The organism is Pantoea sp. ANP04 (assembly GCF_041982285.1).
Classification (GTDB): Bacteria; Pseudomonadota; Gammaproteobacteria; order Enterobacterales; family Enterobacteriaceae; genus Pantoea; species Pantoea eucalypti.
The window spans coordinates 1-113,851 of the sequence record NZ_JAUTYS010000018.1; the positions used below are offsets into that span (position 1 = coordinate 1).

The following is a 113,851-nucleotide window of genomic DNA, read 5'->3' on the forward strand; positions in this document are numbered from 1 at the left end:
ATTTTTTTACGTCCGGAGACGCTGATATCAATCCTGCGAGTGCCCACACAGATTGTCTGATAAATTGTTAAAGAGCATGCCGCGATTTACTGCGGCGCGGGCTGCGTATATTACGCTTTCCGCATTGTCAGTCAAGCATTTATTTTCGCTTAACTCACTGGTTCGTATGATTTCGAACCTACTCAACCCGGCGCTTCGTAAGCCGTTGTGCCGTGTCAGTGGAGGCGCATTATAGGGAGTTCTCGGAGGCTGACAAGTGCTAATTTCAAATAAAATTTCGAGTGCTTCTTTTTTCAGCGAAAAGCCGCTAAAGCGCCAGTTTTTCAAGCAACGGGAAGCCATAACGCTGTAAAACCGGTGATAATTGTACCGCTTCACCATCCAGCTCCGTGCAGAATGCGACGTTCTGTTGCGAAGAATTTACTTCAGGCGCTTCATGTTCCAGTAGCCAGGCTGTTCGTCGGGCAATTGCCGCACCGGAATCAATCAGACGCGTCCCTTCAGGTAACACCTGCTGCAGCTCTTCGCGCAGTAAAGGGAAGTGCGTACAGCCTAAAACCACCGTGTCCGGTGGTTCAGCCATCCGCAGCCACGGCTGAACAATACGGCGCACCTCATCCAGTGCAACCTCAGCACCGTGTAGCTTAGCTTCTGCCAGTTCCACCAGCTCCGCCGATCCCAGCATTTCGATGTTGCAGGACCCGGCGAATTGCGCCACCAGCTCGTGAGTATAAGGACGGCGTACTGTAGCCCGCGTCGCCAGCAACCCGACCACACCATTTCGCGTCAGGCGCGCGGCAGGTTTGATCGCCGGAACCACACCCACGACAGGAAACGCAAAGCGTTCACGTAAAGCAGGCAATGAAACCGTGCTGGCTGTATTGCAGGCGATGATGACTAATGAGAGAGGATAACGCTGTGTAATGGCCTCAACGATAGCGACCACCCGTTCCACGATGAAGGTTTCGCTTTTCTCGCCGTAAGGGAATCCAGCGTTATCGAAGGCGTAGAGATAATGAAGATCCGGCAACAGCTGACGGACCTCATCATAGACAGAAAGCCCACCGACGCCGGAATCAAACACCAGCACGGTGGGACGCAAATCAGAAGTTGTAGCTGCCGCTGAGGTAATACTCTCGTCCTGGAGTCTGATAGCCATACACTGTCTCGTAATCTTTATCGAACAGGTTGGCAATTCTACCACGAACCGTGAGTTGTGAAGTGACAGGATATGAGACGGCGAGATCCCACAGGCTGACACCGCCTAATTTCACACGACGGCTGGGCGTGCTGTTGAAGTCGGTATCATAACGGTCGCCCAGATAGTGATAAGTCACGGACCAGTCAAACTCATGCAGTGTCCAGTCAAGCTGATACTTGACCTGCTGCTTAGCCCGGCGAACGAGCGGTTGATCGGTGTTGCCATCCCGCGCATCGACATAATCATATGAGAGCTGATGCGTCAGCGGCCCGGTATCGAATCCAGCGGTGGCTTCAACGCCTTTAATACGTGCCTTCTCAATGTTGTAGTAGCGGAAGGTCTGCGGATCGCCTTCAATCAGGTCATCAATGTCGTTGCGATAGCCCGACACGCGCCAGTTCACCGGCCCGGTCAGCCCCTCAAAGCCGCCTTCCCACTGCTTACTTTTTTCAGGATCGAGGTCGCGGTTGCCATAAAATGGGCTGTATACCTGCGACAGATTAGGCGCTTTGAAAGCAGTACCATACGAAGCGAACGCGCGGTACCCGGAAATAAACTCCCATGACGCCGCCGTCTGCCAGGTGTTATGCCAGCCGAACTGATTGTTATCGTCACCACGTACCGCACCCTCAAGAGTGACGCTGCCAAACTGTTGCTGCCCGGTCACGTAGAGGCCGGTATTACGCTGTTCATAGCCATCTGATAAATAGTTCGTGCCCGGTTCCGTTGTCTCTTTCTGCCAGTCCACACCCGCACTGACGGCGCCCTGCCCCACCTGCACAGTATTGCCCCACTGCAGATTGTACTGAGTGACATCATCAAAGGTGGATGCAGCGCCGTAGCGGCCATTGCGCGGATCGTAGTTAATGTCTTTGGTATGGCCATAACTGGCAATAAGCTGGGTGGAGTAGACGTCGCGGTTGAAGCGTAACCCGGTGTCCCAGGTCTGGCTGTAGAGCTGACGGGTATCCGCCAGGCCGATGATATTCGTGAAGCTGTCATCATACGTGTAAGACCCGTCATAGGCAGTGCGGTTATCAAAGCCATAGCCGCGCACAAAACCACTGAGTTCATCGCTGAACTGATGCTCAAGGTTGCCATACAGGGTTTTGCTCATGAAGCCGTCGCGATCGTGCTGCGCCGGGCCATAGTCATTGGGATAGCCCGCCACAACGTCATACCCTTTGGTGTAGGTATAGTTGCCTGCCAGGGTAAGCTTTGTCGCGTCGCCCAGCATCTGCTGAGTTGAGCCGTCATACGATTGATAGCCGTTGGATCCCATGCCCGCCGTCAGCGTCGTGCCCGGTTGCGATCGGCCCGTAATAATATTCACCACGCCGCCAATGGCATCAGAACCGTAAACCGCGGAACGTGCGCCGCGAATATATTCGATGCGTTGCACCAGCGACAGGGGGATCTGGCTGAGGTCGGACGAACCGGTAATACCCGCCTGATTAAGCCGGATACCATCAATCAGGATCAGCACATGTCTGGACTCAGTACCCCGAATAAACAGCGAACTCTGCTGCCCTAGCCCGCCGCTTTGCGCGACATCGACACCCGGCAGACGGCGCATCACATCTGTCAGACTTTTGGCCTGCCAGCGATCAATCTCATCACGCGTGACGACGGTTGTCGGCGCCAGCACCCCGGAAACAGGTTCGGCAAAACGGTTGGCAGTAACGATTTGCGTATCATCATTCCCCTGCGCAAAACCGTTTTGCGCCCAGAGAGAAATCGCCGTTGCGCTCAGAGCGAACAGCGATACAGTTTTTTTTGTCATTTTAATCGCATCCATAAGACGAAGCAGGATGCCGCAGGCCGACAATCAATAGAACGCGATGATTGTACGAGTAGCGACGTTACACCGGCAGGTCTTCGGGCTGGGAACCATAAATGATGATGACTTCCCATCCCGGAGGACAGTGTCTGCAATTGCACTCATCACGACATTCCTTACCGCTGCGCGTCAGCTCCAGATTCACACTGGATTCCCTATTAACTCGGGCTTGAGGCCGGCGTCTGCAGTCTACGGAGTGGAGATACGGAAGTCCAGACTGCTAAATATCTTATCGCTGTGGGACTGGACATCAGCAAGTGAATGCCTACAATCGCCCGCTGGTAAGCTATTAATCAGGATTACTCATGACACCCGAACATCTCCCCATGGAAGACTATGACGCACAGCTGGCGGAAAAAGTCAGTCGTTTAGAGACGATGATGACGCCGTTTGCTGCGCCCGACGTGGAGGTGTTCCGTTCGCCGGTCAGCCACTATCGGATGCGCGCCGAATTCCGCCTGTGGCACGACGGTGATGATATCTATCACATCATCTTTGATCAGCAGACGCGCGAGCGGATCCGGGTCGATCAGTTCCCGGCAGCCAGCCAGCTGATCAATCAGCTGATGCCAAAGATGATCGCCGCGATCCGTGATAACCGCACCCTGCGTCACAAGCTGTTCCAGATCGACTATCTGTCAACCATGAGCAATCAGATTGTGATTTCACTGCTCTATCATCGCAAGCTGGATGATGAGTGGCAGCAGGCCGCCGCCGCGCTGCGTGATCAACTGCGTGCGGAAGGTCTGGATGTGCAGTTAATTGGCCGTGCGACCAAAACCAAAATCTGTCTGGATCGCGACTATGTGGATGAGTGTCTGCCGGTTGCAGGTCGCGAGATTATCTATCGTCAGGTCGAGAACAGTTTTACCCAGCCTAACGCGGCAATGAATATTCAGATGCTGGAGTGGGCGCTGGATGTGACGCAGGATTCACAGGGTGACCTGCTGGAACTGTACTGCGGTAACGGCAACTTCTCGCTGGCGCTGGCGCGCAATTTCCGCCGCGTTCTGGCAACGGAAATCGCCAAGCCTTCTGTTGCGTCGGCGCAATACAACATTGCCGTGAACCAGATTGATAACGTGCAGATCATTCGCATGGCGGCGGAGGAGTTTACTCAGGCGATGAATGGCGTGCGCAGCTTTAATCGTCTGGAAGGGATTGATCTGACCAGCTACGAATGCGAGACGATTTTTGTCGATCCGCCACGTAGCGGCCTGGATGAAGAGACGGTGAAAATGGTGCAGGCGTATCCGCGCATCCTTTATATCTCCTGCAACCCACAAACCCTGAGCGACAATCTGCAAACGTTGTCAGAAACGCACGACGTGACGCGGCTGGCGCTGTTTGATCAGTTTCCCTACACCCACCACATGGAATGCGGTGTGCTGCTGACGCGTAAAGCGTAAACAAAAACGGGAACCCTGAGGTTCCCGTTTTTTTTCCCTGCCGATATCCCTACTGATTACGCTTGCGCTTAAACCGCGTCGCAATCCAGAACACCAGCGCGACCATCAGAACGGTGGGAACGAAATTAGAGCCAATGTCCGGGTATTCTGCCCGCACCAGCGCGCTATAAACCAGAATCCCCAGCAGGAAAAACGCCGCCGCCAGACCTGGCATGCCGTCCGGCATGTTGGTGTTGAGATACCGCTGATGCAGACACCAGGCCGCCAGACCCAGCGCAATCAGCGGAAAAATCGAAAAGGGAACAAAGGCGCTGAACAGCACAGAAAACGAACCGTTAATCGCTAAGCCGGTAATAAAAGCCAGTGCCAGAGTGCTTTTATCGCGGGTACCTGGGTGGGTCATGAACTGATCCTTACTCATTGCTCTTCGGGTTTTTCCAGGGTGACCGCCAGTCGTTCCTGCTCACGGCGGTACCAGTAATAAGCGCCTTTGGCGATCATCCGCAGCTGTAACACCAGCCGATCCTCAAGCTTACGTCGCTGCTCAGCATCAACGTCCAGTGCTTCTGCACCGGCGCTGAAGACAATGGTCACCATCGCTTCAGCCTGCGCTTCGGTAAAACTGCGCGGCATGCGATTTTCGACCTCAAGATAGTCAGCCAGTTCAGCGATAAAGTGCTGAATTTCACGCGCCACGGCGGCACGGAAAGCAGCAGAGGTGCCGGAACGTTCACGCAGTAACAGGCGGAAAGCGTTGGGGTTGTTACCGATGAACTCCATAAAGGTCGACACCGACGTTTTAATGATGCTGCCGCCTTTGGCGATACGCTGCCGTGCCTGACGCATCAGCTGTCGCAGCATCAGCCCACTTTCGTCCACCATCGTCAGGCCAAGCTCATCAACATCCTTGAAATGACGATAAAAGGAGGTGGGTGCAATCCCCGCTTCACGGGCAACTTCCCGCAAACTCAAACTGGCAAAACTGCGTTCGGCGCTGAGCTGACTGAACGCTGCTTCAATCAGTGTACGTCGTGTACGTTCTTTTTGTTGCGCTCTGACGCCCATTCTCTCTGCCTTTAGCGGTGTTGAGCGGGCACTATAGCAAAATTTTCAGCGTACAGATTGGCATTCTTTGTCACTGCCTGTGAACCTCACACTTTGTCAAAATGTGATGAAAATCGCTGATAGAATTCAGAAGTGCGCGACGAGATGTTAGAATCTCGTTGTAAAAATGTATAAATAATAGGACGTATCGGTATGCAAAAGTCTTACGATTACGATGCCATTGTGATTGGCTCAGGGCCCGGCGGTGAAGGGGCGGCGATGGGGCTGGTAAAACAGGGAGCGCGCATCGCCGTGGTCGAACGCTACCACAACATCGGCGGCGGCTGTACGCACTGGGGAACCATCCCTTCTAAAGCCCTTCGCCACGCCGTCAGTCGCATTATCGAATTCAACCAAAACCCGCTCTACAGCGATCATACCCGACTGCTTCGCTCCTCTTTCGCCGACATTCTTAATCACACTGAAAGCGTGATCAGCCAGCAGACAGCCATGCGCCAGGGCTTCTACGAGCGTAACCGCTGTGAGCTTTATCAGGGCGATGCCCATTTTGTTGATGCCAATACGATTGAGATTGAACAACCTGATGGCACGCGTGAGACGCTGACGGCAGAGAAGTTTGTTATCGCCTGTGGTTCACGGCCTTACCATCCTGATAATGTCGACTTTACGCATCCCCGCGTCTACGACTCCGACTCTATCCTTAATCTGCACCACGAACCGGGTCACGTCATTATTTACGGCGCTGGCGTCATCGGCTGTGAATATGCATCGATTTTCCGTGGTCTCAACGTCAAAGTTGACCTGATTAATACCCGCGATCGCCTGCTGGCGTTTCTCGATCAGGAGATGTCGGATTCTCTCTCATACCACTTCTGGAATAGCGGCGTAGTGATTCGTCACAATGAAGAGTTTGAGAAGATCGAAGGCGTGGAAGATGGCGTCATCATGCATCTGAAGTCGGGCAAGAAAGTGAAAGCGGATTGCCTGCTGTACGCCAACGGCCGTACCGGTAACACCGATTCCCTTTCGCTGGAAAACGTCGGTCTGGAAGCCGATGGGCGTGGCCTGCTGAAAGTGAACAGCATGTATCAGACAGCGCAGCCGCACATTTATGCCGTCGGTGACGTGATTGGCTATCCAAGCCTGGCCTCAGCCGCCTACGATCAGGGCCGTATTGCCGCACAGGCGATTATCAAAGGGGAAGCGTCAGCACACCTGATTGAAGATATCCCAACCGGTATCTACACCATTCCGGAAATCAGCTCCGTGGGTAAAACCGAGCAGCAGCTGACGGCAATGAAGGTGCCTTACGAAGTGGGCCGCGCGCAGTTTAAACATCTGGCACGCGCGCAGATTGTGGGCATGAACGTTGGCAGTCTGAAGATTCTGTTCCATCGGGAAACCAAAGAGATTCTGGGGATCCACTGCTTTGGCGAGCGTGCCGCTGAGATCATTCACATCGGTCAGGCGATCATGGAGCAAAAAAATGGTGGCAACACGATTGAGTACTTCGTGAATACCACCTTTAACTATCCGACGATGGCCGAAGCCTACCGCGTTGCGGCGTTAAACGGCTTAAACCGCCTGTTTTAACGCAGCGTCGAAATAGTGTGCCATGTGGGTTTTAATTGCCTCTGCCAGCTGTTCATAACGGCTGCGCAGAGGTGAACCCGGACGATAGACCAGCGCGATCGTGCGCTGTGGCACCGGTTTGTAGCAGGTGAGATAGCAGACACCGTCGCGAATACGCTCTGGTGGAACTGCCAGCGCCGGTAACAGCGTAATGCCACTGCCTGCCGCCACCATATTGCGCAGTGTCTCAAGACTGGTCGCCCGGAAATGGGTATCTTCATCGGCACCCGCCTCAAAGCAGAATCCCATCGCCTGGTCACGCAGACAGTGTCCATCTTCCAGCATCAGCAATTTCTCGCCGGCCAGATCGGACATTGGCACACGATCGCGATCGCACCACGGATGATCGGCATAGACAGCCAGCTTCATTGGCTCATCAAACAGCGGCACTTCGATAAAGGCCTGACTCTCTTTGACCAGCGCAACAATCGCACAGTCGAGCTTGCCACTGTCGAGCTGTGACAGCAGCTGTTGCGTCTGCGCTTCGTGCAGATACATCTCCAGTTTCGGGAAGGTCTGGTGCAGCGTCGGGATAATCTGTGGCAGTAAATACGGCGCGGTGGTCGGGATGAGGCCGATATGCAGCGGACCTGACATCGCTTCCCCTTGCTGACTGGCCATCTCTTTCAGCACTTTCACTTCACGCAGCACCGTACGCGCCTGATCCACCAGCAGTAAACCTGCCTGCGTGAACAGCACTTTACGGCTGGTGCGCTCCAGCAGCATCACACCCAGCTCATCTTCCAGCTTACGGATCTGCCCGCTTAACGTGGGCTGACTGACATGACATGCATCCGCCGCACGGCGGAAATGACGGTGTTCAGCAAGCGAAACCAGATATTCAAGATCACGAATATTCATTATTACCCTCCAAACCACGATAGCCCGTGGCGATAGATAGAATAGCAATGAACGATTGGCCCTATCAAGGGTGGTTGGGAATAATGCGCGCAACAAAAAACTCAGGAGTCTGTCTTCATCTCTATAAAGCCAGCTGCGGCTTCTGTGCGCAGGCCATACAGAGGCTGAGTGAGCATGTCATTGAGTACGAAAATTGTGATGGGACAGGATTCGACAACCGTCAGTTCAGGAGCCGTTTCAGGCCGGGCGACGGTACTGCAGGTATTCATGGGCGGTCGTCATGCTGGCGGCAGTGAAGATCTGCGTCAATACTTGCTGTCAGCGTAAGAGAGTCTGAGCGTCGGCCGGGAGAGCGGGCGCTTTGATGATGTGCCTATAAAAAATAGTAGTTCTGAAGCTAGAGGTTGGCGGGCATTTTAATGTGCCCGCTTTTTTTTACCTGCTGATCACGCCAGACGCTGTTTAGCGTCACCGATAGCGCGGGCAACCTGCTGCGGAGAAACACCGCCCTGCGCATTACGCTTATCCAGACACGATTGCAGCGCCAGAATCGGATAGACATCCTCGCCAATCACCGCGCTGAACTGCTGAAGTTGTGCCAGCGACAGCGCTTCAAGTGCTACGCCCTGCCCGATAGCCGCCACGACAACTTCGCCAACGATATGGTGTGCTTCACGGAACGGCACGCCTTTGGCGACCAGATAGTCGGCCAGCTCAGTAGAGTTTGCGTAGCCCTGTTCAGCGGCTTCCTGGCAACGCGGACGTTTAACCTGCAGGCCATCCAGCACCAGCACTGACATATGCAGACAGTCGAGCCAGGTATCCAGCGCGTCAAACAGCCCTTCTTTGTCTTCCTGCATATCTTTGTTGTAGGCCAGCGGCAGACCTTTTAGCGTCATCATCATGCCGGTCAGTGCACCCTGCACACGACCACATTTGCCGCGAATCAGCTCCAGCGCATCCGGATTTTTCTTCTGCGGCATCAGTGATGAGCCTGAGGTCACTTTATCTGACAGCTCAATAAAGCCTGCTTCGCCGGTGTTGAAGAAAATCATATCTTCCGCAAAGCGCGACAGATGCACCATGCCAATGGCCGCGTCAGAGAGCAGTTCCAGCACGTGATCGCGGTCTGATACGGTATCCAGACTGTTACGTGTGGCGGAAGCGAAGCCCAGCCAGCCTGCCAGCTGCTGACGATCAATCTCGTAAGCGGTACCGGCCAGTGCGCCACAGCCCAGCGGGCTGACATCAAGACGCTTCAGGGTATCCTGCAGACGGCTCTCGTCACGCGCCAGCATTTCAACGTAGGCCAGACACCAGTGCGCAAACGTCACCGGCTGCGCACGCTGCAAGTGGGTGTAGCCTGGCATCACTGCATCCTGATTGGCTTCAGCGGTAACCACTAACGCCTGCTGCAGCTCACGTGTGGCGCCCAGCAGGGCTTCGATCTGTACCTTGCACCACAGTTTCAGATCGGTCGCGACCTGATCGTTGCGGCTACGGCCGGTGTGCAGCTTTTTGCCCAGCGAGCCGACTTTGTCGATCAGCTTACCTTCAACCCAGCTGTGAATATCTTCGGCATCGCTCTGCAGAATCTGTTCAGGATTTTCACGCACTTCATTCAATAGCGAATTCAGGGCCGCTTCAAGTTGCTGCTGCTCATCCTGAGTCAGCACATTGACCGTCACCAGCGCTTTGGACCAGGCAACAGAGCCAATGATGTCCTGCTCTGCCAGGCGGTAATCGAAGCGCAGCGAGTCATTGAACTGTTTAAAACGTTGATCCGCTGCCTGAGTAAACCGTCCACCCCAAAGTGCCATGTGAAAACTCCTCTGAATCGTTAAACAAGAGGCGGCATAAATGCCGCCCCTGAATCAAAACTGTGAGGCGAGGCGCACCCCGCCTGAAAAATTACTTCTTCTGCTCGTTCAGGGCGCGGATACGCGAAGAGAGCGAGAACAGACGGATAAAGCCGCCCGCGTGACGGTGATCGTAAACTTCATCTTCACCGAAGGTAGCGAACTCTTCCGAGTAGAGGCTGTTCGCAGAACGCTTCTGAGTGGCTGTCGCCTGGCCTTTGTAGAGCTGCAGCACCACTTCACCGTTAACTTCTTCCGCCAGCGATTCGGCAGCAGCCTGAATCGACTTACGCAGCGGAGCGAACCAGCGACCATCATAAACGACGTAAGACATCTCGTGGCCCAGCTGCTCACGCCATTTGAAGCTATCGCGATCCAGGACCAGCTGCTCAACCGCACGCAGCGCATTCACCATGATGGTGCCGCCAGGGGTTTCGTAGCAGCCGCGGGATTTAATGCCTACCAGACGGTTTTCAACGATATCGATACGGCCGACGCCATGTTTTGCGCCCAGCACGTTCAGTTTTTCCAGACACTGGAACGGACTCAGTTTTTCGCCGTTAACCGCCACAACACGACCTTTCTCAACGGTTACAGTCACGTCTTCAGGCTGGTCAGGCGCTTCCAGCGGATCGACAGTCCAGACCCAGCAATCTTTATTTGGTGCATTGGCCGGGCTTTCCAGCACGCCGCCTTCGGTGGAGATATGCCAGGCGTTTTCGTCACGGCTGTAGATTTTTTCCAGCGAAGCGGTGGTCGGAATGTTGCGCTCTTTCAGATAGTCCAGCAGTGCTTCACGTGAACGCAGGTTCCATTCACGCCACGGTGCCACGACTTTCAGCTGTGGTGCCAGCGCGGTGTAGGTGGTTTCGAAACGCACCTGGTCATTGCCTTTACCGGTTGCACCATGACACAGCGCATCCGCGCCTACTTTCAGTGCCAGCTCAACCTGCGCTTTTGCGATGATAGGACGCGCCATAGAGGTGCCCAGCAGATAGGTTCCTTCATACAGAGCACCGGTCTGCAGTACCGGATAAACGTAGTCGCTGATGAACTCTTCACGCAGGTCAACCACGTGACATTCAGAGGCGCCAGACTGCAGGGCTTTCTTCTCAACACCTTCCAGATCGCCGCGCTCCTGACCAATATCCGCTACAAATGCGACCACTTCACAGCCGCCGTAGTTCTCTTTCAGCCATGGAATGATGGCCGAAGTATCAAGACCACCGGAGTAAGCCAGAACGATTTTTTTGATGTTTTGCGTTTGCATTTCGTAATCCTTGAATCAGAGTCGTTAAGCGAGAATCCGGGTGCCAATCGACACGCCGTTAAAAAGATCAGTCAGCCGCTCAGCGTGACGCCAGCTGGCAATATCGACCGGGCGACCCAGTGTACGCGCCGCATCAAGTGCCGCGTGGACTTTAACAATCATGCCATCGGTAATAATGCCCTGGGAAATCAGCTGCTCAGCTTTGTCGGCGGTCATCTCTTCGATGCGCTGACCTTTGCCGTCGAGAATACCACTGACGTCGGACAACAGAACCAGATCGGCACCCAGCGTCGAGGCCAGCGCGGTTGCCGCCTGGTCAGCGTTGACGTTCATCAGGTCGCCGCTGTCAGTAATACCAATTGAGCTCACCACCGGCATGTAACCCGCCGCCAGCAGCGTGTTCAGCAAGGCCGGATTACCCGGCGTTGCGTGGCCAACATGGCCAAGTTCGTCATCAAACGGAGCGACATTCACAATGCCCGCATCGCCCAGGCAGAGGCCGACCGCGTTGATGCCCGATTTTTTTGCCCAGGCCAGCAGCGTTTTGTTTGCGGTTCCCGCCAGTGCACCAGTAATGATGTCGATCTGATCGGGTGGGGTGACGCGCAGGCCATTTTTCTTCATGACTGGCAGCGCCAGCTTTTTCATCAGTTCATCGACCAGGCAACCGCCGCCGTGGACAATGAGCAGCGGACGCTGATGGGCGCTGCGATATTTCAGCAGCGCTTCAAACAAACGGGCCAGCGCTTCTTCGCTGTCTAACAGCACACCGCCCAGCTTAATAATCAATGGATTGGTCATGGTAAAGTTGTCCGTTAAATCAGTGACTGCGTTTCAGGGAAGCCGAACCGGATGTTCAGGCACTGTACCGCCTGCGATGCCGCGCCTTTCAGCAGATTATCTTCGGCGGCGACGACAATCAGATGTTCGCCCTGTACTTCAAAACCGATATCACAGTAAGGCAGGCCCACAACGGCTTTCAGCGCTGGCACGCCCTTATCATAGAGCCGCACCAGTGGCTTATTGTCATAGGCGCGATGGAAAACAGCGGCGATATCTTCGCGGCTGACACCCGCTTTCAGACGGCAGGTAATCGTTGCCAGAATACCGCGCGGGAAACTGCCCAGATGCGGCGTAAAGATCACGGGTGTACCGAGGTGCGCAACAATTTCCGGGTGGTGACGATGGTTAAACAGGCCATAAGGATGAAGACTTACTTCGCAGAAACTGGTGCCGACATTGGCTTTACGTCCGGCACCGCTCACGCCACTGGTGGCGTTAATGACTGGCCACTGCGCATCGTTCAACAGTCCGGCATCCACCAGGGGTTTCAGTGCCAGTTGCGCAGCGGTCGGGTAGCAACCCGGTACCGCTACCAGCTGCGCCTGCTGAATTTTCTCATGCTGATATTCCGCCAGGCCGTACACGGCTTTGTCCAGCCAGTCACCATGCTGATGGGTAAAGCCATAGAAACGGGTATAAAAATCAGCGTCATTAACGCGGAACGCGCCTGACAGGTCGAACACGACACAACCGGCCTTAAGGAATTCCGGCGCCAGATCGTGGCTGACTTCATGCGCCGTCGCCAGGAACACCACATCCACTTTGTCTGCCCACTCAGCTGCGCTGCTCAGCGGCTGTAGCGGTAAATCCACTACGCCTTTCAGCTGTGGATGGAGGTCAGAGAGGCGCTTGCCAGCATCAGGGCTTTGCGCAGAAACCGCCAAAGCGGTTATGTTGATATGTGGATGGCGATTCAGGAAGGTGGCAAGCTCTACACCGGCATAACCACTGGCACCAACGATCAGCGTATTCAACATCAGGCTGTAACCCTTTTTACAGTCGCACGTTCCGGGTCGCGGCCTTGCCCCGTTACCCACCCTGTCATCTGCAGTGATTTATGGTTCCCTTGCAGAGGACGTTAATGTATTTTTATTCACTATTACTGCATGAATATGGATACATCCTAACCCAAGGACCGCCAACAGTGAAGACAAAATTACCGCCTTTTATTGAACTGTACCGCCAGTTGATCGCCACGCCGTCGATCAGCGCAACCGATGCCGCACTGGATCAGAGTAATGAAACTTTAATCAATTTGCTGGCCGGCTGGTTCCGCGACCTTGGCTTCAGCGTTGAAGTGCAGCCGGTGCCCGGCACCCGCAATAAATTTAATATGCTGGCGCGAACCGGCACCGGTGCGGGCGGCCTGCTGTTAGCCGGTCATACGGATACCGTTCCCTTTGATGATGGCCGCTGGACGCGCGATCCCTTTACTCTGACTGAGCATGACAACAAGCTCTACGGCCTGGGCACAGCAGACATGAAAGGCTTCTTCGCCTTTATTCTCGACACGCTGCGCGATGTGGATGTCAGCACGCTGAGCAAACCGCTCTATATCCTCGCCACGGCCGATGAAGAGACCACCATGGCTGGCGCCAAATATTTCTCTGAATCGACGCAGCTGCGTCCCGACTGTGCCATCATCGGTGAACCGACTTCGCTTAAACCGGTGCGCGCGCACAAAGGCCATCTGTCGAATGTGATTCGCATCGAGGGGAAATCGGGCCATTCCAGCGATCCGGCACGCGGTGTCAACGCCATTGAACTGATGCATGAGTCGATCACTCATCTGATGCAACTGCGCACGACGCTGCAGGAGCGTTATCACCATGACGGCTTCGCTATCCCTTATCCGACCATGAATTTCGGCCATATTCATGGCGGAGACGCCGCGAACCGTATCTGCGCCTGCTGTGAACTGCATATGGATATTCGTCCGTTGCCGGGCCTGTCGCTGAGCGATCTGGATGGGTTGCTGAACGAGGCGCTGGCACCGGTGAGTGCACGCTGGCCGGGCCGGGTCACCGTGGCCGAACTGCATCCGCCGATTCCGGGCTATGAGTGTCCGGTAAATCATGAACTGGTGAGTGTGGTTGAGAAATTACTGGGTACGCCAACCGAGGTGGTGAATTACTGTACCGAGGCGCCGTTTATTCAAACACTCTGCCCAACACTGGTCCTGGGCCCGGGCTCAATCAATCAGGCGCATCAGCCCGACGAATTTATTGATACGGCATTTATTAAGCCGACACGGGCGCTAATCAGTCAGGTTGTGCAGCATTTTTGTCACTGATTGACAGCAAATGGGGCATTTCACTGTATTAACAGCAAAATGCCCCCGCAATCTGCGGGATTTAACAATAAGAATAACTTATCCCGCTTCTTTCTCTATAAATTCTACGAATTTCCGTTAGTTAGCCACATCTTCAGTGCACTTTAACGCATTTGACGAACGCAGCATTACGTGGCTAGATAAAAGACGATGTTATGCCCACCGGGTGATTATCCAGAACGTTTCAGAATGTGGACAGGCGGCAACGGAGCCGGTTCCCTGTAGATTATCGGGGACACAATGTTGCTGATTTTTCTGCTGCCTGAAAGGTCGGGTGTATGAGTTTTTCAAGACGATAAGGGTGTCAGGGTCCAATGAACGAACAATATTCCGCAATGCGAAGTAATGTCAGTATGCTCGGCAAACTGCTCGGGGATACGATTAAGGATGCACTGGGAGAGAACATCCTCGACCAGGTTGAAACCATCCGTAAGCTCTCCAAGTCATCCCGTGCAGGAAATGACACTCATCGTAAAGAACTGCTCAATACGCTGCAGAACCTCTCCAACGAGGAGCTTCTGCCGGTTGCACGCGCTTTCAGCCAGTTTCTGAACCTCACTAACGTGGCTGAGCAGTATCAGACCATCTCGCAAAGTGGTGAGGGTGAGAACCATCCTGAACTGCTGAAAAAGACCTTTGATACCCTGAAACAGCAGAAAGATATCAGCGAAAGCGACATCCTTGCGGCCATTGAATCACTGTCTCTGGAGCTGGTGCTGACTGCGCACCCGACCGAAATCACCCGTCGTACACTGATTCACAAGCTGGTTGAAGTTAACAGCTGCCTGAAGCAGCTTGATCACAGCGATGTCTCCGACTACGAACGCAACCAGATTATGCGCCGTTTGCGCCAGCTGGTGGCGCAGGCGTGGCACACCGATGAGATCCGTAAATATCGTCCGACCCCAGTAGACGAAGCCAAATGGGGCTTTGCCGTCGTAGAAAACAGCCTGTGGGAAGGCGTTCCTGCTTTCCTGCGTGAGCTGAACGAGCAGGTCGAAGAGGCGTTTGGCATCAGGCTGCCGGTCGATTTCGTGCCGGTTCAGTTCACCTCGTGGATGGGTGGCGACCGCGACGGTAACCCGAACGTCACGGCGTCGATTACCCGCCATGTGATGCAGCTGAGCCGCTGGAAAGCCACTGACCTGTTCCTGCGCGATATCGGCGTGTTGATCTCCGAGCTGTCGATGTCCGAGTGCAGTGAAGAGATCCGCGAACTCAGCGGCGAGCCGGAAGCGCTGGAACCTTACCGTGTGATCCTGAAACGTCTGCGCAGTCAGCTGATGACGACCCAGTCGTTCCTGGAACGCCGCCTGAAAGGCGAACGCCTGCCGCGTCCGGCCGATCTGCTGGTCTCCAACGATCAACTGTGGGACCCGCTGTTTGCCATCTATCAGTCACTGCAACAGTGCGGCATGGGCATTATCGCTAACGGTCAGTTGCTTGATACGCTGCGCCGCGTGAAATGCTTCGGCGTGCCGCTGGTGCGTATCGATCTGCGCCAGGAGAGCACCCGTCACACAGAGGCGATTGCCGAAGTGACCCGTTATCTGGGCCTCGGCGATTATGAAAGCTGGTCTGAAGCGGACAAGCAGGCGTTCCTGATCCGTGAACTGAATTCCAAGCGCCCGCTGCTGCCTCGTACCTGGGAACCCAGCGATGAGACGCGTGAAGTGCTGGAGACGTGTCGTGTCGCGGCGGAAGCCCCGCAGGGTTCTATCGCCGCCTATGTTATTTCGATGGCGAAAACCCCTTCCGACGTGCTGGCCGTGCATCTGCTGCTGAAAGAAGCGGGTATCGGTTATGCCATGCCGGTTGCACCGCTGTTTGAAACGCTTGATGACCTGAATAACGCGAACGACGTGATGAGCCAGCTGCTGAGCATCGACTGGTATCGCGGCTTTATTCAGGGCAAACAGATGGTGATGATTGGCTATTCTGACTCGGCGAAAGATGCCGGTGTCATGGCCGCCAGCTGGGCGCAATATCAGGCACAGGATGCCCTGATTAAAACCTGCGAGAAGGCCGGTATTTCACTGACGCTGTTCCACGGACGCGGCGGCAGCATTGGTCGTGGCGGCGCGCCCGCCCATGCCGCACTGCTGTCACAACCGCCAGGCAGCCTGCGCGGCGGTCTGCGTGTGACTGAACAGGGTGAGATGATCCGCTTTAAATATGGCTTACCGGCCGTGACCATCGCCAGCCTGTCGCTCTACACCGGCGCAATTCTGGAAGCAAACCTGATGCCACCGCCAGAGCCAAAACGCGAATGGCGCGACATTATGGATCAGCTCTCAGCTGACTCCTGTGCGATGTATCGTGGTTATGTGCGTGAAAACGCTGACTTCGTCCCTTATTTCCGTTCGGCGACGCCGGAGCAGGAGTTGGGTAAATTACCGCTGGGATCACGTCCGGCCAAACGCCGGCCTACCGGTGGCGTAGAGTCGCTGCGTGCGATTCCATGGATTTTTGCCTGGACGCAGAACCGTCTGATGCTGCCTGCCTGGCTGGGTGCCGGTGCTGCATTGCAGCAGGCGATGGCAGCCGGTCATCAGGATCAGCTGGAAGCGATGTGTCGCGACTGGCCATTCTTCTCCACCCGTCTGGGGATGCTGGAGATGGTCTTCTCGAAAGCCGACCTGTGGCTGGCGGAATATTACGATCAGCGTCTGGTCGATAAATCACTCTGGCCGCTGGGTAAACAACTGCGCGAACAGCTTGCTGCGGATATCAAAGCGGTACTGACCATCGCCAATGACTCACACCTGATGGCTGACCAGCCGTGGATTGCCGAGTCGATTGCGCTGCGTAACGTCTATACCGATCCGCTCAACGTACTCCAGGCAGAACTGCTACATCGTTCACGTGCGCAGGAAGCCCGTGGTGAGGAGCCGGATGCCCGCGTAGAGCAGGCGCTGATGGTGACGATTGCAGGTGTGGCGGCAGGTATGCGCAATACCGGTTAATCGTGGTCAGGCGCTGACAACGGTCAGCGCTGCCCGCCAGAAAAACAAAAAAGTCGGGACGTTCCCGACTTTTTTATTGGCTGTAACAAGAGGCTTAAGCCGCAGCGGCAGGACGCACGCCTAACGTGTGACAGATGGCGTAACTCATTTCGGCACGGTTCAGCGTGTAAAAATGGAAATCTTTCACCCCTTCGCGTGACAGAATTTTTACCATGTCCATCGCGATATTGGCGCCCACCATTTTGCGCGTTTCCGGATCATCATCCAGACCGGCAAACATCGCGTTCATCCAGCCTGGCACACGCACATTGGTCAGCGTGGCAAAGCGCTGGAGCTGTTTAAAGTTAGAGACCGGCAGAATGCCCGGCACAATTTCCACATCAATACCGGTCGAAACACAGCGATCGCGAAAACGTAAATAGCTTTCAACGTCAAAGAAGAACTGGGTAATTGCCCGGTTTGCGCCGGCATCAATTTTTCGCTTCAGGTTAATCAGATCGGCCTGGGCGCTTTTCGCTTCGGGATGGACTTCAGGATAGGCGGCGACGGAAATATCAAAATCGCCGACCTCTTTCAGCAGCGACACCAGATCGCTGCCGTACATCTCAGGCTTGCCGCTGCCGGGAGGCAGGTCACCGCGCAGCGCCACAATATGGCGAATGCCATTGTTCCAGTAATCCTGAGCAATGGTGCGCAGTTCATCCCGCGTGGCATCAACACAGGTCAGATGGGGTGCAGCCTCCAGCCCGGTTCTATCTTTAATGCCTTTGATAATGCTGTGGGTGCGGTCGCGTTCCCCTGAGTTCGCGCCGTAGGTAACGGAAACGAATTTTGGTTTCAGGCTGCTCAGACGATCGATGGAGCTCCAGAGGGTCTCTTCCATTTGGCTGGTACGCGGCGGGAAGAACTCAAATGAAACATTAATTTGCCCGTTCAGCTCAGCCAGGCTCTGGTTTAGCGCTTCGCGCTGATTGGCATGAAAGAAACTCATCCTGCACCCTCATCGATTAACAATCGGCCTGCGAACATCTACACGTTTAGACGTCCAGATGTTCAAAATGACGTAATCTGCGGATGCCGTCAACTTAAAAATGATCAACAGCCGTGATCAATTTTCAATCAACTTGAAGAAGTTTCAACAGAGGAGAGATAACGCATTGAAAACAGGCGCCGAAGCGCCTGTTAAAGAGAAATTACAGCAACTGTGCGAGGCGATTAATATCTGACTGTATTGCACCTGCGGTAACATCACGGCCTGCACCGGGTCCGCGGATGACCAGCGGATTGTCGCGATACCAGCGACTTTCAATCGCAAAGACGTTGTCGCACGGCAGCAGCGAAGCCAGCGGATGTTCCGGACGCACCGCTTCGACACCGACACGTGCTTTACCGTTGGCATCAAACCGGGCAACGTAACGCAGCACCAGGTCCATCTCCTGCGCGGCTTCCAGACGCTGCAGCATCTGCTCATTCAGCTCTTCACCGTTTTCAAAGAAGTGGTCTACTGAGCCCTGCTGACAGTTGTCTGGCACCAGCGATTCCACCCGTACCTGATCCGGCTCGATGTTGTAGCCTGCTTCACGCGCCAGGATCACCAGCTTACGCATCACATCCTGACCCGAGAGATCGGCGCGCGGATCCGGCTCGGTTAAGCCCTGCTGCCAGGCCTGATCCACCAGCTCGGTAAACGGCACCGTGCCATCAAACTGCAGGAACAGCCAGGACAACGTACCGGAGAAGATCCCGCTGATTGCCAGGATGGTATCGCCGCTGTCGCGCAGGTCGCGTACCGTGTAGTTGATCGGCAGGCCTGCGCCTACGGTGGCGTTATAGAGCCAGTGACGCCCGGTTTTGGTAAAGGCATCACGAATCTGCCGCCAGGTCTGACTGTCTGACGCACCCGCGACCTTATTGGCGCTGATCACGTGAAAGCCGTGGCTGGCAAAGTCGAGATACTGCTGTGCCAGCGGTGTGCTGGCTGTGACATCCAGCACTACCAGGTCATCAAACGGATGCGCGCACATCCACAGGAACAGCGACTCTTCATCGCGTTCCACCGCTTCATCATCAAAGAAGGCGAGTGCCCGACTGGCATCCAGCCCTTCATAGCTCAGCAGACTGCGACGGCTATCCGCGACACCCGCCAGCACAAATTCAAAGCCGGTCCGCGCTGACAGCGTTTCCTGATCGCGGGCAAACAGCTCCAGCCAGCGTGAACCGATATTCCCTTTGCCAAACAGCATCAGGCCGATGCGCTTTTCTGCACGGAACAGCGACTGATGGAGTCCCTGGATCAGATGCTGCGTCGGGCCGACGCGCAGCACCGCGACCACGCTGATGTGCTCTTCTGACTGCCAGATGAACTCAACCGGCTGATCTTTTAACTGCTGCCAGAAGCGATGGGTATGCAGCGGATTGCGGGTAACGCCTGCGCCAACCAGCGCCACCAGCGCAAGGCCATCGCGCAGCTGCAGATGGCCCGGTAAACCGGCATCCTGTAGCAGCGTAAAGGCACTGTTAACCACTTCGGAGGTATAACAGAGCTGCAGCAGTTGACGGTCAGGATGAACGCCAAACGCCAGCGGTCGCAGCTGCGCGCGCTTCAGCAACAGGTCGATCTCTTTGTGAAGGATGGCAAAGTCATGCTGCTCTGGCAGCTGAATCTCAATCAGGCAAACATCGTCATGGCTGGTGACAATGCGCGCGCCTGTTCCGGAGGCCAGCACGCGTTCAATTCGGGTTGAGCCCTGCTCCGGCTGATAACTGCAGCGCAATTGCAAATCGATATCACTGCCGGAAACCGGCTGCAGCGTACGGGTATGCAGCACCGGTGCCGCCAGACGCGCCAGCTCACTGGCCTCATCCAGCCTTAACAGCGGCAGCAGACAGGCATCAGAGACTTTGCGGGGATCGGCGCTATAAACGCCCGCCACATCGCTCCAGATAGTCACACGTCCGACACCTGCCAGCGCACCGATCTGCGTAGCGGAATAGTCGGAGCCGTTACGGCCAAGCAGGACGGTTTCACCGGCATCGTTACGGCTGATAAAGCCGGTGACCACGATGCGCTTATGGGGATGCTGCGCCAGCAAAGTCTGCAGCAGTGGCCAGGATTTACCCTCATCCACCTGTGGCTGAGCGGCACGTTCAGCACGCAAAAACTCACGCGCATCCAGCCAGCAGGCCTGCAGATCACGCTGGCTCAGGACCGCTGACATCAGGCGTGCTGACCAGACTTCACCGTGCCCGACCACTTCGGCATAGACCGCATCGGTAATCGGCGCATCCAGCAGGGCCGCCAGCTTTTCCAGATCGCGAATAAACGCAGTAATTAAAGGTTCGGCGATCTCAGCAGGCAGCAGCGCACCGATCAGTTCGCTCTGGTAGCGACGCAAGGCCTGTTGCACCTGGTGCGCAGAGAGGCGATCGCTCTGGCTCAGCTTCAGCCAGCTAATCAGCTGGTTGGTGGTTGAACCTGCCGCAGAGACCACCATCAGGTCGCCCGGCTGGCTGTAATCCGCCATAATGCTGGCAACGCGCTGATAGCAACGCGCATCGGCCAGACTGCTGCCACCAAACTTATGCAACTGCCTGATAGTCGGCGTTCCCGCGCCTGCTGAAATCGTCATACTTAACCCTCGGCTGCGATCCGGAATGCATTATCCAGATCGGCAATTAAATCTTCGTGATCTTCAATACCAACAGAAACCCGTAGCAGCGTATCGGAAATGCCCGCTGCCGCGCGTGCTTCTGCTGACATACCCGCGTGCGTCATGGTGGCGGTATGGGAGATCAGACTTTCCACGCCACCCAGCGATTCCGCCAGCGTAAAGAGCCGCAACGCTTTCAGGAAGCGGCGCAGCAGTGCCTCATCACCGTCGATTTCAAAACTCAGCATGGCACCAAAGCCGCGCTGCTGACGTACGGCATGTTCGTGTCCGGCGTTTTCCGGCAGCGAAGGATGATACAACTTTTTCACCCGCTTCTGCTGCTTCAGATACTCAACAATCGCGAGTGCGTTGCGTTGTGCGGCCGCAATGCGCGGCGACAGGGTACGAATTCCGCGCAGCAGCAGATAGCTGTCAAATGCCGCGCCGGTTACACCAATATTATTCGCCCACCAGGCCAGGTCGGTTGCCAGTTGCGGATCTTTGGCAATCACTGCGCCCGCTACCACATCGGAGTGGCCATTGAGGTATTTGGTACAGGAATGGATCACCAGATCGGCACCCAACGCCAGAGGGTTCTGCAGCGCCGGACTCATAAAGGTGTTGTCCACCACGCTGATAGCACCTGCTGCGCGGGCAGCGGCGCAAATCGCGCTGATATCCACTACGCGCAGCAGCGGATTGCTGGGGCTTTCAATCAGCACCAGTTTAGGGTTTTCATCCAGTGCCGCCTGCAGCGCCACCGGGTCGCCCTGATCGACAAATTTAACCCGATACGCGCCGCGCTTGCTCAGGCTGTCAAACAGCCGATAGCTGCCGCCATAACAGTCGTGTGGCGCAACCAGCAGATCGCCAGGCTTCAGGAACACCGTCGTCACCAGGTGAATCGCCGACATCCCGGTATTGGTTAATACCGCGCCCGCTCCTCCCTCCAGTTCGGCCAGGGTACGCTGTACGACATCACGCGTGGGGTTGCCACGACGGGAGTAGTCATGCGCACGAGGCTCATTAAAATCCAGGAAGTTGTAGGTCGTAGAGAGGTGGATTGGCGGGACAACGCAGCCATATTGCTCGTCATCATTCAAACCGCTGCGCACTGCGATGGTTGCCGGTTTACGCGTCATGAGCGAATTGTTCCTGAAGAGTGAATAAAATGTAGGCCACAGGATATCACCCTCTAATTAGACGTCAATACATCTGGACATCTAAATGTCTTTGCGTATAGATTGAGCAAAAACGCAATAACCGCTAAAATTATGCGTCATCGCCTGGCGTTCCCCTCTGTGATGCAGAGGCAGTGAGCGAAGAAAACCCGCCATATCAGGGGTCAGGCAGGAAAAAATCAGGCATAATTCGCTGATTTCCTCACATTTAACGTTTATTAATTAAGGTAACCCATGGCTGAATGGAACGGCGAATATATCAGCCCGTACGCTGAGCACGGTAAGAAGAGCGAGCAGGTCAAGAAGATTACAGTATCTATCCCATTGAGCGTGCTGAAGATTTTAACGGATGAGCGTACCCGTCGTCAGGTGAACAACCTGCGTCACGCCACCAACAGTGAGCTGCTTTGCGAAGCCTTTTTGCATGCCTTTACCGGGCAACCGTTGCCAGACGACGTGGACCTGCGTAAAGAACGCAGCGATGAAATTCCTGAAGAAGCGAAAAAGATCATGCGCGATATGGGCATCGATCCCGACACCTGGGAATATTAATTCGTCAGCGCATAAAAAAACCCAGCCGAAGCTGGGTTTTTTCTTGCCGCCGAACCCGCAGGTTCAGGTGCCTTTTAATCTTATTTTTTAGCGCCTGGCACGCTGAAACGCTTGTTAAAGCGGTCAACACGGCCACCAGTTGCCACTTCACGCTGCTTACCGGTATAGAACGGGTGGCATTTGCCACAAACGTCCAGGTTCAGTTCGTGAGTCAGTGTTGAACGGGTGTGGATCTCGTTGCCGCAGGTACATTTGATAGTAACTGCTTCGTATTTCGGGTGAATACCTTGTTTCATGGGAAACCTCATAGAAGGCCGTGTCGCTCTCCGTGCCAGGCTTTGACCTGCACAGCACCACACGCGGTTGAACATTATAGGGTGTACTCCGGCCAGATATTTCTCACCGAAGGCGGCATATTATACAGGTAAGTTTCGATTGCTGCAAATATCTGCTGAGATACCCGCCATCAGGGTCAGCGTGTACACTAGCTTCCCCGATGATGATGCCGGAAAGAGAGAGTTATGCCCGTAGTCCAGGTCGCCCTGCCCGTCCCCTTGCCCCGCCTGTTTGACTATCTGCCGCCACAGGGTGCGCAGCCGGTCATCGGCGGTCGCGTAAGTGTGCCCTTTGGCAATCGCAGGATGATCGGGATTGTGGTCGCCTTTCGTGACAGCAGCGATCTGCCGGAAGCACAACTCAGGCAAGTGATCGAGGTGCTGGATAGTGAGTCACTCTATCCGTCGTCGCTGTGGCGCATCCTTAACTGGGCCGCCAGCTACTATCATTCGCCGCAGGGAGAAGTGCTGAGCCATGCCATTCCAGTGCTGCTGCGCCAGGGCAAAGCGGCGCAGGATAATCCCTTATGGCGCTGGGAAATTACCGAGCAGGGCCGGGCAACGGCACCCGAAAGTTTAAAGCGGGCCCCGAAACAGCAGCAGGCACTGGCAGCACTGCGTCAGCAACCCCTCTATCGTCATCAGGTCAGTGAACATGACCTTACGGAAGCCACGCTGCAGGCTCTGCGGGCCAAAGGGTTGTGCGAACTGCATGAGCATCAGCCGCAGATGCACGACTGGCGTACTACCTATGCTGTGAAAGGCGAGCGTCTGCGACTGAATACGGATCAGGCGATGGCAGTAGGTGCGATTCGGGCAGATGATGAGCATTATGCTGCGTGGCTGCTGGCGGGCATTACCGGTTCCGGCAAAACCGAGGTTTACCTCAGCGTGCTGGAAAATGTGCTGGCACGCGGTAAACAGGCGCTGGTGCTGGTGCCGGAGATTGGCTTAACTCCGCAGACTATCGCCCGCTTTCGCGAACGTTTCGATGCGCCCATCGATGTGCTGCACTCCGCCTTAAATGACAGTGAGCGGCTGGCGGTGTGGTTACGTGCACGGCGCGGTGAAACGGCGATTGTGATTGGCACGCGATCGGCGCTGTTTACGCCGCTGGCCCGTCCTGGCGTCATCATCATTGATGAAGAGCATGACAGCTCTTACAAACAGCAGGAAGGCTGGCGTTATCAGGCGCGCGATCTGGCCGTTTTCCGCGCGCATGAAGAGGATATCCCGATTGTTATGGGATCGGCGACCCCCGCTCTGGAGACGCTGCACAATGTCCGCAGCGGCAAGTATCGCCAGCTCGACCTGACAAAGCGCGCCGGCAATGCCAGACCGGCGCTGCAACAGCTTATCGACTTAAAAGGTGTGCAGCTGATCGGCGGCCTGGCACCGGGCCTGATTGGTAAAATGCGCCAGCATCTGCAGGCCGATAATCAGGTGCTGCTGTTTCTTAACCGCCGCGGCTTTTCGCCCGCCCTGCTCTGTCACGACTGCGGCTGGATTGCCGAATGTACCCGCTGCGATCGCTATTACACGCTGCACCAGCATCATCGCCAGTTACGCTGCCACCATTGCGACAGCCAGCGTCCGCTGCCTAATCAATGCCCGCAGTGTGGTTCAACGCATCTGCTGCCGGTAGGTGTCGGAACCGAACAGCTGGAGCAGCAGCTCGGTACACTCTTCCCTGGCGTGCCGGTGTCACGAATTGACCGTGATACCACCAGCCGCAAAGGGGCGCTGGAGCAGCATCTGGCTGACGTTCATCGCGGCGGCGCACGCATTCTGGTCGGCACCCAGATGCTGGCCAAGGGGCATCATTTCCCGGATGTCACCCTGGTGTCGCTGCTGGATGTTGATGGCGCACTGTTCTCAGCCGATTTTCGCGCGGCAGAACGCTTTGCGCAGCTCTATACTCAGGTCGCCGGTCGTGCTGGCCGCGCTGGCAAGCAGGGCGAGGTGTTATTACAGACGCATCATCCGGAACATCCTCTGCTTCAGACACTGCTGCACCAGGGATATTCGGCATTTGCGCAGCAGGCGCTGCTGGAGCGACAGGCAGTTCACCTGCCGCCCTGGAGCCGCCATGCGCTGTTCCGCGCGGAAGATATGGACAATCAGCAGGCGGCGGAATTTCTGCAACAACTCCGTAACTTGCTGGAGGCGAGCCCGCTCAATGACAAGGCGATGTGGTTTATGGGTCCATTGCCGGCTCTGCAGCCAAAACGCAGCGGACGCTGGCGCTGGCAACTGCTGCTGCAGCATCCTTCCCGACAGCGTTTGCAACAGCTGCTGAGCAGTTCATTGCCGCTGGTTTCCACGCTACCCGCCGCGCGCAAAGTGAAATGGACGCTGGATATTGACCCGACAGAGAGCTGATTTTTTCTGACACTGCGAGCCAGATCGAAAAATGTCGCATAAGTCACAATTTTTATGCAAATTAAGTAACAACCAGCCGGGCAATCGTTAACAATGTTGCCCGGTTTGCTTTCAGGTCAGGCAAAAACAAAATCGAACGCGCCATAACGCGTCAGGAGCATGTGTTGGAGCAGAATCAACAACCGCCCGCCGCCACGATGAAGGATGTCGCGGAACACGCGGGCGTCTCAACCGCCACCGTATCGCGTGCGCTGATGAATCCAGAGAAGGTTTCTGCGGCTACCCGCCATAAAGTCGAGAAGGCGGTTGCCGCCGTCGGCTATGCGGCCCATGGCCCCACACGCAACGCGCGTCGTAATGAGACGCGTACCATCCTGGTCATTGTCCCTGACATCTGCGATCCCTTCTTTAGTGAAATCATTCGTGGCGTCGAAGTCACAGCCGCCGAAGAGGGCTATCTGGTGCTGATCGGCGATTGCGCCCACCAGAATCAGCAGGAGAGAACCTTTCTTAACCTGATGGTCACACGACAGATCGATGGCATGGTGCTGCTTGGCTCACAACTGCCTTTTGATGCCAGCATTGATGAGCAACGCAACTTGCCACCCATGGTGATGGCGAATGAGTTTGCACCGGAAATGTCGCTGCCCACGGTTCACATTGATAACCTGACTGCCGCGTTTGAAGCGGTAAATCATCTGCTGCAGTTAGGTCATACGCAGATCGCCTGTATCGCCGGGCCGGAAGAGATGCCACTCTGTCAGTATCGTTTACAGGGTTATGTCCAGGCGATGCGTCGCAGCGGGCTGACGGTCGATCCCACCTATATTGTGCGCGGTGACTTCACCTTTGAAGCAGGCGTTGCCGCCATGAATCAGCTGATGACTCTGCCGCAACCGCCGCGCGCGTTGTTCTGTCACAGCGACATTATGGCGCTGGGCGCGATGAATCAGGCCAGACGCTGCGGGCTGCGGATACCGGAAGATCTCTCTGTGGTGGGATTTGATGACATTGAGTTATCACGTTACTGCGAGCCACCGCTGACGACGGTCACACAACCACGCTATCAGATAGGCCGGGAAGCGATGCTTCTGCTGCTGGATGAGTTAAATGGCAAACGGGTGATCAGCGGCTCGCGGCTGCTGGATGCCGGTTTAACGATTCGGGGCAGTACGGCACGCGCAAAAAAGCGTGAAAAATAAGCGTATTCGTCTGGTTTTTTCAGTAGATTCTTAAGGCGAACACAGCTGGTCAAAGTTCCGGCCCTTAAGTAACATGGCGGACTCCTTGCCGGGCGCGTAAAAATCATCATTTCGCCCAACTGGCACTATTTTTGAAGGGTATAAGAACGAGAGTGGCACAAAAAGATTATGTAGGCCGCGGGCGTTCAACAGGGACGCGTCGCAAAAAAAGCCCCAGCCGTGGCAAGAAGAGCAAAGGCGGTTCGGGAACTTCTAAATTGATGATTGTACTGGCGGTCGCTGTGTTGGTGACCTTTGCCGGTGGTTTATGGTTCCTGGCGCATCATAAGAAAGAAGACGTGCCGGTCATTACGGATCATAAAGCCAACGGCAATGGCTTACCGCCGAAGCCTGAAGAACGCTGGAAATACATTAAAGAGCTGGAAAACCGTCAGGTTACTGTGCCGACACCGATCGAACCCTCTTCGGGTGGCGAAGTGAAGTCGCAGACCCAATTGACCGATGAACAGCGCCAGTTGCTGGAGCAGATGCAGGCTGATATGCGTCAGCAGCCAACACAGCTCAATGAAGTGCCGTGGAATGAACAGACGCCGGCGCAACGTCAGCAGACGCTGCAGCATCAGCAGCAATTGCAACAGCTGCAACGTCAACAGCAGCAGGTTCAGCAACAGCAGCAGGTTCAGCAGCAGCAACAGGTTCAGCAACAACGTCAGCAGTTGCAGGCTCAGCAACAACAGCAACGCCAGCTGCAGTTGCAGCAACAGCAACAGCGTCAACAACAGCAGCAGTTGCAACGTCAGCAGCAGCAGCAGCAGCAAAACGTACAGCGCCAGTCGCAACCTGCGCCAGTAACGCGGGAACCAGACGTGCAGACAAAGCCACAGGAGACCGCGAAGGCGAAACCGGCGGAGAAAGCCTCTTCGCAGCGCTGGATGGTGCAGTGTGGTTCGTTCAAAGGCACTGACCAGGCTGAGTCGGTACGTGCGGGCTTAGCCTTTGAAGGCTTTGAAAGCCGCATTACCACCGGTGGCGGCTGGAATCGTGTGGTGATCGGTCCGTATAAAGATCGCGCATCCGCTGACAGCACCCTGAAACGTCTTCGCAGTTCCGGACACTCCAGCTGTATTCCGCTCTCCGTTGGGGGTTGAAACCCGTCAAACCCGCCCCATATCTGTTGCATGATACTCCGCGCCCCGTGCGCGGAGTCCTTTTCCGACAGCAACAAGGGGTCTGCCCGTGACAACAATAGTAAGTGTACGACGCAACGGCCAGGTAGTGATTGGCGGTGATGGCCAGGCTACGCTCGGCAATACCGTGATGAAAGGCAACGTTAAAAAAGTGCGTCGTTTATACAACGATAAGGTGATTGCCGGATTTGCTGGCGGCACCGCAGACGCCTTCACCCTGTTTGAACTTTTCGAACGTAAACTGGAAATGCATCAGGGCCACCTGGTGAAAGCAGCGGTGGAGCTGGCCAAAGACTGGCGTACCGACCGTATGCTGCGCCGCCTTGAAGCTTTACTGGCCGTCGCGGATGAGTCAGCCTCACTGATCATCAGCGGTAACGGTGATGTCATCCAGCCTGAAAACGATCTGATCGCCATCGGCTCCGGTGGGCCTTTCGCCCAGGCAGCGGCACGTGCGCTGCTGGAGAATACCGAAATGGGCGCACGCGACATCGTCGAGAAGTCGCTGAATATCGCGGGTGATATCTGCATCTACACTAACCACAACGTTAATTTCGAAGAATTAACGTCTAAGGCGTAAGGGTATAAATATGTCTGAGATGACTCCACGCGAAATCGTTAGCGAACTGAACCGCTTTATCATCGGCCAGGACAGCGCCAAGCGCGCCGTGGCTATTGCACTGCGCAACCGCTGGCGCCGCATGCAGCTCGACGAAGAGCTGCGCCATGAAGTGACCCCAAAAAATATCCTGATGATCGGTCCGACCGGTGTCGGTAAAACCGAGATCGCACGTCGTCTGGCAAAGCTGGCGAATGCACCGTTCATCAAAGTCGAGGCGACCAAGTTTACCGAAGTCGGTTATGTCGGTAAGGAAGTGGACTCTATCATTCGTGATCTGACTGATTCCGCCATCAAGATGGTGCGCAGTCAGGCGATTGAAAAGAATAAATACCGTGCCGAAGAGATGGCAGAAGAGCGCATTCTTGATGTGCTGATTCCACCCGCGAAAAACAACTGGGGTCAGGCTGAGCAGAGTGCTGAACCCTCTGCAGCGCGTCAGTCATTCCGCAAGAAGCTGCGCGAAGGCCAGTTGGATGATAAAGAGATTGAAATCGATCTGGCGGCCAGCAGCCCAGGCGTCGAAATCATGGCGCCTCCGGGCATGGAAGAGATGACCAGCCAGCTGCAGTCGATGTTCCAGAACCTCGGCGGCCAGAAGCAGAAAGCCCGCAAGCTGAAGATCAAAGAAGCGATGAAGCTCCTGATCGAAGAAGAAGCGGCAAAACTGGTTAACCCGGAAGAGCTTAAGCAGGATGCGATTGAAGCGGTCGAGCAGCACGGTATCGTGTTCATCGATGAGATCGATAAAATCTGTAAGCGCGGCGGCCAGAATGCGGGCGGACCCGATGTCTCTCGCGAAGGCGTTCAGCGCGACCTGCTGCCGCTGGTTGAAGGCTGCACCGTCTCCACCAAGCACGGCATGGTCAAAACCGACCATATCCTGTTTATCGCCTCAGGCGCGTTTCAGGTTGCCAGCCCTTCCGATCTGATTCCGGAACTTCAGGGTCGTCTGCCGATTCGTGTTGAGCTACAGGCGCTGACAGTCAATGATTTCCAGCGCATCCTGACCGAACCGAATGCCTCGATTACCGTGCAGTACAAAGCACTGATGAATACCGAAGGCGTGAACATTGAGTTCACCGAAGAGGGTATTCGCCGGATCGCTGAAGCCGCATGGCAGGTTAACGAAACCACCGAGAACATCGGTGCGCGCCGCCTGCATACCGTGCTGGAGCGTCTGATGGAAGATATCTCGTATGACGCCAGCGATCGTCACGGTGAATCCTTTACCATTGATGCTGACTATGTGGCTAAACACCTGGATGAACTGGTGGCTGACGAAGACCTTAGCCGCTTCATTCTCTGATTCACTGATTCAGCGCTTTTCCGAAGCCCAGCCCACCCGGCTGGGCTTTTTTATGCATGTTCTTGATCGAACGATGCTTTTTTCATACTGATGATTTTGCCAACAATCTGCATATAGCGATATACTTACCCTTCCTGTGGCAAACAGACGAAACCCTTATGAAATACGATACATCTGAACTCTGCGATATCTACCATGAAGAAGTGAATGTTGTTGAACCGCTTTTTTCAAACTTTGGTGGGCGCACTTCATTCGGTGGTCAGATTACCACAGTGAAATGCTTTGAAGACAACGGCTTACTCTACGATCTGCTGGAAGAGAATGGCCGTGGTCGCGTACTGGTGATTGATGGCGGCGGCTCAGTGCGCCGTGCGCTGGTCGATGCCCAACTGGCACGCCTGGCGGCAACTAACGAATGGGAAGGCCTGGTGGTTTACGGTTCGGTACGTCAGGTTGATGAGCTGGAAGAGCTGGAGATTGGCATTCAGGCCATTGCCGCGATTCCGGCCGGCGCTGCGGGTGAAGGGATTGGCGAAAGCGATGTGCGCGTCAACTTCGGCGGCGTCACCTTCTTCTCTGGTGACCATCTCTATGCCGACAACACCGGTATCATTCTGTCAGAGGATGCGCTGGACCTCGAATAGGCCAGACATGAAAACGGGTGCCAGAGCACCCGTTTTTCACATCAGCTGAGGCTTCAAACCTCTTCCATTTTTCCCAGCAATGCACGCAGACGTTCCTGCCACACGTGTTGCTCTTCTTTCAGATGCTGATTTTCGCGCATCAGCGCATCGTGGTTACCCGCGACTTGTTGCGCATCGTTACGCAGTGAGTTGTTCTGCTCTTTCAGCTCTTCGATTTCCATCTGCAACAGCGTGATGGTATCAATCGCCTGCTGTACTTTCGCTTCAAGTTTCTCAAATACTTCAAATGACATCTTTCTGACCTCTCCTAAATTCCTGCAAGGCGTTGATGATGCCAGCTTAAGCCAGCAACGTTGTCCCGATTGTATGTAGCCTCACCCCTCAAGTCCAGCAACGCGGCCGCTGCGAGCGCAGTCTGTAACACTTTTCAGCCAATCCCTGAATTTGCGCTGCGCTTACTGCGTCTGCTTTCCAGCACGTGTCCACCCTCTCTGTCATCAGGCGCGAATATGGGCTAAGGAAAGCCGGAATACGCGAAAACGCGCATTTTTATGACGCAGTACACAAAAAATGATTTCGCTATTTCTCGTTTATGTTCGTTAACGATAAATTCACATCAGCCCTACATTAAAGCTGGGTGCCTCACGGACTGAGAACAAAAACTGATAAAATTTAACCTCGCTTCAGGAACCACTATTATGAGTCAGACAACTAACACGCTCAAAGGTCAGTGTATTGCCGAATTTCTGGGGACAGGCTTGATTATTTTCTTTGGCGCAGGCTGTGTAGCTGCGCTGAAACTTGCCGGTGCCGCCTTCGGTCAGTGGGAAATCTGCATCATCTGGGGCTTAGCCGTCTCAATGGCTGTCTATCTTACCGCTGGGGTATCTGGCGCGCATCTGAACCCTGCCGTTACCGTTGCACTCTGCCTGTTCGCCAACTTTGAAGGCCGTAAAGTGGTGCCGTATATTCTGGCGCAAATCGCCGGGGCATTCTGCGCGGCCGCGCTGGTTTATGGTCTCTACTACAGCCTGTTTTTCGATTACGAACAGAGTCATCAGATGGTACGCGGTACGGTTCAGAGTCTGGACCTGGCGGGTATCTTCTCAACCTATCCTAATCCGCACATCAGCGTAGGCCAGGCGTTCCTGGTTGAAATGGTTATTACCGCAGTGCTTATGGCGGTGATTATGGCGCTGACCGACGATGGCAACGGTGTCCCACGTGGACCGATGGCGCCGCTGTTGATCGGTCTGCTGGTCGCAGTCATTGGTGGCTCAATGGGTCCGCTGACCGGCTTTGCGCTTAACCCGGCACGTGATTTCGGACCTAAGCTGTTCGCCTTCTTCGCTGGCTGGGGTAACGTTGCCTTCACGGGTGGTAAAGATATCCCTTACTTCCTGGTACCAATTTTTGGCCCGCTGGTGGGTGCCTGCCTGGGTGCAGTAGGTTACCGCACACTGATTGGCCGCTACCTGCCAGGTGCCGCACAGGAACCGAGTGTTCCAGCAGACAAACCGGTTGCACGCGCTCAGCAGCGTAAAGCGTAAGTTTCACTTTTTATCATCAGGAATGAATTTATGACTACCACAGATAAAAAATACATTGTCGCACTCGATCAGGGTACAACCAGTTCACGCGCCGTCATTCTCGACCACGACTCCAACATCGTCGCGGTATCGCAGCGCGAATTCACCCAGATCTACCCGAAAGCGGGCTGGGTTGAACATGACCCGATGGATATCTGGGCTTCACAAAGCTCTACGCTGGTTGAAGTGCTGGCACATGCCGATATCCGCTCTGATGAGATTGCGGCAATCGGTATCACCAACCAGCGCGAAACCGCTATCGTCTGGGAAAAAGAGACCGGTAAGCCGATCTACAACGCCATCGTCTGGCAGGATCCCCGCACCGCTGACTATTGTCACAAACTGAAGAAAGAGGGTCTGGAAGAGTACATCCAGCACACCACGGGTCTGGTGATTAACCCTTACTTCTCCGGTACGAAAGTGAAGTGGATTCTGGATCACGTTGAAGGTGCGCGTGAGCGTGCAAAACGTGGCGAGCTGCTGTTCGGTACCGTCGATACCTGGCTGGTCTGGAAAATGACTCAGGGACGCGTGCACATCACCGACTACACCAACGCCTCCCGTACTATGATGTTCAACATTCACAAGCTGGAGTGGGATCAGCGCATGCTGGATATCCTGGATATCCCGCGTGAAATGCTGCCAGAAGTGAAGTCCTCTTCTGAAGTTTACGGTCAGACCAACATTGGTGGTAAAGGCGGTACACGTATTCCTATCGCCGGTATCGCCGGTGACCAGCAGGCCGCGCTGTATGGCCAGTTGTGTGTACAGCCTGGCATGGCGAAAAATACCTACGGCACCGGCTGCTTCATGCTGATGAACACCGGTACTGAAGCGGTGACCTCAACCCACGGCCTGCTGACCACCATCGCCTGTGGCCCGCGCGGTGAAGTGAACTATGCGCTGGAAGGTGCCGTGTTTATCGGTGGTGCCTCTATTCAGTGGCTGCGTGATGAGATGAAGCTGATCAGTGAAGCGGCTGACTCTGAATACTTCGCGATGAAAGTGAAAGATACCAACGGCGTTTACATGGTGCCTGCTTTCACCGGCCTGGGCGCACCTTACTGGGACCCGTATGCCCGTGGCGCGATCTTCGGTCTGACCCGTGGCGCAAACTCTAACCACATCATCCGCGCGACGCTGGAGTCGATCGCTTATCAGACACGTGACGTTCTGGAAGCGATGCAGAATGATGCCAATACCCGCCTGCAGGCGCTGCGTGTAGACGGCGGTGCGGTGTCCAACAACTTCCTGATGCAGTTCCAGGCTGACATCCTCGGCACCCGTGTTGAGCGTCCGGAAGTGCGTGAAGTGACCGCGCTGGGTTCTGCGTATCTGGCGGGTCTGGCTGTTGGCTTCTGGCAGGATCTGGATGAAGTGCGCTCTAAAGCCGTTATTGAGCGTGAGTTCCGTCCAAGCCTGGAAACCACCGAGCGTAACTTCCGTTATGCTGGCTGGAAAAAAGCGGTTGCCCGCGCACAGGCGTGGGAAGAACAGGAGTAATATCAACGCCCGCGACATTGCCGTCGCGGGCCTTTTCCCCGCCCCACTCCCCCGCTGTGTTACACTGCCTGCCGGTTTTTTGTCAGGTAGATGCCATGAAACGAGAACTTGCCATTGAATTTTCCCGCGTAACCGAAGCTGCCGCCCTGGCAGGCTATCACTGGTTAGGACGCGGTGACAAAAATGCGGCTGACGGTGCGGCTGTCCATGCCATGCGTCATGTCCTGAACTCCATTGAAATTGACGGTCAGATTGTGATCGGTGAGGGTGAAATCGACGAAGCCCCGATGCTCTATATCGGTGAAAAAGTCGGTACCGGTCACGGCGATGCCGTTGATATTGCCGTCGATCCGATTGAGGGTACCCGCATGACGGCACTGGGCCAGGCGAATGCGCTGGCTGTGATGGCCGTGGGCGATAAAGGCAGCTTTCTGCACGCTCCAGACATGTATATGGAAAAACTGATTGTGGGTCCTGCAGCACAGGGCGCGATCGACCTCGACCTGCCGCTTGAAACTAACCTGCGTAATATCGCAATAGCGATGAACAAGCCGTTGTCACAGCTGACCGTATCCATCCTGGCTAAGCCACGTCATGATGTGGTGATTAGCGAGTTACAGCAGCTGGGCGTGCGGGTATTTACCTTCCCGGATGGTGACGTTGCCGCCTCAATTCTGACCTGCATGCCAGACAGCGAAGTCGATGTGATGTATGGCATCGGCGGCGCACCGGAAGGCGTCGTTTCAGCAGCGGTGATCCGTGCGCTGGACGGTGATATGCAGGGTCGGCTGCTGGCGCGTCATCACGTCAAAGGCGATAATGCTGAAAACCGTCGCCTCGGCGAGCAGGAGCTGCAGCGCTGTGCGGAGATGGGGATCGAAGCGGGTAAGAAGCTGACGCTAGGTGAGATGGCGCGCAATGACAACGTGGTGTTTGCCGCCACCGGCATTACCAGTGGCGAACTACTGAAAGGCATTACGCGTCAGGGTAATGTCGCCACCAGCGAAACCCTGCTGATTCGCGGTAAATCTCGCACTATTCGCCGCATCCAGTCGATTCATTATCTTGACCGTAAGGATCCGGCGCTCCATCCGTTTATCCTGTAACCGGCTGGTTGCCGCGCTCCGGCTGACGTGAGAGCGGCAACCAGCAGAGCAGCATCACCAGTGCCGTAAAGAACATCAGCATGCCAAGGCTGAACTGATCGCGCTGCGGCATCATGGCTGAAAGCCACGCGACAAGACCCGATCCCAGGTTCTGCATTCCGCCAATCAGTGCACCCGCGCTGCCCGCCAGCCAGGCATACGGCTCCATTGCCCCTGAAGTCGCCAGCGGGAACAGCATGCCAGCCCCAAAGAAGAACAGCGCGGCCGGAACCAGCAGCGTCCAGATATTCATTACGCCAAACCATGCCGGGATCCACATCAGGATGCCCGCCAGCAGACAGCTATTCACGCCCCACCACATCAGACTGTGCCATGAACCCTGCTCGCGTCCCGCGAACCAGGCACCGAAGAACGCCGCCGGAATGGGCAGAATGAACAGGATACTGACGGTCAGGCTGTGCAGGCCGAGCACGCCGCCCAGCAGCACGCCACAGCTCGACTCAAATACCGCAATACCCGCCAGCGCACCAATCAGCAGGACAATGTAGCGAACGAAATTTGCGTCGCTGAGCAGCCGGGCATAGCGTTTGAAGAACGGGGTCACTTCAGCACTCTGTGGCCGGGTTTCCGGCAGCCAGCGCGCCATAGACAAAGTAACCGCCAGACAGAGCAGCAGCAGAAAGGCGAAACAGGCGTGCCAGCCAAAGAGCTGGGTCAATAGTGCACCAATCACCGGTGCCAGCAACGGGCTGACCAGAATGCCCATATTAAGCAGGCTGTTGGCACGGCGCAGTGCGTGCCCCTCATAGAGATCACGCGGCATGGTGCGGGCCATTACGCCAGCTACGCCGGTTCCCAGTCCCTGAATCGCGCTGCCGAGCACCAGCATATCGAGTGAGGTCGCCATCAATGCCGTGATTGCGCCGATCATAAAGATCATCATGCCTGCAAGGATCACCGGACGCCGACCGACACTGTCTGACAGTGGGCCGTAGATCAGCTGGGATCCGCCATAGGTCATCAGATAGGCCGCCATCACACGCTGCAGCGCGCCATCCCGCACATTCAGCGCGTCCGCCATCACCGACATCGCCGGGACGTAGATGGTCTGCGCCATCTGCCCGACAGCCACCAGCACAATGAGCATCACCAGCAGCGGGCGATTTTCCAGTTTACTAATCATGATTATGCAAAATTTCTTTCTGTGAAAGGAGGTTAAAACAGCGGTTCACCCGCCAGTCATCTTGTTATGGCGGGCAAAATATCAGGATTAGATGACAAAGCGAGAGGCAGGCCGAAAGGTCCCGGCTTGCGCCTGTCAAGTTTATGCACCAGCCTGTAAAGACAAAGCAACAGTTTGTCGATTAGAGCCTTTGCCTGGCCACAAGCTGGCAATCTCATCGGGCAGCCGCGAAAATAGAAACCTGCCGGAATAATCAACAACCAGGGAGTGATTATGGCTGAGTGGGTCAATGCTGAAGTAAAGGAAGTGAAAAACTGGACGGATGCGCTGTTCAGTCTGCGGGTAACAGCGCCCATCGATCCCTTTATCGCGGGGCAATTTGCCAAACTGGCTCTGGAAATTGACGGCGAGCGGGTGCAGCGCGCTTACTCTTTCGTCAATGCGCCAAAGGATGACCTGCTGGAGTTTTACCTGGTTACCGTGCCCGATGGCAAGCTGAGTCCGCATCTGCAGGCCCTTCAGCCTGGCGATCAGGTGATGGTCACGAAAGAAGCCGCAGGATTCTTTGTGCTTGATGAAGTTCCGGCGTGCAGAACATTATGGATGCTGGCAACCGGCACCGCTATTGGCCCTTACCTTTCTATGCTTCAGCAGGGCGAAGGACTGGATCGCTTTGAAAACATCGTGCTGGTCCATGCCGCACGCTATGCGGACGACCTGAGCTTTCTGCCACTGATGCAGCAGCTGCAACAGCGTTATCAGGGCAAGCTGCACATCCAGACGGTGGTGAGCCGCGAAACGATCCCCGGTTCGCTGACGGGCCGGGTTCCGGCGCTGATCGAAAATGGCGAGCTGGAGCGTGCCACCGGATTAACGCTGGATGCCGACAGCAGCCATGTGATGCTGTGCGGCAACCCGCAGATGGTGCGCGACACCCAGCAATTACTGAAAGAGACGCGCGAAATGCGTAAACACCTGAAGCGCAAGCCGGGCCATATCACCAGCGAACATTACTGGTGAGCCAGTTGCCGGTATCGCACCGGCTGCGTCGCGGTACCAAACCGGTTAGCGCCGGGGGTGCCGCGAAAAACGCCGAGTTCGAGCAGCAGGCCAGCGAACAACACAAAGGGAATGGCGCGACCCAGCAGCCAGGGCAGAATGCCGCCCAGCATGCTCCAGTTTCCCGCCACCAGCAGCCAGGCCACTATCACCAGAAATCCCCAGTAGCCGGGACGATTACGATCGTGCAGACGTTTTACAATGACCGCGCTGGCGGGCCACAGCAGGCAGACCACGCCAAAAGCCGCCATCTGGGTATCAACCCAGTCGTTTGCTGCCAGGGTAAATAACAGTGTCGTTGTCAGCAACCAGACTGACTGCCAGATCCAGAAATCACGTCGTCCCAGCCTGCCACGCCAGGAAAAACACCATTGTTGTAACGTCATGCATTATCATCCAGAGAGAAAAGAACCGCCGCGCTTTTGACCTCGCGGATAAAAACCGTTTTAATTTGCGCCTGAGTTTACGGGTTAGGATCGACAAAATGAAGAATTTGCCTGGCGCACTGCTGTTATCGTTTGCGCTGACGGTTCCGGTCTTTGCCGCCGATCCGCCACCGCAGGAACGGCCCGATGCATTACCCACCGCGCCCTACCTGCTGGCGGGTGCTCCCACCTTTGATATGACTATCGGCCAGTTTCGCGAAAAGTATAATCTGGCTAATGCGACGCTGATGCTGCCGGAATATCGCGCCATTGATAATCGGGGCGACAAAAGTAACCTGACGCGTGCTGCCAGCAAAATTAACGAGACGCTCTATGCGTCTACCGCGCTGGAGCCCGGTACCGGCAAAATCAAGACGCTGCAGATCACCTGGCTGCCACTGCCTGGCCCGGATCAGAACGCCTCTGAGCAAAAAGCCATGGCCTACATGACCGCTATGCTGCGCTTCTTTGTACCGGGATTAGGTGCAGACGAGGGACGCAAAAAGCTGGAGAGCTTACTGAAGGAGGGCAAGGATTTGCCTTACTTTGCGCAGGTCGATGGCGCGCTTCGCTTTGTGGTCGCTGATAACGGCGACAAGGGGCTAACCTTCGCTGTCGAGCCGGTAAAACTTGCGCTCGCTCCCCCCTGAAGATGTCGCTGAAAATGACGAAAAGCAAAGCCATCGCTACATTTGATCTCTATACTGTTTCGCAGACAACGCTGCCAGCTGGCAGCGATTTTTCATGTATCGCGTTATGCGGAGGATAGAATGCGACATCCACTGGTTATGGGTAACTGGAAGTTGAATGGCAGCAAGCAACTCACTGCTGAACTGATCGCGGGTCTGCGCAAGGAACTCTCTGGCGTTGACGGTTGTGGCGTGGCCATTGCACCGCCAGCGCTCTATCTCGAGCAGGCAAAACATGCCATCTCCGGTAGCCACATCGCACTGGGTGCGCAGAACGTGGACGTTAACCTGTCTGGCGCGTTTACCGGTGAAGTTTCCGCAGAGATGCTGAAAGATATCGGCGCGAAATATATCATCATCGGTCACTCAGAACGCCGCACTTATCACAAAGAGAGCGACGAGTTCATCGCGAAGAAATATGCGGTGCTGAAGTCAGTGGGCCTGGTTCCTGTGCTGTGCATTGGTGAAACCGAAGCGGAAAACGAAGCGGGTAAAACTGAAGAAGTCTGCGCTCGTCAGCTGGATGCCGTTCTGGAAACGCAGGGCGCCGAAGCGTTTAAAGATGCGGTTATCGCGTATGAGCCCGTCTGGGCCATCGGTACCGGCAAATCTGCGACCCCTGCTCAGGCACAGGCCGTGCACAAATTCATTCGTGATCATATTGCGAAGAAAGATGCGGCTATCGCAGAACAGGTCATCATTCAGTATGGCGGCTCAGTGAACGACAAGAATGCTGCTGAGCTGTTCACCCAGCCTGATATCGATGGCGCGCTGGTTGGCGGTGCGTCACTGAAAGCAGATGCTTTCGCGGTAATCGTTAAAGCAGCGGCGGCGGCAAAAAGCGCCTAAGCATTAGCATTCCGGTCAAGGGCGGCGCTTAAGCCGCCTTTTTTATGGGCGCAATCAGCTCACAGGCGTGATCCTGCACTTCCTCCGCCGAACCCCTGTTCAGCAGCAGCCAGTTCCGCTCTATCGCCATCAGCACCAGTCGCCCATCGCTTAATTCCGCCAGTGCCAGACCATATTTCCCCATCTCTGTGCGCGCCTCTGGCCGCTCATCGGCCAGCCGGATAAAGGCACTCTGCTGAGTCAGTTCATCTGGCGTCAGAGCTCGCAGCCAGTAGCGGTGCTTACGCAGCGTAATGTCCTGCCACTGACCGCTAAGCTGCGGCGTCAGCCGATCCAGCTGCTGACGCACATCGGGTCGCAGACAGGAGAGATGAATATGGAGTTGATTCTGCGTACGGCCATACTGTGAATTGATCGCCAGTGAAAGAACCCGATCATCAATGGGAGAGCCGCGTCGCTCTGCAAGCAGAGAGCGTTCATGCCAGGCAAGGGCAAAGTAGTTGGGCGTAGCAGGTTGCAGTAACCGTGGGCTTTCGATGCCGGTGATTTTGTCGAGCGGGATCAGCAGATACTGCAACGGCCCATTCATATCTTTCAGCATGGCATAGCGATGCTGCTGATCGACACGCTGACAGGGTGCCGGGTCTCCGCTGCTCTGCTGATGAGGCACACATTTCTCGCTGACAATCTGCCACAGCGCATCACTGTTCTTTTTGAAATGCAGTGCGGCAACCAGTATCCCCGCAATGACCAGCACCAGCAGAACCGCAACCAGACTGGTTGCACGACGATGTGTCGGCATAACAACGCTTCCTGAATGGTTTAGCAGCCTGCATCCTCGCCTGGCGGGGAAAAAATGTCACGGGGAATTCGGGCAGATCAGTCAGCAGCCGGGCAGAGAAAAGAGAAAGGTGGGATTGTTGCGGGTGAGCGGTCAGCGCAGGGAGCGCTGACCGCAACGTATTACGGTTTCATGACCTGGTCATAGCTGCCGCCATCGGCGAAGTGCGCTTTCTGAGCCTCTGCCCAGCCACCAAATTTGTCCTTGATTGTAAACAGCTTCACCGGCGCAAACTGGCTGGCAAATTTCTTCGCGATTTCAGCATCACGCGGACGATAGTAGTTCTGCGCAGCGATAGTCTGACCTTCTGGCGAGTAGAGGTATTTCAGATAGGCGTCTGCGACTTTGCGCGTTCCCTTTTCATCTACCACTTTATCGACCACGGACACGGTGGGTTCAGCCAGAATCGATTCGCTCGGGGTGACAATCTCGAACTTGTCTTTACCCAATTTGTTAACCGCCAGATAAGCTTCGTTTTCCCAGGCAATCAGCACATCACCAATCCCGCGTTCAACGAAGGTGTTAGTTGCGCCGCGTGCACCGGAATCCTGCACCTCAACGTTTTTAAACAGCGCTCTGACATACGCCAGCGCTTTGGCCTGATCGCCGTTGTTATGATCCAGCGCCCAGCCCCAGGCCGCCAGATAGTTCCAGCGTGCGCCGCCAGAGGTTTTCGGGTTAGGGGTAATCACAGACACACCGGGTTTAGTCAGGTCGCTCCAGTCGTGAATGCCCTTGGGATTATCTTTGCGGACCAGGAAGACAATGGTGGAGGTGTAAGGCGCGGAGTTGTCTGGCAGACGCTGAATCCAGTTCTTATCAATACGACCGCGTTCTGCAATAGCATCGACATCCGATTGCAACGCCAGCGTAACCACATCCGCACGGATGCCGTTAATCACTGAAGTTGCCTGCTTGCCGGAGCCACCGTGCGACTGACGGACCACGACATTATCGCCGGTTTCCTGTTTGTAGTGCGCACTGAACGCTTTGTTGTACTGTTCGTACAGCTCACGGGTTGGATCGTAGGAAACGTTTAACAGCTGAATGTCTTTCGCCAGAACGCTGGTTGAGGCCAGCAACAGGGTAACGCCGATACTCCACTTGTTCATTACGCACTCTCCCAATGTCGTTATGGGCTAAGCGTGACATAAACCATTACAGAGCTAAAAGAATTAAAAATAAGCTGTTATAACCGGGGGGAATATAGCGGGGATATGCCGGGGCATGCTGTGCAGCACACCCCCGCAGAAGAATCAGTAGAGCTTTTTCGCCGTGTCGAGCCAGTCGCGCTTGAACGGACGCTTCATGTTTTCAATCGCGTCGACGATGTCGTGATGCACCATCTTCTCATTCTGAATACCCACGCAACGGCCACCGTAACCCTGCATCAGCAGTTCAATGGAGTAAGCGCCCATGCGTGACGCCAGTATACGGTCATAAGCACAAGGTGCACCGCCACGCTGAATATGACCCAGTACGGTCGAACGGGTTTCACGTTTGGTTTCTGTTTCAATGAAACGCGCCAGGTCGTCGATATCGCAGATGTGCTCAGTAATCGCCACGATAGCGTGCTTTTTACCTTTGGCGATGCCTGCTTTGATTTCCGCTACCAGCTCTTCGCGGGTGTACGGGAATTCTGGCAGGACGATGAACTCGCAGCCACCGGCAATCGCCGCCGCCAGGGTCAGATCGCCACAGTAGCGGCCCATCACTTCAACAATCGAGATACGCTGATGCGAGGAAGAGGTGTCGCGCAGACGGTCAATCGCTTCAACCACGGTTTCCAGTGCAGTGAAATAACCGATGGTGTAATCCGTTCCGGCCACATCGTTATCGATGGTGCCTGGCAAACCAATGCAGGGGAAGCCCATTTCAGTCAGGCGCTTAGCACCCATGTAAGATCCGTCACCACCAATCACCACCAGTGCATCGATGCCGCGCTTTTTCATGTTCTCAATGGCAACCTGGCGCACATCTTCATTACGGAACTCGGGGAAACGCGCTGAGCCCAGGAAAGTGCCACCGCGGTTAATCATGTCGGAGACGCTGTAGCGATCAAGATTGATCATGCGATCTTCGTACAATCCCAGATAGCCATCATAGATCCCAAAAACTTCCAGTCCTTCACTCAGCGCGGAACGTACCACTCCACGAATAGCTGCGTTCATGCCTGGGGCGTCACCGCCGCTGGTTAATACACCAATTTTTTTGATCATGACAACCTCTGGATTGTTCAAAACTAAGGGTTAATCCTGCCTGTCGATCGCTGCAGAAGATCATTTCACGATTAGCGCGACATGTGATGGCAGATAGTATATCAAAGGCTTGCTGCTGAATTGATTCAGGTCAGACAACTTTTCACTATTTTTTGCAGCAAAGTTAGCGCTACGTCATCCCTTCCGTATCGATTTGATTCATTTACGTTAAAAACCTAAAGAGTCCCTGGTCTCAGACGGTACCACAGAACAGGGATCCTGATGGATAATTACGTCAGACCCGGGAAATTCTTTGCGTAATGCTTTCTCAACCTGGTCGGCAACCCGATGCGCCTGAACCAGTGGCAGCTGATCTTCCAGTTCCAGATGAAGCTGAATAAATTTGGTCGGGCCGGACTGCCGGGTTCGCAGATCATGTACGCCCTGCACCTGCGGCCAGTTTGTCGCAAGCGTCAGGATTTGCTGCCGTTCATTTTCCGGCAATGCGCGATCCAGCAATGACTGTACGGCTTCGTAGCCCATCCGCAATGCGCTATAAAGAATGAAAACACCAATCCCCAGCGCAAACAGGGCATCCGCCCGTACAACGCCATAGCTGCTCAGCACCAGCGCAATCAGTATGGCGCCATTCATGATGACGTCGGATTGATAGTGCAGCATGTCAGCCCGAATGGCCTGACTGCGGGTTTTACGCACTACCCAGCGCTGAAAGGCAACCAGTACCAGCGTTGAGCTCAGTGCCACAATGGTTACTACAATACCAACACCCGGCGCCCGCATCTCGCTGGGGGAGGCAAGATGCTGCAGGCCGGTCAGAAACAGAAACAGTGCCGAGCCGGAGATAAACATACTTTGTGCCAGCGCCGCCAGCGACTCCGCTTTGCCGTGCCCGAACGTGTGATTTTCATCAGCAGGCTGCAGCGCATAGCGCACCACCAGCAGGTTGGTTAGCGATGCAGCGATATCCACCAGCGAGTCCACCAGTGAAGCCAGCAAACTCACTGAACCGGTGTACCACCAGGCAAAAATTTTCACGAGTAACAGCACAGACGCAAGAATGGTGGCCGCGAGCGCAGCACGCTTTACCAGTCGGCCATAAGAGTGTTGCATGCCAGATTCCCTATGCAGCATCAGTGAAGATGCACACTTAAATAGATGAATGGCTGAAGTTTAACACCGGGAGGCGGGCTGTGCTTAGGAGGTCATTCGATGAAGAAGGCTGTTTTGAAATCGCGACAGGAATAAGCAGGTACAAAAAACAAGCCCCGGCCTGGGAAGGACGGGGCGAAGTGTTATACACATCATTGCCTGGCTACTTTCAGCCGCGGGCTAATTCCAGGAACGTGTCGGCGACTACTTTTTGCCGCCTTTTTTCCCGGCTTCAGATGCTTTTTCACGATCGTTTTTGAAATTTCCGCCGCCGCTGTTCTGTCCGCCTTTTTTGCCAGCTTCAGACGCTTTTTGCGGATTATCTGCGAAATTACCTGAACCACCACGATGCTCTGCCATAACTTACTCCGTTAATAGATTTATCAGGACTACATAATGTGGTTGTTGCTCCCTGAGACTTCGCAAAGACACTTAACTTCCCTGCAGTGACAGGATTTAGTGTAGAAGGTGTGACTGAACCAGCAAGCGTAACGCGGGGAATGTATCTCACTGAAAAATATGATTAAAATGTTAATGACTTGTCTGCAATTCATTTAGTTTCAGTAAGTTATGATATTTTCATGATGAAAAAATGCTCACCGGCTCGCTTAAATTTACAGCGTGTTCCAGATATTAAGAAATCAGCGATTCTTCCCAACAAATTCCCGACAAGCGCTAATAAAACGGGGGTTTTGTTGTGCGGTGATGATTCCTGTCAAAATAAAAAAAGTGAAAAAAAGATAAAAAAAAACCCCCACCATCATGGTGGGGGAAGACAGGGATGTGTCTATGGCAAGGAAAACAGGGATACTATATTACTGGTTACTGCTGGTACTACTCACTGCCTGCAGCGATGAAGCTGACTGCAAATTCGAAAACTGTCGCAGCTCGTTAAGTCGCCGCTGATAATTTTTCTGTAACGCGGACTGCTGGGCCGGCGTTAGCAGTTGAAACATTTGATTCTGTACGCGCGCCATCTCGACCTGTTGTTCAACCTGAACTCTGGCGATGACTTCCGCCTTTTGGCGAATGGCCGCTTCGTTAAACTGGTCTGCAGTCACTAATTCGTGTAATGCAGCGATATCGTCAATATGAACGACCGGGCGATCATGTCTTGCCTGTTGCATAAGGTCTCGCATCTGCTGACGCTGTTCTTCAGTCAGCTCGATGCCGTCGAACATGTGGCTTTGCGGATTTTGCGTCATACTGCCTGTCGGCAATCCGCCATGATGCATCTCGTCAATCGTCGTCGCATCTTTAGCATCTGCGCTGGCGACACTCAGAGCCATCGCTGAGGCAAGGACGACGGCGGTTAATTTGCGCATCGTATACTCCAGTTCGTTCCGTTTTGCGATTCAACGAGAGCCAGTGTACGGCGACAGCTGCAAACATCCGTCAGGGGGTGTAAAACTACGTAAAGCGATGGATAGGTGCGCCAGGAACACGGTATTTTGCCTGCGGAGGGCTACAAAAATGAATAAAATCCTGTTGGTAGATGACGACCGCGAATTAACTTCGCTTTTGAAAGAACTGTTAGAAATGGAAGGGTTTGAAGTGGTCGTCGCCAGTGATGGTGAACAAGCGCTGAACCTGATCGATAACTCGATTGATTTGCTTTTACTGGATGTCATGATGCCGAAGAAAAACGGTATCGACACTCTGAAAGAACTGCGTCAGCAACATCAAACCCCCGTCATCATGCTAACGGCGCGCGGCAGCGAGCTGGATCGTGTTCTGGGCCTCGAACTGGGCGCAGATGACTATCTGCCTAAGCCGTTTAACGATCGCGAGCTGGTGGCGCGTATCCGCGCTATTTTGCGGCGTTCTAACTGGAGTGAACAGCAGCAACACGACAACAGCTCGCCCACACTGGAAGTGGACTGTCTGAGACTCAATCCCGGCCGTCAGGAGGCCAGTTTTGATGACGTTACGCTGGATTTGACCGGCACAGAATTCACCCTGCTCTATCTGCTGGCGCAGCACCTGGGCCAGGTCGTGTCGCGTGAACATCTGAGCCAGGAAGTGCTGGGCAAACGCCTGACACCTTTTGACCGTGCCATTGATATGCATATCTCGAATCTGCGTCGCAAGCTGCCTGAGCGCCGTGATGGTCATCCCTGGTTTAAAACCTTACGTGGCCGTGGCTACCTGATGGTTTCCGCATCATGATTGGAAGTCTGACCACCCGTATCTTCGCCATCTTCTGGTTGACGCTGGCGCTGGTGTTGATGCTGGTGTTGATGGTTCCCAAGCTCGATTCACGACAGATGACCTCGCTGCTGGAAAGTGAACAGCGGCAGGGCATCATGATTGAGCAACACGTTGAAGCAGAGCTGTCACAGGATCCCCCTAACGATCTGATGTGGTGGCGTCGTCTGTTTCGTGCCGTGGAAAAATGGGCACCGCCGGGTCAGCGGCTGCTGTTAGTAACCAGTGAAGGTCGGGTGATTGGCGCGCAACATAATGAAATGCAGGTTATCCGCAATTTTATCGGCCAGTCTGACAATGCCGATCATCCTCAGAAGAAGAAATATGGTCGCGTTGAGCTGGTAGGGCCTTTTGCCGTTCGCGATGGCGAAGATAACTACCAGCTTTACATGATCCGTCCCGCCAATAGCTCTCAGCTCGACTTCGTCAATCTGCTGTTTGACCGTCCGTTGCTGCTGCTTATCGTCACCATGCTCATCAGCTCACCGCTGCTGCTGTGGCTGGCCTGGAGCCTGGCACGTCCGGCACGTAAGCTGAAATATGCTGCTGACGAAGTCGCAAGCGGGAATCTACGTCAGCATCCGGAACTGGAGTCGGGTCCGCAGGAGTTTCTGGCTGCGGGTTCCAGCTTTAACCAGATGGTCAGTGCGCTGGAACGGATGATGACCGGTCAGCAACGTCTGTTATCGGATATCAGTCATGAACTTCGCACCCCACTGACCCGCCTGCAACTGGCTACCGCCCTGCTGCGTCGACGTCAGGGTGAAGGTAAAGAGCTGGGCCGCATTGAGATGGAAGCACAGCGTCTCGATGGCATGATTAACGATCTGTTGGTGCTCTCCCGCACTCAGCATAAAAATGCGCTGGTCAGCGAAGCAATGAAGGCAAATCAATTGTGGAATGGGGTGCTGGAAGATGCCCGTTTCGAAGCTGAGCAGATGGGCAAGAAGATGGATATCCCCTATCCGCCAGGCCCGTGGCCGCTTTATGGGAACCCTCATGCGCTGGAGAGTGCGCTGGAAAATATTGTGCGCAATGCGCTGCGCTATTCACACACGCACATCAGCGTCAGCTTCTCCGTTGATATTTCCGGTATCACGGTCCACGTCGATGATGATGGTCCTGGCGTGAGTCCGGAAGATCGTGAACAGATTTTCCGTCCTTTCTATCGAACCGATGAAGCGCGCGATCGCGAATCAGGCGGCACCGGTCTTGGCCTGGCAATTGTCGAAACGGCCGTGCAGCAACATCGCGGCTGGGTTAAAGCCGATGACAGTCCATTAGGCGGTTTGCGTCTGACCCTCTGGTTGCCGCTCTACTCCTCCGGCCGTCAATAATTTGTTATGCTTCGGCCCCTGTCATCGGGGGCCTTATGCTTAACATTGTCTTGTTTGAACCAGAAATTCCGCCGAATACCGGCAATATCATCCGCCTTTGCGCCAATACGGGCTTTCAGCTTCATTTGATTCAGCCGCTCGGCTTTGCCTGGGATGACAAGCGCTTACGTCGCGCCGGGCTGGATTATCACGAATTTACCGCCATCAAATTCCATGCTGAATATCAGGCGTTTATCGCCACTGAGTCGCCTGAGCGTCTGTTTGCACTGACGACCAAAGGGACGCCTGCACACAGCGCCGTCGCCTATCAGGCGGGCGATTATCTGCTGTTTGGGCCGGAGAGCCGCGGATTGCCTGCCGAGATCCTGGCCGCGTTACCGGCGCAGCAAAAAATCCGCATCCCGATGAGAGCAGAAAGCCGGAGTATGAATTTGTCGAATGCTGTATCGGTTGTGGTTTATGAAGCGTGGCGCCAGCTTGATTACGCGGGCGCGCTGATCAAAGACTAGATGCCGTCGCCAAACTGAAAACCGGCCAGGCTGCCATTGAAGTGCTGATCCATATCCATCGACGGCTTCTCACTGCCTGGCTTACCGACGATACGCGCGGGAACGCCTGCGGCAGTGGTGTGCGGCGGCACGGGCTGTAACACCACGGAACCGGCACCGATTTTTGCTCCCTTGCCGACTTCAATATTGCCAAGGACTTTCGCGCCGGCACCAATCATCACCCCTTCACGGATTTTCGGATGACGGTCTCCACTGGTTTTGCCGGTACCGCCCAGCGTCACCGATTGCAGAATCGAAACATCATTTTCCACCACGGCGGTTTCACCAATCACTATGCCTGTGGCATGGTCGAGCATAATGCCGTGGCCAATATGGGCGGCGGGGTGAATATCGACGGCAAAGGAGACAGAGATTTCGTTCTGCAGGTAAACCGCCAGTGCGCGTCGGCCTTCATTCCACAGCCAGTGGCCAATGCGGTAGGCCTGTAAGGCGTGAAAACCTTTAAGGTAGAGCAGCGGCGTAGAGTATTTATCCACTGCCGGGTCGCGCTGACGCACAGCCTGAATATCGTAAGCCGCTGACATAATCATCGACGGATCTTCACGATAGGCTTCTTCAACGATTTCACGAATGGCGATGGCGGGCATAATCGGGTTAGCCAGCTTGTTGGCCAGCATATAACTCAGTGCGCTACCTAGATTTTCATGTTTTAGCAATGTCGCGTGGAAGAAGCTGGCAAGCATCGGCTCACAATCAGCCAGGGCACGCGCTTCTGCTTTGATATTGTTCCAGACCAGTTCTAACTCATCAGACGACATTGCTGCTTTCTCCCGATAAAAAAAGCGCCTGAATGGGCGCTGCAGGTAATGATGCTACGCGTCCTGCGTTAGCCAGTGCTGTTTTCGTCCTTCCTTGTGCGTCCCAGCAAGCTCAATGCTGCATCTCTCGCCGGTTTTTCGCAATACAGCACCTGATAAATCTGCTCGGTAATCGGCATTTCCACACCCAGCCGCGCAGCCAATGCCTTGACTTCTTTGGTGTTTCTATAGCCTTCTACAACTTGTCCGATAATGCGTTGTGCGCTATCTACATCCTCGCCCTGGCCCAGCATCATGCCAAAACGGCGGTTACGCGACTGATTATCAGTACAGGTCAGTACCAGATCGCCCAGACCGGCCATGCCCATAAACGTCGTGGGATCGGCACCCAGCGCTGCACCTAACCGGCTCATTTCAGTCAGACCGCGGGTGATCAGTGCGGTACGCGCATTCGCGCCAAAACCTATTCCGTCGGAGATTCCGGCTCCGATAGCAATCACGTTTTTTACTGCGCCGCCGAGCTGTACGCCAATAAAGTCAGGGTTGTTATAAACACGGAAGCTCTTACCGCAGTGCAGTTTCTGCTGCAGGTCGTCTGCAAACTGCGCATCCGTTGCGGCCAGCGCGATGGCGGTCGGTAATCCGGCTGCCAGTTCTTTCGCAAAAGTGGGTCCGGAGATGACGGCCAGCGGAATAGTATCGCCGACAATTTCACGCGCCACATCCTGCAGCAGACGACCCGTCTCTTTTTCCAGCCCTTTAGTCGCCCAGACAATGCGTGAGTCTGGTCGCAGATGAGGCTTGATCTGCTGCAGCACATCGCCAAAGACATGACTCGGCACCACGATCAATAAGTCGCGGCTGGCAGCAATAGCTTTGGTCAGATCAGATTCAAGGGAAAGATTGTCGGGAAACGGCACATCGGGCAGGAAAGCGGTGTTACAGCGGTCATTCTGAAGTTGAGCCAGATGCGTCGGGTTATGTCCCCACAACAGCACCGGATGGCCGTTACGGGCCAGCGTAATCGCCAAAGCGGTGCCGTAAGAACCGGCACCGATGACGCTAATCGAAGCGTGAGTTTCCATCAGGCATCCTGATGTGGTTCAGCACCTTCTTCACCTTGCTGCTGCTGCAGATAGTTCATGAACAGCGCATCAAAGTTAACCGGTGCCAGGTTCAGCTGCGGGAAGGTACCACGGGATACCAGGCTGGTAATGCATTCGCGAGCGTACGGGAACAGAATGTTCGGGCAGTATGCACCCAGGCAATGTGCCATCTGCGTTCCTTCGATACCGCTGATGGTGAAGATACCGGCCTGCTGAACTTCACACAGGAAAGCCGTCTCTTCGCCCACAGTCGCGGTTACAGTCACACGAAGTACCACTTCGTAAACTTCGTCAGCCAGCTGAGAAGATGCAGTGTCCAGATCCAGTTTAACGTCCGGTTCCCACTCTTTCTGGAAAACCTGCGGGGCATTAGGCGCTTCAAAAGAGATGTCTTTGGTGAAGACGCGCTGAATCTGGAATTGCATTTCGTTCGAGTTATGTTCTGACATGTGACCAAATCCTATGTATGAGATTGTCCGGCGTAAAATTACGCCTGCAGTAAGGGATCTAAACCTTCGCGATTATCGAGTGCGAATAAGTCATCGCAGCCGCCAATGTGCTGCGCATCAATAAAAATCTGAGGCACGGTGGTACGGCCGCTACGCTTGATCATCTCTTCGCGTTTCGCCATGTCCCCATCAATAGGGATCTCCTGAAACGATACGCCTTTTTGCGTTAACAGCGCCTTCGCCCGATGGCAGTAAGGACAGGTGGCCTTGGTATACATTTCAACATTTGCCATGATCAACACCTCTGTATGATTATTTACCGCGGACTAATGGCAGATTTTCACCACTCCAGCCACTGATACCATCTTTCAGCACTGAAACCTGCTCAAAGCCTGCAGCGCTAAGGTGCGCAGCAGAATCACCCGCGCTTTGTCCGGTTGCACATACCACAATTATGGGCTGTGCTTTGTGCTTTGCCAGTTCGTCGATGTTGCCTTTTTTAATCTCAGCGGCTGCCACATTTACAGCGCCTGAAATATGCCCTCTGCGGAAATCGTCGCGCGAACGCACGTCTACCACTACCGCGTCCTCTTTGTTAATCAGGCGGGTTGCTTCACCGCGGCTGATCGTTTTTACCTTAGAGAACATTCCTTTAACGGTAGTCACAATCACCAGAACGAGTAAAACGACCCATGCCAGACTCAGGATGGGGTGATTGCTTGCAAACTGCATAATTTCTTGCATGAGGGGTAACGACTCCAGACCGGGCTAATAAGCTAAAACAAGGGTTCTGAGTATACCTGCGCCACTTCGCATGTACAGATGCTATGCGGCCAGAGTATCGATTTGTGCGCCATTTTCCAAAAAAAGTGGCTGAATAGCAAAAATGGCGTAAGGCTTAATGTATGTCATTGCGAAAGTAGACATAACTGGAAAAGCAAATGCCAGTGGGGAGCACTGGTAAGCGGCGGTTCATCGTGGAATAATCATTGGCCTATGAAGGGAAAAACAACCGTTTCGCACACAAGGACCCGTCGCAACGGCGATAACCTGCCGTTGTTCATACACCTGTCCAGCCTCTCCCTTAGCCTGCTTTGTGCGGGGGCACTGTTATTGCCTGCCGCAGCCCAAAGTGCAGAAGACAGCAAATCTCAGCTGCAGTCCATTCAGCAAAACATTGCTGAGAAAGAGAAAAGCGTCAAAGCGCAGAAGGTGCAACGCAGCAAATTACTGGATCAGCTGCAAAGCCAGGAAAAAATCATCGCGCAGGCAAGCCGTCAGCTGCGTGACACCCGCAATAGCCTCAGCGCCCTGAATAGTGAGATCAAACAGCTCACCACCTCCATCGCCCGTCTTGAAAAACAGCAAACTCAACAGGAAAGCCTGTTATCCGAGCAGCTTGATGCGGCGTTTCGTCAGGGTAAGCACAACGGAGTACAGCTTTTGATGGGCGGTGAAGAGAGCCAGCGCAGTGAGCGTATTCTGGCCTATTTTGGTTATATGAATGCTGCCCGCCAGAAAAGCATTGAATCGCTGCAAAAGACGCGTCAGGACTTAAATCAGCAACGCGTCACACTTGAGCAAAAGCAACAGCAGCAGAAAGACTTACTGGCACAGCAGCAGGGCCAGCAGCAGAAGCTGCAACAGGCGAGCGAAGCACGTAAAAAAACCCTGACGTCGCTGGAAAGCGCGCTGGAAAAAGATCAGGCCGATCTGGTCGAGATGCGCCAGAATGAAAGCCGTCTGCAGGATAAAATCGCCCGGGCGGAACGTGAGGCGCGCGAGCGTGCAGCCCGCGAAGCGCGTGAGGCTGAAAAAGTGCGTCAGCGTCAGGCGCAGGCGAAAGCCAAAGGCTCCAGCTATCAGCCGACCCAGAGCGAACGCGAACTGGTGGCGCGTACTGGTGGGCTCGGTCGTGCGGGCGGTCAGGCGTTGTGGCCGGTTCGCGGACGCATTGAACATCGCTTTGGTGAACAACTACAGGGTGAACTTCGCTGGAAAGGCCTGGTAATTGATGCGCGGGAAGGTACCGAGGTGAAAGCTATCGCCGATGGCCGTGTGCTGATGGCCGACTGGTTACAGGGCTACGGTCTGGTGGTGGTGCTGGAACACGGTAAAGGTGATATGAGTCTGTATGGCTACAACCAAAGTGCGCTGGTGAGCGTGGGTACGCAGGTGAAGGCAGGACAGCCTATTGCACTGGTGGGCACCAGTGGTGGCCGCGGTACCCCATCGCTCTATTTTGAAATCCGACGTCAGGGACAGGCCGTCAATCCACTCCCGTGGTTAGGAAAATAAGTTTTGCTGCAACGTCGAAAACTCCCCGTTCTGATGAGCGCCCTGCTGTTCTGCTCCGCTGCGCAGGCGGGCAAACTGTCCATTGTCATTGATGATGTTGGCTATCGCCCTGCAGAAGAGAACAAGGTCCTGCAGATGCCCCAGGCTATTTCAGTAGCGGTATTACCCAACGCACCCCATGCCCGTGAAATGGCAATTAAAGCGCATCAGGGGGGTCACGAAGTGTTGATCCATCTGCCCATGGCGCCGCTGAGCAAACAGCCGCTGGAAAAAGATACCTTAACGCCGGAGATGAGCAGCGAAGAGGTCGCCCGCATCATGCGCAATGCGGTTAACAACGTGCCTTATGCCGTGGGTCTGAACAATCATATGGGCAGCAGGATGACCTCAAGCCTGCCCGGTATGCAGAAGGTGATGCAGGCGCTGAACCACTATAATCTCTACTTTCTTGATAGCATGACCATCGCCAATAGTCAGGCTATTCCTGCCGCTCAGGGTACCCAGGTCAAAGTGTTAAAACGCCGGGTCTTCCTTGATGACAGCCAGGATATCAACGCCATCCGCCAGCAGTTCAGTCGGGCGGTAAAGCTGGCGCAGCGCGATGGGTACGCCATAGCCATTGGGCATCCTCACCCTAACACCGTACGGGTGCTGCAGCAGATGTTACCCACGCTGCCAGCCGACATTACGCTGGTTCGCCCCAGCGAGCTATTGAACGAATCTCTTCACAACAACGCACGGACGCCTGTGGCACCGACAAAACCGGTGACGCCACGCTTCCGGCCTGCCGACATATGTAAACCGAAGCAGCCGCTGACGCCGGTTCCGGCGACCAGAGCCTTGACGGTCATTGCCGAAAGTGTGAATAACAGTCCGCTGTTTAAGACGCTGAAAAATCTGTTCTGAATTTGCCATGAATGCTAAGTGCTGAGCTTAGCGTTCATTTATGCACAGAAATTACTATAATCCTGGGTCGGGCAATAACGGGCTTTGCGGGAACAGTGTAGGGATGACGATTAATAAACAAAAAATCCTGCTGCTGGACAACGGCAGAGAGTGGGGCGGCGGCACCAACAGCATGCTGGAGCTGTTGAAACGTATCGATCGTCAAAAGTTCGATATTACCTGCTGCTTCTATCACAACTACAGCCGTGGCAACGACGAAACCATCGAAGCCACGCTGAATGCGCTGGCTATTCCGGTCTTTTTTATTCCGCAAATCAGGCAACCACGCTGGGCCAAATTTATAAAAGAAGCCGCACGGGCGCTGCTGTTTTTCAATAAAAAACTCAGGAAACGCACCATTGATAAAGTTGATACACACTGGCGCATTATGCCTAATGCCATCAAAATCAATTCATTGCTGCAACTGGGGAAATTTGACACGCTCTACATGAATAACCAGCCCAGCACCAATGTGGAAGGTTATCTGGCGGCGCGCAGCCTGCCGGTCGCGGTGGTTCAGCACTGCCGTATCGATCCGGTTCTGGAACCGCGGCTGGTTAACATGGTTAATCAGGATTGTCAGGCGGTCATTGCCGTGTCACAGGGTGTTAGTGACACCTTACGCCGCCATGGCGTGGAAGCGGAGCGCTGTTTTACCGTCAGTAATGCTATCGATATCCACCAGCCTCTGCCCAGCCGTCTTGACGTACGCCAGCGTTTTAAACTCTCTCCGTCGACCTTTGTGTTTGGCACGATCGGCTCCCTGATATTACGTAAATCTAATCACCACATTCTGCAGGCTCTGGGCCGTTTTAAACGCGCCAACCCCGATGCAGACTGGCGAATGATGATTGTCGGAGCGGGCCCGGAGCTTCAGCATCTGTTGCAACTGGCTACCGCAGAGAACATCCAGCATCACGTGGTCTTTACGGGCTTCCAGAACAATGCGATGGATTACCTTACAGCCTTTGATACCTTTATTCTTGCCTCACGCAGTGAAGGCTTGCCACGGGTTGTACTGGAGGCGATGCTGGTAAATACCACCATCGTGGGCTCCCGCGTAGTCGGCACTGCCGAGTTGATCAGTCATGATGAAACCGGGTTGCTGTTTGATTATGGCAACGTGGTGCAACTGACACAGCATCTGACTGCGCTGTGGCAGGATGCGGAGTTACGTCAGCGCCTGACCAATGCGGCAGCGAAACGCGTACGTGAACAGTACGCTATTGAAACCTATATCAGCGGCGTCGAGAATATTTTGCAAAGCGTCGCCAAAAAGAAACCTCATGCTTAATTTTTTGAATCCCCGTTACCGTCATATCAGAGCGCGCCATAACCTGCCTTATTCGAATAGAGCGGTTCAGGGCACTGTGCCGGTCACGTCTGTCGTGATTCCCTGCACTGGCGCGGACTATATTGAAGAAGCCCTGCTCAGTGCTGATTTTGCGGCGCGCTTTGCGACAGAAGCAGAAGAGATTGTGATAGTCAGCGATCAGCCCACTCACGCCTTTGGCAGCCTGCCCGTAAAAACCCGCGTGGCAACGCTGGATGTCCCACACCGGGAAGAGAGCTACCGTTACAAACAGATCTATCGCAGCCGTTTAATCAAATTGCAGGCGCCCCTGCAGGCAAAAGGCGACGGCATTCTGATGATCGATTCCGACCTCAATCTGCTTAAGATGCCTGAAATCATGATGGGTCCAGGCCATCTTTACTCCAGTTTTCGTCAGGGGAAAATGATTGCCAAGCTGGAGGGAGCGCCGGATGAAGCGATTCCCGCCTATTATCCGCACAGTATCAGGCCCTATCTGACAGACCACGTTAACGGCGCTTACCTGGCTGCTACGCGAGAAGTCTGGCAGCGTATTTCACCGCTGTGGCTGACGCTGTTTAATGATACCTGGAATTTAATGAACGACAGCCAGCCGCCTACCGATCAGCTCCCGCTGGCGGTGTTACTGGACATGCTGGATATTAAAACCGTCAATCTGGGGGAATGGGCTAACTGGCCAGTCTCGAAGAAAATTGGCGGACAGTCGGCGGTGATCCCACCTGAAGTGGTTGGCGCTCACGGCGGATTCCCGTTGTCGGAATGGCAAAAATACCTGACCGATCCGCAACAGCCGCTGAACTTTAAAGGCCAGGACTATACGCGTAAAGTCCGCTACCTGACCGATGAAGAGAAAAAGCAAGGCTAATCAGGCGGCCGCCCCGGCGGCCGTTGTTTTAATTCCAGTTCAGTATCACCTTTCCCGAACGTCCTGAACGCATCTCATCAAAGCCCTGCTGGAAATCGTCAATGCCAAAACGATGGGTGATTACAGGCGTTAAATCGAGGCCGGACTGGATCAGTGCTGCCATCTTGTACCAGGTTTCAAACATTTCGCGGCCATAAATTCCCTTGATAAAAAGCCCTTTGAAGATCACCTGATTCCAGTCGATCGCCATCTCCCCCGGCGGAATGCCCAGCAATGCAATCCGCCCGCCGTGGTTCATCACCTCCAGCAGGCTACGAAACGCAGGCGGTGCACCGGACATTTCGAGCCCGACATCAAACCCTTCCGTCATACCCAGCGAATGCATCACATCCCGCAAGTTCTCATTCGCCACATTGACCGCACGCGTGACACCCATTTTTCGCGCCAGCTCCAGGCGGTACTCATTGATGTCCGTGATCACAACGTTACGTGCGCCGACATGGCGACAGACCGCTGCAGCCATAATGCCAATTGGGCCTGCGCCGGAGATCAGCACATCCTCGCCGACCAGATCAAACGACAGTGCGGTATGTACGGCGTTGCCGAAGGGGTCGAAGATTGCCGCCAGCTCATCAGAAATATTGTCGGGTATTTTGAACGCATTGAAGGCCGGAATGACCAGATATTCCGCGAAGCACCCCTGGCGGTTAACGCCCACGCCCATCGTATTCCGGCATAGATGCGTGCGTCCAGCGCGGCAGTTGCGGCAGTGCCCACAGGTGATATGCCCCTCACCTGAGACCCGATCGCCAATCGTAAAGCCTTTCACTTCCTGTCCTATCGCAACCACCTCACCCACATATTCATGACCGACAATCATCGGTACCGGGATGGTTTTGCGTGACCAGTCATCCCAGTTATAGATATGGACATCGGTGCCGCAGATGGCGGTTTTACGAATTTTAATCAGCAGATCATTATGACCGGGCTCAGGAACCGGCGCATCGGTCACCATCCAGATGCCCTCTTCCTTCTTCAGTTTGGCGAGTGCTTTCATGACGGACTCCTCAGGCGATGACGCCCAGTTGTTTGCCGATGCGGGTAAAGGCCGCCACCGCACGCTCCAGTTGTTGCTGGGTGTGCGCCGCAGAGATTTGGGTGCGAATGCGTGCCTGACCTTTTGGTACCACAGGATAGAAGAAACCGGTCACGTAGATACCTTCCTGCTGCAGCAGATGGGCAAACTGCTGGGCGACGCTGGCTTCTCCCAGCATCACCGGAATAATGGCGTGGTCGGCACCGGCCAGCGTAAAGCCCGCGGCCGTCATCTGCTCCCGGAAGTAACGGGCGTTATCCCACAGACGCTGACGCAGCCCATCGCCTTCGCTGAGCAGATCCAGCACCCGCAGCGAGGCAGCTACAATAGCCGGGGCAAGTGAGTTGGAGAACAGATAAGGACGGGAGCGCTGACGCAGCCACTCCACTACTTCAGCTTTTGCTGCAGTGTAGCCTCCGGACGCGCCGCCCAGCGCTTTACCCAGCGTGCCGGTAATGATGTCGACCCGACCCATGACGTCGCAATATTCATGGGTTCCGCGTCCGGCATTCCCGACAAAGCCCACCGCATGGGAGTCATCCACCATCACCAGCGCGGAGAACTCATCTGCCAGATCGCAGATGGCGGGCAAATTCGCAATCACCCCATCCATAGAGAAGACGCCATCAGTTGCGATCAAAATATGACGGGCACCTTTATCGCGCGCTTCCTGCAGACAGGCGCGCAACTGCACCATGTCATTATTGGCATAGCGATATCGCTGCGCTTTGCACAGCCGGACGCCATCAATAATGGAGGCGTGATTCAACGCGTCGGAAATTATTGCATCCTGGGCATCAAGCAGGGTTTCAAACAGGCCACCGTTGGCATCGAAACAGGAGGAGTAAAGAATGGCATCCTCCATGCCCAGAAAATCTGCCAGCCGCTTTTCCAGCTGCTTATGACTATCCTGGGTGCCGCAGATAAAGCGCACCGACGCCATGCCAAAACCATGCGAATCCATCCCCGCTTTCGCCGCCTGAATCAGCGCCGGATGGTTCGCCAGACCTAAATAGTTATTGGCGCAGAAGTTAATCACGGCCGGATCGCTGCCCACTGCGATCTCCGTCTGCTGGGCAGAGGTGATGATCCGCTCCTGTTTAAACAGTCCTTCCTGACGTGCATCATCAAGTTGCTGACGAAGTTGTTGATAAAATTGCGCAGGCATCATTGCTCTCCTCAGATGGCAAAAATCTGGCATATCTTACTGAACAGGCCGCTTCTTCACGATAAATCGCCCAACAGAATGTCATTTTTGCAGCATAGTTCACGCCGCGCGGATGTACACACAAAGCGTTACAGAGTCATCTGGCTGTCTGCACCCTGATGAAATGTTATGATGTGAGGTATTCGTGTGTGAAACCTCCTGTTTCACCCCACAACGTTGAAGGTAACAACATGATTATCGTAACTGGCGGCGCAGGAATGATTGGCAGCAACATCGTCAAAGCGCTGAACGATCGCGGTCACACCGACATTCTGGTGGTGGATAATCTGAAGGATGGCACCAAGTTTGCCAATTTAGTCGACCTGGATATCGTCGATTACATGGACAAAGAAGAGTTCCTGATGAGCGTAATGGCGGGCGATGATTTAGGCCCGATCGAAGCGGTATTCCATCAGGGTGCCTGCTCCTCCACCACTGAGTGGGATGGCAAGTACATGATGGAAAACAACTATCAGTACTCCAAAGAGTTGCTTCACTTCTGTCTTGAGCGCGAGATCCCGTTCCTCTACGCCTCTTCTGCTGCGACCTACGGCGGACGCAACGAGAATTTCATTGAAGAGCGCCAGTATGAGCAGCCACTGAATGTCTATGGCTACTCCAAAATGCTGTTCGACCACTATGTCCGCCAGATGCTGCCGGAAGCGAATTCGCCGGTGTGCGGCTTCCGCTATTTCAACGTCTACGGACCGCGTGAAGGCCATAAAGGCAGCATGGCAAGTGTGGCTTTCCATCTGAACACGCAGATCAGCAACGATGAAAATCCAAAACTGTTTGAAGGCAGTGACGGCTTTAAACGTGACTTCATTCACGTTGATGATGTGGCGGAAGTGAACCTGTGGTGCTGGGAAAATGGCGTCTCCGGAATTTACAACTGTGGCACAGGCCGCGCCGAATCCTTCCAGGAAGTGGCTGATGCGGTCCTGAAATTCCATCAGAAAGGCCAGATTGAGTACATTCCGTTCCCGGAAAAACTCAAAGGACGTTATCAGGCTTATACCCAGGCCGATCTCACTAAGCTACGCGCCGCGGGTTACGACAAGCCATTTAAAACAGTGGCCCAGGGCGTTGCTGACTATATGGTCTGGCTGAACCGCAACGCATAAAGGAAGCTGCTCCGGCGATGAAAATTCTGGTAATCGGCCCGTCATGGGTCGGCGATATGATGATGTCGCAAAGTCTCTATCGCACACTCAAGGCCGAACATCCGGATGCAGTGATCGACGTGATGGCGCCTGCGTGGTGCCGTCCGTTGCTTTCACGCATGCCGGAGGTGAATCAGGCGCTGGCGATGCCGCTAGGGCATGGCGCACTGGAAATTGGTGAGCGTCGCCGTCTGGGAAAAGTGCTGCGCGCCAGTCACTACGACCGTGCTTATGTGCTGCCTAACTCCTTTAAGTCGGCGCTGGTCCCCTTCTTCGCCGGAATAAAACGCCGCGTCGGCTGGCGCGGTGAAATGCGTTATGGCCTGCTGAACGATTTGCGGGTGCTGGATAAAGCCGCCTTTCCGCTGATGGTTGAGCGCTACGTTGCGCTGGGCTACGACACGCCTGTTGCCTCGGCGGCGCAACTGCCACAGCCGCTGTTATGGCCGAAATTGCAGGTTGAAGAGCAGGAAAAGATTGAAACGGCTGCACAGTTTCAGCTTGCGGCGACCCGTCCGATTATCGGTTTTTGTCCGGGCGCTGAATTTGGTCCGGCCAAACGCTGGCCACACTATCATTACGCCACGCTGGCGAGCCAGTTGATTGCTGACGGCTTCCAGATCGTGCTGTTCGGCTCTGCTAAAGATCGCCCGACAGGTGAAGAGATTATCGCTGCGCTGCCTGAAGCGGCGCGCGGCCATTGCCGTAATCTGGCAGGCGAAACCCAGCTGGAACAGGCGGTCATTCTGCTGGCGCAATGCCGTGCTGTGGTCAGCAACGACTCCGGACTGATGCATATTGCCGCGGCGCTGGATCGTCCACTCGTCGCGCTCTATGGCCCCAGCAGCCCTGACTTCACGCCGCCGCTGGCACGTCAGGCGCGCATTATTCGCCTGATTACTGGCTATCACAAAGTGCGCAAAGGCGATGCCGAACAGGGTTATCACCAGAGCCTGATCGATATCCAGCCTGAGCGCGTACATCAGACGCTGAGCGAACTGCTCGTGCCACAGGAGGTGCCATGCACGTCCTGATTGTTAAAACCTCTTCCATGGGTGATGTTCTGCATTCGCTCCCTGCTCTGACCGATGCAATGCATGCTATTCCCGGCATCCGTTTCGACTGGGTGGTGGAAGAGAATTTTGCGCAGATCCCTGGCTGGCATCCCGCCGTCGATAAGGTGTTACCGGTCGCGATTCGCCGCTGGCGCAAACACTGGTTTGGCAGTCAGCAGCGTGAAGAGCGCGTGCAGTTTAAGCGCGAGTTACAGTCACGTGAGTATGATGTCGTGATTGATGCGCAGGGGCTGATCAAGAGTGCCGCACTGGTCACCCGTTTATCGAAAGGGGTGAAGCATGGACAGGACAGCCGCAGCGCGCGTGAGCCATTTGCCAGCTGGTGGTATGACGTCCGCCATGAGGTGAGTAAGCGGCAGCACGCGGTTGAGCGAACGCGCGAACTCTTCGCCAAAAGCCTGGGCTATGAAAAGCCGCAACACCAGGGTGACTACGCGATTGCCGGGCACTTCCTGCATCATCTGCCCGCTGACGCACAGCATTACCTGGTCTTTCTGCATGCTACAACCCGTGACAACAAGCACTGGCCGGAATCACACTGGCGACAGCTGATTGAACTGATGCAGCCGAGCGGTCTGCGGGTGAAACTGCCCTGGGGTGCTGAGCATGAGCATCAACGTGCACTGCGGCTTGCAGAAGGATTTGGACATGTCGATGTGCTGCCTAAGCTGACGCTGGACGCGATAGCCCAGCAGCTGGCAGGCGCGCGGGCGGTGGTCTCGGTAGATACCGGATTGAGCCATCTGACGGCGGCACTGGATCGTCCCAATCTGACGCTGTATGGCCCGACCGATCCCGGACTGATTGGCGGTTACGGGCAGAATCAACAGGCTCTGAGCGCCCCGAATCATCGTCTGGCGGAGCTGACCGCTGACTCGGTGGCAGAAAAACTGCAGGCCGTTATTACGGAAAACACGCCATGAACTATGTGTTGATCTACCTGCTGCTGCTGCCTTTTCGGGCGATTATGCGGCTGTTCTACCGGCCAACGGGTCGCAGCTTAATCATCCAGACGGCGAAGATCGGTGATTTTATCAATATCACCCCGATGCTGCGCGCGCTGGGTCAGTCTGAGCTGTTGATCAGCAAAGCGGTGGAGCCGCTGGCGCGTCACGATGACACAGTCAGCCGCTATTTTCTGATTGAAGACGCAAAACGCAGCTTTTTTGCCAAACTGAAGCTCGCGTTCACCCTGATGAACCGCTATGACAGCGTTTATCTGGTGCAGCCAAATAGCGTAAACCTGTTCTTTGCCGCGTTATGCAACGCACCGAACAAGCAGTTTCTGCGCACCTATGTGCGTAAGTCCTACCATAAAACCTTCTATCGCAGCGCCAGCGGCATTGTCGACCACGCGAAGACAGATTTAACGCTCGATAGTTACCTGAAGCTGATTAACCGCGACTATCGCTATACCGATTTTCCCAAACATGCGACCTCGCCACTCTGGCAGCCGCCTGCGCCGCCCGCTGCGCTGCTGAATCCACGCAGCGGCATTAAAATAGGCATCAGTATTTCTGCCGGTAACAAGGCCAAGACGATTCCTGCCAGCATCTGGCAGCAGCTGATGACGTCGCTGTCTGACCTGCCCTGCACCTTTTATGTGTTTGGCCCGCCAGCCGAGCAGCCATGGCTGGATGAGTTACTGAGCCTGACCGGCCCAAAAGAGAATATTGTCAGTCTGATTGGTGAGCTAAAGCTGGAAGAGGTTCCCTGGGCCATTTCTCAAATGGATTTCTACATCTGCTCTGACTCTGGCAATGCCTATATTGCGGATGCGCAGCAGATCCCGGTGATCGTGCTTTATGGGCCATGTGATATCAGAGAACAGCGTCCGGTCCATAATGCACTGTTTATAGGACCGGAAAATATTGCTGCATCGTCGTTCATTTTTTCCGCTCCTTATAGGTTTGAGCAACCCGCTGAAAAATTATTCGAGCTGGATCATGATAAACTGACTAGAATACAAACGTTTATTACTCATAATCTGGAATAGTGAAGCGTAATGGCAATTACCCCTCTTACTGAGGCCGTTCAGCAAAGTCAGCTGCTGGTTAACACGCTTGCTGACACGGATGACAATCCGGTTCACGTTGCGTTTGGCATTAACCATGCCTACGCGCGCGGCCTGGGCATTACGTTGTTTTCACTTCTCAGCCATCATCCCGATACGGCTTTCCATGCCCATGTTTTCTCAGACTCGCTTCGCGATGAGGATGTGGAAAAACTGCGCTCGCTGGCCGCGGGCCACCGTCTGGCGATCACACTGCATATTTTTAGCAGTGCCTGGGTTGAGCAGCTGCCTTCCGTCGGACGTTATCCCAAAAGTATTCACTACCGCTTCCTGATCCCTGAAACCGTGGCGAGCTACAGCGATCGGGTGATCTATATTGATGCGGATACCCTGGTGGTGGGCGATTACTCTCCCCTGTTTACCCTGGATCTCACGGATTACACGCTGGCGGCCTGTAATGACACGCCGCGAGCGCGGCAGAATCAGTGCGCGAAGCTCGGGCTGAAGCATCATCACTATTTCAACTCCGGCTTTATGCTGATCAATATTCCGCGCTGGCTCGAAAGGCAGACCTCTGCGCGTATTACCGACGTGCTGGTGTCGCGGGGCGCTGAATTTGGCTTTCCCGATCAGGATGCGCTGAATATCGTGCTTCAGGGTGAGATTCTGATCCTGCCGGACCGTTATAACCAGATTTACGACATCATCGCCAATAAAGTCTGGGACCACTCTACTGTGCCCACTGACACGGTGATGATTCACTACACCGGGAAATGCAAACCCTGGCATGCGTGGGCCGGCAGCGACCTTGCCCGGCGCTACTACGGCTATTACCAGCGCTCACCCTGGTCTGAACAACCGCTTGATTTGCCTGACAACTATAAACAGATAAAGCGATTTGCCCGCATTAAGTGGCATCAGAAGCAGTATGCCGAAAGCATGGGCTGGATGATGAAGTATGTCAGTCTCAAGTTCTTTAAGCAGAGCGAACAGTAGCGCACTCAGGTTTATCAGATTGATTCGGGCGCTGTTATTGCAGCGCCTGACTTTCCCGTCATTTATCCCACCTGCTGTTTGCCACGACCATTTATAAAAAGCCAAATGAACACCGGCATAATAATCTGTTTACCTTTAAGGCCTCATTGCGTAAAAAAAAGCGCATATAGCGCATTATTGTTGTCGGGCGTGGTTTTTCGTAAAGCAGGGAAGCCACACCGTTTTATAATCATGCATTCCCTGATTTCATTCTGCTGATTTGGAAATGATTTATGACGAGGCAACGCCCTTTCGCAGTGAATACAACGCCGGTGCAGATATTGTCATGAGTACTTCTCCTCTGCTGAGTATCATTACCCCGATGTATAACGCGGGCAGCATGTTTGATGAGTTCATGCAGGCGCTACTGGCGCAGACGCTGACTGCGCTGGAAATCATAATTGTCGATGACGGTTCCACCGATGGCTCTGGCGAGCGTGCCGACCAGTATGCACAGCAGCATGCTCATATTCGTGTGATTCATCAGGAAAATGGCGGTGTCTCGCGTGCCCGCAACGCCGGGCTGGCGATAGCCCGCGGGAAATATGTCACCTTTCCTGATGCGGATGACACCATGCAGCCCGATATGTATCAGACGCTGGTGACGCTGGCGGAAGCGGACAATCTGGATGCGGCACAGTGCAACGCCGAGTGGTTTTTCAAACATAGCCAGCGAGTAAAACCGCTGATTCCGCTGGATCGTTTGCGCAGCACACCGGTGCTGAGTGGGGCCGACTGGCTCAATACCGCGCTGAAAACCCATCGGTATATGCATGTGGTCTGGCTGGGGATCTATCGCCGGGAACTGATTGAGCAGCATCAGTTGCAGTTCGAACCTGGCCTGCATCATCAGGATATTCCCTGGACCACCGAGTTTATGTTGCTGGCAAAACGCGTGCGGTATACCGAAGCCGTACTCTATCGCTACTATATGCATGACGCCTCCATCAGCAATCGCAAACGCACTGGCGAGCGCAACGTTGAATATCAGCGTCACTACCTGAAGATTGCGCGCCTGCTGGAAGAGCTTAACCATCGTTATCGTGACCGCGTGAAAATCTACCCGTCATTTCACTATCAGGTGACCCATGAAGCGCTCAGCGTTTGTCACAGTGTAAGACGCGAGCCTGACCCCCGCGCACGCCAGGCGATCATTGCCGACCTGTTCACAACCCGGACACACCTGCGCATGTTACGAAATGCCAGAGGCATTAAGCAGTGGTATCAGTTGCTGTTATGGCTGGCACGACTCTATCGCTGGCGTAATAAATAACCTTTGAGGCTGGCTTTATCCTAAAAAGGGTTTGCCCTACAATCGGCTCACTGAATTCTGAGAACTCTTGTTTATGGCCAGCCTGATTCCAGCAAACTTCTCTCCAAAAAATATATTACTGATTAAGCTGCGCCATCATGGTGACATGCTGCTCACAACGCCCGTCATCAATGCGCTTCATGAGCGTTATCCGCAGGCCAGCATTGACGTGTTGCTCTATAAAGAGACGCGTCCGATGCTGGAAGCGCATCCGGCTATCCGCCATTTGCACGTCATCGATCGCAAATGGAAGCAGGAGGGCACCTGGCGTAAGCTGGGCCATGAGCGTGCATTAATTCGCGCCGTGCGTGCCGCTCATTATGATCTGGTGATAAATCTGGCCGATCAGTGGCGCGCTGCTCAGATGACGCGGCTCTCTGCGGCACCCGTTCGCATCGGTTTTGCCTATAAAAAACGTGATAACGTGCTGTGGCGATGGTGTCATAACCGGCTGGTCCCGACACATAATCACAGCAAACTGCATACCGTTGAGCAGAATATGTCTGCACTGGCACCTCTCGGCATTAGCAGTGATAACGCACGCGTCTCAATGCACTACAGCGACGCTGACCAGCAAATTGTGCAGGCCAGACTGGCGGAACATCATGTCACCGCACCCTATATTGTGGTGCAGCCGACCTCACGCTGGGGCTTTAAATGCTGGGAAGAGGAGAGCGTTGCCGCCACGCTTGATCAACTGGCGCAGCCGGGCCGCAAAGTGGTGCTTACCGCCGGGCCGGATAAGCAGGAGCTGGCGATGATTAACCGTATCAGGGCGCTCTGTGTATCGCAGGATGTGGTTTCGCTGGCGGGTCAGTTCACGCTGCCGCAACTGGCGGCGCTAATCGATCACGCCCGGCTGTTTATTGGTGTCGACTCCGCACCGATGCACATGGCTGCTGCACTTGAAACCCCCTGTATTGCGCTGTTTGGTCCGACCAAGCTGCAGCACTGGCGGCCATGGGGCGACAACAATCATGTTATCTGGGCGGGCGATTATGGCCCGCTGCCCTCGCCCGATTCTATCGACACCAAAACTGACAAGCGTTATCTCTCGGCCATTCCGGTAAAGGATGTGGTCGTGGCAGCGAGGAGCTACCTGAATGAGTAAGTTACGGCTGGCGATTGTCCGGCAGAAATATCGCCCGGATGGCGGTGCTGAGCGCTTTATCTCACGCGCGCTGGAAGCGCTGGGCAGCGAACAGCTCGATCTCAATATCATTACCCGCAGCTGGCAAGGCACGCCCAATCCTGACTGGCATCTGCATATCTGTAATCCTTCAAAGCTGGGACGGGTATCCCGTGAGCGCGGTTTTGCCCGTGCAGCCCGCGCCTGCTGGGAGCGGGAAAAGTTCGATATTGTGCAAAGCCATGAGCGTATCGCAGGCTGTGACATTTTCCGCGCGGGTGATGGTGTGCATCGCGTCTGGCTGGAACAGCGCGCCCGCATCGTCTCATCATGGCAACGGCTGAGTGCAACGCTTAGTCCCTATCATCGCTATGTGCTGCAGGCGGAAGCCGAAATGTTTACCTCTCCGACGCTAAAAGCGGTGATCTGTAATTCAGAAATGGTAAAGCGCGATATTCTGCGCTGTTTCCCGCTCGACGCCGGAAAAATCCACGTTATTCATAACGCTATCGACGCCAGCCGTTTCCAGCCCGCCACGGAAACAGCTCGTCGCGCGACCCGTCAGCAACTGGGGCTGCCCGATGCCGCTACCGTACTGATTTATGTCGGCTCCGGCTTTGAGCGTAAAGGGCTGAAAGCGGCCATACAGGCGCTGGCCGCCAGCGATCGCTATCTGATTGTGGTGGGTCAGGATAAGCAGCTGCAACGTTATCAGCAGCTGGCAAATCAGCTTAACTGTCTGGACCGACTGCGCTTTGTCGGCGTACAGCAGGATGTACAACCCTATTATCACGCGGCGGATGGCCTTCTGCTGCCTACGCTCTACGACCCGTTCCCGAATGTGGTGCTCGAGGCGATGGCCTGCGGCTTGCCCGTGATTACCAGCACCGGCTGTGGTGGCGCAGAATTTATTACCGCTGGTCAGGAAGGCTTCGTCTGCGATGCATTGGATATCAAGGGGTTAAATCAGGCTGTTAACACAATACCGCCACTTTCCCTGGATTCACGAATGGGTGAGGCAGCACGGCGTAAAATTGAACCTTATGGCCCACAACGACTGGCGCAGTCACTGACTTCGCTTTATCAGCAGGTACTGGGTAGCAACTGACAATGTGGGATGAGTGCATGCGGGGTTTCTGATAACATGCCGTCATCTGATTTTAATCTGTTTTTAGACGCGAACCTGCTGTAACGGTAACTATGACGACCATTTACACCGCCTTGCTCTACTTAATTCAGCCACTCATTTGGCTGCGCCTGTGGCTGCGCGGTCGTAAAGCGCCTGCCTATCGCAAACGTTGGGCAGAACGCTATGGCTATTGTGTCGGCAAAGTGAAGCCTGACGGCATTGTGCTGCACTCGGTCTCTGTGGGGGAAACCCTTGCCGCGATCCCGCTGGTGCGCGCACTTCGTCATCGTTACCCGACTCTGCCGATTACCGTTACCACGATGACGCCGACCGGCTCTGAACGAGCGCAATCTGCTTTCGGTAAAGATGTACATCACGTCTATCTGCCTTATGATCTGCCGGGTTCAATTAATCGTTTTCTTGATACGGTCAATCCACGGCTGGTGATCATCATGGAAACCGAGCTATGGCCGAACATTATCCGCATTCTGCACCAGCGTAATATTCCGCTGGTGATTGCCAATGCCCGCCTCTCGGCCCGATCCGCCAAAGGCTACCGCAAGCTGGGTAAGTTTATGCGACGCCTGTTGCAGAGCATTACGCTAATCGCCGCGCAGAACACTGAAGATGGCGACCGCTTCCTGAGCCTGGGCCTGAAACGTTCACAACTGGCCATTACCGGCAGTCTGAAGTTTGATATTTCCGTCACGCCAGAACTGGCCGCCAGAGCGGTGACGCTTCGTCGTCAGTGGGCGCCGCGCAGACCGGTGTGGATAGCCACCAGCACACACGAAGGCGAAGAGGCCATTGTGCTGGATGCTCATCGCCGCCTGCTGCAGACCTTTCCGGATCTGCTGCTGATTCTGGTTCCCCGCCATCCCGAGCGCTTCAACGATGCCCGCGAACTGACGCAGGAACGCGGCTTTAGTTTTATCCTGCGCAGCAGCGGCGAGATCCCTTCCGGCTCAACGCAGGTGGTTATCGGCGACTCCATGGGCGAACTGATGCTGCTCTACGGCATTGCCGATCTGGCTCTGGTCGGTGGCAGCCTGGTTGAACGGGGCGGACATAACCCACTCGAACCTGCTGCCCATGCGCTTCCGGTTCTGATGGGGCCCCATATCTGGAACTTCAAAGATATCTGCAGCAAGCTGCAGGAAGGCCAGGGATTGATTACGGTCACCGACGTGATTTCGCTGGAAAAAGAAGTCACTAATCTTTTGCAGGATGATGATTACCGCCGTTATTACGGACGCCATGCGGTAGACGTGTTGCACCAGAATCAGGGTGCGCTCCAGCGTTTGCTACAGTTACTCGAACCGCATCTGCCACCCCGGACTCACTAATGTCAGTACGCCAACGTCTTTCCGTAGTGATGATCGCCAAAAATGAAGCGGAACTGCTGCCTGATTGCCTGGCCTCGGTCAGCTGGGCCGATGAAATTATCGTGCTGGACTCTGGCAGCAGGGATGACACCGTCAACATCGCCACCCAGGCCGGTGCGCAGGTCTATCAGAATGATGACTGGCAGGGTTATGGTATCCAGCGCCAGCGCGCGCAGGGCTATGCTACCGGCGACATGATTTTGATGATCGATGCAGATGAGCGCGTTTCACCCGAACTGCGTGCTGCAATTGAGCAGGTGCTGGTTGCCCCACCCAGCCGCACGGTTTATAGCCTGGGCCGCAGCAACCTGTTTCTCGGTCGCTTTATGCGCCACAGTGGCTGGTATCCCGATCGCGTGATGCGCCTCTATCCCCGCACCTTCCGCTACAATGACAATCTGGTGCATGAATCCCTGCAGAGTGACGGCGCGCCGGTAGTGGCATTGCCTGGCGATCTGGAACATCTGACCTGCCGCGATTTAATCGCCTTTCAGCGCAAGCAACTGGCCTATGCTGAAGCCTGGGCCACAGAACGCCATCAGCGCGGTAAGCGCTGCGGCCTCTTTTCTGTATTCAGCCACACGCTGGGCGCATTTGTGAAAACGCTGCTGCTGCGTGCCGGTTTTCTCGACGGCAGGCAGGGCTGGATTCTGGCGGTGGTCAACGCGCAATATACCTTCAATAAATATTCAGCCCTCTGGGCGCTGAATCACGCTTCGGCAAAAGGGTGAGTATGACCACGAAAGCCATCTATCCCGGTACATTTGATCCTGTGACGCTTGGCCATGTCGATATCGTGACGCGGGCAGCACAGATGTTTGACGAGGTTATTCTGGCTGTTGCCGCTAGCCCCAGCAAAAAACCGATGTTTAGTCTGGATGAACGCGTGGCGCTGGCCGGTGAAGTGGTGGCCCATCTGCCTAACGTTGAGGTGGTCGGGTTCAGCGACCTGATGGCGAATTTCGCCCGTGACCAGCAGGCGAACGTGCTGGTTCGTGGATTGCGAGCGGTGTCAGATTTTGAATATGAAATGCAGCTGGCGCAGATGAATCGTCACCTGCTGCCAACACTGGAGAGCGTTTTCCTCATGCCGTCTGAAGGCTTCTCGTTTATCTCATCTTCACTGGTCAAAGAGGTAGCGCGTCACAAAGGCGATGTCAGCGCCTTCCTGCCCGCGCCAGTGCATCAGGCATTGCTGGCTAAACTGGCTTAATGCTGACAGTTCGGGCACCAGTAAGTGCTGCGTTGCCCATGCCTGCCGCTGACAATCGGCGTACCGCATGCCCGACAGGGTTCACCCGCCCGGCCATAGACCTGCAACTGCTGTGCAAAGTAGCCCGGCTTACCGTCTGTCTGTAAGAAGTCACGCAGCGTGGTTCCGCCCTGCTCAATCGAACGAAGCAGCACCGCTTTGATGGTATTCACCAGCAGTTCTGATTCGGCCTGAGACAGGCTTCCGGCAGCACGATCGGGAACGATCCCGGCGGTAAACAGTGACTCACTGGCATAAATGTTGCCCACGCCCACCACCACTTTGTTATCCATCAGCCACTGCTTAATGAGCGTCCGCTTGCCGCGTGACTTATCAAACAGGTAAGCCCCATCAAACTGCTCGCTGAGTGGCTCCGGCCCGAGATGGGCCAGCACACTACTGCCCGCCAGATCGCTGCTCCAGAGCCAGGCACCAAAGCGGCGCGGGTCGGTGTAGCGCAGCACTTTGCCGTTGCTCATCACTAAATCAACATGATCATGCTTCGCTGCTGGCAACTCTTCTGACAGCACGCGCAGACTGCCGGACATGCCAAGGTGGATAATAATCCAGCCATGCGGCAGCTCCAGCAGCAGATATTTCGCCCGGCGCTGCACGCTGAGAACCGGCTGATCGCTCAGCGCCAGGATCTCCTGCGAAACGGGCCAGCGCAAACGTGAATTACGCACCACGGCGTGAAGGATGGTTTCACCGACCAAATGCGGTTCGATACCGCGGCGGCTGGTTTCAACCTCTGGCAACTCTGGCATAGCCTCTCCTCAGCGTTTTACACAAACAAAAAACCCGGCCGGAGCCGGGTTTTTAGCAGAACACTAAAATTACTTAATTTTAGCTTCTTTGTAGAGCACATGCTGACGTACAACCGGATCGAACTTTTTCAGTTCCAGCTTCTCTGGTTTAGTACGTTTGTTCTTCGTGGTGGTATAGAAGTGACCTGTACCAGCAGAGGAAACCAGCTTGATCTTCTCACGAATACCTTTAGCCATGATTCAGTTCCTTAGTACCTTAGTACTTCTCACCACGGGCACGCATATCGGCTAACACCGTATCAATGCCCTTTTTATCAATAATACGCATACCTTTAACAGATACACGCAGAGTAACGAAGCGCTTCTCGCTCTCAACCCAAAAACGGTGTGAGTGCAGGTTCGGAAGGAAACGGCGTTTCGTCGCGTTCATTGCGTGGGAACGGTTGTTACCCGTCACCGGACGCTTTCCAGTTACCTGGCAGACTCGTGACATGTCAATATCTCCAAAAATCAAATCAGCTCGAGCTTTAAAAATTAGGTTTGGGCCGCCTCGTCAGGCTTGCAGCCCGCCAGGCGAATTCCATGGAACCCGCTAAGCTGGCCTAACCGCCAAACCCGAGATTCTCAAAGGTGGCGTAGTATACGCCGCTCAGCCCAAGTGCTCAAGTCCCGAACAGATAAAGATCCCGAATGATCGGGCAAAAAGCCGCCACCTGGCGCGAAATTTCCCGCTATCAGAGCCATCCCCGCTCGGCAAAGGAGACATATTCGCCATGCCCAATCACCAGATGATCGAGCAAGCGTATATCGAATAGCTGGCAGGCCTCACTGACTTTGTGGGTCACTTCGCGGTCTGCGCGACTCGGTTCGGCCATGCCCGACGGGTGATTATGCGCCAGTATCAGAGCAGCTGCGTTGAGTTTCAGCGCCTCCCGAACGATCTCACGAGGATGAACTTCCACACTATTAATAGAACCCGAGAACATATTTTGTGCCCGTAGCACCCGATGCTGGTTATCCAGAAACAGGGCCATAAAGATCTCACGCTCCTGATGAGCCAGCAAACTTTGCAGATACTGGCGCGTGATTTGTGGGTTCTCCATGGCGCTTTCGCGAACCAGTTTGCTGGCGAAAAATCGCTTCGCCAGTTCGGCAACCGCGTGAAGTTGCGCCAGCTTGGCATCGCCGATACCTTTGACTTCACCGAATGCCGCTTTGTCTGATGTCATGAGCAGATAAAGCGAGCCAAACCCCTCCAGCATCTCTCCGGCCAGTTCAAGGACGTTCTGCCCTGGCGATCCGGTGCGGAGAAAAATGGCCAGCAATTCGGTATCGGTGAGCGAGTTTGCGCCCAGTTTCTGGAGTTTTTCCCGTGGTCCCTTGATTTTCATTTTCGCTCTCCCTGAGATGAGCCTCAGAATGGCTCATCCTGCAGAGTGCGGCTATCAATGGAACGGCAATCTACGAGACGGCTCGCAAACGCAGTCGGTGAAAAGGCGCATCCACGCTTTTGTGATAAAGTCCGTGCATTCGCCGCCGCGAGCGGCAGAGAGCTTAGTGAGGCCAACATCATGATGGGATTAGCCGGTAAAAAAATTCTTCTTGGCGTGAGCGGCGGTATCGCAGCGTATAAAGCACCTGAGCTGGTGCGGCGCCTGCGCGATCGCGGCGCTGATGTGCGCGTGATGATGACGGAAGGTGCCAAAGCGTTTATCACTCCGCTCAGCCTGCAAGCCGTCTCCGGCTATCCGGTGTTTGACGATCTGCTTGATCCCGCTGCAGAAGCGGCGATGGGTCATATTGAACTGGCAAAATGGGCCGACCTGATTGTGCTGGCTCCGGCCACTGCCGATCTGATTGCCCGTGTGACTGCTGGCATGGCAAACGATCTGGTGACCACTGCCGTGTTGGCCACGGCCTCACCCGTGGCGGTCGTGCCAGCCATGAATCAGCAGATGTATCGCGCAGCGGTGACCCAGCAAAACCTTCAGACGCTCCACGCGCGGGGCGTGCTGATTTGGGGGCCGGACAGCGGCAGCCAGGCCTGTGGCGACGTCGGGCCAGGCCGGATGCTGGACCCGCTGGCGATTGTTGACCATGCGCTGCTGTGGGCTACGCCCGTCAACGATCTGCAACATCTCAACATTATGATTACCGCCGGCCCGACCCGAGAGGCGCTGGATCCGGTGCGCTACATCACGAATCACAGCTCCGGTAAAATGGGCTTTGCGATTGCCGCTGCGGCTGCCCGACGTGGTGCTCAGGTCACGCTGGTCAGCGGCCCGGTCAGCCTGCCTGCACCTGCGGGTGTGCGACGCGTTGATGTTACCAGCGCGCTGGAGATGCAGGCCGCTGTGATGAGTGAGATAGATAAACAACATATTTTCATTGCAAGCGCAGCCGTGGCAGACTACCGGGCAGCCGATATTGCGGCCGATAAAATCAAGAAACAGGGCGGCGATGATAACGTCACGCTGAACCTGGTAAAGAATCCCGATATTGTTGCCGGCGTCGCTGCACTTCAGGAAAACCGGCCATTCGTCGTTGGATTTGCTGCTGAAACACAGAATGTGGAAGAATACGCCCGGCAAAAACGGGTGCGCAAGAATCTGGATCTGATCTGCGCTAACGATGTCGCTAAAGCCGGACAGGGGTTTAATAGCGACACCAATGCTCTTCACCTTTTTTGGCAGGATGGAGAAAAACGCTTACCGCTCAGCGATAAGTCTCTCCTTGGCCAACAATTAATAGACGAGATTGTCAGCCGTTATGATGAAAAAAATAGACGTTAAAATTCTGGATGCGCGCGTCGGCAAAGCGTTTCCACTGCCGACCTATGCCACTTCAGGTTCCGCTGGGTTAGATTTACGCGCCTGCATTGATGATGTTCTCGACATCGCACCAGGCACCACGACGCTGGTTCCGACCGGCCTGGCGATTCATATCGCTGATCCCGATCTGGCCGCTGTAATCCTGCCGCGCTCGGGCCTTGGCCATAAGCATGGCATCGTGCTGGGCAACCTGGTGGGTCTGATTGATTCGGACTATCAGGGACAGCTGATGGTATCGGTGTGGAATCGTGGTCAGGAAAGTTTCTCGCTGCAGCCCGGCGATCGCATGGCACAACTGGTGTTTGTACCGGTAGTCCAGGCTGAATTTAATCTGGTTGAAGATTTCGACGCCAGCCAGCGCGGCGAAGGCGGCTTCGGCCACTCCGGTCGCCAGTAACCCGCATTACCGACTTTCACTTACGCCCGTTATTTTTCCTCATCGCTGCAGGACGCGTTCCTGTGGCAGATGCGTAGGTGTTGCCTGTATTTAGGTGAATTTCAGGGGTCTTTAAGGTCATGGCAGAAAAAAAAGTCGCGAAGCGGAATCGTCGCGAAGAGATTTTGCAGGCGCTGGCGCAGATGCTGGAGTCGGGCGATGGCAGTCAGCGTATCACCACAGCCAAACTGGCAGCCACAGTGGGTGTTTCCGAAGCGGCGCTGTATCGTCACTTCCCCAGCAAGACACGCATGTTCGATAGTCTGATTGAGTTTATCGAAGACAGTCTGATTACCCGCATCAATCTGATCCTCAAGGATGAAAAAGAGACCATGACGCGTCTGCGTCTGATCGTGCAATTGATTCTGGGATTTGGTGAGCGTAATCCGGGACTGACGCGCATACTGACCGGCCATGCTCTGATGTTTGAGCAGGACCGACTGCAGGGACGTATCAATCAACTGTTTGAGCGGATTGAAGTGCAACTGCGACAGGTCATGCGTGAGCGGAAAATGCGTGAGGGCGAGGCTTTTCAGGCTGATGAAGCATTGCTGGCAAGTCAGTTGCTGGCTTTCTGTGAAGGTTTGCTGTCGCGGTATGTCCGTTCTGAGTTTCGTTTCAGTCCTACCGCAGACTTTGAGGCCCGCTGGCCACTCATGGCTGCTCAGCTAACGTAAAGCGTCAAAGAAGGCGGGCATTGCGCCCGCCTCTGTTAAATCCCGTACGCTTTCTGATAAGCACGGACCTGAGCCAGGTGATCGGCCATCTCAGGCTTCTCCTCCAGCCAGGCAATCAGGTCTGCCAGGGTAATAATCGCGGTCACTTTACAGCCGTAATCACGTTCCACTTCCTGGATTGCCGACATCTCTCCGCGTCCACGCTCCTGACGATCTAGCGAAACCAGCACACCTGCCAGGGTGGCGTTGTGCGCGCCGATAATATCCATCGACTCACGAATCGCCGTGCCCGCTGTGATCACGTCGTCCACCAGCATCACTTTGCCCTGCAGCGGACTGCCTACCAGCAGGCCACCTTCACCGTGATCTTTGGCTTCTTTACGGTTAAAGCAGTAAGGCACATCGCGGTCATGATGATCAGCCAGCGCCACTGCCGTGGTGGTAGCAATCGGAATGCCTTTATAGGCCGGACCAAACAGCAGATCGAAATCAACAGCGCCATCCACCAGCGCCTGCGCGTAGAAGCGTCCCAGCAGCGCTAAATCCCGTCCGCTGTTAAACAGACCGGCATTAAAGAAATAGGGGCTTTTACGCCCGGACTTCAAAGTGAACTCACCGAACTTCAGCACCTGCTTGTTCAGGGCGAATTCAATAAACTGACGCTGCCAGGCTTTCATCTCTCACTCCTCAAATAAAGAAAAGGCGACTCTGAGGTCGCCTGTTACATCAATTTTCCAGCGCTGCTTTCTGCGCCTGAATCAGTTCCTCAATTCCGCCGCGCGCCAGCGCCAGTAGCGTCAGCAGCTCTTCATGGCTGAAGGGTTCGCCCTCGGCGGTGCCCTGCACCTCGATCATGCGGCCATCTTCCATCATCACGACATTCATGTCAGTTTCTGCGGCTGAGTCTTCAACATACTCCAGATCGCACAGGGCTTCGCCTTTGACGATGCCCACTGAAATCGCGGCGACCATACCCTTCATCGGGTTTGCTTTCAGTTTGCCGCTGGCTACCAGCTTGTTCAGCGCATCAGCCAGAGCCACACAGGCGCCAGTGATTGATGCGGTGCGGGTGCCGCCATCGGCCTGGATTACGTCACAATCGAGCGTAATGGTAAATTCACCCAGCGCTTTAAGATCAACCGCGGCGCGCAGTGAACGGGCAATCAGACGCTGAATCTCCAGCGTACGGCCACCCTGTTTACCTTTTGCGGCTTCACGCGCCATACGGCTGTGGGTCGAACGCGGCAGCATGCCATATTCGGCTGTGACCCAACCCTGGCCCTGGCCTTTAAGGAAACGCGGAACCCCTTCGTCTACGGAGGCAGTGCAAAGCACTTTCGTTTCGCCGAATTCCACCAGAACGGAACCCTCTGCGTGTTTGGTGTAATTGCGGGTCAATGTGACTGGACGCACCTGTTGTGCGCTACGGCCTGCTGGACGCATGGGTATTCTCCGGCTTGCTAATGATTGGCTGCGCATTATACGGACTTCCTTGCCCGCTGTCTCTTGCGCCTGCCTGAAGCAGGCATCAGATGAAATTTCCGGCCAGCTGTGGCTAAATGCGCTTTCCTTTCTCTCTGATAAAAAAGACATATGGCCGCCATTCTTCATTTCCTGCTGGCGCTGGTGGTGATTTTCGCCCTTGCGCTGCTGGTCAGTCATGACCGTAAACAGATTCGTCTGCGCTTTATTATTCAACTGATTGTGGTGGAAGCCGCGCTGGGTTGGTTCTTCCTTCACTCCGCCGGAGGGCTGGCACTGGTCGGATCGTTTGCCGGTTTCTTTGAGACGTTGCTGGGGTTTGCGGCGCAGGGCACGGAGTTCGTTTTTGGCGGAATGAGCAAACAGGGGCTGGCGTTTATCTTCCTTGGTGTGCTCTGTCCGATTGTCTTTATTTCGGCACTCATTGGCATATTGCAGCACTGGCGCATCCTGCCGCTACTGATTCGTGTTTTCGGAACGCTGCTGTCGAAGATTAACGGCATGGGCAAGCTGGAGTCATTCAACGCCGTCAGCACACTGATCCTCGGTCAGTCAGAAAACTTTATCGCCTATAAAGGGATTCTGGGTGATATCCCACCGCGCCGGCTCTACACCATGGCAGCGACCGCGATGTCCACCGTTTCGCTGTCGATTGTCGGTGCTTATATGTCGATGATTGAACCGAAGTATGTGGTTGCTGCACTGCTGCTTAACATGTTCAGCACCTTTATTATCCTGTCGATCATCAACCCGATGGAAAGCCGGGATGAGCAGCCTATCGCGCTGGAAAAGCTGCATGAAGAGCAGAGCTTCTTCGAGATGCTGGGTGAGTACATCCTGGCAGGCTTCAAAGTGGCGATGATTATTCTGGCGATGCTGATTGGCTTTATTGCTCTGATTGCTGCCGTTAACGCGCTGTTTGCGGCGGTGTTTGGCTACAGCTTCCAGCAGCTGCTCGGCTATCTGTTCTATCCTCTGGCCTGGCTGATTGGGATTCCGAAAGCCGATGCCCTGCAGGCGGCAGGCATCATGGCGACTAAGCTGGTCGCGAATGAGTTTGTGGCGATGATTGAACTGCAGAAAGTCGCGGCGGGCATGAGTGCGCGCGGGCTGGGTATTCTGTCGGTGTTCCTGGTCTCTTTTGCTAACTTTGCCTCGATCGGCATTGTGGCGGGCGCAATAAAAGGCCTGAACGAGAAACAGGGAAATGTGGTTTCCCGCTTTGGCTGGAAGCTGGTCTATGGCTCCACACTGGTCAGCCTGCTCTCTGCGGCCTTTGCCGGTCTGTTTATCTGACTATTTAGCGGGCGGCAGCTTCGCCGCCCGCTTTCGCCCTAGAACCCGACACAGACGGGTGCATCTACCCGCATAACCGACTCCTGACCAAACCGTTTTTTATAGAGGGTACGTAACGCCTCAATATCATGATTGGTCGCGGGATCGATACCGTGGATCAGCATCAACGCTTTACTGTTCTCTCTTGCCAGTTGACCGTTCTCGCCCAGCCATTGACCTTTGGCGTCATAGACCGACAGTCCCGCTTTGAAACGTGGCGTGACTTCATTATCCACGAAGTTCATCCAGTCGAGTGAACTCACACTGCCGCCATCTTGCTTGCTGAGTCCGAACCACAACGTGGTCTGCATCATCATGTCGCCACCGGCACAGATGGGGTGCGGTTTAGTCGGCGGCGCGTGGCGCGTCTGGCAACCCACCAGCAGCAGAGCCATTACAACAGGGAATGCAATAACGCGGGACATAAATCAGTTATCCTCATAGGTGACCAGTGGTCATCATATGTGGCTGCCGCTGAAAGCGGAAATAGTTCGTTATTTTCCTGTAAGACGCTTATGCCTGTTATGGCGTGGCTCGCCTCGCTATACTTCACCCATCTTTCCGTAAATTGAGTACCGCTTATGATCCGCAGTATGACCGCTTATGCCCGCAGCGAAGCCAAAGGCGAATGGGGCAGCGCAGCCTGGGAGCTGCGTTCTGTTAACCAGCGTTATCTGGAAACTTACATCCGTTTGCCTGAACAGTTTCGTGGGCTGGAGCCGGTTATCCGCGAGCGCATTCGCCAGCGTCTGACGCGCGGTAAAATTGAGTGCAACCTGCGTTATGATGCCGATCCCAGCGCTCAGGGCGAACTGATGCTGAATGAAACGCTGGCGAAACAGCTGGTGCAGGCTGCTAACTGGGTAAAAATGCAGAGCGACGAAGGCGCGATTAATCCGCTGGATATTCTTCGCTGGCCGGGCGTGATGTCTGCGCAGGAGCAGGATCTGGATGCCATCAACACACAATTGTTACAGGCACTGGATGGCGCGCTGGACGATTTCATTGCGGCGCGCGAAAGCGAAGGCACCGCGCTGAAAGCGATGATTGAACAGCGTCTGGAAGGCGTTTCGCAGGAAGTCAGCAAAGTGCGCGCGCAGATGCCTGACGTGATCAAATGGCAGCGTGAACGCCTGGTCGCCAAACTGGAAGATGCTGAAGTCCAGCTGGAAAACAATCGCCTTGAGCAGGAGCTGGTGATGATGGCGCAGCGTGTTGATGTGTCCGAAGAGCTGGATCGTCTGGATGCACACGTTAAAGAGACCTACAACATCCTGAAAAAGAAAGAGGCTGTAGGTCGCCGTCTCGATTTCATGATGCAGGAGTTCAATCGGGAATCGAATACGCTGGCATCAAAGTCGATCAACGCCGAGATCACCACTTCCGCGATCGAACTGAAAGTGCTGATTGAACAGATGCGCGAGCAGATTCAGAACATCGAATAATTTCCACCCTCATCCATATAAAGCCATAAGCCCATGTTAAATGGGCTTTTTTATGGAAGTAAAATTCCACTGATGAACATGCTTCTCCGCTTAAATCCACGAAATAATGGGGGGTAAAATGGGGAGTACTTTTGCTTTACTAGAAAAATATAACAGTCTATAACCAGATACCCCCCACTAAAAACGACAGGTCAGGTATATGGGTTCACTAACAGCAAAAGCCGTTCAGTCTCTGATAAAAGCAGGCGGTGTTGGTAAGTTTGGAGATGAGCGAGGCTTATACCTGAAGATCCCCTCAAAAGGTGAACCTTACTGGATGCTGAGATACACAGCACACTCAAAAAGACGAGAAATCACTTTAGGCAAGGTTTCTATAGTGTCACTCGCAGAAGCCCGTAGTCTTGCAGAAGATGTTCGCAAAAAGGTTCTGGCTGGAGATGATCCTATCGCAGAAAGGAAGCTAAACAGACCTGAAGAACTGACTACAGTGAATGAGCTGTTTGAAGACTGGCATAAAGATCTTGTTAAAAGATTAAAATATCCGGGCATACCTGAAAGGGTTTACCGAAAAGACATTGCTCCTGACCTGCCCCCAGTATTAGATACAACGCTCAGTTAGTAATGTCGGTTTGTTTACCTTCTAATTTTCCATTTCTCCAGCTTGCTGCAAATTCAGCCGGCGTCTGGTATTTAAGCGATGAATGAGGTCTGGACTCGTTATAGTCCTGCCGCCAGTCATTAATGATTTTCCGGGCATGAAGAATATCGCTGAACCAGTGTTCATTCAGGCATTCATCCCGAAAGCGACCGTTGAAACTCTCAATAAATCCGTTCTGCGTTGGCTTGCCCGGCTGGATTAAGCACAGCTCAACGCCATGTTCAAAGGCCCATTGATCGAGCGCGCGGCAGGTAAATTCCGGGCCCTGATCGGTTCTTATCGTTGCAGGATAGCCACGAAACAGCGCAATGCTGTCCAGAATACGTGTCACCTGAACGCCTGTAATCCCGAATGCCGTGGTGATCGTCAGGCACTCCTTCGTGAAATCATCCACGCAGGTCAGGCACTTAATCCGGCGGCCGCTGGCAAGTGAATCCATGACAAAATCCATCGACCATGTCAGGTTCGGCGCATCCGGGCGCAGAAGCGGAAGCCGTTCAGTCGCCAGCCCCTTACGGTGCCGCCTGCGTTTTACACCCAGACCGTTAAGGTGATAGTTGCGGTAAACCCGCTTGTGGTTGACGTGAAAGCCCTCCCGACGCAATAACTGCCAGATGCGCCGGTAACCAAATCGGCGGCGTTCAAGTGCCAGCTCTGTGATACGTAAAGACAGCTGCGCGTCAGCAGCCGGGCGCTGAGCCGAATAACGGCAGGTTGAAAGTGACAGATCGGCCAGCCTGCAGGCACGGCGTTGCGACAGACCCGTTGTCTCACACATGGCTTCCACGGCTTCCCGTTTCTGGTCCGTCGTCAGAACTTTCGGCCCAGAGCCACGTGAGGCGCCTCCTTATCCAGCATGGCTTCAGCGAGCAGCTTCTTAAGGCGGGCGTTCTCCTCTTCAAGTGACCTGAGCCGCTTCACTTCGGGGACTTCCATGCCGCCAAACTTCTTGCGCCAGGTGTAAAAGGTGGCGTCTGAAATAGCATGCTTACGGCAGAGTTCCCGGGCTGAAACCCCGGCTTCGGCCTCGCGGAGAATACTGATGATCTGTTCGTCGGAAAATCGCTTCTTCATGGGAATGTCCTCATGTGACTGATGAAGACATTACTAACATCGCGGTGTGTTAATCAACGGGGAGCAGGTCAGTTCATGATAGTAAGCCTTCAGGGTCAGATCTTTAAATACTTCATAGTTTCCAACGGAAAACCATTCCTTAATTTCCTTCGTATGTTCTGTGGTCCAGTTCTTCATGATGTCATACCTTAAAAAACTTTGTCGAAAGGTCCAAAATATAATAAGAAGATCAGCTTTGTTCTCTGTTATTAATCTTTTTAGCATTAACATCCAGATAATGTATAACAATTTATACATAAGCCAAACTTAATATATACTGAGTTAAATGGCAAAATAAATAACCAAATAAACACAAACTATTGAATTTAATGCATTTTTTAAAGGTTGAGCAAACCTATTCGTTCATATAAACTTATGATTTTTTAGTGCGTATTGCGTTTAACATATTAAGGATGGATATATGAGTAAGCCCCTCAACGAATCTTTTTTTAAAACATTATTTTTAGGCCTTATCCCTTTAGTGTTAGGAACTTTAGTTTTTGGAATCATACTTGAATCTTATAAAAGCGATCTGAACTTTAGAGCAGATATCATGAAGGAGTATTATTCACCTTTAATAAACAAGGAAAGACAGTGTAGTGGTATATCTAAATCCCTCTCTAATGATTATGTTCAAAAAATTGGTCTTTATAATGAATTAATTAGCAGATATAATGCTTTTAAAGATGGTTCAGGCCCGAGGCTGACAGAAGAATATAAATCATATTTGGTTGCTTTGCTCAAAAAGACTTCTGAATATAATGATAATTCTGAAAAGCACCATAAAGAACTTCTTACTTGTAGACAGGAAATGTATCAAGATTTCATTAATATAGCCCTGGTAACAGGAACTGTAGATCAATTTCATAAATTCAATAATAAGTTGAGCGAATCTCTCACCAAACTCGATGCTGAATCTCAGCAAAAAGGTAATGAAGTTAAGACCGCTCTTTCTGGTGTAAATGTCTCTGAAATAATCAATGAGTTTTTTATCGCAGGTGATCTAACTGATGAAAGGTTTTCTTCATCTAAAAAGACAGAGGATGCTATAAATACGGTTTTCAAACCATTACTATCCTCTTTCGCTTTCCAAGCTAATATTGAAAACAAAGTGAATAATAGTTATTATGGTTTGTATAACAGTTACAATTCTGTCTTAGAAAATGAGATTAGTTCAAGATATAAGAGAAATTGGTTAGCAAAACTGCTTAACTAAGTTATAACCAGCCTATTGATAGCTATTCTTTAGGCTGGGTTAAATGTTTTTAAATCTCAAAATCTTTTATTTTTTTCCCACCTGCAATAGCATCCGAGATAATTATTGGAGTTCTTCCCTGCCCCGTCCACGTTCTCTGATTACCTTGCTCGTCAGTATACTGATATTTTGCAGGACGAGCTTTTCTAACAGACTTAGCACGAGTTCCATTCTTAGAAGAACGTCCATTTAAAAGTTCCTGAGGATCAATACCATCTTTGAGGAGCTGAGCATGGATAGCTTTAAGTTTGGCTTGTTTCTCCTCCTGTTCCTTGCGAACATAATCTTGCTCATCTCGGAGTTCTTCTACAACTGTGGCGAGTTTCGCAAGCATCTCTTCAAGTAATTCTAATGGGGTTTCACGAGCTTGTGCCCGAAGAGTGCGTATGTTGTTGAGATTTCTTAGAGATTCACTCATGACTAATCATTCCTGTGATTAAAAATAAGATTGCTTCCGATATGATACATTCTCATTTTACACTACAGATTCAGCCAATTTTCAAGCATCACAAGATCAAGGCATAACTCTCAATGCTTGATATTTAAGCAATAAGCATACCAATCACCTCACAGTTCCACCTTTTCACAAAACCGTATAAATCATTGATTATAATAAGTATATTATTATTCACCTTCCATTTTTTTATCAAGAAGTTTATGATTAGACGGCTCTGATTACATTATCATCTTCAATGATATCATCTGTAAGAATGCAATAAGTATGGATTTTCAGTCTGAATCACTTCATAAGGAAATTATTATGTCAGCATTGAAGTTCCCCTTTACCGTTTATCAGACACGGCACAGGTTCAATGATTACAGCACTGATGATATGAAGTGTGGAGACCTTAGTGAAAAGCAACTAAGAAGCGATTTGGGTTTGGATGATGTTTCTGATGTGGTTGATCCCTGGACTGGAAAAGAAGTATCTATATTCAACTCTTTCCGGGATACCCGCCCAAAATCCAGAACAGAAATGGCTGAACTTCTTTTCAATGAGTTTCTTCGTGTTTCTATGCCTGCATATTATCTTGGGCAGCACCAAATATTCAACAATCTTGTAAAGCATCTCTATCACGGGAATGGAAAAAGTTATTCCAGCCCTTTCCTTGATAGTGCATATAAAAATCTAATTATCTGCGGGCAATCTTCTCCACTGTCTCCATTGACTGTAATTAAGTCTTCATTAGATAAGATCATCGTTACCGGACAAAAAAGCTTATCAGACTCAGATATAGAGTTAATAACACCAGCAATAAGAAATTCCATACTTCCTAAGTTCAATAGATGGACTGATAGTTTCAATGGATTAGGAATGTCGATACATGATATTCATGCTACAAACATACAGATAAATCAGATCGATATAACTGACAGTGGTTATGTAGCAAAAATAACATTTACAGGGCAAGACCATTTCGGTCTCGATAAAACTGACATCATGAATCCTAAATTTCATTTTATCAGAGCATTTCGTATTTGGTTTGTCCTTCAAAGATGGGAACACTTCGCTTTTAAACCTTTCTTAACTAATATGAAAGCTGAATTTGAAATAAATAGCAGGAGAAATTAATGAGATTCAAAAAGACTACAGTTTTTATTGTGGCATTGATAATGTTAGCATTATTCTATGTTAACTTCTTTAATTCTCCAAAAGTGCTTGCAATTCATGACTCTGATACCAGAAAAGATTTTTTGGTTAAAAACATCCCTTTCTCTGATAGTGACAAAATAAAGTGGTGGGATAATAATGGAGTCAAAACCATTTCTTCCCGTGAAACTTACAATGTTTCAATCTGGGACTTTAATGGTAAGTATCAAAAACTCGCCCCCAAGAATTCAGGTGCTTTTCCAGACCATGATACTGATTACTTACTGTGCTTTGATGACATGAAATCAGATGAGAATTGTATAGACAAGTCAAACTGGATGATGGACATCACTAAAACAAAGGATGGATATACTTACTACCGACTTGATGGCGAGTCATACTATCGAAAACCTTCTGGTGAACTGGTCAAAGGTGAGCGATTTACGACAACCATAAAGCCTGTGAGCTGACCAAATGGTCACTTCTCTCAACGGGGAGTGGATTGGGGGGTAAAATATAAAATAGCCTGAAAAATAAACTTAAGTATATGATCATCATAAACAATATAAATACAATCAACATACAGATTCAGAATATCGAGTAATTTCCCGCCCGGCAGGTCAGTTATAAAGCGTCAGCAATGGCGCTTTGTTCATTTTTCAGGCATTATCTTTCGGGTTTCACCTCCCTATGTGGCTTTTGACTCCCACCTGCGGCTTCATTATCACGTAAAGATTGATAAACGTTCATTTCCAGACACTTCCGGAACACACTTTAATCATGCTTTGCATTTAGGATGATTTCTTTTTAAATTGCTGATTTTAAAATAATTTTTCTGGATTTAACTCTTTTTACGTTCCCGACGCACTGTCTCCATGAAACAGATCAATCCTGTGAATCACGGAGTTTCCCTTTTTTTGAAGGCACTTTTTGATAAAGTATCGGTCGAATTCAATACAGCCGTACCGCTTTAAGACTCATGGAAGTGCTCTTTATGCGATACCCCCCTCAACTTCCATGAAGGTTGTTAATGAAAAACACCGGAAAATTTAGCAGTTCGCTGCTGCATCCGCGTTATTGGTTTACCTGGTTTGGCCTTGGCGTACTCTGGCTGCTGGTCCAGCTTCCTTATCCTGTTCTCATGCGTCTCGGTGCCGGTGCCGGCAAAATCTCTCGCCATTTCCTGCAGCGCCGCGAGCGTATTACCCGTCGTAACATCGAACTCTGCTTCCCGGGTATCAGTGAAGAAAAAATCGAACACATGATCGCTGGTAACTTCGCATCGCTAGGCATGGCCCTGGCTGAAACCGGTATTGCCTGGTTCTGGTCTGACCGGGCAGTAAAACGCCTGTTTAACGTTTCAGGTATGGATAATCTTCACGCTGCGCAGAACGAAAAGCGCGGTGTGATGCTGATTGGCGTACATTTCATGTCGCTGGAGCTGGGCGGACGCATCAGTGGACTCTGTCAGCCGATGATGGCGATGTATCGCCCGCACAATAATCAGGCGATGGAGTATGTGCAGACCAAAGGCCGCATGCGTTCTAATAAAGCGATGATTGACCGTCGTGATCTGCGCGGTATGGTTCATGCTCTGAAACAGGGTGAATCGGTCTGGTTTGCACCAGACCAGGATTACGGCCCTAAAGGCAGCACCTTTGCGCCACTGTTTGCGGTGGAAAAAGCTGCCACTACCAACGGGACTTTTGTTCTGTCGCGTCTGGCGAAGCCAGCGATGGTACCGATTATGCTGATTCGTAATCCAGGAAATGATGGCTACCATTTAATCATCGAACCGATGCTGGAAAATTATCCTCATACCGATGAGGCTGCTGCTGCCGCTTACATGAATAAAGTGATCGAAAATCAGATCCTGCGTGCACCCGAACAGTACCTCTGGCTACATCGCCGATTCAAAACCCGTCCGCCGGGTGAACAGTCACTCTATATCTGAGTAAACTGATAAAGCAGGCCGCGTGCCTGCTTTTTTGTTTTAATCTCCGGGTTCACTCCTTTTGTTCCTCCCTTTCCTCTTTCCCGATCCCCCTCTCCTCATCATGCCTCTCGCGTTATAGCAATGGCTCTTGTTTCTGCTGCTCAACATGCCTGTTCTGCGGTAAGCAGGCTGGTATCAGAGAGATTATTAGGGAATGATGAATCTTCTTATCTCGTTATTAACGGACACCTTATGGATATCAATGACACACAGCAGTGGCAGCGTCCGCTGATTGACGATCGCCTCACACCTTACATTGAAGTGGATGCAGCACGCCTGGAATGCAACCTGCAGCATATGCAGCGCAAAGCCCGTGCTGCTGGCGTCGCGTTGCGTCCGCATATCAAAACGCATAAAAGCGTCTGGATTGCCCGGCGACAGATTGAGTCTGGCGCGCAGGGGATCACCGTCTCAAAACCCAGCGAAGGCATCAGTTTTATTCAGGGTGGTATACGCGATCTGTTGTTAGCCTATCCGGTTGTACATCCGCAAAGCGTGGCTGAATTACTGCGCCTCGCCGTGCTTCATCAGGTCAGACTCACCCTGATTGCGGACAGCCTGCAGGGCGTGGCGGCGATCGCTGAGGCCTGCCAGCATCAGCCAGGGTGCGAGCTGGCGGTGGCGATTAAAGTGGATGTTGGGTTACATCGCATTGGCGTCAATCCCGATACAGATGACGCCGTGCTGATTGCCCGGGCATTACAGGACAAGGGATTACGCTTTGCCGGATTAGTGTCACATGCCGGTCACGCTTATGGTGCGGGTCATGCCGCAGCCATTGCGGAGGTCGCCCGCCAGGAAACGGCATTGATGCAGCGCGTTCAGGCAAAACTGCAGGCTGCGGGTTTTACCGACTGCCCTCTCTCAGTGGGGTCAACCCCAACTGCGCTGGCAGCAGAGATTGCGCCCTGCATTAATGAAATCCGGCCCGGTAACTATGCACTGTTGGATCTTACTGCCTGCCGCCTTGGGTTAAGCCACGTCGATCAACTGGCAATGAGCGTCATTACCCGCGTTGTGGCGGTAAACGATCATTTCGCCATTGTTGACGCCGGATCAAAAATGCTGAGTTCGGATAAAGGGCCGCACGGCACCAATGCCAGCGGCTTTGGTGTTGCAGCAGACGAAGCGGGCAATACGTATGAAGTGACGAAGTTATCCGAGGAGCACGGTTTTCTGCTGTTTCAGGATCGCCGCCCTGAAGTCGGCAGGCTGCTGCGTATCTTCCCGAATCACAGTTGCGCAGTGATGGCGCAGTCGGATGGCTTTGTTCTGCGTCACGCCAGTGGTCATAGCGAAGATCATGCCGTTTCTGCGCGTGGCAACTTCATCTGATTCTGCGGCAGACAGCCTCATCCGTTGTCTGCCTTTTGTACGAAACCCTGTCAACACCACACTTCTACTGTTACACCGTTTTAACAAGTCTGGCCCCATGCTTTAATGCCTTTTTCGCTTATCCATCGGAGGTTACATGCTCTCCTCTCGCACGCTGAGCCTGACGATCCCACGTCACTGGTTAGATCTTTATGAAACCATCTGGAAGCCGGAATTTTTCGCAAAGTGGGCATCCGGGTTAACGCACAGTGCATTAGAACCCGATGGACATCGCTGGCGTGCTAAAGGGCCCCTGGGCAATGTGAAGCTCAGGTTCTCACCACACAATCCGTTTGGCGTAATGGATCACTGGATTGATAACGGCTCAGGAAAGGAGATCTATGTGCCGATGCGCGTGATCGCTAATGAACAGGGTGCCGAGGTAATGGTTACGGTTTATCGCCAGCCATTTACTTCAGATGAGAGATTTAAGCAGGATATTGAATGGGTTAGCAATGATCTGGAGAAACTCAATCAGCTTCTGACACAGTAAATCAAGGACTTAGAGTGCGTTTTTCTCTGTACTTATCGCTGGTCGCTAACGAAAAAAAATAGAAAAACTTCTGACATTAAAGCATAAAGCGCTTATCTGATTACTCATCCCCGATACACATTTACCACCAACCCTGCTTAAGCATCTCCGCCAGGAAAATTCCTGGCTTAACCCGCTTTCACATAGCTGATCTTCCCGGATTTCAGGCTTCTCTGTCTCCCCTGATGACCTTCTGCCTTAGAGACATACATTAATCATCAACAGTTGTTTATCACTGCTCTCCTGAAGATTTAATATTTATCATGCATAAAGTGAAACCATTTATTTCTGCGGTCGTGTAATCAGACTTTTCTTATGGTGTTAAATTAAATAAAACAATGTATAAATCATTCCACACACAGCAATACCCATAATGATAAAGCAGGAAAAAGTCATGGACCGCTCAACCTATCCTTTGTTATCAGAAAAAGAATTCGTTGAGATTGCCGCAAGGATGCTGGCAGGAGAATATAAAAATACAAAAGGATTTATTCGTGATCTGGCGGAATTTCTGTTAGCTGCAGGGGATTCCGCCATGACACGAAACAGGGAATTTACCAGGGATATCTATTTTTTATCTGAGCATCATTTGATTGAATCAATAATAACATGGCAAGCCTGGAGAGGTATTTCAGGACTTCGGCCGGAAAAATTGCACTAACTAACGGTGTCACAGCAACCTCTTCTTGCCGTTACACAATTATTTAATTCTCACAGAGTTGATGAACTCTAACGAGTATATTATGGCAATACGTGAAAGCAGTCTTAATAGCGCAAAATGGTCTCTGCTCTCTTCAATCAAAATTATTGGCATTGGCGTGTTGCAACTCTCGTTGCTGGCGCAGATTCTGCAGGCGAATGAGCTAAACCTGCTGGCGATTGCCATAATTGCCTTACTGTTTATTGATACTCTGGCCGATCGCGGCTTCTCAAATACACTGATCCGTCGCTGTATGCTCTCAATCAATGACCTCTCAACCATTTACTGGGGTAATATGTTGATGGGTGTCGCGGTGTTTGGTCTGTTATTTACGGGCAGTCACCTGCTGAACAGCCTGTTTAATCAGCCCGAACTGGCTCTCATGCTGCAGATGGTTTCAGTGGTGTTTATTATCATTCCTCAGGGTCAGCATTACCGCGCGGTATTGCAGCGTGAAAAGCAATATACACGCATTGCTTTTGCTGAAACGTCCTCAGTGTTAGCCGGACTTGCAGTCACCTTATTTACCGTCTGGCTGACACCTTCTGTATTATGTGCGATCTGGGGTTACCTTGCGATGGCTTCCATTCGCATGCTGATTTACTGCTACTATGGTCGCTCATGGTTCCAGCCGGAATATCACTTTAGTCTGAATGCTTTTGCTAAAATTCGTGCAAGAAACAAATAATAAAATAAGTCTGTATGGTGGGCTCTGAGCATCCGAAACGATGCGTTGGCGTGCTGTTAACCAGCACGCCTTTCTTTTTGTTAATCCTGTCGATATATTTTTACTCCTTTCTTTAGCTGCAGCATCCCGTTCTTTCTATCTCCTTTACAGACCAATGTCTGACCTGCAAATTTCTGGCCGTCATGGGCTGTAAATCTCCCCCCCTGGTTCTGAGTCAGTTAACACCAGCCAGGCCCGCGCGACTCCTCTGCACATCGTCTCATCTTAACCTTCACCAGCATTCATCACCGGTTTTGCACTGAAAAGTCTTTCTATGCTGATGCCGGGCCGGACTGGTATACACTGCGCAAATCCCGGACGCCGACCACCTGAAATCTCTGTCGCCGCCTGTTAAGCAATGCTGTAGCCTTGCCGCCGTCTTACTGGAGTCTGCTATGTTACTGACCGTTCTCTACATTATTGGTATTACTGCTGAAGCCATGACAGGTGCGCTGGCGGCGGGTCGCCGCAAAATGGATCTGTTCGGGGTCATTATTATTGCGTCAGTGACCGCAATCGGTGGTGGCTCGGTGCGCGATATCCTGTTGGGTCACTATCCGCTGGGTTGGGTGAAAAATCCCGAATACATCATGATTGTGGCGGCTGCGGCGGTTGTCACCACATTCCTGGCGCCCCTGATGACCCACCTGCGCAAAGTTTTTCTGGTGCTGGATGCATTAGGTCTGGTGGTCTTTTCGATTATCGGCGCGCAGGTTGCACTTGATTCCGGACACGCCATGATTATTGCCGCGATAAGCGCAGTGATTACAGGTGTCTTTGGCGGCGTACTGCGTGACATGTTCTGTAATCGCATTCCGCTGGTGTTTCAGAAAGAGCTGTACGCCGGTATCGCTTTCGCCTCGGGCTGGATGTATATCCTGCTGCTGAAAACCACGCTGGCGCATGAAGCGGTGATTATCATTACCCTGCTGTTCGGCTTTTTTGCCCGTTTACTGGCGCTGCGCTTCCGTCTCGGTTTGCCGATTTTCAACTATCCCCACCCCGAGCATTGAGGACGCAGGAATACCCTGCTGTTGCAGGAACGCGATGAGGGCCTGCAGACGGGCATCCTGAAACTGCTCAGCCAGGCGCGTTGCCAGCCCCGCACCAACGCCCGGCAGAGTTTGCCAGGCCATAACATCCCGCCGCATTACGCTCTCCCACTGCTGATCGGGCAGCGCATTCAGGGCTTTTTGCGGCAATGAAACGCCAAGGGCCTTCACCCATCGACGAAACGGTTGCTGACGAGTGAGATTAAAACGGTGCCAGAGCTGATCTGCACGTTCAGGAGAAAGACCCGTCGCGGCGGCAATCTGTTCCGGTGTTAACGTCAGCCAGCCGAACAGATGCGTCATACTGCCGCTTTCCAGTAAGCGCAGCCAGGTGCTGCGCTCAACCCCAGGAATATTCAGCACCGTTTTCTGGCTGAGCCAGCGTAATTTCGCCAGTAACTGCTTCTGGCACTCAGCGCTGAAGGTATAACAACTCAACGGCGTATAACGCGACGCCTCGGGAGGCAGAGGATAATGTCGCTCTGCCACGCGCCAGATGACCCGCTCCAGCCGGGGAATGCCCTGACCCGCCAGACTCAGCGTGACCACATCGCCCGCTACGATATCGCTCTCCTGCCAGCGACGTAGCGATCCGACATTAACCCGCCTGACCGTTTTATCATCCAGTTGCACTGGCTGAAGATTAAGTACCGCCGCTATTTTTCCGGTTCGGCCAATGGGGAAATCGACGGAGAGCACTTCAGCACTGACTTCAGGAGGCTGATATTTCCAGGCAACCGCCCATATACCCTCGCCTGGCAGCCAGTTTTTGCCTGCAGGCCGCAGACTCTGATGAACCACCACGCCGTCTGTGACAAAAGGCAGCGCAGCATGAAACCAGCGCTCACGCCAGATGGCTACGTCCTCTTCATCTTTAACGTTGTGGCTCCATTCTGCTGCAATGCCCAGCCCCCAGCGGCTGAGTTGCTCATGGCGCTCCGTCATTGTGGCGGGACCATCTGGCCATGCCCAGATGAAAACACCGAGCGAATCCAGCAGCGGAGTCCGCTGCCTGCTCATCATCGCGCCGGCCACCAGTGAGCGCGCATTTTTGCCGCCATCAATCGCCTGCTGATGACCGTTCATCAACAAAAACAGCTCGCCCTGCAGTACAACCTCGTCGAGAGGGGTCTCGATATGCAGCGGAATTGCCGGGATCCAGGCGGCTTTAGCCAGCCACTCTTCACCGCGCAATCCATCGCCACGACTTAACAACGAGACCAGCCTGCCATGGCGATACACCAGTGAAACGGCGATGCCATCAACTTTTGGCTGCACCCAGAGATCGCGTCGCCCCTGCATCCAGTAAGCCAGTGCCAGCTTGTCGCGCATCTTTTTTACGCCAGTATGGGCGATTGGATGCAGGTGCTCACCCTTGCCAGGCAGTTGCGGGGAATAAGTGGGCTGAGAAGCGCTAAAGCAGTGTTGCCAGGTAACAAGCCGCTGCTGCAGCGCATCGTAATCCGTGTCAGCCACCGGACTCTGCCCCTGGCGATAGTAAGCGTCATCCCAGTGTTGCAGTTGCTGTTGCAAACGGCCAATCTCTTCAGTCGCCCGTACGGGTGTCCAGACCGGACAAACGGCACTGTGCGCAGGCCATAGGGCGAACCACAGAATAATCGCAGATAGCGGCCAGCCGAATCCTTTCATACTCTTTCCTCTGACGTTTTGTGGCATTCAACAGCAATGCATTAGCGTCAGCCAGAGGCGAGGTTTCGTTCCGGAAGAGATGCCAGGGTAATCCGTGAACCATTACAGCTGCCCGACAGAGATTTGCGCGCAGATGCGCAAAAGATTGGGTGTTCTCGCTGCGCAAACGCTGCGTGGCAACGGGAAGCTGTGTATACTGTGCAGGAAATCGACTCCGCTTTTAATCAATTCAAGAAAACCATGGCTCAAGGCACGCTCTATATTGTTTCTGCTCCCAGCGGTGCAGGGAAATCCAGCCTGATTCAGGCACTGTTAAAGACCCAGCCGTTGTATGACACGCAGGTCTCTGTTTCGCACACGACGCGCGGTATGCGCCCGGGTGAAACCCATGGCGAACATTACTTTTTTGTTGAGAAACATGAATTCGAGCAGATGATCGCGGAAGATGCTTTCCTCGAACATGCCCGGGTTTTTGACAACTACTACGGTACGTCACGCCATGCCATTGAGCAGGTGCTGGCAACCGGCGTTGACGTGTTCCTCGACATCGACTGGCAGGGCGCGCAGCAAATCCGCGCTAAAATGCCTGGCGCACGCAGCATCTTTGTTTTGCCGCCTTCGAAAGAAGAGCTCGATCGCCGTCTGCGCGGTCGTGGTCAGGACAGCGAAGAGGTGATCACACGTCGCATGGCTCAGGCAGTAGCGGAAATGAGCCACTACGCCGAGTATGACTATTTAATTGTGAATGATGATTTTGATCTGGCGCTGTCCGATCTGAAAACCATTATTCGCGCAGAACGTCTGCGTATGGCGCGTCAGAAGGCGCGTCACGATGCTTTAATCAGCAAACTGTTGGCAGTCTGAATACAGTTTCAGTATGATGCGCAGTCATTTCTTCATCTGTGGAGTAGCACACCTATGGCACGCGTAACCGTTCAGGACGCAGTAGAAAAAGTTGGTAATCGTTTTGACCTGGTGTTGGTCGCTGCACGTCGTGCACGTCAGATGCAGGTTGGCGGCAAAGATCCGCTGGTTCCGGAAGAGAACGATAAACCTACCGTTATCGCCCTGCGCGAAATCGAAGAAGGTTTGGTCACCAATCAGATTTTAGATGTGCGTGATCGTCAGGAACAGCAAGAGCAGGAAGCCGCTGAGTTACAGGCCGTTACCGCTATCGCTGAAGGTCGTCGTTAACAGCCACCTGCAGGTCGCCCTTGTATCTGTTTGAAAGTCTCAATCAACTGATTGAAAAATACTTGCCAGAGGAGCAGATCAAGCGCCTCCAGCAAGCCTACCTTGTCGCACGTGATGCCCACGAGGGACAGACACGCTCCAGTGGTGAGCCTTATATCACCCATCCGGTTGCCGTGGCCTGTATTCTGGCGGAAATGAAGCTCGACCATGAAACGCTCATGGCCGCGCTGCTGCATGACGTGATCGAAGATACGCCCGCCACTTACCAGGATATGGAACAGCTGTTCGGTAAAAGCGTGGCGGAGCTGGTCGAAGGCGTTTCAAAGCTGGATAAGCTGAAATTCCGCGATAAGAAAGAAGCGCAGGCTGAGAACTTCCGCAAGATGATTATGGCGATGGTGCAGGATATCCGCGTCATTCTCATCAAGCTGGCTGACCGCACCCATAATATGCGCACCCTTGGGTCTTTACGCCCGGACAAACGTCGTCGCATCGCGCTGGAAACGTTAGAGATTTATAGTCCGCTGGCACACCGCCTGGGTATTCATCACCTTAAAACAGAGCTGGAAGAGCTCGGTTTTGAAGCACTTTACCCGAACCGTTATCGGGTGATTAAAGAGGTGGTGAAAGCTGCGCGTGGTAATCGTAAAGAGATGATCCAGAAGATTCTTTCTGAGATTGATGGCCGTTTACAGGAAGCGGGCATTCCCTGCCGCGTCAGCGGTCGCGAAAAGCATCTTTACTCGATTTACCGCAAAATGACGCTGAAAGAGCAGCGTTTTCACTCGATCATGGATATCTATGCCTTTCGCGTCATCGTGAAAGATCTGGATACCTGCTATCGCGTTCTGGGCCAGATGCACAGCTTATATAAGCCGCGTCCGGGCCGCGTTAAAGATTATATCGCCATCCCCAAAGCCAACGGCTATCAGTCGCTCCATACCTCCATGATCGGCCCGCACGGCGTGCCGGTTGAAGTGCAGATTCGCACCGAGGATATGGATCAGATGGCAGAAATGGGGGTCGCTGCGCACTGGGCTTATAAACAGGCGGGCGAAAGTGGCACCACTGCACAGATTCGCGCGCAGCGCTGGTTGCAAAGCCTGCTCGAGCTGCAGCAGAGTGCGGGCAGTTCATTTGAATTTATTGAAAGCGTGAAGTCCGATCTTTTCCCTGATGAGATCTACGTCTTTACGCCTGAAGGTCGCATTGTTGAGTTGCCAACCGGCGCGACGCCGGTAGATTTCGCCTATGCGGTGCACACCGATATCGGCCATGCCTGCGTCGGCGCACGCGTTGACCGCCAGCCTTATCCGCTGTCGCAAACCCTGACCAGCGGTCAGACGATTGAGATCATCACCGCGCCAGGCGCTCGTCCAAACGCCGCCTGGCTCAATTTTGTCGTCAGCTCCAAAGCCCGCGCCAAAATTCGTCAGCTCCTGAAGAACCTCAAGCGCGAAGACTCGGTTAATCTGGGTCGCCGCCTGCTCAGCCATGCGCTGGGCGGTAGCCGTAAACTGGCTGAAATCCCGGCTGAGAATATCAGACAGGAACTGGACCGCATGAAGCTGACTTCCCTTGATGATCTGCTGGCGGAAATTGGCCTCGGTAATGCGATGAGCGTGGTGGTGGCGAAGAACCTGCTGCAGGCTGACAGCAAGGCCATCACCAGCACCAGCAAGCGCGGTAAACTGCCGATTAAAGGCGCAGATGGCGTGTTGATTACCTTCGCCAAATGCTGCCGACCGATTCCTGGTGACCCGATTGTTGCCCATGTCAGTCCTGGCAAAGGGCTGGTGGTGCATCATGAATCCTGCCGAAACATTCGTGGCTACCAGAAAGAGCCAGAAAAATTCATGCCGGTCGAGTGGGATAAAGTCACCGAGCAGGAGTTCGTAGCAGAAATCAAAGTCGACATGTTTAACCATCAGGGCGCGCTGGCTAATCTGACGGCGGCCATCAACACGGCGGGTTCGAATATTCAGAGCCTGAATACCGAAGAGCGTGATGGTCGCGTCTATAGCGCCTTTATCCGCCTCACCGCACGTGACCGCGTTCATCTGGCGAATATCATGCGTAAAATTCGCGTGATGCCGGATGTGATCAAAGTCCACCGTAACCGTAATTAGGCATGAACGATCAACGTTTTGCCCGGATTCAGGCGATGCTGGCACTGCGCCAGCACGACCTGACGGTCTGCATGGAGCAGGTGCATAAACCACACAATGTTTCAGCGGTGATCCGCACGGCCGACGCCGTTGGCATCCACGAAGTGCATGCCGTCTGGCCGAGCCAGCGGATGCGCACGCAGGCTTCCGCGTCTGCCGGCAGCAACAGCTGGGTGAAAGTGGTCACCCATCCCACCATCGGCGATGCCGTAAAACAGCTCAAACAGCAGAAGATGCAGGTTTTAGCGACCCATCTCTCCGCCGATGCGGTGGATTTTCGTGAGATCGATTATACCCTTCCCACCTGCATTCTGATGGGGCAGGAAAAAACCGGCATCACCGAAGAAGCGCTGGCGCTGGCTGATCGTCAGATCGTGATCCCCATGGTGGGTATGGTGCAGTCGCTGAATGTCTCGGTCGCCTGCGCGCTTATCCTCTATGAAGCCCAGCGACAGCGGCAGAACGCCGGTCTTTACCTGCGCGATTACAGCCTGCTGGACGAGGATGAGCAGCAACGCCTGCTGTTCGAAGGCGGATTCCCGGTGCTCGCGCGGGTCGCAAAGCAGAAAGGTCTACCCTATCCGCGCATCAATGCGCAGGGCGAAGTCGACGCCGATCCCAGCTGGTGGGCAACCATGCAGTCGACCGGTAAAAGACGATGAAAGGCCGTCTGCTGGATGCCATTCCGCTCAGTACACTGACCGGCGTCGGTGCCAGCCAGGCAGCAAAACTGGCCAAAATTGACCTGCACACCGTTCAGGATCTCCTGCTTCATCTTCCGCTGCGCTACGAAGACCGCACCCAACTCTATGCTATTAATGATCTGCTTCCCGGTATCTGGGCCACAGTCGAAGGCGAAGTGCTGCACACAGATATCACTTTTGGTCGTCGCCGGATGATGGTGTGTCAGATCAGCGATGGCAGTGGCGTGCTGACAATGCGCTTCTTCAATTTTAATGCCGGGATGAAGAACAATCTGTCGCCGGGACGGCGTGTTACCGCTTATGGTGAAATTAAGCGCGGTCAGCGCGGCGCTGAGATTATTCACCCCGAGTACCGCATCCAGGGCGAGCAGAGCAATGTGACGCTGGAAGAGACCTTAACACCGGTTTATCCCACGACCGAAGGCATTCGACAGGCCACGCTGCGTAATCTCACTGACCAGGCGCTGACGCTGCTGGAAAGCTGCCCGATTGCCGAGCTGTTGCCGAAGGAGTTAAGCGGCGGCTTAATCAGCCTGCCAGATGCGCTGCGCACACTGCATCGTCCGCCGCCCGATCTCCGGCTCAGCGAGCTGGAAAGTGGCCGTCATCCGGCACAACGCAGATTAATTCTTGAAGAGCTGCTAGCGCATAATCTCAGCATGCTGGCAGTGCGCGCCGGCGCTCAGCGCTATTACGCGTTACCGATGCCGCCGCGACACAATCTCAGTGACCAGCTGCTGGCCGCGCTGCCTTTCTCGCCGACCAATGCGCAAAAGCGCGTGGTGGCGGAGATAGAGAAAGATCTGGCCAATGATTTCCCGATGATGCGGCTGGTGCAGGGCGACGTCGGCTCGGGTAAGACACTGGTGGCTGCGCTCTCTGCGCTGAACGTTATCGCCCATGGCAAGCAGGTTGCGCTGATGGCACCGACCGAACTGCTGGCTGAACAGCACGCCAGTAACTTCCGCCAGTGGTTTGCGCCGCTGGGGATTGAAGTCGGCTGGCTGGCCGGAAAACAGAAAGGCAAAGCCCGCCAGGCACAGCAGGAGGCGATAGCCAGCGGTCAGGTAGCAATGGTCGTGGGCACACACGCTCTGTTTCAGGAGCAGGTGCAGTTCAATGGTCTGGCGCTGGTCATTATTGATGAGCAGCACCGCTTCGGCGTCCACCAGCGTCTGGCCTTGTGGGAAAAAGGTGAGGAGCAGGGTTTCCATCCGCATCAGCTGATCATGACCGCCACACCGATTCCGCGCACCCTGGCGATGACCGCGTATGCCGATCTCGATACCTCAACCATCGACGAACTGCCGCCGGGACGTACTCCGGTGACCACCGTGGCTATCCCCGATACGCGACGCGAGGAGATTGTGGCGCGGGTTGAGCATGCCTGCCGGGAGGGACGTCAGGCCTACTGGGTCTGCACGCTGGTTGAAGAGTCAGAGCTGCTGGAAGCACAGGCGGCAGAAGCCAGCTGGGAATCCCTGAAAACCGCGCTGCCCGACTTAAATATCGGACTGGTGCATGGCCGCATGAAACCCGCTGAAAAACAGGCGGTCATGCAGGCGTTTAAAGCGAATGAACTCCAGCTGCTGGTAGCGACGACCGTCATTGAGGTCGGCGTGGACGTGCCGAATGCCAGCCTGATGATTATCGAAAACCCTGAGCGGTTAGGGCTGGCACAGCTGCATCAGTTGCGAGGCCGTGTGGGTCGTGGTGCCGTGGCATCACACTGCGTACTGCTCTACAAAGCGCCGCTGAGCAAGACGGCGCAGAAGCGTTTACAGGTACTACGCGACAGCAATGACGGCTTTGTTATTGCCCAGTTCGATCTGGAGATTCGCGGACCGGGTGAACTGCTGGGCACACGTCAGACCGGCAACGCCGAATTTAAAGTGGCCGACCTGCTGCGCGATGCGGCGATGGTGCCCGAAGTTCAGCGTGTGGCGCGCCACATCCACCAGCACTATCCCGAGCAGGCCAGCGCTCTGATTGAACGCTGGCTGCCAGAGAACACCCGTTTTACCAACGTCTGAATGAGATCCCATCAAGTCGGCTTTTATATCCGTGCCGGGCAAACGATTGCTTTTGCCCGGCGGATGATTACAATCGCCACATTATTTTTTGGGAAGAACAGAAGATGTCCACCAATCCTCAGCCAGACCAGCCTTCCGCCACGCAAAGCGAACTGATTTATCGTCTTGAAGATCGTCCACCTCTGCCGCAAACGCTGTTTGCCGCTGGTCAGCATCTGCTGGCGATGTTTGTCGCGGTCATCACGCCCGCCATACTGATCTGTCAGGCGCTGGGCCTGCCCGCAGAAGATACCCGGCACGTTATCAGCATGTCGTTGTTTGCTTCAGGTGTGGCATCGCTGCTGCAAATCAAAACCTGGGGACCGGTGGGTTCGGGTCTGCTGTCGATTCAGGGCACCAGCTTTAACTTTGTGACGCCTTTGATCATGGGCGGGATGGCGCTGAAGAATGGCGGCGCTGACGTGCCCACCATGATGGCGGCGCTATTTGGCACGCTGATGGTGGCCTCCTGTACCGAAATGGTGCTGTCACGCGTATTGCATCTGGCTCGCCGGATTATCACGCCGCTGGTTTCCGGTATCGTGGTGATGATTATTGGGCTGTCGCTGATTCAGGTGGGGCTGACCTCGATTGGCGGTGGTTTTAGCGCGATGAGTGACCATACCTTTGGCGCGCCAAAGAATCTGATGCTGGCCGGTGCCGTGCTGCTGGTGATCGTGCTGCTTAACCGGCAGAAAAACCCCTATTTGCGCGTCGCCTCCCTGGTGATTGCGATGGCCGTGGGCTATCTGCTGGCCTGGGCGATGGGCATGCTGCCGGCAGCGGGCATCCCTGCTGATCAGCCGCTGATCGTGGTGCCGACCCCGCTCTATTACGGGCTGGGCTTCGACTGGAATCTGCTCATCCCGCTGATGCTGGTGTTTATGGTGACCTCCCTGGAAACCATCGGCGATATCACAGCCACCTCGGATGTGTCGGAACAGCCCGTCAGCGGCCCGCTCTATATGAAGCGCCTGAAAGGCGGTGTGCTGGCGAATGGCCTCAACTCCTTTGTCTCCGCGCTGTTTAACACTTTCCCTAACTCCTGCTTCGGTCAGAACAACGGTGTGATTCAGTTGACCGGCGTGGCCAGCCGCTACGTGGGCTTTGTTGTCGCACTGATGCTGATCGTGCTGGGGCTGTTCCCGGCGGTCAGCGGTCTGGTGCAGATGATCCCTGAGCCGGTACTCGGCGGCGCAACCATTGTGATGTTCGGCACCATTGCCGCCTCAGGTGTTCGCATCGTGTCACGCGAGCCGCTTAATCGTCGCGCCATCATGATTATCGCGCTGTCGCTGGCGGTGGGTCTGGGCGTGTCTCAGCAGCCACTGATCCTGCAGTTTGCCCCCGACTGGCTGAAAACGCTGCTCTCTTCCGGCATTGCCGCAGGCGGTATTACCGCAATCGTGCTCAACCTGATTTTTCCGCCAGAGAAGTAAGGCCACAGGCAGGCTTCGGCCTGCCTGCTAATTATTCGGATTTACATCCAGGCTGTTGAGCTGTAACGGTAATTCAGGCATAACAACCTCTCACCGGATTTAACTCGGGAAGGATGCTATGAAATTTATTGGAAAGTTTTTCCTCACCTTACTTTTACTGCTGCTTTTTACCCTGGTCGTGATCTATGTACTGCTGCAGACACAGTGGGGTGCAGGCTGGTTTAGCCGTTGGGTGAGCGACAAAACCGAATGGCATCTCTCCCTGAGTAAAATTGAACACAATTTCTCTTCTCCCTCTCATATCATTCTGGATGACTTCAGCTTTGGTCACGATGGTCAGCCTGCGGTGCTGGTCGCGAAACGGGTTGATCTCGGCCTGGCGCTGATTCAGTTCAGCGATCCGCTGCATTTCAGCAGCCTTGAGCTGCGCGATGGGGAAGTGAATCTGGCTAATCTGGCGCAGGGCAGCACGCTGCCGATTCAGGCCGATCGCCTGCAACTCAATAATATGCGTATCGACAGTCCCAAGAGCGCATTACCGCTGTTTGCTCAGCAGGTTAATGGCGGCATCCTGCCGTGGAAGCCCACGGGGCTGGATATGCTGGGTCGCGATGCCCGCTTCCAGATGAGCGCAGGCAGCATGACGCTGAATAATGTGCCGGGTGAAAACGTCCTGATTCAGGGCAGTGTTTCCCAGGGTCGGATGCGCTTTGACAATATTGGTGCCGACCTGGCGCGTGGCTCCATGACCGGTAACGGTGAGCGCGATGCCCAGGGCAACTGGAAAATTAATCAGCTGCGACTGAACGACATCCGTCTGCAGACTACCAGCAGCCTGAAAGATTTCCTGCATACCCTGCAGGTTGTTCCGTCAATTGCCATTACCCGCCTCGACATGACCGATGCCCGTCTGCAGGGGCCTGACTGGGCGGTGACAGATCTGGATCTGACGCTGAGAAACGTTAACTGGCAGGGAGATGACTGGCAGAGTAACGACGGTTCACTGGCGCTGAATGCCAGCAATTTTATCGACGGTGGATTCGAGCTTAATGACCCTATCCTTAACCTGGATTTCTCACCGCAGGGTGTGGCGCTGACACAATTCAGTTCACGCTGGGCGAACGGGGTGATTCGGGCTGACGGTGACTGGTCGCGCAGCAATAAGCGCCTGACGCTGAAAAATCTGGCCGTTGCCGGACTGGAATACACGCTGCCGCAGGACTGGCGTGACCGCTGGCAGGCGACACTGCCCGCGTGGCTGGAGAGTGTAGAGGTAACGCGTTTCACCTCTAACCGTAACCTGATTATCGATATTAATCCGGCGTTTCCCTTCCAGCTGACTTCACTGGATGGCGCTGGCGAAAACCTGCTGCTGGCTCAGCAGCATCAGTGGGGGATCTGGTCGGGTAAGCTCAGCCTGAACGCGGCAGAATCGACCTTTAACCGCACCGATCTGCGTCATCCGTCGATTGCGCTAAGTGCTGACCCGCAGCAGATTCAGGTTACTGAACTGAGTGCGTTCAGTAACAAGGGCCTGCTCGAAGGAACCGCCACCGTAGGTCAGCAGCCAGCCCGTCCGCTGACGCTGCAACTGACGGGTCGGGCAGTGCCGGTGAATGTGTTGCAGAACTGGGGATGGCCCGTATTGCCGTTAACCGGTGACAGTAATATGCAGCTGCAACTAAGCGGTGCATTACCCGCAGGCCAGCCACTGCGCCCGACCGTGAATGGCACTCTGTCGGTGACGACGGACAGTCAACAGTTACAGCAGACAATGCAGGCCGGTCAGGTGCGTTAACAGGATCAATAAGGGCCGCGGAGGCGGCCCTTATGATTAGTTGATACGTGCGCCGGAACCGCCCTCTTCCAGCGGCCCGTCAGGATCGGCAGGCAGAACAATATAGACCCCCTCAAACACAGCGCCACACTCATCGTCGCCAAAAAGCTCAACTTCAAGCTGCACACGTGCTTTACGTCCGCGCGCCAGACGGTCGAGATCGCCGCTTAATGAGCCGAGGTCAGCAATCGCGCCAGGCCGGCCACTAATCGGGTGGCTGTAGCGAATGTGCGCATCCGCCAGAATAATGGTGCCGCCCAGATGGCGCTCGCGCAGCAGTAACCAGATCAATCCCCAGCCGGTCAGCGTGGCCAGCGAGAACAGACTGCCAGCAAACAACGTCTGATGTGGATTCTGATTGCCCGCTTCCGGCATGGTGGTGATAAATTTCTGCCCGGTAAACTGCAGAATACGGACACCCATCTTCTCGCTGAGCGGAATATGATCATACCAGGCCTGCTGCAGCTGTCCGCACCAGTCGGCACGATGCAGGATATCATCGAGCGTAACGACAGGCTTGATCATCAGAAAGTGGCGAACCGGCGTCGTCTGGGGCGCGGTAATCTCGCCCTGGTTGACGTAGCCGAGCTTAGCGAAGAATGCGACAGCATCTTCGCGGGCACTACAGGTTACCCGTTTAGCTCCTTCCTGACGCGCTACCGACTCCAGCGTCATCGCCATTAGCGTTCCCAGCCCTTTACCCTGCACCGAAGGATGAACGGCCATGAAGCGGATAGCGGCCTCATTGTCGGCATTAATGTAGAGACGGCCGATAGCGACCGGATTTCCCTGTTCATCAACCACCATCTGATGATGTGCCAGGGCATCCCAGGCGTCACGTTCTGACCCCTGCGGTTGACGCAGAGGTTTACGTAACATCTCCCAGCGGAACTGATAATAGATATCCAGCTCTTCCGCCGTCTGTGGCACGCGAAGGTGATACATGTAATGTTTCTCCCGCTCGGATGTATGGCCTGTTCCCTGCCGCTCAGCTGACGATCTCACACCTGCAACCAGAACGTCACAGGACCATCATTCACCAGCGAGACCTGCATATCTGCAGCAAAACGGCCATTCGCCGTAGTAATCCCCTGCTGGCGACAGCAGTCGCTGAAGTATTCATACAGACGTTCGGCTTCAGCAGGTTCAGCGCCACCCGAAAACGAGGGGCGCATCCCTTTTTGCGTATCCGCGGCCAGCGTAAACTGCGACACCACCAGCACACTTCCGCCCGCCTGGCGGACACTCAGGTTCATCTTGCCCTGCTCATCGCTAAAGATGCGATAGCCCAGTACACGTTCTGCGAGACGTTCCGCTCGCGCGTTGTCATCGCCTTTTTCTACGCCCAGCAGAACCAGTAAACCCGCGCCAATTTCACCGGTCACTTCCTGATCGACGCTGACGCTGGCGCGCTGCACGCGCTGAATCAATGCAATCATGTTTCCTCGCGTTGCTCTTCTTGTTGGTGTTGCTGCTTCAACTGCCGATAGTCAGCTAACGCGACGGTTATTTCAGCGCCCAGCAACACAATACACCAGGTCCAGTAGACCCAGAGAAACAGAATGGGGATCACGGCCAGTACGCCGTAGATCAACTGATATGAAGGGAACATAGTAACATAGAGCGCAAAGCCCTTTTTACCCAGCTCAAACAACGCCCCGGCAACCAGCGCGCCAATCAGCGCATCACGCGGTGGCACCCGTTGGGTGGGAACAATGCTGTAGAGTAACCAGAAGGCGAACCACGACAGCAGAAGCGGGAAAATGCGCAGCATCTGATCGACCAGACTGGTTACGCCAGTGGCATTAATCCAGCGCAGGGAAAGCAGATAAGAGCTGATTGCCAGGCTGGCACCGGCCAGCAGCGGACCGAGCGTCAGGATCATCCAGTAGACGGCAAAGGAGTAAACCATCGGTCGCTTTTTGTTGCTGCGCCAGATGGTGTTTAACGCCGTATCGACCGAATGCATCAGCAGTAAGGCGGTCACGATAAGACCGACTGCCCCGACCGCCGTCATCCTGTTTACGTTAGCAACAAACTGTTCAAGATAGCGTTGCAACGTGTTACCTGCAGCAGGCATCAGATTGTTGAAGACAAACTGTTTTAACTGCACGCTGATGTCAGAGAAAACCGGAAACGCCGCAAACAGGGCAAAGACCACTGCAATAAGCGGCACTAACGCCAGTAATGAGACATAAGCCAGATTACCGGCCTGGGTCGTCATGCCATCCTCATCAATGCGTTTCCATAACAGCCTGAGCCACAACCAGAACGCATGCAGCCTGGGGCGAAATTTACGTGACATCATGAGTTACTGTAGACCCGCAAACCAGTTGGGTACCGTTTTACTGTCAGTAACCAGTACACTTTCAATACCCAGGGCACGGGCCGCCTCAATGTTCTCTGGATTATCATCAAAGAACACCGCCTGATCGGCAGTCACACCTTCTGCATCCAGCACATGCTGATAAATCCGCGCTTCCGGTTTGCGCATACCTATCTCCTGTGACAGGTAGATTTTATCCGCTGCCTGCTGCACGTCCGGATACTGCGTTGGCCAGAATTCGCAATGCAGCTTGTTCGTGTTAGAGAGGATTACCACCCGATGACCTTCCAGCCGCAGCCGGTTCATTAGCGCCAGGGTTTCCGGACGCACGTCAACGAAGACCGCCTGCCAGCCAGCCGCAAACTGCTCATAGCTCAGTGCGATCTCCAGCTTTTCGCACAGCGCCAGTGCGAAATCTTCATCACTGATCTCGCCACGTTCGTGTTGCTCAAACGCTTCGTCCATCTGGAAATGGCCTTGTAGCGAAGCCAGCGGTACACGACTAAAGTCACTCCAGACACCCAGCACGCGGTTGAAGTCGATATCAATAATCACATTGCCCAAATCAAAGATATACAGCATGGTGTGTCTCCTTCTGTTCCCTGGAGTATTCACTCTAGCGGCAAAAGTGCAGGCTGAACAGGCACGGGCTGAGAGAAAAGCGTAAACGCCAGAAGGTGAGTAAAGCGCGACATCATTCGCACAAATATTCGCTGGTCCGGCTGAGTAAATCCGAATTTCAGGCAAAAAAAAGCCCCGCATGCGGGGCTTTTTATTCTTTAAAGGCGCAATTATGCGTCTTTAGGACCACGTGAAGCACGTTTACGGTCGTTTTCAGTCAGGTGACGCTTACGGATACGCACTGACAGTGGAGTCACTTCGACCAGTTCGTCATCATCGATGAACTCGATCGCCTGTTCCAGCGTCATTTTCTGCGGTGGTACCAGTGTCGTTGCTTCATCAGTACCTGAAGCACGCATGTTGGTCAGCTTCTTACCGGTCAGACAGTTTACGGTCAGGTCGTTAGAACGGCTGTGAATACCGATGATCTGGCCTTCATAGACTTCTGCACCATGACCCAGGAACAGCTTACCGCGATCCTGCAGACCGAACAGAGCGAACGCTACAGCTTTGCCCTGACCGTTAGAGATCAGAACGCCGTTCTGACGCTGGCCCACTTCGCCTGGACGGATATCGTCGTAGTGGCTGAAGGTAGAGTAGAGCAGACCGGTACCGGAAGTCATCGTCATGAATTCGTTACGGAAGCCAATCAGGCCACGGCTAGGAATCACGTAGTCGAGACGTACGCGGCCTTTGCCATCCGGATCCATGTTTTTCAGATCGCCTTTACGCTCACCCATGGCTTGCATAACGGAACCCTGATGCGTCTCTTCGATATCCAGCGTAACGTTCTCGAATGGCTCTTGTTTACGGCCATCGATCTCGCGGAAGATAACTTTCGGACGGGATACCGCCAGTTCGAAACCTTCACGACGCATGTTTTCGATCAGAACTGACAGGTGAAGCTCACCACGACCTGACACGCGGAACGCATCAGAATCTTCGGTTTCTTCAACGCGCAGAGCCACGTTGTGAACCAGTTCTTTGTTCAGACGCTCAAGGATCTGACGTGAAGTCACGTACTTACCTTCTTTACCGCAGAACGGTGAGGTGTTGACGTTAAAGAACATGGTTACGGTTGGCTCATCAACGCTCAGTGCTGGCAGCGCCTGCACATTCTGTGGATCACAGATGGTGTCAGAGATGTTCAGCTCGCCCAGACCGGTGATAGCAATGATATCGCCCGCTTCAGCCAGATCGCTGTCGATACGCTCAAGACCCAGGTGAGTCAGGACTTTACCGACTTTACCGTTACGGGTTTTGCCTTCGCTATCAACGATAGTGACTTGCTGGTTCGGCTTAACTTTACCGCGCTTGATGCGGCCAATGCCGATCACGCCCAGGTAGTTGTTGTAGTCCAGCTGAGAGATCTGCATCTGCAGTGGCGCATCAGCCTCAACCTGCGGAGGCGCAACGTGGTCAACGATTGCCTGATACAGCGGGGTCATATCGTCAGCCATGTCGGTGTGCTCAAGACCCGCGATACCATTCAGCGCAGAGGCGAAAATGATAGGGAAGTCGAGCTGCTCGTCAGTCGCATCCAGGTTAACGAACAGGTCAAATACCTGATCCACAACCCAATCCGGACGCGCACCAGGGCGATCTACTTTGTTGATAACCACAATCGGCTTCAGACCATGCGCGAACGCTTTTTTGGTCACGAAGCGGGTTTGCGGCATAGGGCCATCCATCGCATCTACAACCAGCAGCACCGAGTCCACCATGGACATGACGCGCTCAACTTCACCACCGAAGTCGGCGTGTCCTGGGGTATCAACGATGTTGATACGGTAGTCATTCCACTTAATGGCGGTGTTTTTTGCGAGGATGGTAATCCCACGCTCTTTCTCCAAATCATTGGAGTCCATCACGCGCTCTGTTGCTTCGGTACGGGCATCAAAAGTACCGGATTGTTGCAGCAGTTTGTCAACCAGGGTGGTCTTTCCATGGTCAACGTGCGCGATGATGGCGATGTTACGCAAATTTTCGATCACAGCTTTGCCTCAGGCATTAGAAATAGCGCGTTATTGTACACTGATTAAGCGGAAGACTGAACACCATCACACTTTTCACTGAAAGTTTATTAGATAGGTGCAAATTTGCCCTGTTCCCGGTGCAGAAAATGCACTAAGTTGGTCTTATGCACCAAAATGGTGCTAATAAATCGTCACAAAGCACCACTTTAGTGCACCAGGACCATCCTGGTGCAGGTGCTTTATGACAAAAAGGTGCATCACAAGGCGATTTAAGCAGCATCGGAAAAGTTGGCACAGAATTCGCTTTATCTAAATCAAGCGTAATCGCCAGTCAGATGTCGGTTGAAGAGCGTGCCGGAAGCGGGTAGTCAGGGAGTTGTTTTCCCGCTGCGAATTCCGGAAAAGACGTTTCCTCGCCATGTAGATAATGAAAGACCATTTCCAGGAGAGTTGAGTATGTCCGCTGAACACGTTCTCTCGATGATGAACGAGCATGAAGTTAAGTTTGTTGACCTGCGTTTTACCGATACCAAAGGTAAAGAACAGCACGTTACTATCCCTGCTCACCAGGTTAACGCTGACTTCTTCGAAGAAGGCAAAATGTTCGATGGTTCGTCTATTGGCGGCTGGAAAGGCATTAACGAATCAGACATGGTGCTGATGCCTGACGCTACCACGGCAGTCATGGATCCTTTCTTCGAAGATTCTACGCTCATTATCCGTTGTGACATCCTTGAGCCAGGCACTATGCAGGGCTACGACCGCGATCCACGTTCTATCGCAAAACGCGCTGAAGATTACCTGCGCTCTTCCGGCATCGCGGATACCGTGCTGTTTGGACCAGAACCAGAATTCTTCCTGTTCGATGACATCCGTTTCGGTTCATCGACTTCCGGTTCACATGTGGCTATCGACGATATCGAAGCGGCATGGAACACCGGTAAAGAGTACGAAGGCGGTAACAAAGGTCACCGTCCAGGTCTGAAAGGCGGCTACTTCCCGGTTCCACCAGTCGACTCATCACAGGACATCCGTTCTGCCATGTGTCTGACCATGGAGCAGATGGGCCTGGTTGTTGAAGCGCATCACCACGAAGTGGCGACTGCGGGTCAGAACGAAGTGGCTACCCGCTTCAATACCATGACCAAAAAAGCTGACGAAATTCAGATCTACAAATATGTCGTCCATAACGTTGCTCATGCTTACGGCAAAACCGCGACCTTTATGCCGAAGCCAATGTTTGGCGACAACGGTTCAGGCATGCACTGCCATATGTCACTCTCTAAAGGTGGCCAGAACCTGTTTGCCGGCGATAAGTACGGCGGCCTGTCTGAAATGGCGCTGTTCTACATCGGGGGCATCATCAAGCACGCTAAAGCAATTAACGCACTGGCGAACCCGACCACGAACTCTTACAAGCGTCTGGTTCCGGGTTATGAAGCACCGGTTATGCTGGCTTACTCTGCCCGTAACCGTTCAGCGTCAATCCGTATTCCGGTGGTTGCCAGCCCGAAAGCCCGTCGTATCGAAGCGCGCTTCCCGGACCCAGCGGCTAACCCATACCTGGCGTTCACCGCACTGCTGATGGCTGGCCTGGATGGCATCATCAACAAAATCCATCCTGGTGATGCGATGGACAAGAACCTGTATGACCTGCCACCGGAAGAAGAAGCTGAGATTCCAAAAGTTGCGGGCTCTCTGGAAGAAGCGCTGAATTCACTGAACGAAGATCGCGAGTTCCTGACCCGCGGCGGTGTATTCACTGACGAATCGATCGATGCTTACATCGAACTGCGTAAAGCTGAGATGGATCGCGTTCGCATGACGCCACACCCGGTTGAGTTCGAGCTTTACTACAGCGTTTAACTGGTCAAACGATTTTGTTGCCGTGGAAACTTTTAGCCCATCTTCGGATGGGCTTTTTTCTCCGCGAATTTACCGTTCATTCGCCCTCCTTACGGCTTTAAGACTAAAATGCACCTGATTGGTGCAGAGGTACGTTTTATGGCAACTGGCTCTCTGCCCGATGCAGGGCAGATTCTCAATGCTTTAATCAACAGTATTTTGTTGGTGGATAACGATCTGGTTATCCATTACGCCAACCCGGCGGCGCAGCAATTACTGGCGCAAAGCTCACGCAAGCTGTTCGGCACGCCGTTACCGGAATTAACCGGCTACTTTTCGCTGAATATTGAGGTGATGCGCGAGAGTCTTGAGGCTGGCCAGGGATTCACTGACAGTGAGGTTACGCTGGTCGTTGATGGTCGTGCACACATTATGTCGCTGACCGCCCAGCGATTACCCGATGGCTTAATTCTGATGGAAATGGCGCCGATGGATAATCAGCGTCGGCTCAGTCAGGAGCAGTTACAGCACGCTCAGCAGGTGGCCGCTCGCGATCTGGTTCGTGGTCTGGCTCATGAGATTAAAAATCCGCTGGGAGGGTTGCGCGGCGCGGCACAGCTTTTATCCCGCGCCCTGCCCGATCCCTCGCTGAACGAATACACCAAAGTCATTATTGAACAGGCCGACCGGTTGCGGAATCTGGTGGATCGTCTGTTAGGGCCGCAGCAGCCGGGTATGCACATCACGCAGAGCATTCATCAGGTGGCTGAACGCGTAGTTAATCTGGTCTCGATGGAGCTGCCGGAGAATGTCTCGCTGGTTCGGGATTATGACCCCAGCCTGCCGGAACTGCCGCACGACCCCGATCAGATTGAACAGGTACTGCTTAACGTGGTGCGCAATGCGCTTCAGGCGCTGGGAGACGATGGCGGCACCATCATTATCCGCACCCGCACCGCTTTCCAGCTCACGCTGCACGGCACGCGTTATCGCCTGGTAGCACGTATTGATATTGAAGATGATGGCCCCGGCATTCCGGCCCAGCTGCAGGATACGCTGTTTTATCCGATGGTCAGCGGACGTGAAGGCGGAACCGGTTTAGGCCTCTCCATCGCCCGTAGCCTGATTGATCAACATTCAGGAAAAATAGAATTTAACAGTTGGCCGGGACACACCGAATTTTCGGTTTACCTGCCTATTCGCCAGTGAGGTTTCTATGCAACGAGGGATAGTCTGGATCGTCGATGACGATAGCTCCATCCGCTGGGTGCTTGAACGCGCGCTCACTGGAGCCGGTTTGAGCTGCGCGACTTTTGACAGCGCAAGCGAGGTGCTGGATGCCCTCTCAACCAAGACCCCGGACGTTTTACTGTCAGACATTCGCATGCCCGGTATGGATGGCCTGGCGCTACTGAAGCAGATTAAACAGCGTCATCCCATGCTTCCGGTCATCATAATGACGGCGCATTCGGATCTGGATGCTGCCGTCAGCGCCTATCAGCAGGGCGCATTTGATTACCTGCCTAAGCCGTTTGATATCGACGAAGCCGTTGCACTGGTAGAGCGAGCGATCAGCCACTACCAGGAACAGCAGCAGCCACGTAATCAGCCGGTCAGCGGACCAACTACCGATATTATTGGTGAAGCGCCTGCGATGCAGGATGTGTTTCGTATCATCGGGCGCTTATCGCGCTCTTCGATAAGCGTGCTGATTAACGGTGAGTCCGGAACCGGTAAAGAGCTGGTGGCCCATGCGCTACATCGCCACAGCCCACGCACCAAAGCGCCCTTTATCGCACTGAACATGGCTGCAATACCCAAAGATTTGATTGAGTCAGAGCTGTTTGGTCACGAGAAAGGGGCCTTTACCGGCGCGAACCAGATCCGTCAGGGCCGTTTTGAGCAGGCGGATGGCGGCACGCTGTTTCTGGATGAGATCGGTGATATGCCGCTGGATGTGCAGACCCGACTGCTGCGCGTGCTGGCCGATGGTCAGTTCTATCGCGTCGGTGGTTATGCACCCGTCAAAGTGGATGTGCGTATTATTGCGGCAACCCACCAGAACCTGGAATTGCGTGTGCAGGAAGGCAAGTTCCGTGAGGACCTGTTCCACCGCCTGAATGTGATTCGTGTGCATCTGCCGCCGCTGCGTGAGCGTCGTGAGGATATCCCACGTCTGGCGCGTTATTTCCTGCAGGTGGCGGCTCGTGAGCTGGGTGTGGAAGCGAAGATTCTGCACCCGGAAACCGAAACAGCCTTAACCCGGCTGCACTGGTCCGGTAACGTACGTCAGCTGGAAAACACCTGTCGCTGGCTGACGGTCATGGCTGCGGGTCAGGAAGTGCTGATTCAGGATCTGCCCAGCGAACTGTTTGAGTCCAGCACCCCGGAAAATCCGGTGCAGTCGCTGCCTGACAGTTGGGCAACGCTGCTGGCACAGTGGGCCGACCGCGCACTGCGTTCCGGTCATCAGAATCTGCTGTCGGAAGCACAACCGGAGATGGAGCGAACGCTGCTCACCACTGCGCTGCGTCATACGCAAGGCCACAAACAGGAAGCCGCTCGTTTGCTGGGCTGGGGACGAAACACGCTGACACGCAAGCTGAAAGAGCTTGGCATGGAATAAGCGTTTCGGTGCGGGCTGGCATGTCATGCCAGCCCGTTTCGTCATATAACGCGGGAGAATTGCTGCTGACGCACTTTCTGACGCAGATAGCGATCAAAGCACATGCAGATATTGCGGATCAGTAATCGGCCAATGCCGGTCACCTCAAGCCCTTTAGCAGTTTGTACCACCAGCCCGTCAGCAATTAACGGTTTCAGCAGCGCCATGTCCTCAGCAAAATAGTCGCTAAAGCGAATGCCCCATCGCGCTTCAGTCGCGGCAAAATCCAGCGAGAAGTTACAAATCAGCGTTTTAATCACGTCACGCCGCAGGCAATCATCGTCGGTTAAAGCGATGCCACGCCACAGGCCATTTCCCTGCTGTTCCACACATGCATACCAGGTGTTGAGGTCTTTCTGATTCTGCGCATAACTGTCGCCAGTCATGCTGATGGCTGAGACGCCAAGCCCCAGTAAGTCACTGTCGCCCTGCGTCGTGTATCCCTGGAAATTGCGATGCAACTGCCCTTCACGCTGCGCGATGGCCAGCTCATCCTGCGGCTTTGCAAAGTGATCCATCCCGATAAACTGGTAGCCCTGCTGAGTCAGCGTCACAATGGTCTGTTGCAGGATATCCAGCTTTTGCTGCGCGGAGGGCAGTTCATCCTCTTTAATTTTACGCTGAGCCGCGAACATTGACGGCAGATGCGCATAGTTAAATACACTAAGCCGGTCCGGGCTCAGTGCCAGTACCCGCTCCAGCGTCCAGGCAAAGCTGGCGGGCGTTTGCAGGGGTAAGCCATAGATCAGATCGATGCTGACAGAGCTGAAGCCCTGCTCACGGGCGCGCGCCATCAGGCCGAAAATCACCTCTTCATCCTGCACCCGATTAACCCGTTCCTGCACCGATTTATTAAAATCCTGTACGCCCATGCTCAGACGATTGAACCCCAGCGATCGCAGGTGATCAATCACATCCAGCTCAATTTCCCGCGGATCAACCTCGATCGACATTTCGGCGTCCTCATCCACGCTGAAGTGCTGCTTCAGTAAACCCACCAGCCGTGAAATCTGCGTATTATCGAGAAAGGTTGGCGTGCCGCCGCCCCAGTGAAGCTGCGTGACTTTACGCTCGCGAAACAGCGGCGCGCGCTGAATGATTTCCTGCTCAAGCACGTCCAGATAGCGGTCCGCTTTGTGGCGCTGACGCGTCACGATCTTATTGCAGCCGCAGAAGTAGCAGAGACGATGGCAGAAGGGAATATGAACATAGAGCGACAGCGGACGATCAGGATAACGCGCGACGGCACGCTGGAAATCAGTTTCCGCGTACTGCTCGCTGAACTCCAGCGCGGTGGGATAAGAGGTATAACGCGGGCCAGCGTAATTGTACTTTTCAATTAACGCCTGATCCCACTCAATCTGCTGCGATGGCATGCTCACTCCTTCCGGTGACGGCGTCTGAGAGAAGGTCGCGAAGAAGAGGAGATGAAAGGTGAGCGGGTTGAGACCCGACGTAAACGTTGCTTCAGCCGCGACAGGCGTCGTAGTTTAAACAATAACCACAGCAGATAACATGTCGCCAGCAGCGCGAAAATTGATCCAGGCCAAAACATTGTCGTTTACCTGATAAGCGCGGCATGCGGAGACCGCATGCCGATCAAATTTGCTTAGTTGCCCTTCAGCAGACGGTACATATCTTCTTCAGCCTGCTCATCTTCAGCATCATCCATCACAATGCCTAACTGCTCCATCAGTTCGTCGATACGGTCCAGCGAGGCATCCAGCCAGCCCTGATCTTCAGCCGACAGGGTTTCGCCATTTTCCAGTCGATCCAGCAGCGCATCAAGACGCTCATCATTTTCCAGCTTTGCCAGCTCTTCTTCTGGCGTCAGGCGTGCTTTTTTCTCAGCTGCAGGTTTTTCCACGCTTTTCTTTGGCTTAACGGCTGCGGTTTTTCCGTCAGCGATCAGGGCCACCGGCTTTTTACTGCCGATGCGCGGATCTTTCACGTTATTAGCCTGACTCCCGCCATTGCTTTCGGACGCCGCTGGATTAGCACGGCTGCCAGAAGCATGTCCACGATGCTTTTTATCACGTTTGCGATCGCGTGCTTCGTTGTTGATATCATCACGCGATTTGCGTTTGGCTTTGGCGGCAGGTTTGCCGTGAACAGCTCGTGCAGGTTGCTTCATAGTATTCGGTCCCGGCTTTTTTTATTCAGTATACAATTGCGGCGAAATCTAGCAGAAACCAGACAAAGAAAAAAGGCGACAGCTCAAGCTGTCGCCTTATTTCATACCTTCATAAGAAGGAATCATGTTTTAAATCCTTTTCGGCTCGTAACATCCCGGTCAATCCCGCGCCTGCTCAGCTCCTGAGCTTTTCCTTATCCCTGTCTGAGCGTATCCCTGACTCATTTCCATTCCATCGCTCTCTACCCTCCTGGTATCCCTGAGCGCATCATCCTGATGGGTGCTGCCGTGCACTGCACAATAATGTAGACCATCTGGTAAAAGCCTCAAGTCAGCGCCACAAATAGTTAGTTCAAAAAAAGAACCATTCTAGATAAGATATTAAATAATAAGATTTTTTATTTTTAGTAATTAAAGTAAAAAGCGAAATAACTCGCAGTGGTAATGGCAAATCTCTTACAAATCTGACTAATCAGACGCGGTTGAGCACTTTCGCGCCATAACGCGTATAATCGGCCGCATTGCCTTAATGCGTTTTCTGGAGTGTCACCTTGTCTGAATTGAATTATCACGTTACCCACTTTGTCATGAGCGCGCCGGATATCCGCCATCTGCCTGCCGATACCGGAATTGAAGTGGCTTTTGCTGGCCGCTCGAACGCGGGAAAATCGAGTGCGCTGAATACGTTAACCAATCAGAAGGGTCTGGCGCGTACCAGTAAAACGCCGGGACGTACGCAGCTGATTAACCTGTTTGAAGTGAAAGAAGGTAAGCGTCTGGTCGACCTGCCCGGTTACGGTTATGCCGAAGTCCCGGAAGAGATGAAGCTGAAGTGGCAGCGTGCGTTAGGTGAATACCTGCAAAAACGTCAGGCGCTGAAAGGCCTGGTGATCCTGATGGATATCCGTCATCCGCTGAAAGATCTCGATCGACAGATGATTAACTGGTCCGTTGAAAGCGGCATTCCGGTGCTGTTGCTCCTCACCAAGGCAGACAAGCTCGCCTCAGGTGCGCGTAAAGCACAGCTTAATGTTGTGCGTGAAGCTGCACTCGAATTTGTGGGTGATGTGCAGGTAGAACTTTTCTCATCGCTAAAGAAAATCGGCGTAGATAAGGTTCGTCAGAAACTGGACAGCTGGTTCACAACGTTTGAACCGGCAGAGGTGAATCAGGACGCGGAAGAGTGAGTGGCAGCCCTGTGCCGCTGAAACCGGCGGTGCAAAAAGCCCAATAAAAAACGCCCCAGTCACAGAATGACTGGGGCGGCTAAATTCAGCCAAATCCGATTACGTGAAGTAAAAGGTCTGAAAGATAGAACATCTTACCTCTGTACCCTACGCGACGAACTTTACCTGATTTTCTGTGCGTGACAAAGGCTTTTTTGTTGCTTACTTACATCAAACAAGGCTTTTTTTACCACGTGCGTCACAAAAACAACGTTGCAATGTAGTTAAATGACGGAAAAAGTGTTTAGCCGATAAGTAGTTAGAAAAACGCTTTATCTCAGTACCAGCATTGACCGCGCTGAGCCCGTTAACTAAACGATTTACTTATGCCTGATGACAGGCCAATTCCATTTTACGGAACCGGCCTCAGACGCTGAATCAGTGGGCTTCATCCCAGTTATTACCCACTCCGACTTCAACCAGTAAAGGCACGTCGAGCTGCACGCTACCTTCCATTAGCGCACGGATTTTCTGGCTGGCCTCTTCAACGGCCTCCGCTTTCACTTCGAATACCAGTTCATCGTGAACCTGCATGATCATTCTGACGGCATTGTCGTTTTGCTGTTCAAGCCATTCATCCACCGCAATCATTGCCCGCTTGATAATATCCGCTGCGGTTCCCTGCATTGGCGCATTGATCGCGGCGCGTTCTGCGGCTTTCCGGCGAATGGCGTTGCTGGATTTAATATCTGGCAGCCACAGCCGACGACCTTCCAGCGTTTCAACATAGCCGTTACTCGCCGCCAGCTGACGGGTGTTCTCCATATAGCGCAGTACGCCCGGATAACGTTCAAAGTAGAGATCCATATACTTTTTCGCTTCGCCCGCACCGATATTCAGCTGACGCGACAGGCCAAAGGCGCTCATACCATAAATCAGACCAAAGTTGATCGCTTTGGCACTGCGACGCTGTTCGCCGCTGACCTTATCCAGCGCCACACCAAACACTTCGGATGCCGTGGCACGGTGAATATCTTCGCCCTGGGCAAACGCGTCCAGCAATCCTTTATCCTGAGAGAGATGCGCCATGATACGCAGTTCAATTTGTGAATAGTCTGCCGCCACAATGCGATGGCCTTTGGCCGCGACAAATGCCTGGCGGATCCGGCGTCCTTCGTCATTACGCACCGGGATGTTTTGCAGATTCGGATCGGCAGAAGATAAGCGTCCGGTAGCGGTAACAGCCTGATGATAAGAGGTATGCACGCGCCCGCTTATCGGATTAATCATCAGCGGTAATTTATCCGTATAAGTCGACTTAAGTTTGGATAAACCGCGATGCTCCAGGATCACTTTTGGAAGTGGATAGTCGAGTGCCAGCTCAGCTAACACCTCTTCGCTGGTTGACGGCGCACCGCCTGGTGTTTTCTTTGTAGGTTTAATGCCCTGTTTTTCAAACAGGATCA

General features: G+C 53.8%; 109 protein-coding genes, 1 pseudogene and 1 riboswitch (1 of these 111 cut by a window edge). Of the genes and pseudogenes, 62 read left to right on the plus strand and 48 right to left on the minus strand.

What is annotated here, in order from left to right; genetic code table 11:
- Window positions 1-307 precede the first annotated feature (307 nt).
- On the minus strand, window positions 308-1,159 hold the full coding sequence (gene murI / locus Q7C21_RS20025; protein ID WP_033762375.1) for a glutamate racemase: 852 nt from the start codon (window positions 1,157-1,159) through the stop codon (window positions 308-310).
- The gene (gene btuB / locus Q7C21_RS20030) at window positions 1,104-2,984 is read right to left on the minus strand and encodes a TonB-dependent vitamin B12 receptor BtuB (RefSeq protein ID WP_375151055.1); all 1,881 of its coding nucleotides are present in this window, start codon (window positions 2,982-2,984) and stop codon (window positions 1,104-1,106) included. Before btuB ends, murI begins: the two co-directional genes overlap by 56 nt.
- Before the next feature lie 68 nt (window positions 2,985-3,052).
- Window positions 3,053-3,236: riboswitch (cobalamin riboswitch) on the minus strand.
- Between the two features lie 110 nt (window positions 3,237-3,346).
- Here btuB and trmA point away from each other — a divergent pair.
- The gene (trmA, locus tag Q7C21_RS20035; RefSeq protein WP_375151056.1) at window positions 3,347-4,450 is read left to right on the plus strand and encodes a tRNA (uridine(54)-C5)-methyltransferase TrmA; all 1,104 of its coding nucleotides are present in this window, start codon (window positions 3,347-3,349) and stop codon (window positions 4,448-4,450) included.
- Window positions 4,451-4,499: 49 nt separating this feature from the next.
- Here trmA and Q7C21_RS20040 read toward each other — a convergent pair whose 3' ends face one another.
- A complete protein-coding gene (locus Q7C21_RS20040; protein ID WP_003851197.1) occupies window positions 4,500-4,853 on the minus strand; it encodes a YijD family membrane protein in 354 nt (117 codons plus the stop codon).
- 14 nt (window positions 4,854-4,867) lie between these two features.
- Window positions 4,868-5,515 carry an HTH-type transcriptional repressor FabR gene (gene fabR, locus Q7C21_RS20045; RefSeq protein ID WP_003851200.1) on the minus strand — a complete coding sequence of 216 codons (648 nt, stop codon included), beginning with the start codon at window positions 5,513-5,515 and terminating at the stop codon, window positions 4,868-4,870.
- Between the two features lie 192 nt (window positions 5,516-5,707).
- Here fabR and sthA point away from each other — a divergent pair, with 192 nt between their 5' ends.
- Complete coding sequence (sthA, locus tag Q7C21_RS20050) at window positions 5,708-7,108, plus strand: Si-specific NAD(P)(+) transhydrogenase (RefSeq protein WP_003851201.1); 1,401 nt, start codon at window positions 5,708-5,710, stop codon at window positions 7,106-7,108.
- Here the strand turns inward: sthA and oxyR are convergent.
- On the minus strand, window positions 7,091-8,008 hold the full coding sequence (gene oxyR, locus Q7C21_RS20055; RefSeq protein WP_003851204.1) for a DNA-binding transcriptional regulator OxyR: 918 nt from the start codon (window positions 8,006-8,008) through the stop codon (window positions 7,091-7,093). The two genes, sthA and oxyR, sit on opposite strands and share 18 nt — an antisense overlap.
- 90 nt (window positions 8,009-8,098) lie before the next feature.
- Between oxyR and Q7C21_RS20060 the strand changes: the two are divergent.
- Window positions 8,099-8,335, plus strand: a pseudogene (locus Q7C21_RS20060) (glutaredoxin domain-containing protein); the annotation flags it as partial.
- Between the two features lie 119 nt (window positions 8,336-8,454).
- On the opposite strand, the gene argH reads toward Q7C21_RS20060, so the two are convergent.
- The 4 genes from argH to argC all read right to left on the minus strand — a co-directional run bounded on the left by argH (window position 8,455) and on the right by argC (window position 12,957).
- Window positions 8,455-9,828, minus strand: a complete 1,374-nt coding sequence (gene argH, locus Q7C21_RS20065; protein ID WP_003851207.1) for an argininosuccinate lyase — start codon at window positions 9,826-9,828, stop codon at window positions 8,455-8,457.
- Between the two features lie 91 nt (window positions 9,829-9,919).
- Window positions 9,920-11,137: an argininosuccinate synthase gene (locus Q7C21_RS20070; protein ID WP_003851209.1), complete on the minus strand. Its 1,218-nt coding sequence runs from the start codon at window positions 11,135-11,137 to the stop codon at window positions 9,920-9,922.
- 24 nt (window positions 11,138-11,161) lie between these two features.
- The gene (gene argB, locus Q7C21_RS20075) at window positions 11,162-11,938 is read right to left on the minus strand and encodes an acetylglutamate kinase (RefSeq protein ID WP_008926932.1); all 777 of its coding nucleotides are present in this window, start codon (window positions 11,936-11,938) and stop codon (window positions 11,162-11,164) included.
- Between the two features lie 14 nt (window positions 11,939-11,952).
- Complete coding sequence (gene argC, locus Q7C21_RS20080; RefSeq protein WP_003851214.1) at window positions 11,953-12,957, minus strand: N-acetyl-gamma-glutamyl-phosphate reductase; 1,005 nt, start codon at window positions 12,955-12,957, stop codon at window positions 11,953-11,955.
- Window positions 12,958-13,124: 167 nt separating this feature from the next.
- Here argC and argE point away from each other — a divergent pair, with 167 nt between their 5' ends.
- On the plus strand, window positions 13,125-14,273 hold the full coding sequence (gene argE, locus Q7C21_RS20085; protein WP_003851216.1) for an acetylornithine deacetylase: 1,149 nt from the start codon (window positions 13,125-13,127) through the stop codon (window positions 14,271-14,273).
- Window positions 14,274-14,626: 353 nt separating this feature from the next.
- The gene (gene ppc / locus Q7C21_RS20090) at window positions 14,627-17,278 is read left to right on the plus strand and encodes a phosphoenolpyruvate carboxylase (RefSeq protein WP_008926935.1); all 2,652 of its coding nucleotides are present in this window, start codon (window positions 14,627-14,629) and stop codon (window positions 17,276-17,278) included.
- 94 nt (window positions 17,279-17,372) lie between these two features.
- Here ppc and metF read toward each other — a convergent pair whose 3' ends face one another.
- The 3 genes from metF to metB all read right to left on the minus strand — a co-directional run bounded on the left by metF (window position 17,373) and on the right by metB (window position 22,070).
- Window positions 17,373-18,269: a methylenetetrahydrofolate reductase gene (metF, locus tag Q7C21_RS20095; RefSeq protein WP_140916493.1), complete on the minus strand. Its 897-nt coding sequence runs from the start codon at window positions 18,267-18,269 to the stop codon at window positions 17,373-17,375.
- A gap of 202 nt (window positions 18,270-18,471) precedes the next feature.
- On the minus strand, window positions 18,472-20,907 hold the full coding sequence (locus Q7C21_RS20100; RefSeq protein ID WP_003851221.1) for a bifunctional aspartate kinase/homoserine dehydrogenase II: 2,436 nt from the start codon (window positions 20,905-20,907) through the stop codon (window positions 18,472-18,474).
- Between the two features lie 2 nt (window positions 20,908-20,909).
- The gene (metB, locus tag Q7C21_RS20105; RefSeq protein WP_003851223.1) at window positions 20,910-22,070 is read right to left on the minus strand and encodes a cystathionine gamma-synthase; all 1,161 of its coding nucleotides are present in this window, start codon (window positions 22,068-22,070) and stop codon (window positions 20,910-20,912) included.
- Between the two features lie 273 nt (window positions 22,071-22,343).
- On the opposite strand from metB, the gene metJ reads away from it, so the two are divergent.
- Complete coding sequence (gene metJ, locus Q7C21_RS20110; protein ID WP_003851225.1) at window positions 22,344-22,661, plus strand: met regulon transcriptional regulator MetJ; 318 nt, start codon at window positions 22,344-22,346, stop codon at window positions 22,659-22,661.
- An 80-nt stretch (window positions 22,662-22,741) separates the two neighbouring features.
- Here metJ and rpmE read toward each other — a convergent pair whose 3' ends face one another.
- The gene (gene rpmE, locus Q7C21_RS20115) at window positions 22,742-22,957 is read right to left on the minus strand and encodes a 50S ribosomal protein L31 (protein ID WP_003851227.1); all 216 of its coding nucleotides are present in this window, start codon (window positions 22,955-22,957) and stop codon (window positions 22,742-22,744) included.
- 225 nt (window positions 22,958-23,182) lie between these two features.
- Here rpmE and priA point away from each other — a divergent pair, with 225 nt between their 5' ends.
- From priA to rraA, 6 genes are all read left to right on the plus strand, one after another.
- Window positions 23,183-25,378, plus strand: a complete 2,196-nt coding sequence (gene priA / locus Q7C21_RS20120; RefSeq protein ID WP_182630283.1) for a primosomal protein N' — start codon at window positions 23,183-23,185, stop codon at window positions 25,376-25,378.
- Between the two features lie 164 nt (window positions 25,379-25,542).
- Window positions 25,543-26,580 carry a DNA-binding transcriptional regulator CytR gene (gene cytR, locus Q7C21_RS20125; RefSeq protein WP_008926938.1) on the plus strand — a complete coding sequence of 346 codons (1,038 nt, stop codon included), beginning with the start codon at window positions 25,543-25,545 and terminating at the stop codon, window positions 26,578-26,580.
- A 152-nt stretch (window positions 26,581-26,732) separates the two neighbouring features.
- The gene (gene ftsN, locus Q7C21_RS20130; protein WP_337028853.1) at window positions 26,733-27,728 is read left to right on the plus strand and encodes a cell division protein FtsN; all 996 of its coding nucleotides are present in this window, start codon (window positions 26,733-26,735) and stop codon (window positions 27,726-27,728) included.
- Between the two features lie 88 nt (window positions 27,729-27,816).
- A complete protein-coding gene (hslV, locus tag Q7C21_RS20135) occupies window positions 27,817-28,347 on the plus strand; it encodes an ATP-dependent protease subunit HslV (RefSeq protein WP_003851234.1) in 531 nt (176 codons plus the stop codon).
- Between the two features lie 10 nt (window positions 28,348-28,357).
- Window positions 28,358-29,695 (plus strand): HslU--HslV peptidase ATPase subunit, encoded by a 1,338-nt coding sequence (gene hslU, locus Q7C21_RS20140; protein ID WP_003851236.1) that lies wholly within the window; start codon window positions 28,358-28,360, stop codon window positions 29,693-29,695.
- A 158-nt stretch (window positions 29,696-29,853) separates the two neighbouring features.
- A complete protein-coding gene (gene rraA / locus Q7C21_RS20145) occupies window positions 29,854-30,339 on the plus strand; it encodes a ribonuclease E activity regulator RraA (protein WP_003851240.1) in 486 nt (161 codons plus the stop codon).
- A gap of 53 nt (window positions 30,340-30,392) precedes the next feature.
- Here the strand turns inward: rraA and zapB are convergent, their stop codons facing one another.
- A complete protein-coding gene (gene zapB, locus Q7C21_RS20150) occupies window positions 30,393-30,632 on the minus strand; it encodes a cell division protein ZapB (protein ID WP_003851242.1) in 240 nt (79 codons plus the stop codon).
- Between the two features lie 405 nt (window positions 30,633-31,037).
- Between zapB and Q7C21_RS20155 the strand changes: the two genes are divergently transcribed.
- From Q7C21_RS20155 to glpX, 3 genes are all read left to right on the plus strand, one after another.
- Window positions 31,038-31,889 carry an MIP/aquaporin family protein gene (locus tag Q7C21_RS20155; protein ID WP_003851244.1) on the plus strand — a complete coding sequence of 284 codons (852 nt, stop codon included), beginning with the start codon at window positions 31,038-31,040 and terminating at the stop codon, window positions 31,887-31,889.
- A gap of 30 nt (window positions 31,890-31,919) precedes the next feature.
- Window positions 31,920-33,431 (plus strand): glycerol kinase GlpK, encoded by a 1,512-nt coding sequence (gene glpK / locus Q7C21_RS20160; protein WP_003851245.1) that lies wholly within the window; start codon window positions 31,920-31,922, stop codon window positions 33,429-33,431.
- A gap of 95 nt (window positions 33,432-33,526) precedes the next feature.
- Entirely contained in the window at window positions 33,527-34,537 is a 1,011-nt protein-coding gene (glpX, locus tag Q7C21_RS20165; protein ID WP_275770790.1) for a class II fructose-bisphosphatase, read from the plus strand.
- Here the strand turns inward: glpX and emrD are convergent.
- Window positions 34,527-35,720: a multidrug efflux MFS transporter EmrD gene (gene emrD / locus Q7C21_RS20170; RefSeq protein ID WP_003851249.1), complete on the minus strand. Its 1,194-nt coding sequence runs from the start codon at window positions 35,718-35,720 to the stop codon at window positions 34,527-34,529. The genes glpX and emrD overlap by 11 nt on opposite strands.
- Before the next feature lie 273 nt (window positions 35,721-35,993).
- On the opposite strand from emrD, the gene fpr reads away from it, so the two are divergent.
- On the plus strand, window positions 35,994-36,740 hold the full coding sequence (gene fpr / locus Q7C21_RS20175; protein ID WP_003851251.1) for a ferredoxin--NADP(+) reductase: 747 nt from the start codon (window positions 35,994-35,996) through the stop codon (window positions 36,738-36,740).
- Here the strand turns inward: fpr and Q7C21_RS20180 are convergent.
- Complete coding sequence (locus tag Q7C21_RS20180) at window positions 36,731-37,165, minus strand: DUF805 domain-containing protein (RefSeq protein ID WP_375151057.1); 435 nt, start codon at window positions 37,163-37,165, stop codon at window positions 36,731-36,733. The two genes, fpr and Q7C21_RS20180, sit on opposite strands and share 10 nt — an antisense overlap.
- 98 nt (window positions 37,166-37,263) lie before the next feature.
- On the opposite strand from Q7C21_RS20180, the gene Q7C21_RS20185 reads away from it, so the two are divergent.
- Both Q7C21_RS20185 and tpiA read left to right on the plus strand, forming a co-directional pair.
- Window positions 37,264-37,854, plus strand: a complete 591-nt coding sequence (locus Q7C21_RS20185; RefSeq protein ID WP_003851254.1) for a DUF1454 family protein — start codon at window positions 37,264-37,266, stop codon at window positions 37,852-37,854.
- A gap of 120 nt (window positions 37,855-37,974) precedes the next feature.
- Window positions 37,975-38,742, plus strand: a complete 768-nt coding sequence (tpiA, locus tag Q7C21_RS20190; protein WP_003851259.1) for a triose-phosphate isomerase — start codon at window positions 37,975-37,977, stop codon at window positions 38,740-38,742.
- A 28-nt stretch (window positions 38,743-38,770) separates the two neighbouring features.
- Here the strand turns inward: tpiA and Q7C21_RS20195 are convergent, their stop codons facing one another.
- The 6 genes from Q7C21_RS20195 to cpxP form a co-directional block, all read right to left on the minus strand.
- Window positions 38,771-39,544 carry a CDP-diacylglycerol diphosphatase gene (locus Q7C21_RS20195; protein ID WP_003851260.1) on the minus strand — a complete coding sequence of 258 codons (774 nt, stop codon included), beginning with the start codon at window positions 39,542-39,544 and terminating at the stop codon, window positions 38,771-38,773.
- Between the two features lie 161 nt (window positions 39,545-39,705).
- Entirely contained in the window at window positions 39,706-40,695 is a 990-nt protein-coding gene (locus Q7C21_RS20200; protein ID WP_003851261.1) for a sulfate ABC transporter substrate-binding protein, read from the minus strand.
- Between the two features lie 144 nt (window positions 40,696-40,839).
- A complete protein-coding gene (gene pfkA / locus Q7C21_RS20205; RefSeq protein WP_003851263.1) occupies window positions 40,840-41,802 on the minus strand; it encodes a 6-phosphofructokinase in 963 nt (320 codons plus the stop codon).
- Between the two features lie 207 nt (window positions 41,803-42,009).
- Window positions 42,010-42,912 (minus strand): CDF family cation-efflux transporter FieF, encoded by a 903-nt coding sequence (gene fieF / locus Q7C21_RS20210; protein ID WP_003851265.1) that lies wholly within the window; start codon window positions 42,910-42,912, stop codon window positions 42,010-42,012.
- Window positions 42,913-43,155: 243 nt separating this feature from the next.
- The gene (locus Q7C21_RS20215) at window positions 43,156-43,311 is read right to left on the minus strand and encodes a general stress protein (RefSeq protein ID WP_003851267.1); all 156 of its coding nucleotides are present in this window, start codon (window positions 43,309-43,311) and stop codon (window positions 43,156-43,158) included.
- A 455-nt stretch (window positions 43,312-43,766) separates the two neighbouring features.
- Window positions 43,767-44,276 (minus strand): cell-envelope stress modulator CpxP, encoded by a 510-nt coding sequence (gene cpxP, locus Q7C21_RS20220; RefSeq protein ID WP_003851271.1) that lies wholly within the window; start codon window positions 44,274-44,276, stop codon window positions 43,767-43,769.
- 148 nt (window positions 44,277-44,424) lie between these two features.
- Here cpxP and cpxR point away from each other — a divergent pair, with 148 nt between their 5' ends.
- The 3 genes from cpxR to trmL are packed head-to-tail and all read left to right on the plus strand — an operon-like array spanning window position 44,425 to window position 47,005.
- Window positions 44,425-45,120: an envelope stress response regulator transcription factor CpxR gene (cpxR, locus tag Q7C21_RS20225; protein ID WP_003851274.1), complete on the plus strand. Its 696-nt coding sequence runs from the start codon at window positions 44,425-44,427 to the stop codon at window positions 45,118-45,120.
- Window positions 45,117-46,496: an envelope stress sensor histidine kinase CpxA gene (gene cpxA, locus Q7C21_RS20230; protein WP_003851276.1), complete on the plus strand. Its 1,380-nt coding sequence runs from the start codon at window positions 45,117-45,119 to the stop codon at window positions 46,494-46,496. The genes cpxR and cpxA overlap by 4 nt, the downstream gene beginning before the upstream one ends.
- A gap of 35 nt (window positions 46,497-46,531) precedes the next feature.
- Window positions 46,532-47,005, plus strand: a complete 474-nt coding sequence (trmL, locus tag Q7C21_RS20235) for a tRNA (uridine(34)/cytosine(34)/5-carboxymethylaminomethyluridine(34)-2'-O)-methyltransferase TrmL (RefSeq protein WP_154926968.1) — start codon at window positions 46,532-46,534, stop codon at window positions 47,003-47,005.
- On the opposite strand, the gene cysE is transcribed toward trmL, so the two are convergent.
- The 5 genes from cysE to Q7C21_RS20260 form a co-directional block, all read right to left on the minus strand.
- Window positions 47,002-47,823 (minus strand): serine O-acetyltransferase, encoded by an 822-nt coding sequence (cysE, locus tag Q7C21_RS20240; protein ID WP_003851279.1) that lies wholly within the window; start codon window positions 47,821-47,823, stop codon window positions 47,002-47,004. The two genes, trmL and cysE, sit on opposite strands and share 4 nt — an antisense overlap.
- 68 nt (window positions 47,824-47,891) lie before the next feature.
- Window positions 47,892-48,908: an NAD(P)H-dependent glycerol-3-phosphate dehydrogenase gene (gpsA, locus tag Q7C21_RS20245; RefSeq protein ID WP_003851280.1), complete on the minus strand. Its 1,017-nt coding sequence runs from the start codon at window positions 48,906-48,908 to the stop codon at window positions 47,892-47,894.
- A complete protein-coding gene (gene secB / locus Q7C21_RS20250) occupies window positions 48,908-49,378 on the minus strand; it encodes a protein-export chaperone SecB (RefSeq protein ID WP_003851281.1) in 471 nt (156 codons plus the stop codon). Before secB ends, gpsA begins: the two co-directional genes overlap by 1 nt.
- Before the next feature lie 38 nt (window positions 49,379-49,416).
- Entirely contained in the window at window positions 49,417-49,671 is a 255-nt protein-coding gene (grxC, locus tag Q7C21_RS20255; RefSeq protein ID WP_008926942.1) for a glutaredoxin 3, read from the minus strand.
- Between the two features lie 19 nt (window positions 49,672-49,690).
- On the minus strand, window positions 49,691-50,122 hold the full coding sequence (locus Q7C21_RS20260) for a rhodanese-like domain-containing protein (protein WP_003851285.1): 432 nt from the start codon (window positions 50,120-50,122) through the stop codon (window positions 49,691-49,693).
- Between the two features lie 252 nt (window positions 50,123-50,374).
- On the opposite strand from Q7C21_RS20260, the gene envC reads away from it, so the two are divergent.
- The 4 genes from envC to Q7C21_RS20280 all read left to right on the plus strand — a co-directional run bounded on the left by envC (window position 50,375) and on the right by Q7C21_RS20280 (window position 54,819).
- Complete coding sequence (gene envC, locus Q7C21_RS20265) at window positions 50,375-51,676, plus strand: murein hydrolase activator EnvC (RefSeq protein ID WP_003851287.1); 1,302 nt, start codon at window positions 50,375-50,377, stop codon at window positions 51,674-51,676.
- Window positions 51,677-51,679: 3 nt separating this feature from the next.
- Window positions 51,680-52,582 (plus strand): divergent polysaccharide deacetylase family protein, encoded by a 903-nt coding sequence (locus Q7C21_RS20270; RefSeq protein ID WP_008926944.1) that lies wholly within the window; start codon window positions 51,680-51,682, stop codon window positions 52,580-52,582.
- 103 nt (window positions 52,583-52,685) lie between these two features.
- Window positions 52,686-53,915: a glycosyltransferase gene (locus Q7C21_RS20275; protein ID WP_154926967.1), complete on the plus strand. Its 1,230-nt coding sequence runs from the start codon at window positions 52,686-52,688 to the stop codon at window positions 53,913-53,915.
- The gene (locus Q7C21_RS20280; RefSeq protein WP_105100105.1) at window positions 53,908-54,819 is read left to right on the plus strand and encodes a hypothetical protein; all 912 of its coding nucleotides are present in this window, start codon (window positions 53,908-53,910) and stop codon (window positions 54,817-54,819) included. Before Q7C21_RS20275 ends, Q7C21_RS20280 begins: the two co-directional genes overlap by 8 nt.
- A 28-nt stretch (window positions 54,820-54,847) precedes the next feature.
- Here Q7C21_RS20280 and tdh read toward each other — a convergent pair whose 3' ends face one another.
- A complete protein-coding gene (gene tdh, locus Q7C21_RS20285) occupies window positions 54,848-55,876 on the minus strand; it encodes an L-threonine 3-dehydrogenase (protein ID WP_008926947.1) in 1,029 nt (342 codons plus the stop codon).
- Window positions 55,877-55,886: 10 nt separating this feature from the next.
- Window positions 55,887-57,083: a glycine C-acetyltransferase gene (locus Q7C21_RS20290; protein WP_008926948.1), complete on the minus strand. Its 1,197-nt coding sequence runs from the start codon at window positions 57,081-57,083 to the stop codon at window positions 55,887-55,889.
- Between the two features lie 230 nt (window positions 57,084-57,313).
- Here Q7C21_RS20290 and rfaD point away from each other — a divergent pair, with 230 nt between their 5' ends.
- From rfaD to coaD, 11 genes are all read left to right on the plus strand, one after another.
- Complete coding sequence (rfaD, locus tag Q7C21_RS20295; protein WP_010258257.1) at window positions 57,314-58,246, plus strand: ADP-glyceromanno-heptose 6-epimerase; 933 nt, start codon at window positions 57,314-57,316, stop codon at window positions 58,244-58,246.
- Between the two features lie 17 nt (window positions 58,247-58,263).
- Window positions 58,264-59,319 carry an ADP-heptose--LPS heptosyltransferase RfaF gene (gene rfaF / locus Q7C21_RS20300; protein WP_003851300.1) on the plus strand — a complete coding sequence of 352 codons (1,056 nt, stop codon included), beginning with the start codon at window positions 58,264-58,266 and terminating at the stop codon, window positions 59,317-59,319.
- A complete protein-coding gene (gene rfaC / locus Q7C21_RS20305; protein ID WP_003851302.1) occupies window positions 59,307-60,284 on the plus strand; it encodes a lipopolysaccharide heptosyltransferase RfaC in 978 nt (325 codons plus the stop codon). The genes rfaF and rfaC overlap by 13 nt, the downstream gene beginning before the upstream one ends.
- Entirely contained in the window at window positions 60,281-61,357 is a 1,077-nt protein-coding gene (locus Q7C21_RS20310) for a glycosyltransferase family 9 protein (protein ID WP_192378247.1), read from the plus strand. The genes rfaC and Q7C21_RS20310 overlap by 4 nt, the downstream gene beginning before the upstream one ends.
- Before the next feature lie 9 nt (window positions 61,358-61,366).
- Entirely contained in the window at window positions 61,367-62,371 is a 1,005-nt protein-coding gene (locus Q7C21_RS20315) for a glycosyltransferase family 8 protein (RefSeq protein WP_375151058.1), read from the plus strand.
- A 325-nt stretch (window positions 62,372-62,696) separates the two neighbouring features.
- Window positions 62,697-63,683: a glycosyltransferase gene (locus Q7C21_RS20320; RefSeq protein ID WP_225613919.1), complete on the plus strand. Its 987-nt coding sequence runs from the start codon at window positions 62,697-62,699 to the stop codon at window positions 63,681-63,683.
- Between the two features lie 73 nt (window positions 63,684-63,756).
- Window positions 63,757-64,833 carry a putative lipopolysaccharide heptosyltransferase III gene (gene rfaQ / locus Q7C21_RS20325; protein ID WP_375151059.1) on the plus strand — a complete coding sequence of 359 codons (1,077 nt, stop codon included), beginning with the start codon at window positions 63,757-63,759 and terminating at the stop codon, window positions 64,831-64,833.
- A complete protein-coding gene (locus Q7C21_RS20330) occupies window positions 64,826-65,959 on the plus strand; it encodes a glycosyltransferase family 4 protein (RefSeq protein ID WP_182630290.1) in 1,134 nt (377 codons plus the stop codon). The genes rfaQ and Q7C21_RS20330 overlap by 8 nt, the downstream gene beginning before the upstream one ends.
- A gap of 92 nt (window positions 65,960-66,051) precedes the next feature.
- Entirely contained in the window at window positions 66,052-67,326 is a 1,275-nt protein-coding gene (waaA, locus tag Q7C21_RS20335; RefSeq protein ID WP_003851314.1) for a lipid IV(A) 3-deoxy-D-manno-octulosonic acid transferase, read from the plus strand.
- Window positions 67,326-68,096 carry a glycosyltransferase family 2 protein gene (locus tag Q7C21_RS20340; protein WP_375151060.1) on the plus strand — a complete coding sequence of 257 codons (771 nt, stop codon included), beginning with the start codon at window positions 67,326-67,328 and terminating at the stop codon, window positions 68,094-68,096. The genes waaA and Q7C21_RS20340 overlap by 1 nt, the downstream gene beginning before the upstream one ends.
- Before the next feature lie 2 nt (window positions 68,097-68,098).
- The gene (gene coaD, locus Q7C21_RS20345) at window positions 68,099-68,578 is read left to right on the plus strand and encodes a pantetheine-phosphate adenylyltransferase (RefSeq protein ID WP_003851317.1); all 480 of its coding nucleotides are present in this window, start codon (window positions 68,099-68,101) and stop codon (window positions 68,576-68,578) included.
- Here the strand turns inward: coaD and mutM are convergent.
- The 4 genes from mutM to radC all read right to left on the minus strand — a co-directional run bounded on the left by mutM (window position 68,575) and on the right by radC (window position 70,775).
- Window positions 68,575-69,384: a bifunctional DNA-formamidopyrimidine glycosylase/DNA-(apurinic or apyrimidinic site) lyase gene (mutM, locus tag Q7C21_RS20350; RefSeq protein WP_003851319.1), complete on the minus strand. Its 810-nt coding sequence runs from the start codon at window positions 69,382-69,384 to the stop codon at window positions 68,575-68,577. The two genes, coaD and mutM, sit on opposite strands and share 4 nt — an antisense overlap.
- A gap of 69 nt (window positions 69,385-69,453) precedes the next feature.
- Window positions 69,454-69,621 (minus strand): 50S ribosomal protein L33, encoded by a 168-nt coding sequence (gene rpmG / locus Q7C21_RS20355; RefSeq protein ID WP_003024094.1) that lies wholly within the window; start codon window positions 69,619-69,621, stop codon window positions 69,454-69,456.
- A 19-nt stretch (window positions 69,622-69,640) separates the two neighbouring features.
- The gene (gene rpmB / locus Q7C21_RS20360) at window positions 69,641-69,877 is read right to left on the minus strand and encodes a 50S ribosomal protein L28 (protein ID WP_006121249.1); all 237 of its coding nucleotides are present in this window, start codon (window positions 69,875-69,877) and stop codon (window positions 69,641-69,643) included.
- A 241-nt stretch (window positions 69,878-70,118) separates the two neighbouring features.
- Entirely contained in the window at window positions 70,119-70,775 is a 657-nt protein-coding gene (radC, locus tag Q7C21_RS20365; RefSeq protein WP_003851323.1) for a DNA repair protein RadC, read from the minus strand.
- Between the two features lie 180 nt (window positions 70,776-70,955).
- Between radC and coaBC the strand changes: the two genes are divergently transcribed.
- The 3 genes from coaBC (at window position 70,956) to slmA (ending at window position 73,328) form a co-directional block, all read left to right on the plus strand.
- Entirely contained in the window at window positions 70,956-72,176 is a 1,221-nt protein-coding gene (gene coaBC, locus Q7C21_RS20370; protein ID WP_003851326.1) for a bifunctional phosphopantothenoylcysteine decarboxylase/phosphopantothenate--cysteine ligase CoaBC, read from the plus strand.
- Entirely contained in the window at window positions 72,154-72,612 is a 459-nt protein-coding gene (gene dut / locus Q7C21_RS20375; RefSeq protein WP_003851329.1) for a dUTP diphosphatase, read from the plus strand. Before coaBC ends, dut begins: the two co-directional genes overlap by 23 nt.
- 119 nt (window positions 72,613-72,731) lie before the next feature.
- Complete coding sequence (gene slmA, locus Q7C21_RS20380; protein ID WP_039660564.1) at window positions 72,732-73,328, plus strand: nucleoid occlusion factor SlmA; 597 nt, start codon at window positions 72,732-72,734, stop codon at window positions 73,326-73,328.
- Window positions 73,329-73,363: 35 nt separating this feature from the next.
- Here the strand turns inward: slmA and pyrE are convergent, their stop codons facing one another.
- Window positions 73,364-74,005, minus strand: coding sequence for an orotate phosphoribosyltransferase (gene pyrE, locus Q7C21_RS20385; protein WP_031591887.1), 642 nt, complete (start codon window positions 74,003-74,005; stop codon window positions 73,364-73,366).
- 49 nt (window positions 74,006-74,054) lie between these two features.
- The gene (gene rph, locus Q7C21_RS20390) at window positions 74,055-74,771 is read right to left on the minus strand and encodes a ribonuclease PH (RefSeq protein ID WP_003851334.1); all 717 of its coding nucleotides are present in this window, start codon (window positions 74,769-74,771) and stop codon (window positions 74,055-74,057) included.
- Between the two features lie 150 nt (window positions 74,772-74,921).
- Between rph and Q7C21_RS20395 the strand changes: the two genes are divergently transcribed.
- Window positions 74,922-76,106, plus strand: a complete 1,185-nt coding sequence (locus Q7C21_RS20395) for a NupC/NupG family nucleoside CNT transporter (protein ID WP_003851335.1) — start codon at window positions 74,922-74,924, stop codon at window positions 76,104-76,106.
- Between the two features lie 38 nt (window positions 76,107-76,144).
- Here the strand turns inward: Q7C21_RS20395 and Q7C21_RS20400 are convergent, their stop codons facing one another.
- Window positions 76,145-76,570, minus strand: a complete 426-nt coding sequence (locus tag Q7C21_RS20400; RefSeq protein ID WP_375151061.1) for a DUF3574 domain-containing protein — start codon at window positions 76,568-76,570, stop codon at window positions 76,145-76,147.
- A gap of 156 nt (window positions 76,571-76,726) precedes the next feature.
- Between Q7C21_RS20400 and Q7C21_RS20405 the strand changes: the two genes are divergently transcribed.
- The gene (locus Q7C21_RS20405) at window positions 76,727-77,590 is read left to right on the plus strand and encodes a YicC/YloC family endoribonuclease (RefSeq protein WP_003851337.1); all 864 of its coding nucleotides are present in this window, start codon (window positions 76,727-76,729) and stop codon (window positions 77,588-77,590) included.
- Between the two features lie 199 nt (window positions 77,591-77,789).
- Window positions 77,790-78,209 (plus strand): Arm DNA-binding domain-containing protein, encoded by a 420-nt coding sequence (locus tag Q7C21_RS20410; RefSeq protein WP_008926956.1) that lies wholly within the window; start codon window positions 77,790-77,792, stop codon window positions 78,207-78,209.
- Here Q7C21_RS20410 and Q7C21_RS20415 read toward each other — a convergent pair.
- A protein-coding gene (locus Q7C21_RS20415; RefSeq protein WP_375151062.1) for an IS3 family transposase occupies window positions 78,202-79,322 on the minus strand; the annotation gives its coding sequence in 2 pieces (ribosomal slippage) (window positions 78,202-79,064 and window positions 79,064-79,322; 1,122 coding nt in all). The genes Q7C21_RS20410 and Q7C21_RS20415 overlap by 8 nt on opposite strands.
- Before the next feature lie 33 nt (window positions 79,323-79,355).
- Window positions 79,356-79,619: a DUF6387 family protein gene (locus Q7C21_RS20420; protein WP_313904343.1), complete on the minus strand. Its 264-nt coding sequence runs from the start codon at window positions 79,617-79,619 to the stop codon at window positions 79,356-79,358.
- Window positions 79,620-79,782: 163 nt separating this feature from the next.
- Here Q7C21_RS20420 and Q7C21_RS20425 point away from each other — a divergent pair, with 163 nt between their 5' ends.
- Window positions 79,783-80,577: a hypothetical protein gene (locus tag Q7C21_RS20425; protein ID WP_033762395.1), complete on the plus strand. Its 795-nt coding sequence runs from the start codon at window positions 79,783-79,785 to the stop codon at window positions 80,575-80,577.
- A 49-nt stretch (window positions 80,578-80,626) separates the two neighbouring features.
- Here the strand turns inward: Q7C21_RS20425 and Q7C21_RS20430 are convergent, their stop codons facing one another.
- Window positions 80,627-81,034 (minus strand): H-NS family nucleoid-associated regulatory protein, encoded by a 408-nt coding sequence (locus tag Q7C21_RS20430; protein ID WP_375151063.1) that lies wholly within the window; start codon window positions 81,032-81,034, stop codon window positions 80,627-80,629.
- Window positions 81,035-81,376: 342 nt separating this feature from the next.
- On the opposite strand from Q7C21_RS20430, the gene Q7C21_RS20435 reads away from it, so the two are divergent.
- The 8 genes from Q7C21_RS20435 to Q7C21_RS20470 all read left to right on the plus strand — a co-directional run bounded on the left by Q7C21_RS20435 (window position 81,377) and on the right by Q7C21_RS20470 (window position 88,549).
- The gene (locus Q7C21_RS20435; RefSeq protein ID WP_003851338.1) at window positions 81,377-82,189 is read left to right on the plus strand and encodes a DUF3289 family protein; all 813 of its coding nucleotides are present in this window, start codon (window positions 81,377-81,379) and stop codon (window positions 82,187-82,189) included.
- Window positions 82,189-82,677, plus strand: a complete 489-nt coding sequence (locus Q7C21_RS20440) for a DUF943 family protein (RefSeq protein WP_008926959.1) — start codon at window positions 82,189-82,191, stop codon at window positions 82,675-82,677. The genes Q7C21_RS20435 and Q7C21_RS20440 overlap by 1 nt, the downstream gene beginning before the upstream one ends.
- 560 nt (window positions 82,678-83,237) lie before the next feature.
- Window positions 83,238-84,161, plus strand: coding sequence for a kdo(2)-lipid IV(A) palmitoleoyltransferase (gene lpxP, locus Q7C21_RS20445; RefSeq protein WP_003851339.1), 924 nt, complete (start codon window positions 83,238-83,240; stop codon window positions 84,159-84,161).
- 234 nt (window positions 84,162-84,395) lie between these two features.
- The gene (locus Q7C21_RS20450; RefSeq protein WP_375151064.1) at window positions 84,396-85,538 is read left to right on the plus strand and encodes an alanine racemase; all 1,143 of its coding nucleotides are present in this window, start codon (window positions 84,396-84,398) and stop codon (window positions 85,536-85,538) included.
- A 136-nt stretch (window positions 85,539-85,674) separates the two neighbouring features.
- Window positions 85,675-86,070: a hypothetical protein gene (locus Q7C21_RS20455; protein WP_039660561.1), complete on the plus strand. Its 396-nt coding sequence runs from the start codon at window positions 85,675-85,677 to the stop codon at window positions 86,068-86,070.
- Window positions 86,071-86,503: 433 nt separating this feature from the next.
- Window positions 86,504-86,770: a hypothetical protein gene (locus Q7C21_RS20460; RefSeq protein ID WP_039660605.1), complete on the plus strand. Its 267-nt coding sequence runs from the start codon at window positions 86,504-86,506 to the stop codon at window positions 86,768-86,770.
- A gap of 82 nt (window positions 86,771-86,852) precedes the next feature.
- Complete coding sequence (locus Q7C21_RS20465; protein ID WP_003851343.1) at window positions 86,853-87,497, plus strand: oligosaccharide flippase family protein; 645 nt, start codon at window positions 86,853-86,855, stop codon at window positions 87,495-87,497.
- A 434-nt stretch (window positions 87,498-87,931) separates the two neighbouring features.
- The gene (locus tag Q7C21_RS20470) at window positions 87,932-88,549 is read left to right on the plus strand and encodes a trimeric intracellular cation channel family protein (RefSeq protein WP_008926964.1); all 618 of its coding nucleotides are present in this window, start codon (window positions 87,932-87,934) and stop codon (window positions 88,547-88,549) included.
- Here Q7C21_RS20470 and ligB read toward each other — a convergent pair.
- Window positions 88,487-90,238 (minus strand): NAD-dependent DNA ligase LigB, encoded by a 1,752-nt coding sequence (gene ligB / locus Q7C21_RS20475; protein WP_375151065.1) that lies wholly within the window; start codon window positions 90,236-90,238, stop codon window positions 88,487-88,489. The two genes, Q7C21_RS20470 and ligB, sit on opposite strands and share 63 nt — an antisense overlap.
- Before the next feature lie 240 nt (window positions 90,239-90,478).
- Between ligB and gmk the strand changes: the two genes are divergently transcribed.
- The 7 genes from gmk (at window position 90,479) to Q7C21_RS20510 (ending at window position 99,613) form a co-directional block, all read left to right on the plus strand.
- Window positions 90,479-91,102, plus strand: a complete 624-nt coding sequence (gmk, locus tag Q7C21_RS20480; protein WP_033743562.1) for a guanylate kinase — start codon at window positions 90,479-90,481, stop codon at window positions 91,100-91,102.
- A gap of 54 nt (window positions 91,103-91,156) precedes the next feature.
- Entirely contained in the window at window positions 91,157-91,432 is a 276-nt protein-coding gene (rpoZ, locus tag Q7C21_RS20485) for a DNA-directed RNA polymerase subunit omega (RefSeq protein ID WP_003851346.1), read from the plus strand.
- A gap of 20 nt (window positions 91,433-91,452) precedes the next feature.
- Window positions 91,453-93,561 carry a bifunctional GTP diphosphokinase/guanosine-3',5'-bis pyrophosphate 3'-pyrophosphohydrolase gene (spoT, locus tag Q7C21_RS20490; protein WP_003851347.1) on the plus strand — a complete coding sequence of 703 codons (2,109 nt, stop codon included), beginning with the start codon at window positions 91,453-91,455 and terminating at the stop codon, window positions 93,559-93,561.
- 2 nt (window positions 93,562-93,563) lie between these two features.
- Window positions 93,564-94,262 carry a tRNA (guanosine(18)-2'-O)-methyltransferase TrmH gene (gene trmH / locus Q7C21_RS20495; RefSeq protein ID WP_003851348.1) on the plus strand — a complete coding sequence of 233 codons (699 nt, stop codon included), beginning with the start codon at window positions 93,564-93,566 and terminating at the stop codon, window positions 94,260-94,262.
- Complete coding sequence (recG, locus tag Q7C21_RS20500) at window positions 94,259-96,337, plus strand: ATP-dependent DNA helicase RecG (protein ID WP_003851349.1); 2,079 nt, start codon at window positions 94,259-94,261, stop codon at window positions 96,335-96,337. Before trmH ends, recG begins: the two co-directional genes overlap by 4 nt.
- A 104-nt stretch (window positions 96,338-96,441) precedes the next feature.
- On the plus strand, window positions 96,442-97,815 hold the full coding sequence (locus Q7C21_RS20505) for an NCS2 family protein (RefSeq protein WP_003851350.1): 1,374 nt from the start codon (window positions 96,442-96,444) through the stop codon (window positions 97,813-97,815).
- A gap of 118 nt (window positions 97,816-97,933) precedes the next feature.
- A complete protein-coding gene (locus Q7C21_RS20510; protein WP_003851351.1) occupies window positions 97,934-99,613 on the plus strand; it encodes an AsmA family protein in 1,680 nt (559 codons plus the stop codon).
- A gap of 36 nt (window positions 99,614-99,649) precedes the next feature.
- On the opposite strand, the gene fabY is transcribed toward Q7C21_RS20510, so the two are convergent.
- The 5 genes from fabY to typA all read right to left on the minus strand — a co-directional run bounded on the left by fabY (window position 99,650) and on the right by typA (window position 104,593).
- The gene (gene fabY, locus Q7C21_RS20515) at window positions 99,650-100,597 is read right to left on the minus strand and encodes a fatty acid biosynthesis protein FabY (protein WP_003851352.1); all 948 of its coding nucleotides are present in this window, start codon (window positions 100,595-100,597) and stop codon (window positions 99,650-99,652) included.
- A 56-nt stretch (window positions 100,598-100,653) separates the two neighbouring features.
- Entirely contained in the window at window positions 100,654-101,091 is a 438-nt protein-coding gene (gene dtd, locus Q7C21_RS20520) for a D-aminoacyl-tRNA deacylase (RefSeq protein WP_003851353.1), read from the minus strand.
- Window positions 101,088-101,960 (minus strand): virulence factor BrkB family protein, encoded by an 873-nt coding sequence (locus Q7C21_RS20525; RefSeq protein ID WP_003851355.1) that lies wholly within the window; start codon window positions 101,958-101,960, stop codon window positions 101,088-101,090. The genes dtd and Q7C21_RS20525 overlap by 4 nt, the downstream gene beginning before the upstream one ends.
- 3 nt (window positions 101,961-101,963) lie before the next feature.
- Entirely contained in the window at window positions 101,964-102,560 is a 597-nt protein-coding gene (gene yihX / locus Q7C21_RS20530) for a glucose-1-phosphatase (RefSeq protein WP_003851357.1), read from the minus strand.
- A gap of 209 nt (window positions 102,561-102,769) precedes the next feature.
- Entirely contained in the window at window positions 102,770-104,593 is a 1,824-nt protein-coding gene (typA, locus tag Q7C21_RS20535) for a ribosome-dependent GTPase TypA (RefSeq protein ID WP_003850742.1), read from the minus strand.
- A 438-nt stretch (window positions 104,594-105,031) separates the two neighbouring features.
- Between typA and glnA the strand changes: the two genes are divergently transcribed.
- The 3 genes from glnA (at window position 105,032) to glnG (ending at window position 109,046) form a co-directional block, all read left to right on the plus strand.
- Entirely contained in the window at window positions 105,032-106,441 is a 1,410-nt protein-coding gene (glnA, locus tag Q7C21_RS20540) for a glutamate--ammonia ligase (RefSeq protein WP_003850740.1), read from the plus strand.
- A gap of 138 nt (window positions 106,442-106,579) precedes the next feature.
- Window positions 106,580-107,629: a nitrogen regulation protein NR(II) gene (glnL, locus tag Q7C21_RS20545; RefSeq protein WP_008926971.1), complete on the plus strand. Its 1,050-nt coding sequence runs from the start codon at window positions 106,580-106,582 to the stop codon at window positions 107,627-107,629.
- A 7-nt stretch (window positions 107,630-107,636) separates the two neighbouring features.
- On the plus strand, window positions 107,637-109,046 hold the full coding sequence (gene glnG / locus Q7C21_RS20550) for a nitrogen regulation protein NR(I) (protein ID WP_008926972.1): 1,410 nt from the start codon (window positions 107,637-107,639) through the stop codon (window positions 109,044-109,046).
- 41 nt (window positions 109,047-109,087) lie between these two features.
- On the opposite strand, the gene hemN is transcribed toward glnG, so the two are convergent.
- Entirely contained in the window at window positions 109,088-110,461 is a 1,374-nt protein-coding gene (hemN, locus tag Q7C21_RS20555) for an oxygen-independent coproporphyrinogen III oxidase (protein ID WP_375151066.1), read from the minus strand.
- 233 nt (window positions 110,462-110,694) lie between these two features.
- Window positions 110,695-111,219 carry a Der GTPase-activating protein YihI gene (gene yihI / locus Q7C21_RS20560; RefSeq protein WP_039660549.1) on the minus strand — a complete coding sequence of 175 codons (525 nt, stop codon included), beginning with the start codon at window positions 111,217-111,219 and terminating at the stop codon, window positions 110,695-110,697.
- A gap of 551 nt (window positions 111,220-111,770) precedes the next feature.
- Between yihI and yihA the strand changes: the two genes are divergently transcribed.
- A complete protein-coding gene (gene yihA / locus Q7C21_RS20565; protein ID WP_003850735.1) occupies window positions 111,771-112,406 on the plus strand; it encodes a ribosome biogenesis GTP-binding protein YihA/YsxC in 636 nt (211 codons plus the stop codon).
- A 417-nt stretch (window positions 112,407-112,823) separates the two neighbouring features.
- On the opposite strand, the gene polA is transcribed toward yihA, so the two are convergent.
- Window positions 112,824-113,851, minus strand: partial view of a DNA polymerase I gene (gene polA, locus Q7C21_RS20570; protein ID WP_039660546.1) — the final stretch only. The gene runs 1,759 nt beyond the window's last position; 1,028 of the gene's 2,787 nt are visible here — the last part of the coding sequence; its start codon lies beyond the right edge, outside the window; the stop codon is at window positions 112,824-112,826.

What these genes read in the sequence shown, in the direction of transcription:
- Q7C21_RS20510 (WP_003851351.1), top strand. Translation starts at nt 97,934, where the DNA reads ATGAAATTTATTGGAAAGTTTTTCCTCACCTTACTTTTACTGCTGCTT.
- glnA (WP_003850740.1), top strand. Translation starts at nt 105,032, where the DNA reads ATGTCCGCTGAACACGTTCTCTCGATGATGAACGAGCATGAAGTTAAG.
- trmL (WP_154926968.1), top strand. Translation starts at nt 46,532, where the DNA reads ATGCTTAACATTGTCTTGTTTGAACCAGAAATTCCGCCGAATACCGGC.
- Q7C21_RS20340 (WP_375151060.1), top strand. Translation starts at nt 67,326, where the DNA reads ATGTCAGTACGCCAACGTCTTTCCGTAGTGATGATCGCCAAAAATGAA.
- Q7C21_RS20195 (WP_003851260.1), bottom strand. Translation starts at nt 39,544, where the DNA reads ATGCCGACACATCGTCGTGCAACCAGTCTGGTTGCGGTTCTGCTGGTG.
- metJ (WP_003851225.1), top strand. Translation starts at nt 22,344, where the DNA reads ATGGCTGAATGGAACGGCGAATATATCAGCCCGTACGCTGAGCACGGT.
- Q7C21_RS20200 (WP_003851261.1), bottom strand. Translation starts at nt 40,695, where the DNA reads ATGAACAAGTGGAGTATCGGCGTTACCCTGTTGCTGGCCTCAACCAGC.
- trmH (WP_003851348.1), top strand. Translation starts at nt 93,564, where the DNA reads ATGAACGATCAACGTTTTGCCCGGATTCAGGCGATGCTGGCACTGCGC.
- rph (WP_003851334.1), bottom strand. Translation starts at nt 74,771, where the DNA reads ATGCGTCCAGCAGGCCGTAGCGCACAACAGGTGCGTCCAGTCACATTG.
- glnL (WP_008926971.1), top strand. Translation starts at nt 106,580, where the DNA reads ATGGCAACTGGCTCTCTGCCCGATGCAGGGCAGATTCTCAATGCTTTA.
- Q7C21_RS20450 (WP_375151064.1), top strand. Translation starts at nt 84,396, where the DNA reads ATGGATATCAATGACACACAGCAGTGGCAGCGTCCGCTGATTGACGAT.
- Q7C21_RS20040 (WP_003851197.1), bottom strand. Translation starts at nt 4,853, where the DNA reads ATGACCCACCCAGGTACCCGCGATAAAAGCACTCTGGCACTGGCTTTT.
- Q7C21_RS20470 (WP_008926964.1), top strand. Translation starts at nt 87,932, where the DNA reads ATGTTACTGACCGTTCTCTACATTATTGGTATTACTGCTGAAGCCATG.
- rfaC (WP_003851302.1), top strand. Translation starts at nt 59,307, where the DNA reads ATGCACGTCCTGATTGTTAAAACCTCTTCCATGGGTGATGTTCTGCAT.
- Q7C21_RS20330 (WP_182630290.1), top strand. Translation starts at nt 64,826, where the DNA reads ATGAGTAAGTTACGGCTGGCGATTGTCCGGCAGAAATATCGCCCGGAT.
- tpiA (WP_003851259.1), top strand. Translation starts at nt 37,975, where the DNA reads ATGCGACATCCACTGGTTATGGGTAACTGGAAGTTGAATGGCAGCAAG.
- cysE (WP_003851279.1), bottom strand. Translation starts at nt 47,823, where the DNA reads ATGTCGTCTGATGAGTTAGAACTGGTCTGGAACAATATCAAAGCAGAA.
- cpxA (WP_003851276.1), top strand. Translation starts at nt 45,117, where the DNA reads ATGATTGGAAGTCTGACCACCCGTATCTTCGCCATCTTCTGGTTGACG.
- Q7C21_RS20215 (WP_003851267.1), bottom strand. Translation starts at nt 43,311, where the DNA reads ATGGCAGAGCATCGTGGTGGTTCAGGTAATTTCGCAGATAATCCGCAA.
- Q7C21_RS20100 (WP_003851221.1), bottom strand. Translation starts at nt 20,907, where the DNA reads ATGACGATTTCAGCAGGCGCGGGAACGCCGACTATCAGGCAGTTGCAT.
- rfaF (WP_003851300.1), top strand. Translation starts at nt 58,264, where the DNA reads ATGAAAATTCTGGTAATCGGCCCGTCATGGGTCGGCGATATGATGATG.
- oxyR (WP_003851204.1), bottom strand. Translation starts at nt 8,008, where the DNA reads ATGAATATTCGTGATCTTGAATATCTGGTTTCGCTTGCTGAACACCGT.
- murI (WP_033762375.1), bottom strand. Translation starts at nt 1,159, where the DNA reads ATGGCTATCAGACTCCAGGACGAGAGTATTACCTCAGCGGCAGCTACA.
- Q7C21_RS20400 (WP_375151061.1), bottom strand. Translation starts at nt 76,570, where the DNA reads ATGTCCCGCGTTATTGCATTCCCTGTTGTAATGGCTCTGCTGCTGGTG.
- grxC (WP_008926942.1), bottom strand. Translation starts at nt 49,671, where the DNA reads ATGGCAAATGTTGAAATGTATACCAAGGCCACCTGTCCTTACTGCCAT.
- Q7C21_RS20180 (WP_375151057.1), bottom strand. Translation starts at nt 37,165, where the DNA reads ATGACGTTACAACAATGGTGTTTTTCCTGGCGTGGCAGGCTGGGACGA.
- pfkA (WP_003851263.1), bottom strand. Translation starts at nt 41,802, where the DNA reads ATGATCAAAAAAATTGGTGTATTAACCAGCGGCGGTGACGCCCCAGGC.
- fpr (WP_003851251.1), top strand. Translation starts at nt 35,994, where the DNA reads ATGGCTGAGTGGGTCAATGCTGAAGTAAAGGAAGTGAAAAACTGGACG.
- Q7C21_RS20455 (WP_039660561.1), top strand. Translation starts at nt 85,675, where the DNA reads ATGCTCTCCTCTCGCACGCTGAGCCTGACGATCCCACGTCACTGGTTA.
- glpX (WP_275770790.1), top strand. Translation starts at nt 33,527, where the DNA reads ATGAAACGAGAACTTGCCATTGAATTTTCCCGCGTAACCGAAGCTGCC.
- rpmE (WP_003851227.1), bottom strand. Translation starts at nt 22,957, where the DNA reads ATGAAACAAGGTATTCACCCGAAATACGAAGCAGTTACTATCAAATGT.
- btuB (WP_375151055.1), bottom strand. Translation starts at nt 2,984, where the DNA reads ATGACAAAAAAAACTGTATCGCTGTTCGCTCTGAGCGCAACGGCGATT.
- Q7C21_RS20440 (WP_008926959.1), top strand. Translation starts at nt 82,189, where the DNA reads ATGAGATTCAAAAAGACTACAGTTTTTATTGTGGCATTGATAATGTTA.
- zapB (WP_003851242.1), bottom strand. Translation starts at nt 30,632, where the DNA reads ATGTCATTTGAAGTATTTGAGAAACTTGAAGCGAAAGTACAGCAGGCG.
- mutM (WP_003851319.1), bottom strand. Translation starts at nt 69,384, where the DNA reads ATGCCAGAGTTGCCAGAGGTTGAAACCAGCCGCCGCGGTATCGAACCG.
- secB (WP_003851281.1), bottom strand. Translation starts at nt 49,378, where the DNA reads ATGTCAGAACATAACTCGAACGAAATGCAATTCCAGATTCAGCGCGTC.
- Q7C21_RS20315 (WP_375151058.1), top strand. Translation starts at nt 61,367, where the DNA reads ATGGCAATTACCCCTCTTACTGAGGCCGTTCAGCAAAGTCAGCTGCTG.
- Q7C21_RS20275 (WP_154926967.1), top strand. Translation starts at nt 52,686, where the DNA reads ATGACGATTAATAAACAAAAAATCCTGCTGCTGGACAACGGCAGAGAG.
- Q7C21_RS20430 (WP_375151063.1), bottom strand. Translation starts at nt 81,034, where the DNA reads ATGAGTGAATCTCTAAGAAATCTCAACAACATACGCACTCTTCGGGCA.
- Q7C21_RS20435 (WP_003851338.1), top strand. Translation starts at nt 81,377, where the DNA reads ATGTCAGCATTGAAGTTCCCCTTTACCGTTTATCAGACACGGCACAGG.
- coaD (WP_003851317.1), top strand. Translation starts at nt 68,099, where the DNA reads ATGACCACGAAAGCCATCTATCCCGGTACATTTGATCCTGTGACGCTT.
- Q7C21_RS20320 (WP_225613919.1), top strand. Translation starts at nt 62,697, where the DNA reads ATGAGTACTTCTCCTCTGCTGAGTATCATTACCCCGATGTATAACGCG.
- Q7C21_RS20405 (WP_003851337.1), top strand. Translation starts at nt 76,727, where the DNA reads ATGATCCGCAGTATGACCGCTTATGCCCGCAGCGAAGCCAAAGGCGAA.
- fabR (WP_003851200.1), bottom strand. Translation starts at nt 5,515, where the DNA reads ATGGGCGTCAGAGCGCAACAAAAAGAACGTACACGACGTACACTGATT.
- argH (WP_003851207.1), bottom strand. Translation starts at nt 9,828, where the DNA reads ATGGCACTTTGGGGTGGACGGTTTACTCAGGCAGCGGATCAACGTTTT.
- Q7C21_RS20465 (WP_003851343.1), top strand. Translation starts at nt 86,853, where the DNA reads ATGGCAATACGTGAAAGCAGTCTTAATAGCGCAAAATGGTCTCTGCTC.
- sthA (WP_003851201.1), top strand. Translation starts at nt 5,708, where the DNA reads ATGCAAAAGTCTTACGATTACGATGCCATTGTGATTGGCTCAGGGCCC.
- tdh (WP_008926947.1), bottom strand. Translation starts at nt 55,876, where the DNA reads ATGAAAGCACTCGCCAAACTGAAGAAGGAAGAGGGCATCTGGATGGTG.
- ligB (WP_375151065.1), bottom strand. Translation starts at nt 90,238, where the DNA reads ATGAAAGGATTCGGCTGGCCGCTATCTGCGATTATTCTGTGGTTCGCC.
- priA (WP_182630283.1), top strand. Translation starts at nt 23,183, where the DNA reads ATGCCCGTAGTCCAGGTCGCCCTGCCCGTCCCCTTGCCCCGCCTGTTT.
- trmA (WP_375151056.1), top strand. Translation starts at nt 3,347, where the DNA reads ATGACACCCGAACATCTCCCCATGGAAGACTATGACGCACAGCTGGCG.
- hslU (WP_003851236.1), top strand. Translation starts at nt 28,358, where the DNA reads ATGTCTGAGATGACTCCACGCGAAATCGTTAGCGAACTGAACCGCTTT.
- glnG (WP_008926972.1), top strand. Translation starts at nt 107,637, where the DNA reads ATGCAACGAGGGATAGTCTGGATCGTCGATGACGATAGCTCCATCCGC.
- gpsA (WP_003851280.1), bottom strand. Translation starts at nt 48,908, where the DNA reads ATGGAAACTCACGCTTCGATTAGCGTCATCGGTGCCGGTTCTTACGGC.
- Q7C21_RS20395 (WP_003851335.1), top strand. Translation starts at nt 74,922, where the DNA reads ATGGCCGCCATTCTTCATTTCCTGCTGGCGCTGGTGGTGATTTTCGCC.
- Q7C21_RS20155 (WP_003851244.1), top strand. Translation starts at nt 31,038, where the DNA reads ATGAGTCAGACAACTAACACGCTCAAAGGTCAGTGTATTGCCGAATTT.
- Q7C21_RS20505 (WP_003851350.1), top strand. Translation starts at nt 96,442, where the DNA reads ATGTCCACCAATCCTCAGCCAGACCAGCCTTCCGCCACGCAAAGCGAA.
- waaA (WP_003851314.1), top strand. Translation starts at nt 66,052, where the DNA reads ATGACGACCATTTACACCGCCTTGCTCTACTTAATTCAGCCACTCATT.
- Q7C21_RS20410 (WP_008926956.1), top strand. Translation starts at nt 77,790, where the DNA reads ATGGGTTCACTAACAGCAAAAGCCGTTCAGTCTCTGATAAAAGCAGGC.
- rraA (WP_003851240.1), top strand. Translation starts at nt 29,854, where the DNA reads ATGAAATACGATACATCTGAACTCTGCGATATCTACCATGAAGAAGTG.
- coaBC (WP_003851326.1), top strand. Translation starts at nt 70,956, where the DNA reads ATGATGGGATTAGCCGGTAAAAAAATTCTTCTTGGCGTGAGCGGCGGT.
- argB (WP_008926932.1), bottom strand. Translation starts at nt 11,938, where the DNA reads ATGACCAATCCATTGATTATTAAGCTGGGCGGTGTGCTGTTAGACAGC.
- Q7C21_RS20260 (WP_003851285.1), bottom strand. Translation starts at nt 50,122, where the DNA reads ATGCAAGAAATTATGCAGTTTGCAAGCAATCACCCCATCCTGAGTCTG.
- Q7C21_RS20460 (WP_039660605.1), top strand. Translation starts at nt 86,504, where the DNA reads ATGGACCGCTCAACCTATCCTTTGTTATCAGAAAAAGAATTCGTTGAG.
- Q7C21_RS20425 (WP_033762395.1), top strand. Translation starts at nt 79,783, where the DNA reads ATGAGTAAGCCCCTCAACGAATCTTTTTTTAAAACATTATTTTTAGGC.
- pyrE (WP_031591887.1), bottom strand. Translation starts at nt 74,005, where the DNA reads ATGAAAGCCTGGCAGCGTCAGTTTATTGAATTCGCCCTGAACAAGCAG.
- glpK (WP_003851245.1), top strand. Translation starts at nt 31,920, where the DNA reads ATGACTACCACAGATAAAAAATACATTGTCGCACTCGATCAGGGTACA.
- dut (WP_003851329.1), top strand. Translation starts at nt 72,154, where the DNA reads ATGATGAAAAAAATAGACGTTAAAATTCTGGATGCGCGCGTCGGCAAA.
- radC (WP_003851323.1), bottom strand. Translation starts at nt 70,775, where the DNA reads ATGAAAATCAAGGGACCACGGGAAAAACTCCAGAAACTGGGCGCAAAC.
- fabY (WP_003851352.1), bottom strand. Translation starts at nt 100,597, where the DNA reads ATGTATCACCTTCGCGTGCCACAGACGGCGGAAGAGCTGGATATCTAT.
- recG (WP_003851349.1), top strand. Translation starts at nt 94,259, where the DNA reads ATGAAAGGCCGTCTGCTGGATGCCATTCCGCTCAGTACACTGACCGGC.
- hemN (WP_375151066.1), bottom strand. Translation starts at nt 110,461, where the DNA reads ATGCCATCGCAGCAGATTGAGTGGGATCAGGCGTTAATTGAAAAGTAC.
- cpxR (WP_003851274.1), top strand. Translation starts at nt 44,425, where the DNA reads ATGAATAAAATCCTGTTGGTAGATGACGACCGCGAATTAACTTCGCTT.
- Q7C21_RS20070 (WP_003851209.1), bottom strand. Translation starts at nt 11,137, where the DNA reads ATGCAAACGCAAAACATCAAAAAAATCGTTCTGGCTTACTCCGGTGGT.
- dtd (WP_003851353.1), bottom strand. Translation starts at nt 101,091, where the DNA reads ATGATTGCATTGATTCAGCGCGTGCAGCGCGCCAGCGTCAGCGTCGAT.
- Q7C21_RS20290 (WP_008926948.1), bottom strand. Translation starts at nt 57,083, where the DNA reads ATGCCTGCGCAATTTTATCAACAACTTCGTCAGCAACTTGATGATGCA.
- gmk (WP_033743562.1), top strand. Translation starts at nt 90,479, where the DNA reads ATGGCTCAAGGCACGCTCTATATTGTTTCTGCTCCCAGCGGTGCAGGG.
- rfaD (WP_010258257.1), top strand. Translation starts at nt 57,314, where the DNA reads ATGATTATCGTAACTGGCGGCGCAGGAATGATTGGCAGCAACATCGTC.
- yihX (WP_003851357.1), bottom strand. Translation starts at nt 102,560, where the DNA reads ATGCTGTATATCTTTGATTTGGGCAATGTGATTATTGATATCGACTTC.
- yihI (WP_039660549.1), bottom strand. Translation starts at nt 111,219, where the DNA reads ATGAAGCAACCTGCACGAGCTGTTCACGGCAAACCTGCCGCCAAAGCC.
- rpmG (WP_003024094.1), bottom strand. Translation starts at nt 69,621, where the DNA reads ATGGCTAAAGGTATTCGTGAGAAGATCAAGCTGGTTTCCTCTGCTGGT.
- emrD (WP_003851249.1), bottom strand. Translation starts at nt 35,720, where the DNA reads ATGATTAGTAAACTGGAAAATCGCCCGCTGCTGGTGATGCTCATTGTG.
- lpxP (WP_003851339.1), top strand. Translation starts at nt 83,238, where the DNA reads ATGAAAAACACCGGAAAATTTAGCAGTTCGCTGCTGCATCCGCGTTAT.
- metB (WP_003851223.1), bottom strand. Translation starts at nt 22,070, where the DNA reads ATGACGCGTAAACCGGCAACCATCGCAGTGCGCAGCGGTTTGAATGAT.
- rpmB (WP_006121249.1), bottom strand. Translation starts at nt 69,877, where the DNA reads ATGTCACGAGTCTGCCAGGTAACTGGAAAGCGTCCGGTGACGGGTAAC.
- fieF (WP_003851265.1), bottom strand. Translation starts at nt 42,912, where the DNA reads ATGCAACACTCTTATGGCCGACTGGTAAAGCGTGCTGCGCTCGCGGCC.
- Q7C21_RS20420 (WP_313904343.1), bottom strand. Translation starts at nt 79,619, where the DNA reads ATGTATAAATTGTTATACATTATCTGGATGTTAATGCTAAAAAGATTA.
- cpxP (WP_003851271.1), bottom strand. Translation starts at nt 44,276, where the DNA reads ATGCGCAAATTAACCGCCGTCGTCCTTGCCTCAGCGATGGCTCTGAGT.
- ppc (WP_008926935.1), top strand. Translation starts at nt 14,627, where the DNA reads ATGAACGAACAATATTCCGCAATGCGAAGTAATGTCAGTATGCTCGGC.
- slmA (WP_039660564.1), top strand. Translation starts at nt 72,732, where the DNA reads ATGGCAGAAAAAAAAGTCGCGAAGCGGAATCGTCGCGAAGAGATTTTG.
- rpoZ (WP_003851346.1), top strand. Translation starts at nt 91,157, where the DNA reads ATGGCACGCGTAACCGTTCAGGACGCAGTAGAAAAAGTTGGTAATCGT.
- metF (WP_140916493.1), bottom strand. Translation starts at nt 18,269, where the DNA reads ATGAGTTTCTTTCATGCCAATCAGCGCGAAGCGCTAAACCAGAGCCTG.
- Q7C21_RS20185 (WP_003851254.1), top strand. Translation starts at nt 37,264, where the DNA reads ATGAAGAATTTGCCTGGCGCACTGCTGTTATCGTTTGCGCTGACGGTT.
- Q7C21_RS20525 (WP_003851355.1), bottom strand. Translation starts at nt 101,960, where the DNA reads ATGATGTCACGTAAATTTCGCCCCAGGCTGCATGCGTTCTGGTTGTGG.
- Q7C21_RS20310 (WP_192378247.1), top strand. Translation starts at nt 60,281, where the DNA reads ATGAACTATGTGTTGATCTACCTGCTGCTGCTGCCTTTTCGGGCGATT.
- Q7C21_RS20280 (WP_105100105.1), top strand. Translation starts at nt 53,908, where the DNA reads ATGCTTAATTTTTTGAATCCCCGTTACCGTCATATCAGAGCGCGCCAT.
- argC (WP_003851214.1), bottom strand. Translation starts at nt 12,957, where the DNA reads ATGTTGAATACGCTGATCGTTGGTGCCAGTGGTTATGCCGGTGTAGAG.
- envC (WP_003851287.1), top strand. Translation starts at nt 50,375, where the DNA reads ATGAAGGGAAAAACAACCGTTTCGCACACAAGGACCCGTCGCAACGGC.
- rfaQ (WP_375151059.1), top strand. Translation starts at nt 63,757, where the DNA reads ATGGCCAGCCTGATTCCAGCAAACTTCTCTCCAAAAAATATATTACTG.